The sequence below is a fragment of the Delftia sp. PE138 genome (assembly GCF_018320755.1).
Taxonomy (GTDB): domain Bacteria; phylum Pseudomonadota; class Gammaproteobacteria; order Burkholderiales; family Burkholderiaceae_C; genus Comamonas; species Comamonas tsuruhatensis.
In genome coordinates this window covers 223,641-314,017 of record NZ_JABEPN010000007.1, presented here as the reverse complement: position 1 = coordinate 314,017, position 90,377 = coordinate 223,641, and the positions used below count along the sequence as shown (strand labels likewise).

Here is a 90,377-nt window from a genome sequence, read left to right as displayed (position 1 = left end):
GATTCGCCCGCAGCCAATGCCCGCGAGATCTCCTCGCGCTCAGCGAGAGTCAGTGCCAATCGTGATCGATGGCGCGCTGGCGGGCGGATTCCGCCGGTTGCGGCCAGGATGTTCTGAATGGAGGTATGTGGCCGATCGAACAGCTTGCCGATCTGGTGCAGGGTATCGCCCTTGCTCCAGCGATCCCACATCATCGCCTTCTGTGCTTCGGTGTAGTAGATCCGAGGTCGTTGCTTCATGGCCAGCACTCCTTGCGCCAGGTGCAGTCATTGTGTTGCATCGACCGGTTGAATTCACAACCCGAAAGCAGCCGTCGACACCTCGTCCGGATCGATAGCAATCGCTGCAAAGCCGACCCCTGACGGCTAAGGTCCGACGCCTGCAGCGGGTAGTGGATTCAACCGGCCAACCCAACACATTCGTCAAACCTCAACCGGCTTGAGTCGCTTTACAGCGTCCGCACCGGAATGCAGATGTCGCAGCAGAACTCCCCGGTCTCGGCATCCATGGCGGTGGCCACAGAAAACATCTCAAAGCAAGGCCGGTCGTCACATTGCATGCCGCTGGACGGCATCCATTCGCGCGTCAGCCACATCCAGGCGTTGGCCAAGCCCTCGGGTTTTCCTTTGAACCTTGCCACTGCGTAACGGCCGCCCGGCAGAGTTTGGGTATCCACCTGGCCGCTGGCGACGAAATGCGCGGGGACTTCCACGCAGGCGTCATAGCGGCATTTGTTGGTGGGTGTGAGAGAGGGGTCGTCATAGCCTATGCCGTAGCACGTTTGATCGCTGAGGCCATTGGAGTGCATCCACGGCGCAATGGTGCCTCGCCAGAATTGGCCTATGGCTGGCCCATAGGGGCCGATCAAGCGCTGATAGGCGACATGTGCTTTGGGTAGATCAATGATGCGTACGTCCATGGCGATTTCTTCCTTCAGGTGACAAGAGCCCTGAGGTTCGCCGAACGCGCATGGGTCTTCCTGATGGAGATTGCCGAAGACCTGATCAGGATTGCTCTGCTGGCTGCCTGGTTGCTGCCCGATGGCGGCCGCCTGGGTTTTCAGCCGCTCAAGCGTGGTGGAGCGCCAGCCCGATGGCGTGCAGCCAAACTTGAGCTTGAAGGCGCGCGCAAATGCTTCGCCCGATTGGAAGCCGGTGGCCAAGGCGGTTTCAAGCACGGTTTCCTTGCTGCCGCAGGACAGCCGGAATGCCGCTTTCTCGAGCCGTCGGCGCTGCGCATAGCTGCCCAGCGTTTCTCCCATCCATGCCGCAAAAATTCGGTGAAAGTGAAAGCGCGAGAAATTGGCGATGTCGGCCAGATGTGCGCCATCGAGAGGCTGATCCAGGTGGGCGTCGATGTAGTTGAGCACGCGATTGATCCGTCGCGCGTACTCGGCGCGGGATGCCTGCTCGGAAGGCTTGTTCGTCATGGTCGTTGTTCTTCAAATCACCGTGCATGCGGCGATGGGGCTTGCCTGTCAGCAGGGGGGGCGGATGGAGACGACCAGCCGGCGCAGTTTTCGTCAGGCCGGCGCCTTGCCTTTCACCCACAACCCAAACTCCTTCATCACCCCCACCACCGGCTTGAGCCGCTCCCCATCCTGGGTCAATTCGTACTCCACCTTGATCGGCGCAGTAGGGTAGACCGTGCGCTTGACTAGGCCCGCTTCCTCCAGCGCGCGAAGGTCCAGGGTGAGGGAGCGTTGGGAGATGCCGGGCATGTCGCGGCGCAGGTCGTTGAAGCGCCGGGGGCCGTCGATGAGGTAGGAGGCGATGAGCAGCCTCCAGCGGCCGCCCAGCAGGCGCATGGCTTCTTCCACGGAGCAGCCGGAGATGTTGGATTTCATAGCACATTCATCATAGGCAGGCGGCAGGTATATTTTTTTAACCTATGGGCAGTTTTATTGCCTTCTTCCAGATTTATCCCTGGTGCATGACATTGGCCAGGGGCTGTGCCTGAACGCGCAGGCCCCTTGTTCCATCACCAGAGAAATTCCATGAAGCTGTATTACCTGCCCGGCGCCTGTTCGCTGGCGCCGCACATTGTCCTGAACGAGCTGGGGCTTGATTTCCAACTGGTCCGGGTGGACCACAAGACCCACCAGACGGAAGACGGCAGGGACTTCCGTGCGCTCAGCCCGTTCGGCTATGTCCCCCTGCTGGAACTGGACGACGGCAGCCTGCTGCGGGAAGGGCCCGCCGTCCTGCAGTACTTGGCGGACCTGCGGCCTGCGTCGCTTCTGGCGCCGGCCCATGGCAGCCTGGAGCGCTATCGGCTGCTGGAGTGGCTGGCCTTTCTGAATTCGGAGATCCACAAGGGCTTCATCCCGCTGCTGTATGCGGTGGCGGCGGGAAAGTACGGCGTGGAGACGGCCAAGCCCAAGCTGGAGCAGCGGTATGCCTGGGTGGATTCGCAACTGGCCGGCAAGCGCTACCTGATGGGCGATGGCTTCACCGTGGCCGATGCCTATCTGTACGCGCTCACGCAGTGGGGGCAGGCGCCGTGGCTGGAGTCGGTCTACAAGACGAGCATTCGCTTCGATGGCCTGGAGCATCTTGCCGGCTGGTATGCGCGGATGCGGGAGCGGCCTGCCGTGCGCCAGGCGCTGCAGGCCGAAGGTTTGCGATAGGGCCGGTGGCCGCCACGCATGCGGCCACCACGCACTTTGCTGCGTCATGGCAAGCAGCCCCTTGAGGGGGCCCAATGCAAATCGTCTGACGTGAAGTGACGTGGTGTGGACGTGACGGATCACGCCAAGGTTTCAAGGCTCACGGCCACGATGACGGGGGAAGGATCGGTGTTCACGAGGCGCAAGGCCTGGTTTGGCTGTCCGTCTCCGCGTGCGCGCTGAACCGTCACACCCATGGCCTGCACGGTGTCCGCCTCGTCCAGCGTCTGGCGCAGCGAGGCGGGGATCGGCGCTGCGGCAGTGAAGTCGAAGCGGGGTTTCAACGCAACGTAGAAAGTTGACACACGGCACGCCATCAGGCCGCCAGGCCCGAAGAATACGCCTGCATCCGGCACCAGGCCGCGACCCAGCGCCACCATCGAGGCGTCGTACCAGCTGCCGGGGTAGATCGGCACTTGGTCCCAGCATTCAGAGGTGATCGTCACCGTCTCCAGCGAAGCGGCGGGTAGCGCAAGGACGCGGCCGGAAGCGTCCAGGGCCTGCAGGGAAGCCGGAGCCTGCGGCCCTGCGCCGGATGTGTCGTTGAGATTCAAGCGCAAGGTGCCGGGGTTTGCGATCGTGCCGACAGCCACTGCTGCGCTCCACTCCGACGAACTCTTGGGCAGTGTCCAGATCGGTTTCCACTGGAGGTAGCCGGTCTCGTACACCTTGGTCCATCCCACCGGAGTGGGCGAGTATGCAGGTTCGCCTGGAGGCGTTGCCATCTTCTGCATGGCGCCTGCAAGCATCGACTGATAGGGGAATTTGCAGGCTTCGAGTACCTGCAGAAAGGTCTTGTATCCCTGCGAAAAGCTGCGCCCCGACGCTTGGTACAGCGCGCCATTGGCAGCGGACTGGGGCACCGTGTCTGCAAAGAGAAACTGCGCGTCGGCCATGGTGCCGGTCACTGGATCCGGCCAGTTCCACGCGGTCACCGGCATCAGCATCTGCCCCCGCACCAGCGGCGCCGAAATGGATGCCGAGCGCTTGAACACCATGCCGGTTTTCGGCCCGCTCGATACGCTTGGGGCCCTTGGGGGCGGAGGCACCAGATCAGCCAGGCCGCCGAGGAACTGATGGATCACGTTCATGAACGCTGTCTCCGGTTGACGGGGGTGGGCGGGGTGGGCAGGACCGGCCGCGGCGTCCCGCCCACCCGCTGGTCTTCAGGTCAGTGGATGCCCGGGAAATCAACGATCACGCCGATGATTTGCGGGTTCACCGAGGTGCTGCTTCCCTTGAAGGTATTGGCCTGTGCGGTGCTCTTGGTGTACTCGGACTGGTGACCGCCCGTGCCACCGAAGGTGAAGGGCCCGATGCGCACACCCGCGCTGGCCTCGAAGGCCTGCTTGTTCTGCTGATAGGTGTTGGCGCTCATCGTGATCTCGAACGAAGGCTTGTAGACGACCAGCAGCTCGGACACCCTTGCCGCGACGATGCCGTTCGGGCCGAACAGGGAGCTCGATCCCGGGCCGCCGTTGGCCACCCACGGGGCGACGATGGTGTAGCCCTGGCCGCCCGGCCCCTGCTGTGCCTTGGCCAATTCGCTCATGAAGCCGCCCGGGTACCAGTCGCCCGGATTCACCTTCACGCGCGTGGAGGACTCGCAGCTGATCTTCACTGCCGAGCTCGAGTCCTGGTTGAACAGGTCGGACTTGCTCCAGCCGCCCGATGCGTTGACGCTCCAGAAGAAGTTGCCAACGCTGGTCGAGCCCTTGGCAAACGAGGACTTGAAGTCGCTGCTCGACTGCGAAGATTTCATCGCGATCGAGAACGCGCCTGCGCTGCCATTGCTGAGCGCTGCGCGCCAGTCCGCGCCCGTCGTGTCGATGTGGAAGTCCGGCTGCCAGCGCAGGATGCCCGAGCCATCCGGCACCTTGGTCCAGCCTGCCGGTGCGTTGTTTGAGGCAGGGTCGCCCGACGGAATCTGCATCATGTCGATGGCGCGCTGCAGATCGCTGGGCATGCTGGCCCGCTCCAGCTCCATCTTCATCTTCACCGCCTGGTTGTAGGCGTTGGTGGCCGCCTGGATGGCGGCAACGTAGGCAGCAGCCTCCGGCGCGTTGTTGAGCCAGGTGTTGATGTCAGGGTAGCGGGCTGCGAATATCAAGCCGCCGTTCTGCTTTGAACTCAGGTAGAACTGGTTCATGTCGCTGTTGGCCTTGGCCATCGCATTGCTTTTTTGGACGCACAGGTTAGCCAGCTCCGCCTGATTGGCCTGCTGCTCGGGGCTGACCTTGAATGTCACGTGACCAAAGATCTGGCGAACGGCGTCGAAGAGCGTCGCATCGAGGCTGCCGTACTGGCCGATCGCGGACCACTGCGGCATGCCGCTGACGATCTGATAGGCGGCCGGTTCCCATTGCCCGGTCGGAGCCGTGCCCCAGCTGAAGTCCTTGGGGGTGCCAAGCAACTGGAAATTCGGGGTGCCGAGATTATCGACAAGGGCGTTGTACAACTGGCTGAACATGGCTTGATCTGACATGGCGTGCAATTCCTGAAATTGAATGGATAGGGAGCGACATGAGGTTTGAAGTCATGAACGCTTTTCTTTGCCAATGAGAATGATTGCCCGGTATTGGGCCTAAGGCATGTGGTGCTTGGGAGAAATCGCAGGGGGTGACCGCGAAGAATGATTCATGGCGGGATACTCCTTTGAGTTGCGTGCAAGGATCCGACACGTGGGTGCCGGGAAGATGCCTCGACGGATGCGGACCGTAGAGACGAAAAAACCAAAAGGCGAAGAGACTGAAAGGCGAAGAGATATGAGCCTCTGCAGTTGTTCAAGGCTCGCGCGGATATTCCATGTCAACCGCGCAAACCTCAAATGCAATGGTGCCTGCTGCAGCCGCCATAAGGAGATTGCTCACCCTCCGGTTGATCCAAAGTCGCGAAAGTCAATGTCCGAGATTCGTTGTGCTCATCATGCCCAATTGCACCAGGAGGGTGGAATACTTCCAATGTCGTATTCGGTGGGTACGGACAGGCGATGCACGCTGGCCTGGATATCAGGTGTCGCCGCCATTGCGAGTTGCCGTTGGCGCGAATGTCTGCAACTGGGCCGTGCTTGTCAGGCCCAGTTTGCGCAGAATGTTTTCGCGATGCTTGCGCACGGTCAAGTCGCTGAGGTAAAGCGAACGTGCGATCTCCTTGCTGGTGAGTCCCGCCAGCACGTGCGCCAACACCTCCTGCTCGCGAGGAGACAGAGGGAGCGGTGAGCGGGCAGCGCTCAACCAGCCTTGCCGCCTGGCATGCGTGACGAGTTCTACGGCATTGCGCAGGCCCAGCCGTGTACACATATTGCTGCGGTGCTTGCGTACCGTGTGTTCGCTGATGCCCAGCGTGTGCGCAATGTCCTTGCAACCAAGGCCTTTGGCCATCGCTTCGAGTACATCGATTTCGCGCGCGGTGAGCGCAGACGCGATGACTTCATCAGCTGTTGGATGCTCAGCATCGAGATGGCATTCGCTATTTGCCAAAGCTATTTCCGATATGTCCATGGTATGTCTCCCATTTCTTATGTGCCGATGCCATAGGGCCATTTCACGCCGAAGCCTCGGCGAGACTGCTTTGCACAGTGCCGTTTGAAAGATTGAATAACTCGCTAAACCGCCTGTTTACCGCCTGAGTAAACTGGCGTCATGCCATTCGTGTGAAAATTGTGCGGTAAAGGATCAGCCGGAAAAAGCCTGAACATTGGACGATTGAAAATCGCGCGCATTCAGCCTGTGGCAGCCTTTTGTATCCAAGGCGGGAGATTAGTAAACCATTATCAAGATGGTGTGGTGCGTTGAGGGAGTATCAAAGTCGTTTGAGAATCTGTTATCGCCATTTCACCGTTGGAATGGACATCTTAGTGGAAATCTTTGGTGAAATCATTACATCTGGCTACAAAAATTCGACACCAGGGTTTTTGCAGCAGATTGTGGGAAAGCCAATGGTCTTCTGTGGGTCGCGCTTGTGTGATCAGGATTTTCTGGCATTGCCCAGCCGAGTCCAGGATGCGGGCTGTAGCGCGGGTCTTGAGACATGCGGGTAAGCAATTGCTGCCATGGCGCATCGAGATGCGGCTGGGTGCCTGCGATGTGCTTCAAGGGAAGCGCCTCTTTTGCCAAAAGCGTTCCCGGGTCATGACGAAGGGCGTGAGCACCACGACCGTCGCCAGTTCCAACGACCTGGATAGACGCCAGTTCAGGGGGCAGGGCGGGTGCACTCCTCAGGCCCGCCCTCCAGCACGCGCAGCAGCAGGGAGAGCCTCTCATCCAGCTCGGCCAGTTCGGCGGCAGGCATGGGCGCCAGCATGGCGCGCTCGTTGTCCAGGTGCGCTTCCACCGCGCGGTCTATCAGCTCCAGCCCCTGGTCGGTGAGCTGCACCAGCATGCTGCGCGCGTCCTGCGGGTTGGGCAGGCGCTGTACCAGGCCGCGCGTCTCCAGGCTTTTCATGCGGTGGGTCATGGTGCCCGAGGTGACCATGAGCGTGGAGAACAAGGCCGTGGGCGTGAGGCAGAAGGGCGCGCCCGAGCGGCGCAGCGTGGCCAGCACGTCGAACTCCCACATGGTCATGCCGAAGCGTGCAAAGCATTCCTCCAGCCGCTGCTCCAGCAGGGCGGCGCAGCGCTTGATGCGGCCTATGGGCCCCATGGGGCTGGGGTCCAGGTCCGGGCGTTCGCGGCGCCATTGGGCCAGGATGGTGTCGACATGGTCGGGCAGGCGTTGGGAGGAGGGGTGGGAGGGGGGGTAGGTCATTTGTCTTGATTTTAAGATAAATCGTGCATAATGGGTTTGTCTTGAATTGAAGATAAATCCATGTCCTCCTCCTCATCGTCCTGTACCTCCACTGCTCCTGCTGCAGCCAGCGCTGCCATGTCATGGCGCGACATCCTGCTGACCGCGCTGGCGCCCGCCATCTGGGGCTCCACCTACATCGTCACTTCCGAACTGCTGCCGCCAGACCGGCCGTTCACGGCCGCGCTGATCCGCGTGCTGCCGGCCGGGTTGCTGCTGGTGCTGTTCACGCGGCGGCTGCCAGCGGGTTCGGGCTGGTGGCGGCTGGCGGTGCTGGGCGCGCTGAACATCGGCGTGTTCCAGGCGCTGCTGTTCGTGGCGGCCTACCGGCTGCCGGGCGGGCTGGCGGCCGTGCTGGGCGCCGTGCAGCCGCTGCTGGTGATGGCCCTGGCCTGGGGGGTGGACGGGCGCTCCCCTGCGCGGCTGACGCTGTGGGCCGCCGTGGCGGGCATTGCGGGCATGGCAGTGCTGCTGCTGTCGCCGCAGACGGTGTTCGAGCCCGTGGGCATGGCGGCGGCGCTGGCCGGCGCGGTGTGCATGGCGGCCGGCACGTGGCTGACGCGGCGCTGGCGCGTGGACTTGCCGGTGCTGGCGCTGACGGGCTGGCAGCTGCTGTTTGGCGGGCTGATGCTGCTGCCGCTGGCCTGGTGGGTGGATGCGCCGCTGCCCGCGCTGTCTCTCACCCAGCTGGGTGCCTATGCCTACCTGTGCCTGGCCGGCGCGCTGCTGGCCTATGTGCTGTGGTTTCGCGGCATCGGGCGCCTGCCTTCGGTGGCCGTGTCGTCATTGGGCTTGTTGAGCCCGCTCACGGCCGTGGTCCTGGGCTGGGCGCTGCTGTCGCAGTCCATGACGGGCATGTCCTTCCTGGGCCTGCTGGTGGTGCTGGCCAGCGTGCTGGTGGTGCAGTGGTCGGCTTCGCGCGGCGCCTGAGTTTCTGGCATCGAGGTTCCTCTTTTTTCCCACCGAGCGTTTCACATGACTTCTTCCGAACTTTCCTCCATGCCCGTCGGGCAGGCCATCGCTTCGCGCATTTCCGCAGACCGTTTCGAGCCGGGCCGCCCGCTGGCCGACGAAACCCTGGCCGCGCTGGTGGCCCAGGCCTCGCTGTCCCCGTCGGCCTACAACCTGCAGAACTGGCGCTTCATTGCCGTGCGCACACCCGAGGCCAAGGCGCGCCTGAAGGCCGCCGCCTATGGGCAGCAGAAGGTGGAGGACGCCTCTGCCGTCTTCATCGTCTGCGGCACGCTGGCCGCCCATGCGCGGCTGGCGGAGTTCTTGCAGCCCAGCGTGGACAGCGGCGTGATGAGCCAGCGCACGGCCGATGGCTGGGTGGCGCAGGCCCATGCCGCGCATGCGGACAATCTGCAGTTGCAGCGCGACGAGGCCGTGCGCTCGGCCTCGCTGGCGGCCATGACGCTGATGCTGTCCGCCCAGGGCCTGGGGCTGGCCAGCTGCCCCATGGTGGGATTCGATGCGGAACTGCTGGCAGCGGGCTTTGGCCTGCAGGCCCACGAACTGCCCGTGATGCTGGTGGCCGTGGGCCACGCGGCCGGCACGCTGCGCCCGCAGAAGGCGCGCAGGCCGCTGGCCGACATCCTGGCCTATGCCTGAGCGTGGGATGGGTTGGCGGGGCGCGGGCTCAGCTGGCAGGCTGCAGCTGCATGCCCAGGCGCGAGAACAGGATCTGCCGGCCGTCGCCCTGCAGGCGCTGTATCACCATGCCACCATCGCGGTGCAGGTAGATGCGCAGGGCGCTGCCGTTGCCGGGATCGTGGTCCAGGTAGCAGGGGTCCTTGTCCAGGTCCTTCCAGCCATGGGGTTCGACCAGCCGGCGGCCGGCGATGCGGCGCAGCTCGGACTCGGGCGCCGCGAAATAGGTGTGGGTCTGCAGCCACAGCGTGCGCAGCTGTTCGAAGGCCTGGTCGCGAGAAGAACAGGCGGGCGCAGCCTCCAGCAGGGACAGCAGCATGTCCAGAAGCTGATCGAATGAATACTGCATGCCGCGCCCCTTTCAGCGATCGACGGTGCGCACCGCGCATCCTCGATCAGCGTAACCGGATATGGCGCGAATGTGAACAAAGCATGACCGTGGTGGTTTGTCGCTATTGCCAGTCCGTACCGACAGTGATTGGCGCGGCTGTTGCATGTGGGGCATGTGAGGCATGTGGGGCAAGGGCCTGGATGGCCGGACAATGGCTGGCAGATCCGGCGTGATGCCTGTCTTTTGCGCCTGCCCCGCTGTTGCCGCCATCTTCCTGTTTCCCTTCACTTGTGCTGCCCATGGAACGCTTCACCATCTCCATCGACGACGACCTGGCCCGTGATTTCGACGGCTGGATCGCCGCGCGCGGCTACGACAACCGCTCCGAAGCCATACGCGACGTGCTGCGTGCCCACCTGGCCCAGGTGCGCGAGCGCGAGGACGCCGACGGCCTGTGCGTGGCCAACCTGTCCTATGTCTACAACCACCACGAGCGCGATCTGTCCGAGCGCCTGGCCAGCCTGCAGCACGACCACCATGAGCTGCACATGGCCACCACGCACGTGCACCTGGACCACGAGCAATGCATTGAAACCGTCATGCTGCGCGGCCCGGCCAGCGCCGTGCGGCGCTTTGCCGACACCATCACGGCCGAGCGCGGCGTGCACCACGGCCAGCTCAACGTGGTGATGGTGCGCAGGGCAGAGCCTGGCGGGCACGATCACGCGCACCACCATCCGCATTCGCACGACGATTGAGCCAGCCCGGGGCCGGGCGCCTTGCGCAGGCCCTGTCATGCAGGTCGGTATGAAGTTTGCTTTTTTCTTCATACAACTCCTTGAAACGCATGACACATCCCCTGAATTCCCCTTCCCGGCGCCTTGCCGTGCACCAGATTGCAGCAGCTGGCCTGCTGGGCCTGGGTTGCATTCCCCATGTCGGTGCACAGCAGGCGGGCAACGCCACGGCCAGCCTGCAGGCTGTCGAGGTCAAGGGCCAGACCGCGCGCGGCGCCTCGGCCGCCTACACCACCAGCGTGATCGAGGCCGAGGACATCGCCAACGCCCATGTCAGCCATCCGCAGGAGCTGCTGCGCCAGGTGCCGGGCATGAATGTGCAGAACTACCAGCTGTCCGGCGTGGGTGACGCCATCGTCATGCGCGGCTTCGGCGGTGGCGGGCACGGCGGCGACGTAGGCGTGGTGCTGGACGGCATTCCACTGAACGAGGCCATGTCGCATGCCGACGGCTATGTGGACCTGGGCGTCATCGTGCCGCTGGAGATGGAGCGCATCAGCATCTACAAGGGGCCGGTGTCGGCGCTGTACGGCAACTTCAACCGCGCAGGGCTGATGGCGATAGAGACGCGCAAGCAGGGCGACTACACCCCCTACCGCGAGGCCGACGTGAGCCTGGCCTCGCACGGCACGCTGGACGCTCAGGCGGCGCTGGGGCTGAAGCCGGGCGATGGCGAGTTCCTGAACCTGGCGGCCCAGCACTACCGCACGGACGGTTTCCGCGCGCAGTCGCAAATGCAGCGCAGCACGGCATCCCTGCGCTGGAGCAAGCGGCTCTCGTCGCAGCTGGAAGTGGCGCTGTCGGCACGGCTGCACCACGGCGAGGGCGACTCGCCTTCGTACCTGACGGCGGGGCAGTTCGCACGCGATCCGCATGGCATCGATCCGCGCGCCATGAACGATGGCACGCGCAAGAACTTCGCCACGCTGCGCGCCGATGTGCAGTACGCGCTCTCGCCACGGCTGACCTGGCTGGGCTATGCCTACACCACGCAGCAAAGCTTCACGCGCTGGTTCAGCCGGCCCATCGACGCACTGCAGTGGCGCCAGCGCGAGGAAAGCTATGACCGCGCCGTCTACGGCGCAGGCACCAGCCTCAATGGCCGCCATGCCACGGCGCTGACCCCGATCAACTGGGTGGCGGGTCTGGAGGCCGTGCGTGAGTCCACCGACTACCAGTTCTACGACGGCCTGCAGTGGCGCGAGCGCACGGGCGCTGCCCTGGATGACCGCAATTCCAGGCTCAACACCCTCTCGGCCTTTGCCGAGGTGGATGCGCCCGTTCACCGCCTGCTGCAGCTGTCCGCCGGCCTGCGCTGGGATCGCTTCACGGGCGGCTGCCGTCCCAACGGCCCTGAGGCGGGCAGCGACCCCTGCGGCCCGCTGGCGCGCACCTCGCATGCCAGCCCCAAGCTGGGCCTGCGCTCGCAGGTGGCGCCGGGTGTGCTGCTGCGCGCCAGCTGGTCCGAAGGATTTGCGCTGGCCAGCGATTTCGCCAAGTACGCGCTGGGCGCCGCGCAGCTCGATCCCAACATCTTCCGCCAGACTGAAGTGGGCGCGCAGATCAAGCCCATGCCGGGCCTGGTGCTGGATGTGGCCGCCTATAGGCTGCAGTCCTCGGGCGAGATCCGCAGCGTGGCGCCCGGCGTCTATGAGAACTTCGGCGCAACGCGCCGCACGGGCGTGGAGGCCAGCGCGCTGTGGGCCGTGCGCAAGAACCTGGACCTGCAAGTGGCCTGGGGCAGCGCCCATTCGCGCGTGACCGAGAACGGCAACCCGGCCCTGGTCGGCAACCAGGTGGCCGGCGTGCCCCGGCAGACGGCCACCGTGGGCCTGGCCTGGCGCCCGCTGGCGCAGTGGGAAGGCTCGCTCACCTGGCGCCGCGTGGGCCGCTATGCCGTCACCGCCGACAACAGCGTCTTCTACGGCGGCTACGCCACCTGGGACCTGGGCCTGAGCTGGCGCCTGCCTTCGGCGCGCAGCCGCATCTACGCCGTGGTCTCCAACCTGGGGGACAAGGCCTATGCCACGTCGGCCTCGGTCATCCGCGGCGTGCCGCTGTTCGCGCCCGGCGCGCCGCGCACGCTCAAGGTCGGCGTACAGACGCAGTTTTGAGGAAACCCCAAATGAGAAACAGGTACATGACAGCCCGCCATCCCTTCGCCGCCGCAGCGTTCGCTGCGCTGCTGGCCTGCGCACCGCTGGCCCAGGCCCACAACGTCTGGCTGGAGCCCGATGCCGACGGCGCCTACACCGTGCAGTTCGGCGGCCATGAGGGCAAGCTGGAGAACTTTGCGGCCGGCAAGCTCAAGAGCGTTGAGGCCTATGACGCGCGCGGCCGCCGCATCGACGTGGCCGTGCAGCCCGTGCCCGGCGGCGCCCGCGCCACGCCGGCCCGCAAGGCCGCGCTGCTGGCCGCGCATTTCGACAACGGATTTTTCAGCCGCGTGGGCGAGGGGCCGATGGTCGAAAAGCCCATGACCGAGAACCCCGGTGCCACCAGCGGCGTGCATGCGCTCAAGTTCCACAAGACCATCCTCGAATGGGGCCCGGTCACCCGCGAGAAGCTGGGCCAGACCCTGGAGATCATCGCCAGGACCCGCCGCTCGCCCCACGCGGGCGAGCCCCAGCAATTCCAGGTGCTGCTGAACGGCCAGCCCCGGGCTGGCGTGCGCGTGTCGCTGGGAGAAAGCGGCCCCCCACTGGCAACCGATGCCGACGGCCTGGTAACCGTCACACCGCGTGCCGGCATGAACCAGCTGCTGGCCATCGTGCGCCTGCCTGTCTCCGGCGACGCGCGTACCACCAGCCTCAGCTACGAGTACCTGCTGGGGTTCTCGGCGCATTGAAAGGGGCTGGCGGCCCGGCGTGGCCCGGCGCTGTGAGGTCAGTCCAGCGCCAGGCGCCGGTCTGCAGCCAGCTTCTTCCACTTGGCGTTGTCCTGGGACATGAAGCGCTGGATCTCGGGCAGCGACATGGGCGTGGCCACGGCCCCTGCGGCCTGCAGCGTGGGGCGCAGCTCGGGCGACTGCATGGCCTGGTTGATCCATTGGTTGAGCTGGGCCAGCCGCTCGGGGGGCGTGCCGGAGGGCACGGCCACGGCATACCACTGGGTGGCCTCGTAGCCGGGCACGCCGGCCTCGCGCATGGTCGGTACATCAGGCAGGCTGTCTATGCGCGTGGCGCTGGTCACGGCATAGGCCTTCAGCCGGCCCGACTGGATGTGCGGCAGCACGGGCGTCACGCCCAGCATGGCCAGGGGGATCTGCCCGCCCACCACATCGGTCACGGCCTGCCCGCCACCCTTGTACGGCACATGCACCATGCTGGTGGCCGCCAGGGCGTTGAGCAGTTCGCCCGCCAGATGCTGGGAGGTGCCCGTGCCCGAACTGGCGTAGCTCCATTGGCCCGGTTTGGCTTTCATGGCGGCTACCAGCTCGCCCAGGCTGCCGGCTGCACCCGGGGCTGGGCCCACCAGCACCATGGCGCCCCGGGCCATCACGGCCACGGCGGTCAGCTCGCGGCCCACCTCGGGCTGGCGCGGGCCGGACAGCTGCGGTCCCGGAACGGAGACCAGGGTCAGGCCATCGGCAGGTGCCTTGGCCGCCGCCTGCAGGCTGATCGCGCCCGAGGCGCCCGGCCGGTTCTCCACCACCACGCTGACACCGGCCCTGGCCTCCAGTTGACGGGCCACATGGCGGGTCAGCACGTCCAGGCTGCCGCCGGGCGCAAAGCCCACGATCCAGGTGATGGGCTTGCCCTGCGGCGCGTGCGCCGCCGGCTCGGCCGCGCGGGTTGTGGGCAGTGCAAGGGCCAGCAGGGCTGCGGCGGCCAGGGGGCGCAGTGCATGGCGGCGGGTGGTCGGCAGGCGGCCGCTGGCCTGCGGGGCGGGTAGGGGTGCGCAGGTCATTGGTCGGGGGCGCCGGGCGCGGTGTTGGGGTGTGCTTTGCAGCTTTCGTTGAAGCGCTGGACCATGGTCAGCATGGGGTTGAGCACCCAGGTGTTGAAGATCAGCACGTCATGCTCCTCCTTGGGATCGCGCACGATGTTGAACAGGTAGGGTGACTCCAGCTTGCCCTTGCTCTCGTTGACCTCGGGCTCCCAGTAGAAATGCAGCTTCCAGTCGCGCCACTTCGCGGCCCGCAACTGGTCCTTGATGTAGAAGAGAAAGCCCTCGCGCGCGGACCGGGGCTCGCCCAGCAGGAAGGCCGTCTGGTCCAGGCCGTCGATGGGCCGGTCCTGTGGCACGGCGGCGCCCGCCACCGCCGCCAGGGTGGAGAAGATGTCGGTCACGTGCATGATTTCGTTGCTGGTGCGCCCGGCCTGGATGCGGCCCGGCCAGCGTGCGATGAAGGGCACGCGCAGGCTGCCCTCCATGGCCGTGTGGTAGGTGCCGCGCCAGGGGCCGGCCGTGCCGCGGTAGGGCTGGCGGAACTCGGGGCCGTTGTCGCTGCAGAAGATGAACAGCGTGTCCTCGCGCAGGCCGAGCCGGTCGATCTCGTCCGAGATCTGGCCCACGCGGTGGTCCATCTCCACCATGGAGTCGGCAAAGTCGCCCTGGCCGGTGCGGCCCGCGAAATCCGCATGCGGCAGCGTGGGAAAGTGCAGGTGCACCAGGGGAAGGTACAGAAAGAAGCGGCGGTCCCGGGCGTGGTTGCGGCGCATGAAGTCCAGCGAGCGCTCCACCAGCTCGGCATCGATGTTGCGCCGCGATTCCAGGTCATAGACCTTGACATCGTCCGAGAGCGCGCCCGCGCGGCCTTCCATGATGTGGGGCAGGGGCGCCACCAGGGGGTCGTAGCCCGTGGTCGCGGTGAACTGGCTTTCGTCCGTGGTGCGCGGAATGCCGTACCACTCATCGAAACCCCGGTCCGAGGGATAACGGCCCGGAATGTCCCCCAGATGCCATTTGCCGAAATGCGCCGTGGCATATCCCTGGGCGGACAGCAGCTGCGCCAGCGTGGTCTCGCCGCGCGTCAGGCCCTGGGGCAGCCCGGCCGGCACCGATTGCAGGGCACCCGTGCGGATGGGGTGGCGCCCCGTCATCAGGGCCGAGCGCGTGGGCACGCAGTCGCTTTCCACGTTGAAGTTCTGCAGCAGCAGTCCCTCGGAGGCCAACTGGTCGATGCGCGGAGTGGGCGCGCCGCGCAGCGCACCGCCGCCGTAGCAGCCCAGCTCGCCCCAGCCCAGGTTGTCCGCGACGATGAGCACGATGTTTGGTGGGTTCATGATGTGGCTCAAAAAGTTTCCATGCCAAAACTCTAGCCACAAGCCCTGTCTTGGTGATAACCAAACCAGCGAAAATCGATGCACATCTGGAATGGCTTTGCTCGGCAAGGTAGCAAGCTTTCTCGTTTTTCTTCGTTGACAAGGAATGGCATGACGGGATTTGCCTATAACGAGCTGGCCTGCTTTCTGGCCGTGGCCGAGCATGGCCATTTCGGGCGTGCGGCCGCTGCCCTGCAACTGACCCAGCCGGCCGTCTCCAAGATCGTGCGCCGCGTGGAGCAGGGCGTGGGAGCGGCCCTGTTCACGCGCGGAACGCATGGCGTGGCTCTGACCAGCAGCGGCCAGCTGTTCATGGAGCCCGCGCGTCAACTGGTCTTGCGGCATGAGGAGACGATGCGCGCCGCCAGCGACATCCAGGCCCAGCATGTGGGCCTGATCCGCCTGGGCTTCACGCAGGCCACCTCGGAAAGCCGCGCCACCCGGGCCGTGGCCGAGCTGCTGCGCCGCCGCCCCGGCCTGCGCGTGCGGCTGACCGTGGGCAAGTCCGATGACCTGGAGCGCGCGCTGCTCGACGGCAGCCTGGACCTGGCCGTGGTGCCGTCCTACCCGGGCCATGCCACGCGCTGCGCCCAGGTGGTCATCGGCGAGGACGAGCTATGGGCCGCCGCACGGCCGCGCCACCCGCTGTTCCAGCTGGCGCTGGAGCAGGGCCTGAGGTTCGGGCATTTGCAGGGCTACTCCTGGGCCTTGCCGGCACCGGGCGCCGCCGTGCGCAAGGTGGTGGACGAGGCCTTCGCGGCCCAGGGCCTGGGCGCGCCCACCGTGGCCCTGGAGATCCAGCACAACACCGAGGCCACCATCGACATCGTGGGCCAGACCGACCTGCTGTGCTACGTGCCCAGCCATGTGCTGCGCAGCAATCCCGAGCGCCTGCAGTCCCTGCCCATCCCCGAGCTGCGCACGCGCCGCAGCTGGCTTCTCATCAGCCACCCCAAGGCCCATTGGTCGCCGCTGATGTCCGCGCTGCGGGACCTGACGCTGGGGTAGCGGCCCGTAAAGCAGGGCCGGTGCGGGCTGGCTTCAGATGTTCAAGGTGTCTTGCGCTCAGGCAGAGACGGGCGTGGAGCTGCCCCCCAGATGCCGGGCCGGCCGGTGCGTGTAGCGGTCCAGGGCCAGGCCGTCGGTGCTGATTTCGGGGCTGCGGCCGGTGATCAGGTCGGCGATCAGCCGGCCCGAGCCGCAGGCCATGGTCCAGCCCAGCGTGCCGTGGCCGGTGTTCAGGAACAGGTTGGAGTAGCGCGTGGCGCCGATGATGGGCGTGCCGTCCGGCGTCATGGGCCGCAGCCCGGTCCAGAAGCTGGCGCGCGCCACGTCGCCGCCCGGGAACAGGTCGTTGACCACCAGTTCCAGCGTGGCGCGGCGGCGCGGGTCCAGGCGCAGGTCGAAGCCGCCCAGCTCGGCCATGCCGCCCACGCGGATGCGGTCGTCAAAACGGGTGACGGCAATCTTGTAGGTCTCGTCCAGCACGGTGGACTGCGGCGCCAGCGCCGGGTTGCCCAGCGGCACGGTGAGCGAATAGCCCTTGACGGGGTAGACGGGCAGGTCCAGCCCCAGCGGCTCCAGCGCCTGGCGCGAGTAGCTGCCGAAGGCCATCACGTAGCGGTCGGCGGTCAGCAGTTCGCCATTGACGCGCACGCCGGCAATGCGGCCGCCTTCGACCACCAGGCCATCCACGTTCTGGTTGAAGCGCAACTCCACGCCCAGGCCGGTGGCGATGCGGGCCAATTCATTGGTGAAGCGGTGGCAGTCGCCGGTCTCGTCCTTGGGCAGGCGCAGGCCGCCGGTCAGCCGGTCGCGCGCCTGGGCCAGCGCGGGTTCCACCTGGGCCAGCTGGTCGCGGTCCAGCAGTTCGTAGGGCACGGCGCATTCGCGCAGCACGGCCACATCGCGCTCCACGGCGTCCAGCTGGGCCTGGGTGCGGAACAGTTGCAAGGTGCCGCCGGTGCGCTGCTCGTAGGCGATGCCGGTGTCGGCGCGCAGCTGCTGCAGGCAGCTGCGGCTGTACTCGGCCACACGCATCATGCGTTCCTTGTTGACGGCGTAGCGCTGGGCAGAGCAGTTGCGCAGCATCTGCGCCATCCAGCGCAGCTGGAACAGGCTGCCGTCCAGGCGCACGGCCAGCGGCGCGTGTTCCTGCAGCATCCACTTCAGGGCCTTGAGCGGAATGCCGGGCGCCGCCCAGGGCGTGGAGTAGCCGGGCGAGACCTGGCCCGCGTTGGCAAAGCTGGTTTCGGACGCGGGCGCATCCTGCCGGTCCAGCACCGTGACCTCGGCACCGGCCCGCGCCAGGTAGTACGCACTGGTCACGCCGATGACACCGCCGCCAAGAACAAGGACTTTCATGGGATTCACCGCCAGGTCAACAAGATGAAATCAAAGTCTATTGACGATGAGGCAGTGGAAACCACTGAAATATTGATAATCTCCAGTGATTGATCATCCCCGGGAAGCACCGCCATGGCCGCCAGAAGTGAAAACCGCGTGCTCGACCGCACCGACCGCAAGATCCTCGACATCCTGCAGCGCGACGGCCGCATCTCCATGACCGAGCTGGCCGAGCAGGTCAGCCTCTCGGCCACGCCCTGCTCGGAGCGCGTGCGCCGCCTGGAGCGCGATGGCGTGATCACCGGCTACCACGCCCATCTGTCGCCCGAGGCGCTGGGCAAGACGCTGCTGGTGTTCGTGGAGATCAAGCTGTCGTCCAAATCGGGCGAGGTCTTTGACAAGGTGCGCCAGGAACTGCTGCACGTGCCCGACGTGCTGGAGTGCTTCCTGGTCTCGGGCAGCTTCGACTACCTGGTCAAGGCCCGCCTGGGTGGCATGCGCGAGTACCGCCGCCTGCTGGGCGACATCCTCAAGAAACTGCCCGTGCCGGCCGAGTCGCACAGCTATGTGGTGATGGAGGAGGTCAAGGAGACGCTGGCGCTGCCTGTGGATCGGTGAGGGAGCCGTCCTCGGTGTTCCAGGGGCGGATCTACCCCCATTCCTTATTGTTATTTACTGTTTGAAACGTTTGTCACAATAGATTTGATTCAAATGGGGTATTGTGCGATCCCATCCAAATGGATATTGGGCGGCAGATCGGTTGTTATGGAGTTCCGCATTCATCGGCGCTCTCCGTTGAAAAGTAGGCAGGACGACAACTTGGAGTTCCATTCCAATGGCGGTATTGCAAATATTTGTCATTGAAGGGTGAATTTTTGAGATTAGTGATTTTTAAAGTTCAATGCCAGTGATACCTTGATAGTGCAAATCTATCTATCACTGGGAGTTCTATGAAAAATCACGCCCTCATGGCTGCCTTGATGGCCGGTGCAGCAATCTCGGCCTGCCCACCCGCCAGCGCGCAAGTGACGCGTTACTTCGGGGAGATGAGAACCTCCTACTCGGATTTCCAGGATCGCACGGCTTGTCCCCTGGGGCCTCACGGTTCATGCCAGGATTTTCCGAGGACCGCCCGCCTGGCTGGCTGGTTTGAAACGGCCGCACCCTTGCAACCCGACCTGGACGAGAGCGAAATAAGGGCGCTGGTGACTTCCTATAGTTTCTCGGACGGATTGACCACCTACAGCAGTGACGACCCGGATGTGCGCGCATTCATATTCAGGGTTTCCACGGACAGTGGGTCCAATATCGTGAGAAACAGAATCCACCTTCAACGCTGGCTGACGGGAAACAATCCGCACCGCTCCATCAATGGCGTTGGCCCGGGTGGATCTCCCAATGATGTGGATATGCTGAGCCGGTTTGAAATGGCCACGGAACAGGTGGCGGCCGTGAACAACGCGATGTGCGCTTCCCTGTTCTCGGAAACATCCCAGCAGGTCAGCCATTCGGGTGAGAGCGACACCTGTCTGGGGACCTATGAGATGCCCGACAACGGCGTGTCCGTTGCGTGGACCGGGGCGCCCGTGCAAAACCAGAACGTCATGTCCTGGCACAGGGAGGCCGTGCATCCTGCCCTGTCGTTGACCCACAGCATCTCGCCCGCAGGCCAGGTGCAGGCGGGGCAGGAGGTGCGCTACACCATCACCGTCAGGAATACGGGGACCGTGGCCGCCACCCAGGCGCAGATTGCCGACAGCCTGCCGGCCGGCCTGGAGCGCGCCACCTGGACCTGTACGCCCGGCGCCAGCACGCCATGTCCCGTGGCGTCAGGCTCCGGATCGCTGGCGGTCACGGTGCCCGTGTTCGCGGCAGGAGACTCGCTGGTGTTCACCGTGATGGCCAGCGTGTCCAACCCGGCGCCCGCAACCATTACCAATGTGGCCACCGTGGATGCCGGGGACCCGTCGGTGCAGTGCATGCAAGCAGGGCAGGTCGTGGGAACGGTGCCGTGCATGGCTTCCGCGTCCATCAATACGGTGGCAGCTTTCCCCGGCGGTGGACAGGTGACCCCCGTGCCGACGCTGCAGCACACAGCCCTTGCGGTCCTGAGCCTGCTGGCCGCAGCCATCGGATGGAGGGGGCTGGGGCGGCGCCAGCGGGTCGGCGCGGGCCGCTGACGCGGCCACAGGGGCGCTGGCGCAGCTAGGTCGCGCTGGCGTCCTGCGCGGCGGCGCCCATTTTCTGGCGCGTGTCCTCGTCGAGCAGGCTGCGTACCTGGGCGAACAGAGGATCGGCGCCCGTGTACTTCCTGCCGTAGCCCAGGTTGAAGCCGTAGTCGAAATCCTGCGGATTGATCCCCTGGTTGTGCTGCAGGATGGTCTCCAGCTTGTCCAGGGCCTTGACGGCGCGGGCCTCGGGCGTGGCGGCGTCTTCGTACTCCTGCCACAGGGCCATGATGGCGTCGCGGTGCCCGGGCTGCAGCGAGCGGGTCAGGTGCAGCAGGTCGGCCTTTTCCTGCGCGCTCTTGTCGGGGTGCTGGTTCTTTTCCACGGCGGGGATGTCGCCGTGGATGGCCTCGCCCAGGTCGTGGATCACGCACAGCTTGAGCAGCTTGAGCATGTCCAGCTGTGCGAACTGGTCCTCGAAGGCGATCGCCATCAGGCACAGGCGCCAGCTGTGCTCGGCCGTGCTTTCGGTGCGGCCGGTGGAGGTGTGGGCGCTGCGCAGCACGCTCTTGAGCTTTTCCGCCTCGCGCAGGAAGTCCAGGCGGCCCTTGATGTTGTTGATATCCATGGCGGATATTCTCGTCGGCTTTCACCAGGGCCGCGCGCGTCCGGGCTCAGTCGATCAGCCGCCCCTGCGCATCCCAGAACGGGTGCGGTCCGTCAAACTGGCCGCTGGCCACGGCATGGCTGACCAGCCGGCCGCCGGGCGGCAGGGCGTGCAGCATGAAGCCGGGCGGCTCCAGCGTCCAGGCCGATGCGGCGTCGGGCGCCAGGTCCAGGCAGACCTGGTGGGCGGGCGCGGGCGAGGTCATGGCCACCGTGCCGCCGAAGGCGACCTGGATGCTGCGGTGCAGGTGGCCGCAGATCACGCGCTGCACGTTGGGGTGGCGGCGCACCAGGTCTTCGAGTGCCTGCGCACCCTGCAGCAGGCCGATCTTGTCCATGTGGCCTATCAGGGTCTCGAAGGGCGGGTGGTGCATGGCGATGACCACGGGGCGGCCTTCGCTGGCGGCCAGTTGCAGCTCCAGCCATTGCAGGCGCTCCTCACACAACGCGCCCTCGCTGTGGCCGGGCACCACGGTGTCCAGCGCGATCAGCCGCAGATCGCCGATGTCCACGGCGTACTGGATGAAGCCTTCGCTGCGCAGCCAGGTGTGCTCGGGAAAAGCGGTGCGCAGCGCGTCGCGGTCATCGTGGTTGCCGGGCAGCAAGTAGATGGGAAGCTTGCCCAGCGGCGCCAGCAGGCTGCGCAGGTGGGCGTATTCGGCGGGCCGGCCGAAGTCGGTCAGGTCGCCGGTGATCACCAGGGCGTGCGGCTGCTGGGGCAGGGCCAGCACGCTTTGCACCGTGCGCTCCAGGTATTGGGCGGTATCGATGCGGCGGTAGGTCAGGCGGCCGGGTTCGCGGATGTGCAGGTCGGTGAGCTGGGCCAGGAAGGTGGTCATGGAGGGGCGCAGGGTTTCAGGCGTGGGCATGGTTGGGCATCCATTGGTGGGGGGCGATGCGCAAGGCCACGCGGTCGCCCGATTGCGCGGCGTGGTCGCGCGCCACGTCGGCCATCAGCGGCGTGTGGCCCGCCAGTTCCAGCGTGAGCTGCAGGCGGTCGCCCAGGAAGACGCGGCGCGCCACCGATGCGGGCACGGCGCCCGGCGTGCCGGCGGCGCAGACCTCGATGTCTTCAGGGCGCAGCAGCAGCCGGGCCGCGCCCGTGCACTCGGCCGGGCAGGCCAGCTCCATGCCGGCCAGCGCCAGCCGGTTGCTGCGCGCATCGTCGTCGCTGCGTTCGACCTGGTTCACGCGCCCCAGGAAGGTGGCGACAAAGGGATGGGCCGGGCGGCGGTACAGGCTTTCACCGTCGCCCACCTGCAGGATGCGGCCTGCCTGCATGACGGCCATGCGGTCGGCAATGGCCATGGCCTCCTGCTGGTCGTGCGTGACATGGACGGCGGTGATGCGCAGCTGGCGCAGCAGCTGGGCCAGCTCGTCGCGCAGGGTTTCCTTGAGCTTGGCGTCCAGTGCGGTCAGCGGCTCGTCCAGCAGCAGCACGCGCGGGCGCGATGCCACGGCGCGGGCCAGGGCCACGCGCTGGCGCTGGCCGCCGGACAGTTCGGCCGGGCGCTTGTGCTCCAGGCCGTTCAGGCGCACCAGGTCCACCAGTTCGCCCACCACGCGGCGCTGCTCCTGCTCGGACACGCCGCGTATGCGCAGGCCGTAGGCTATGTTGGCCTGCACGCTCATCTGCGGGAACAGCGCGTAGTGCTGGAACACCATGCCCACCTGGCGCTTTTCTATGGGCACGCGGGTGACGTCGGTGTCGCCGAAGGCGATGCGGCTGCCCGCATCCGGCGTCTCCAGCCCCGCGATGATGCGCAGCAGCGTGGTCTTGCCGCAGCCCGAGGGGCCCAGCAGGGCCAGCACCTCGCCGGGCTCCACGCGCAGGTCGGTGGCCTGCAGGCCGCGGGTGCCGTCGGCATAGGTCTTGGCACACTGCCGGATGTCGATGGCGACGCTGTTACTTTCCATAATGCTTCTCGATGAAATGCCCCAGCGCCTGCAGCAGCCACATCACGGGCAGGATGACGATGAGGAAGATGAGGGTGTAGGCCGAGCCCACCTCGATGCGCATGGACGCATAGCTGTCGGCCAGGCCCACGGGCAGGGTGCGCGTCAGCGGCGTATGCAGCATCCAGGTCAGGTTGAACTCGCCCATGGACAGGGTGAACACCATCAGGCAGGCGGCCACGATGGCGGGCAGCACGGCTGGCACCAGCACGCCCAGGAAGCGCTGCGCGAACGAGGCGCCCAGGCTGCGCGCAGCCTCCTCCAGCGCCACCAGCTCCTGGCGGCGCAGTGCCGAGCCCACCATGCGCACCATGAAGGGCAGGGTGAACACCACATGGCCCACCAGGATGAAGGCAAAGCTCTGGCGGAAGGCGGCCACGCTGCCATAGGCCAGCAGCAGGGCCAGGGCGCTGGCCAGGCCCGGAATGGCCACGGGCAGGGTCAGCAGCTCCTCGAAATGCCGGGCCCAGGGCGAGCGGCTGCGCGCCAGCGCATAGGCGCACGGCACGCCCAGCACCAAGGTCATGGCCACGCAGGCGCAGGCCAGCAGCAGCGACATCAGCACGGTATTGCCGTAGCCGGCCCAGACCTCGGCCAGCCAGCGCGTGGTCAATCCGCTGGACAGGCCCTGGCCGTAGTTCTGCACCAGCCCGGCCAGCACCGACAGCAGCATGGGCGCCAGCATGAACACGGTGACGGTGGCGGTCACCAGCCACATCAGCGGCGGCATTTTTGGCCGCCGGGCCGCCCCAAGGCAAAAAGCGGCCCCTTCGGGGGGCAGCGGACCTTGCGCTGCAAGGGCAGCGTGGGGGCTATTTTTTTGTGTGGTCCGCATGTTCAGACTCCTGTGGCGGCCGGGCCCGCCCAGCGCCGCGACAGCCACAGCACCAGCCAGGTGATCAGCCCCAGGCTGATCGACAGGCTGGCGGCCAGGGCGAAGTTGGCGTAGTTGGTGAACTCGTTGTAGATGGTGATGGGCAGCACCTCGAACTTGCTCGACAGCGTGAAGGCCGTGCCGAAGGCGCCGACCGACGTGGCGAACACGATGGCGCCGCAGGCCAGCGTGGTGGGCAGCAGCTGCGGCCACCACACATCGCGCGCCACGCGCCAGCCATTGCCGCCCAGCGAGCGCGCGGCCTCTTCCAGGTGCGGGTCCAGCGCCTCGGCCGCTGCCGTGTAGGAGGCGATGGCGCGCGGCAGCGAGAAGTACAGGTAGCCCAGGAACAGGCCCAGCAGCCCGTAGGCGAAGGTGATCCGCTCGCCGCCCAGGGCCACCGACAGATCGGCCAGCGCGCCCTGGCGCCCGCCCAGCAGGATGATGAAAAAGCCGATGATCACGCCCGGAAACGACAGCGGCAGCGTCAGCAGCGACAGCAGCAGGCCGCGCCCCGTGAAGCGGTGGCGCGCCAGCGCAATGCCCATCACCGCGCCGATCAGCAGCGTGGCCAGGGTCACGGCCAGCGACAGGGCCAGCGTCTGCAGCAGGCTTTGCAGGTACAGCGCGTCGGTCAGCGTGGCGAAGTAGGTGCGCCAGCCTTCACGCGCCGGCAGCGCCAGCAGCAGGCCGGCCGGCAGCAGCCAGAACGCGGCGAAGAAGGCCACGGCTGGCGCGCTGCAGGCCAGCAGCAGCGCGCGGGCGCGCCAGTCGCCTGGCGCTTGGGAGGGAATGCCCACGATGCAGTCCGCCCGGCTCAACGCACTTCACGCAGGTAGCGCGTGGAGAAGCCCTTTTGCACATCGGCCATCTTCTGGTAGTCCACCGAGGTGGCGCGTGCGTACTCGCTGGCGGGCAGGAAATGGCCGGCCACCTCCTTGGGCAGGGCCACGTCGCGCACGGGGCGCAGGTAGGCGTTGGCCCAGATGGACTGGCCCTTGTCGGACAGCACATAGTCCAGCACCTTCTTGCCGTTGTCCGTGTGCGGCGCCTTGTTCACCAGGCTCATCACATAGGGCATGACCACGGTGCCTTCCTTGGGGATCACGAAGTCCACGTCGGCCTTGTCCTTGTAGCGGGCGCGGTAGGCGTTGAAGTCGTAGTCCAGCAGGATGCCGATCTCGCCCGACAGCAGGCGTGCATACGAGGTCTGCTTGGGCACGATGGGCTCGTTCTTCTGCAGCTTCTTGAAGTAGTCGATGGCGGGCTGGAAGTTGTCCAGCGTGCCGCCCATGGCCTGGTTCACGGCCACGGCGCCCACATAGCCCACGAAGGCCGATGCCGGGTCCAGGTAGCCGACCAGGCCCTTGTATTCGGGCTTGAGCAGGTCTGCCCAGGACTGCGGCACGGGCTTGCCGCCCAGCGCCGCCTTGTTGACCATGAAGCCCAGCGTGCCCGAATGGATGGTCACCCACTCGCCCTTGGGGTCCTTGAGGCCGGCGGGAACCTGGTCCCAGTGGGCGGGCTTGTAGGCGGCGACCACGCCGTCTTTCTGCGCCTGGATGGCGAAGGTCACGCCCAGGTAGGTCACGTCGGCCACGGGGCTGGCCTTCTCGGCCACCAGCTGGGCCAGCGACTGGCCGGAGTTCTTGTTGTCGGGCGGCACGGTGATGCCGGTATCGGCCTTGATGGCCTTGATCTGCGTGCCCCAGTCGGCCCATTCGGGAGGGCAGTTGTAGCAGATGGCGCTCTGGGCCAGCGCCGTGCCGCAGACGGCGGTGGTGGCGGCCAGCAGGGCAAGGCGCTTGAAGGAGAGCTTGAAGGGGAGGGCAGTCAGTTTCATGGTGCGTACTCGAAGAGGTGGGGGAGCGTGGGGAAGGGAAGGGCGCGGCCTTGGCTTGCGCGGGCCGCTGTTGTTGGTTTCAGAGCCGGCAGGACTCGCCGCTGCGCCAGCCATGCGGCAGGCACAGGCTGTCCTGCGCGGCCAGGGTTTTCTTGCCCGCCAGCGCATCGCACAGCAGGCGCACGCAGGCCGAGCCGATCTCGTGGTTGGGCTGGGAAATCGAGGCCAGCGAAGGCGTGAGATCGCCCGCCATGGCAATCCCGTCAAAGCCGACCACGCTGAGGTCCGCAGGCACGCGGAACCCGGCCAGCGATGCCGCGCGGATGGTGCGTATCGCCAGCAGATCGTTGCTGCAGACAATGGCCGTGGGCGGAGCCTGCTCGCTCAGGTGCTGCTGCAGCATCTGCACGGCGGTGGCGGCAAAGGGCACCTCCCAGACCGGCAGCGGCGCCAGGCCTGCGGCCTGCATGCCCAGCGCATAGCCACGGCAGCGCTGCTGGGCGCGGTCGGACGCCTGCAACTGGCCCGTGACCATGCCGATGCGGCTGTGGCCTGCCGCAGCCAGGCGCAGCACCAGCTCCCTGACGGCGCCCGTGTTGTCCACGCCCACGCAGGCATGCTCATGGGTGTGGTGATAGGCCAGCACATAGGGCTTGCCGGCCTGGCGCACACGCGCCAGCGCCGCCGAATCGCCAGGGTTGGAGACCACCAGCACCAGCGCATCCACCCCGCTGGCCAGCAGCCGCGTGGTGGCCGCGTCTTCACCGGCGTGGTCGTATTCGGTGGTGCAAGGCGAAATCGCATAGCCGCGCAGCGCCGCCTGTGAGGCAATGCCCTGCAGGCACTCGGCAAACACCGGATTGGTGAGCGTGGGCAGCACCACGCCCAGCACCTTGCTGCTGCGCGTGCGCAGCGTGCGGGCGCTGGCATTGGCCACATAGCCCACTTCCTGCGCCACGCGCAGCACCGTGCTGCGCGTTTGCGCATTGACCACCTCCGGCGAATTGAAAACCCGCGAAACAGTGGCGACGGACAGGCCCGCGCGGCGTGCAACCTCGGTGATGCTCATGGATGTAAACGATTTCTTGAAAACGTTTACATTGCACCCGCTGCGCGTGACGGTGCCGTGACGGAGATTTGAAGCTTTTGTGGCAGCCAGGCGTTTGGCGGCTTGGGCCCTGGCGTTGCCCGGTACCTAGACTGCCGTAGATGCAGCCCGCTGGTGCCGAATCCAGCTGATGAAGGCCGAAAGCTCTGCGTTGAAACGAGCTCTGGGTGCCTCGGGCGTCCTTGCCTGCGCCAGAAAGAAAGCCATGGACTGCGCCATTCCCGGATGGAGCTGCGCAAAGCAATCGGCGAACTCCTCCAGCGTGCGCGGCCAGAAGCCCCCTGAGCAGGAGCGCAGCACATTGGTGGCCCGGATCAGCTTGCGTGCGGCTTCGCGTTGCAGGCGCAGGGCCTCCGTGTCGTCCCGGGTTGCAGCAATGCGCTGCAGGTAGTCGTTCAGCACCTGCACGTAGTCACCATTGACGGCTTGTGCAATCGCCCTGGACGGCTCGAACGCCTCAAACTGCTGCGCCAGGTCTTCTCCATGGATGCAGCGGCACTCATGCTTGAGCCAGTAGCCCCAGCTGTAGAGATGGGCCGGGTCCAGCACCTCTTGCAGAGTGCCCAGGTCGAAATCGATCTTCACGACTTCTGTGTGACGTAGTTGCAGGTCCTGGCGCAACTGCTCCAGCCGGGCGCTCTCCTGTCCACTAAGGGAGCGCACCAGCACCACCGTCAGGTCCAAGTCCGAGAAGCCCGCCCTTGCGCAGCCGCGCGCCACGCTGCCATACAGGTAGAGGCTGTCCAGCGCCTCGCCGAGGGCGCTGGCGATCGATGCGCGCGCATCTGCCACCAAATCCACAAATTCCGGCTGGATGGGGGCTCTGACAAAGACTTCGAGAGTGCCAGCGGAGCCGAGGTTGTTCATTGGTCTTGCAGTAGTGGAACGGGAGGCACGGCTCTGAGCCAGTCTCCTGCGAACAAGCCTGGAGCCTACAGGCCCCCTTCAGGGTCAGGCATAGGATTTGCAGCGATTGGAAACCGCATGCATCCCAGCGTGCGGGCGTCCATCATAAAAACACAACTCCAAGCCTCCTATGTCTTCATTCGATACCCAACTGCTGCTCATCGCGCTGGCCAGCGTGCTGGTCCTGGTCGCGCTGATCGTCTCGCGCATCCGTCTTCATCCCCTGCTGGCGCTGCTGGTGGTTTCCATTGGCGTGGGCTTTGCCACCGGCATGGCGCCGGGCGAGATCGTCAAGAACCTCACCAACGGGGCCGGCAAGACGCTGGGTGCGGTGGGCGTGGTGATTGCCTTGGGCGCCATGCTGGGCAAGATCCTGGCGGACTCCGGCACCACCGAGCGGCTGGCCGGTGCCATCCTGCAGCGCACGTCCGAGCGCATGATTCCCTGGGCCATGACCCTGGTGGCCTTCGTGATCGGCATTCCCATGTTCTTCGAGGTGGGGCTGGTGGTCATGCTGCCGCTGATCTTCAGCGTGGCGCGCAAGCTGGAAAGCAATGAGCGCTTCAAGGGATCGGCCTATGTCTATGTGGGCGTGCCCGTGATCGCCGCGCTGGCCGCCATGCACGGCATGGTGCCGCCGCACCCCGGCCCGCTCACCGCCATTGCCACGCTGCACACCACGGTCGGCCCGACCATGCTGTACGGCTTTCTGGCCGTGATCCCCGCCATGGTGCTGGGCGGCCCGCTGTACGGCGCCTTCATCACGCCGCGCATGAGTACGCGCCCCGATGCAGCCCTGCTGGAGCAGTTCACATCAGGCAAGAAGGAAGGCGGGGAGGGCAGTGCGCCCAGCATCGGCATGGGCGTGCTGTGCGCCTTGCTGCCCGCGCTGCTGATGCTGGTGCATGCGCTGGCCGAGGTGCTGCTGCCCAAGGATTCGGGCCTGCTGCATGCAGCGGCCTTCCTGGGCAATCCGCTGGTGGCCATGCTGCTGGGCGTGGTGTTTGCCTCCATCACCCTGGGCTATCTGCGCGGCGCCGATGCCGAGAAGCTGCGAGACGCGCTGGGCCAGAGCCTCAAGCCCATCGCCGGCATCATGCTCATCATTGCGGGCGGCGGCGCCTTCCAGCAGATCCTGACCAGCGCCAAGGTGGGCGATGCCATCGTCCACATGACCCAGCAGTTCGCCCTGCCTCCGCTGGTGCTGGGCTGGATGATCGCCATGCTGCTGTCGGTGTCCACCGGCTCTGCCACCGTGGGCATCGTGGGCGCGGCTGGCCTGCTGGCGCCGCTGGCGGCCTCCGATCCTTCGCTGAACGTGCCGCTGCTGGCGCTGGCCATCGGCTGCGGTTCGCTGTTCTTCAACTATGCCAACCACGCGGGCTTCTGGATGGTGAAGGAGTCCTTCGGCATGAGCATGGGCGAGGCCACCAAGACCATTACCGTGGTGCAGTCCATCGTGTCCTTTGTGGGCCTGCTGATGGTGCTGCTGTTCAACCTGCTGCCCAAGCTGGGATAGGTGAAAGGCATGAGGCGGGCCGACGGCGGCCGCTTCGATGCCGCGGCAACCACCAAGAGAGGGCACTTCTTCCGGTTCGACTGCGAGTTGCCCCAGTCGCGGCAGGGAAAATGCCGCCCCGTACAGGTGCGGTACCCGGCGCCGCTTCAACGCGGGTCCGGCAATTGACCTATACTGCTGGAGGTGCTGTCCTTGTTGTTCGCCTCCTCAGTGCCCGTCTGACATTCTTGCAGTCCCCGGACTGCCGTTGGCCGCCCACTGTGACGAAGTCCGCAACTGTCACTCCCATCGGCGAGCACCACGCGGGTCCAACACCCTTCCCCGGGCCCGCACTCTCCCTGCCACCTGCAGGGGCCTCTTTCCCTTTTTTCCGATGATCCGCTGCCTGTGTGCAGCGGTCATCCTGCGCTGGCCCAAGGCCGCAGCATGGTGCTGCACCGGCAACTTGCGGCGACGCACCCCTTTCAACATGTACTCACAGGAGTCCCATTGGCTAAAGAAGAACTGATCGAAATGCAAGGCCGGGTAGACGAAGTGCTGCCTGATTCCCGCTTCCGCGTAACGCTGGAAAACGGCCACCAGCTCATCGCCTATACCGGCGGAAAAATGCGCAAGCACCGCATCCGCGTGCTGGCCGGCGACAAGGTGACGCTCGAGATGTCGCCCTATGACCTGAACAAGGGCCGTCTCACGTTCCGTCATATTGAGCAACGCTCCGGCGGCGCCCCGGGCCAGCGCCCACCGCAGCGCCGCTGAGGTCTGCCAGCCCGCTCTTGCCTCGGAGCGGGCATGGGGGGTGCACAGAAAGGACCCGGCTTTGCGCCTGGTCCCATGGCCGGCAGCCCCGCCAGCCCGGCCGCCCGGGCGGCATCGGCCGGGACAGGCGAGTTCCCCGGCTTACTTGGACATTCCGTCCTTGCCCATGGAGTCCTTCTTCATTGCGTCCTTGGACATGCCATCCTTGTGCATGCCGTCCTTGTGCATGGAGTCCTTCTTCATTCCATCCTTGGACATGGAATCCTTCTTCATCCCGTCCTTGGACATGGAATCCTTGGTCATTGCGCCCTTGGACATGCCGTCCTTGGACATCTCATCCGCAGCGAATGCCGAGGTGGCGCCGGCCAGGGCGAGGCAGGCGGCGAGCACGGTGGTGGTGAACTTGGTCATTTGAGTCTTCCTTTGGATTAGCGGTTTGCAGGTTGCACAAGCGGCCGGTCTTGCATGGCCCGGCCTCGCACCTTCGTTGGCGGCACAGCGGCTTGTGAGGCCGCTCAGCTGCCTCCGAACCAGTTGTAGCCCTGGTCTTCCCAGTAGCCGCCGGAGTAGGTGTTGGTGACGAACATGGCCTGGACGTGCTTCGGGTTCTTGTAGCCCAGCTTGGTGGGCATGCGAAGCTTCATCGGGAAGCCATATTTGGGCGGCAGGGGCTGCCCGTCGTAAGTCAATGCCATCAGCGTCTGCGGATGCAGGGCCGTGGCCATGTCGATGCTGGTGAAGTAGTCGTCCACGCACTTGAAGCCGACGTACTTGGCGCTGGTGTCGGCGCCTATATGGCGCAGGAAATCGGCGAAACGCACGCCGCCCCAGCGGCCTATGGCGCTCCAGCCCTCCACGCAGATATGGCGCGTGATCTGTTCTTCCTGCGGCATGGCGCGCAGCTCGGCCAGGCTCCAGGCATGGCGATCGGCGACCATGCCGGTCACTTCCAGGCGCCAGCTGGCCTCGTCCACCTCGCGCACCTCGTCCTCGCCGTAGTAGGCATTGAAGGGGAAGGGGCGCGTGATCTCGGCTGCTGAATAGGTGGGCGCCAGCCGCGTGGGGCTGAACAGCAGGCCCTGCACGCGGTCGTTGAAGCGCGATACCTGATTGAGCGCGGCCTCGACGTGGCTGTCATCGCTGATGCTGCAGCCCGTGAGCAGGGACAGGCCGCCCAGCGTGAGCGATCGCTGCAAAAAGGCGCGGCGTGCGGGCTGGTCGAGCTTGCGGACGATCAGCGAGCGTGCCTCGCGCACCACGGCCTCGCCATCGACGCCGGGCAGGGAAGGGGCTTTGAAGATTTTCATGGTGTCTTGGGCGCACGGCCGTGGATCATGGTCAGGAAGGTCCGGGGCACCAGGGCGACCATTGCCAGGTGCACCACCACAAAGGCGACCAGCGCAGCCATGCCGAAGAAGTGCACGCGCCTTGCGGACTCATAGCCGCCCAGCAGCTCGCGCAGCAGCGGGAACTGCACCGACTTCCACAGCACCAGGCCCGACAGCACGATCACCACCAGGTCCAGCACCACGAACAGGTAGGCCAGCTTTTGCACATGGTTGTAGCGGGCCGGGTCGGCGTGCGACAGCCGGCCCTTGAGGGCGGCCAACAGGTCCTGGCGCACGCCCTGCACCGTGATGGGAAAGAACTTGCGCAGCCACCGGCCGCTGGCGATGTTGAGCAGCAGGTACAGAAATCCGTTGAACACCAGCAGCCACATGGCCGCGAAGTGCCATTGCAGCGCCCCGCCCAGCCAGCCGCCCAGCGTGATCGAGCCCGGAAAGCTGAAATCAAAGAACGGCGCCGCGTTGTAGATGCGCCAGCCGCTGGTCACCAGGATGACCACGGCCAGCGCATTGAGCCAATGCGTGAGGCGCAGCCACAGCGGGTGGATGCGCTGGCCATCCTGGGGCTGTGCCGGTTGAGGGGTGATGAGGGCGGTGTTCATGGGTCCCATTGTTGGAGGGACCCTGTAGCGGATGTATCACGCAAACTTCAATTAATCGTGATAACTCCCAAGGCCGGCTCAGCCCGCCTGCGCGCACCCGGCCAGATAGTCCACCAGCGTGCGCGCCGCAGGCGATAGCCGGCTGCCGTCCCTGAAGCAGATGGCGAACTGGCGCCGCGCCCAGGCATCGGTGAGCGGCACCATGTGCACACCCTGCACACCCTGCACACCCTGACTGGGGCCCGCCATGCCCAGGATCTCCCTGGGCATGATGGCCACGCCCAGGCCGGCGCGCACGCAGCGGATCGTGGCGTCGAAGGAGCTGACCACGGCGCGGTAATTGATGGGCCGGCCGATGATGGCCGCCGCCCGCGCCAGCATGGTGTAGACGGCCGTGGAGGCGGGCAGGCCCACATGCTCGCAATCCAGCGTTTCGCTGAAACTGCAGCGGTCGCGCAAGGCCAGCGGGTGGCCGGCCGGCACGGCCACGGCCAGGGTGTCGCAGCGGTAGGGCGGGGTCTGCAGGCCCTCCAGATCGGCCGCGTTCCAGCACACGCCCACCAGGGCCAGGCCTTCGCGGATGGACCGGATGATTTCGCTGCTGGTCAGCTCCTCGATGTCCACGCGGATCTGCGCGTGCTCGGGCTTTTGCAGAAAGGCCGCAATGTCATCGGGCAGCGACTCGGCAATCGACGAGACCGAGGCCAGTATCCGCACCTGGCCCTTCACGCCATGCTGGTAGGCCGCCATGTCGCGGGCCGCGCGGTCGGCGCTGGCCAGCATGGCGCGTGCATGCTCCAGCAGCATCAGCCCGGCTGCCGTGGGCACCACGCCCCGGCGGTGGCGCTCCAGCAGCGGGGCCTGCACCTGCTCTTCCAGCAGCGCCATGCGCTTGCTGATGGCCGATGAGCCGATGTGCTGCTGCTCGCCCGCGCGGGCGATATTGCCCAGGTCGCAGGCCGCGACAAAGAGCCGCAGGGTGGTCAGGTCCAGGTCTTTCATGGCGGTTATGGATTTCCATTCGGGAAACTCTGAGGCGAAAAATTATCGCTTCTGCACGCTGGTTGGAATGTCTAAAGTGCCATTCAAGACAAACCACCCCACGCGAACCTTCCCATGCCAGAACCCATCCGTGCCCCGCAGTCCGCCGTCATCCGAGAGGTCGGCCTGCGCGATGGCCTGCAAAGCATCCAGACCGTGCTGTCCACCGAGCGCAAGAAGGAATGGATACGCGATGCCTACGCTGCCGGCCAGCGCGAGATCGAAGTCGGCTCCTTCGTCCCCGCGCGCCTGCTGCCCCAACTGGCCGACACGGCCGAGCTGGTGGCCTATGCCCGAACGCTGCCGGGCCTGTTCGTCTCCGTGCTGGTGCCCAACATGCGTGGTGCCGAAAGCGCCATCGCCAGCGGGGCCGACCTGATGCTGGTGCCGCTGTCGGCCAGCCATGCCCACAGCCTGGCCAACCTGCGCAAGACGCCCGATGAGGTCGTGGCCGAGGTGGCCCGCATGCGTGCCGCACGCGATGCGGCGGGTTCGACGATGCTGATAGAGGGCGGCATTGGCACGGCCTTCGGCTGCACGCTGCAGGGCCGGGTGGAACCGGCCGAGGTGCTGCGCTGCATGCAGGCGCTGCTGGACGCGGGGGCCGACCACGTCAGCATGGCCGACACCGTGGGCCATGGCGGGCCGGGCCAGGTGCAATCGCTGTTCGAGCAGGCGCGGCGCATTGCGGGCGAACGCTTTTGGTGCGGCCACTTCCACGACACGCGCGGCCTGGCCCTGGCCAATGTGCATGCCGCACTGCAAACCGGCGTCACGCGCTTCGACGCCACGCTGGCCGGCATCGGCGGCTGCCCCCATGCGCCCGGCGCCAGCGGCAATGCCTCCACCGAAGACCTGGCCTTCATGCTGGACACCATGGACATCGACACGGGCCTGGACATCGAGGCCCTGCTGCGCCTGCGCGCCAAGGTGGCCGCCTGGCTGGACGGCGAAAGCTTGCATGGCGCGCTGTGGCGCGCGGGCCTGCCGCGCAGCGTCAAAGCCGACGCAGCCCCTGCCGCTGAATGAACCCCTTACCTTCCCACGAGCACACCTGTATGGCCACCGAACCCCTGCTGCCGCTGTCCGGCATCCGCATCATCGAATTCACCCACATGGTCATGGGCCCCACCTGCGGCATGATCCTGGCCGACCTGGGCGCCGAAGTCATCAAGGTCGAGCCGCCGGGCGGCGACAAAACGCGCACGCTGCCCGGCCTGGGCATCGGCTTTTTCCGCAGCTTCAACCGCAACAAGAAAAGCGTGGTGCTGGACATCACCACCGAAGCGGGCCGCGCCACCGCTGCCGAGCTGGCCGCTGGCAGCGATGTGGTGCTGGAGAACTTCCGCCCCGGCCTCATGCAGTCCCTGGGCCTGGACTACGCCACGCTGTCGCAGCGCGCGCCCGGTCTCATCTACGTCAGCCACAAGGGCTTTCTGCCCGGCCCCTACGAGAAGCGCCTGGCGCTGGACGAGGTGGTGCAGATGATGGGCGGCCTGTCGTACATGACCGGCCCTGTGGGCCGGCCGCTGCGCGCGGGCACCAGCGTCAACGACATCATGGGCGGCATGTTCGGCGCCATCGGCGTGCTCGCGGCCCTGCGCGAGCGTGAGCGCACCGGGCGCGGCCAGGAGGTGCAAAGCGCGCTTTTCGAGAACTGCGTCTTCCTGTCCTCCCAGCACATGCAGCAGTACCTGATGACAGGAGAGGCACCGCCGCCCATGCCCTCGCGCGTGTCGGCCTGGAGCGTCTACGACGTGTTCACCCTGGCCGGTGGCGAGCAACTGTTCATCGGCGCCGTCAGCGACAAGCAGTTCGCCACCCTGTGCCGCGTGCTGGACCGCGCCGACCTGCTGCAGCGCCCCGAATACGCCGACAACGCCGCCCGCGTGGCCGTGCGCCCCCAACTGCTGGCCGAACTGGGCGCCATCCTGGCCAGCCATGAATCGGCCCGGCTTGCGCCGCAGCTGGAGGCCGCAGGCATTCCCTACGCGCCCATCACGCGGCCCGAGCAACTGGTGGACGACCCGCACCTGCGCCAAAGCGGCGGCCTGGCTTCCATGCAGACCGAAGACGGCGGCCAGACCGACGTGGTGCTGCTGCCCCTGCTCATGAACGGCCACCGTCCCGGCGTGCGCATGCCGCTGGCCGGGATTGGCGAGCACACCGAAGAAATCCTCGAAGCCCTTGCATCACAGACCTGACAGCCATCCCCGGGCGCCGAAGGCCGCAGAAAAACCACCCCGGCGCGCATGAGACAACACAAAAAGGAGACAACCCCATGCACTCGTCCCATCCCTTCCGCCGCCGCACCCTGCTGGCCCTGGCCGGCGCATCGCTGGGGGCCGCTGCCCTGGGCGTGCGCGCCCAAAATGGCACGCCGCTGCGCGTCATCCTGCCCGTGGGGGCAGGCTCGGGCGCCGACACCATCGTGCGCTCGGCCCAGACTGCGCTGGTGCGCTCGCTGGGCGGCCAGCCCGTGGTCATGGAGAACCTGCCGGGCGCGGGCGGCATCACGGGAACGCAGGCCCTGGTCAAGGCGCCGGCCGATGGCAACACCATCGCCTTCATCTCCAACAACCACGCCGTCAACCCCAGCGTCTTCAAGAAGCTGCCCTACGACAGCCTGGCCGACATCACGCCGCTGTCCATCGTCGGCGGCTCGCCCTTCGTGCTGGTCGTCCACCCCAAGGTGGCGGCGCGCAATGCGCGCGAACTGCAGGCGCTCATGAAGGCGCGGCCCGGCGACCTCAACTACGCCTCGTCCGGCAACGGCACCATCTTCCACCTCGCGGCCGAAGTCTTTCTGGACGCCGCCGGCGCCACGGCGCGCCATATTCCCTACAAGGGCGTCGGCCAGATGGTGGTGGACCTGCTCAGCGGGCAGGTGGACTTCGGCGTGATCGCCGTGGGCACGGCGCAGGCGCACCTCAAATCCGGCGCGCTGCGTGCCATCGGCATCATGGGCCGCGAGCGCGTGGCATCGCTGCCCGATTTGCCCACCGTAGCCGAGCAGGGCTTTCCCGGCGTGGACATCGCCGGCTGGGTGGCCGCCATCGGCCCCAAGGGCATGCCGCCCGCCCAGGTGCGGCGCCTGCACGACGGCATCGCCACCGCCTTTGCCGACCCCGAGGTCAAGGCCGGCTTTGCACGGCGCGACGAATACACCGTGCTCAACAGCCCCGAGGCGGCAGCCCAGTTCCTGCGCTCCGAGCAGGAGCGCTTTGCGCGCCTGGTCAAGAAGGCCAATGTCACGCTGGAGTAAGTCCGGATGGCCCTGATCTGGTCGGCTGTATCCCTGCGGGCGTAGTTTCTGAATGCGCTGCTGTCTTGCGCGCAAGGCCCCACGGCCGCGCAGGCAGTCTTCAGATGGGTGTGAAAAGGTCCGGGTGGTACCGCTTTGCCGACATGCCCGAGGCATGGTCGATTCATGGGCATCGTTGACATGTACTGGCAGGGTGGATATCTTTGATATATCCAAAGGAGTTGAGTATGCCGACCCGCACAAACGCCAACCAGATTGCCTTCCGCTACCGCGCAGTGGACAGCGCCACCGGCGTCACGCGAGAAACCGCCAAGCGCCTGGCCGAGCATCTTGGTGTTGATGAAACGCAGGCGATACACCGTGCGCTGCATGAGCTTGCCGTACGCATGCTGCCGCAGTACGAGGCGGATGACGGCCCCTTGACGGCAGCCCAGGTCAGGCAAATCAAGAAAAAAGTGCCGCAAGGTGAGCAACGCTCGGTGAAGTCGAGCTTGTTCGACTTGGAGACGCTGTGACCGCACCTTGGTGGGATGAGCCCACGGCGGGCGACATCGTCTGGTGCTATTTCCCGCAAGACATCATTCCCGGGCCCAAGCCTCGGCCCGCGCTGATCCTGGTGGTCTTCGATGACGATGCTCCGCAGTTCACGGTACGAGTCGCCTACGGCACCAGCCAGCGCACTACCACGCTGTACAAGGGCGAGTTCGCCATCCTGCGCGAGCGCAATCCCGTGGCCTATGCGGCTGCCGGGTTGAGCTATGACACGAAATTCAATCTCAAGCAGGCCCTGGATCTGCCGTATACGGCAGAGTGGTTTGCAGTGCCGCCTGCAGCTCCCCATGGACAGACGCCCAAGTTGGGAGTCCTGCATCCTTCCCTTGTGCGCGCGGTGCAGGCCGCTTAGCAGGCAGTGTCCAAATAAGCAGGGTCCTGCCACGGCCGCCGGGCCTGTCCTGTGTCGCAGGTGCCTTGCCCGATGGGAATCAACAAGCTGATGGTGGACAACGGCAAGGAGTTCACGTACGCCTTGTCCGCAGGCAATGTAAGCCGGGTGCAGCCATCAGACGATGTTGCAGAACCCACGTCCACTTCTCCCAATTTCCCCCCAGATTGGTCGCAAGAATTCCTTGGCAACTCCAGGAAAAGACCATGATTGATTTCTCGCAAACCAACGCTTCACGCATTCGCCCGGCCCTGGTGCTGGCTATGGCGGCCTTCGCGGCGGCCTGCAGCCATGCGCAGGGCCACGGGGGGCACGGCAATCCGCCGTCGCCGCCGCCCGAGGCCTATACGGCCTGCCAGGGCAAGGCCGAGGGCGACAGCGTGACGCTGACCATGCCCGATGGCAAGACGCTGGCCGGCACCTGCCGCAGCCTGAACGGGCAGCTGGTGGCCATGCCAGCCGGCGGGCCCGGCGCAGGCGGGCCGCCGCCCCATCCGCAGCAGTGATCGCGTGGCCCGGCGGGCCACGCCGCCGGGCTGTCTGCAACCCCACGGGCCTGCGCACAGGCCCTCATGAAAAGCCATCCCCATGAACCACTCTCAAGATGCCCATGATCTTGCCCACGACCTGGGCCTTCAGCACGATCTGCAAGTCATGGCGCGCCGCCTGTCCGAGCGCCGCCGCCTGTTGGGCCTGATGGCTGCCGGTGGCGCTGCCGCGCTCTTGTCCGCCTGCGGTGGCGGCGGAGGTGATTCCGGTGATTCGACAGGGACCGGCACAGGAACCGGGACAGGAACGGGCACCGACACGGGAACGGGCACAGGTACGGGCACGGGGACTGGAACCACGACCGGCACCTGCATGGTCGATCCCACGGAAACCGAAGGCCCTTACCCCGCCGACGGCTCCAACGGCTCGCGCGGCAGCCTGGTCAACGTGCTGTCGCAAAGCGGCGTGGTGCGCAGCGACCTGCGCAGCAGCTTTGGCGGCATGAGCGGCACGGCTGCGGGCCTGCCGCTGACGCTCAATATCACCCTGGTCAACGTCAGCACCAACTGCAGCCCGCTGGAAGGCTATGCCATCTACCTGTGGCATTGCACCCGCGAGGGCGAGTATTCGCTGTACTCCACCGACCTGCTCAACCAGAACTTCCTGCGCGGCGTACAGGCGACCGACAGCAATGGCGAATGCACCTTTGTGACCATCTTCCCGGGCTGCTATGACGGGCGCTGGCCGCACATGCACTTCGAGGTGTTCCGCAGCCTCAACACGGCCGGCAGCTACACCAACAAGCTGCTGACCTCGCAGATGGCCATGCCCAAGGACATCGCCAGCGCCGTCTATGCCGGTGTCAGCGGCTACAGCGCCAGCGTCTCCAACCTGTCGCGGGTCAGCGTGACATCGGACAATGTCTTCGGCGACAACACCAGCGAGCAGATCGCCTGGCAGACGCCCACCTTCACCGGAGACACCACCAATGGCCACACCGCCACGATTTCCATCGGCATTGCCGTCTGACGCAGCAACTGAATGAGCCTCCACCTCCCGCGCCTGAAGCTGCAGCACAAGGCCTTCTTCGCCCTGGCCGTGCTGCTGGTGGCCCTGCTGCTGGTGTTTCTCGGGTTCTCGCGCCTGGGGCTGCAGCGGGGCCTGGGCCCGTACATGGCCGAGGTGGAGCTGACCGGCATGGACGGGCTGGCCGAGCGGCTGGTGCAGCACCATGAGCAAAACGGCGGCTGGGATGCGGCGCGCGCCAACCCCGGTTTCTGGCGCGACATGGTGCGCCCGGGCGCAGGCATGGGCCAGGGCTTTCCTGCGGGCGAGCCCGGGCCACGGCCCTCCATGCCCATGCCCATGCCGGAGCCGAGGCCTGGTTTTGAGGGAAGCCACGGTCCGGGGCCGGGCCCGGGGTTTCCACCGCCACCTGGGCCGGAAGGCGGAGAGCGTGCCGATCGCTCAGATCGATCAGATCGCTCCGACCGTACAGACCGTACAGACCGCCCCGGCCCGCCGCCGGACCGCCCCTTCGGCGGCCCGTGGGCGCGCGTGGGCCTGCTGGATGCCCAGGGCCAGCTCATCTCCGGCATGGCGCCGCAGCCCGGTGCGGCGCACCGCGTTCTGCGCGCCGCCAACGGGCAGGCCATTGGCGAGATCGTGCTGTCCCCCGTGCAGACCGGGCAGGGCATGCAGCGCGACCTGGACCGCGCCTTCCTCGCGCAGCAGATGGGTTTTGTGGCCTGGACCGGGCTGGCCGGCCTGCTGCTGGCGCTGCTGCTGTCGGCCTGGCTCACGCGGCGCTGGCTGGAGCCGCTGACCGCCTTCGTCGACGGCCTGCGCGGCATTGCGGCCGGGCGGCTGGACACGCGCGTGGCCATCAAGGGCGATGCGGAGCTGGCCCGCCTTGCGGAAACCTTCAACGACATGGCCGTGCAGCTGGCCACCATGGAGGCCTCGCGCCAGCGCTGGCTGGCCGACGTGGCGCATGAGCTGCGCACGCCCCTGTCCACCATGCGCGCCGAGGTCGAGGCCGTGCAGGACGGCGTGCTGCCCATGGACGACCGCATGGCGCTGCGCCTGCACCGGCAGATCATGCGGCTGATACGGCTGGTCAGCGACCTGCGCGTGAGCCTGGACGACCCGCAGGCCCTGCACGGCTCGGGCCATGTGCCCGTGCATGTGCTGACCCTGCTGGGCGAGGCGCTGGACGGCGCGCGGCCCGGCTTCGAGCAGGTCGGCATCGGCCTGGACCGCTCCACCGTGGACCAGCTGGCCGCGCGCATTCCGCCGCCGCTGGTGCAGGGCGACCCGCACCGGCTGCACCAGGTGTTTGCCAACCTGCTGGAAAACAGCCTGCGCTACACGGCTGCGGGTGGGCGGCTGCAGGTGTCTGCTGAAATCGTCCAGATGCAGGACCGCAGCATGCTGCAGCTGCGCTGGGACGACACGGCTCCCGGCGTGGCCAGCCAGCACCTGCCGCGCCTGTTCGACCGCCTCTACCGCGTGGATGCCTCACGCGTGCGCGACGGCGACGGCCTGGGCGGCTCCGGCCTGGGGTTGGCCATCTGCCGCACCATCGTCCAGGCCCATGGCGGCAGCATCGAGGCGGCTGCCTCGCCGCTGGGCGGCCTGCGCATCACGCTGTGGCTGCCCTTGCTGGAGAATCCCGCGCCATGAAGCCTGCCCGCATCCTCCTGGTCGAAGACGAGACCGACATGGCCGCCATCGTCATCGACTACCTGCGCCATGCCGGCTACGAAGTCGAGCACATCCGCCACGGGCGCGAGGCGCTGGACCGCATGCTGCGCTCCCCGCCCGACCTCACCGTGCTGGACATCATGCTGCCGGGGCTGGACGGCCTGGACATCCTGCGCCAGTTCCGCCCCCACAGCGCCAGCCCCGTCATCCTGCTCACCGCGCGTGTCGAGGAAATGGACCGCCTGCTGGGCCTGGAGCTCGGTGCCGACGACTACATCTGCAAGCCTTTCGCCCCGCGCGAAGTCGTGGCCCGCGTCAAGGCCGTGCTGCGCCGCAGTGCCGGCCCCGGCCCCGCTCAGCAACGCCTGACGCTGCTGCCCGAGCAGGGCCGCGCCATGCTCAACGGCAGCGTGCTGCCGCTGACCAAGCGGGAGCTGACCTTGCTGCAGGCCCTGATGCGCCAGCCCGGCCGCCTGTACTCCCGCGCACAGCTGCTGGAGCTGGCCTGCGCCGACACGCTGGACGTGAACGAACGCGCCATCGACAGCCACATCAAGAACCTGCGCAAGAAACTCAAGGCGGCGGACGACCGCCATGAGTGGATTCGCTCCGTCTATGGCGTGGGCTTTGCGTTCGAGCCCGATGGCGGGTCCGACACGCGGGCGCAGTGAAGGCCCGGCGAGGGCAGGGAGCAGCCCCTACCTCGACTCGTCGAGGTGCTCCATGAACGTGGTGCCCGTGTAGCGGGAGCGGAACAGGCCGGCCTCCACCAGGCGCGGCACCAGCTGCTCCAGCACGCAATGCAGGGACTCGACGGAGCCGCCGGGCGCGGCCAGAAAGCCGTCGATGGCGCCAGCAGCGCTCCACTCGGTGATCTGCGCCACGGCATCGTCCACCGTGCCGACCACCTGCCAGTGCGCGGCGGAGAGGATTTCCGGCCGCAGCAGCAGCTCGTCGATGCGCAATGACTCGCGCTCCATCAGGCGCCTGAGCAGGCCCGCATGCGTGCGGCTGGACGGGGTTGCCACGGGCGGCGGAAGGTCGGCTGCGGTGATCGGCCGGTCTGCGGGCCAGTCCGTCAGGTCCAGGCCGACCATGGCCTTGATCGATGCCAGCTTGCGGCCCCTGTCCACCCGGCCGTGCGTCTGCTGGAACATCTCCCGGGCCTGCTCGCGGGTGTCGGCCAGGTACAGGCTCAGGCCGGGCAGCAGGCGCACATCCTGCGCCTGCCGCCCATGGCGCTGGGCGCGCCGAGACAGGTCCCGGCGCAGCTCCAGCGCTGCGTCCAGGTCCGGCGTGGGGGCGAAAACAATGTCTGCCACCGATGCGGCAAAGTCGCGCCCGGTGCTGGACGCGCCCGCCTGCACCAGCGGAATGCGCGGGCCGCCGAACTCCGGCAGGTTCAGCGGGCCGCGCACCTTCAGGTGCGGTCCCTCGTGGTCTATGGGGTGGACCAGCGAGGCATCGGCATAGCGGCCGCTGTCCCGGTCGATCTTCAAGGCCTCGTTGGGGAAGCTGGCCCACAGCCGGCGCACCACGTCGGTGAATTCTGCGGCCCGCGCATAGCGTTCATCGGCATCGGGCATGGCCTGCAGCCCGAAGTTCTCGTGGCCCTGCAGGGCCGTGACGATGTTCCACCCGGCGCGGCCGTTGCTGATCCAGTGCAGCGACTGCAGCTGGCGCGCCACCGCATAGGGCGGGAAAAACGTGGTCGATACCGTGGACACCAGGCCGATGCGCGAGGTCTCGCGCGCCAGCGCGGCCATCAGCACCGTGGGGTCCAGGCTGGCGAAGCCAGCTCCCGTCTCCAGCGCCTCCATGGGCAGAAAGCTCACGTCCGGGCGGAAGACGAAGTCCAGGTGCGCGGCCTCGGCGCGCCGGGCCAGGTCCAGGGCGAAGTCGCTGGAGTACAGCCCTTCGATATGGCTGCCGGGCCGCCGCCAGGCGTCGCCGCTCAGCCAGGTGGGGGCCAGCGAAAGGCCGATGTGCAGGGGTTTGCGGGTTGTCATGTCTGGTGCCATTCCCATCTCAGAACGTTCCCCGCACGCCCACGCCGATCATGCGCGGCGCGGTCATGCTGGCCTCGATGCCGCCGATGCCGCGGTTTTGCTGCAGGTACGTCGGTGCGCGCCTGTCGAAGACGTTCTTGATATAGCCGTACAGCTGCACGCGTGCGTTGTAGGCATAGGTCATGCGCAGGTCGGCGATGGTGTTGGAGCCGACCGCATAGGCGCGCGTGTTGGCGGTATCGGAGTAGTAGCCGTCCAGGTGGCGCACCTGGCCGGAGACATTGAACCGGGGGCTGGCGTCCCAGCTCACGCCCAGGCTCAGGTTGTAGCCGGGCGAGCGGGCGAAGCGGTTGTGCTCGTAGCCGGGGTTGCTGCCCATCTCCTCGATGCGGGTGCGCAGCACGCCCACGCCGGCCTTGATCCGCAGGTTGTCCAGCGCGCGGTAGTCGGCGCCCAGCTCGAAGCCGTAGGCATGGGCCTTCTCCGCGTTGATGGTGTAGGACTGGGCCACGCCCGGGGAGATGACCACGGGGATGTTGTACTGCGCATCCCGCATGTCCATGTAGAACAGGTTGGTGTTGAGCATCAGCCGGTCATCGAGCAGGCTGGCGCGGCTGAACAGCTCGTAGTTCCAGATCGACTCCTTCTTGAAATAGGCCCACTGCCGGCTGGTGAGGTTCAGCGACACACCGCCCGGGTTGTAGCCCCGGCTGACCAGCGCGCCCACGGTCCAGCGCGGTGTGGCGGCATAGGCCAGGGACAGCTTGGGCAGCAGTGCCGAGAAGGTTTTCGTGTAGTCGAGGGCGGTGGGTGCCAGCACCGAAGTGCCGGTGCGCACCACCTCGTCCTGTTGGTAGCGCAGGCCGCTGGTCAGGGTCCAGCGGTCGGCCAGGCGCCAGTTCAGCTCGCCGAAGACGCCCAGGTTCTTCTTCGTGTCGTCGAAGGCGGACAGGCCGCGCAGCAGCAGGCTTTCGTCCGTGCCGGTGCGCGCGTAGTAGACGCCGCCGAAGCCGCTAAGGCGGTCCTTGTCGCTGCCCACCAGGGCGCGGAACTCATTGGAGACATTGTTCTGGCGGATATCGGCATCGCCCTCGCCAGGAATGCCCGTATAGCGCTGCACGGACGAGCGCGAATACTGGGACTGGTTGACCAGCCGCACGCCGTTGCCCAGCTCGTAGCTGAGGTCGAGGATGCCGGTGTCGGTCTTCTGCTTCCAGCTGGGCATGGTCGTCGTCCAGTGCTCCAGCGCGTTGAACGGAGCGGACGCTGCCTCCTGGCTGGGGCGGTTGCTGTCGTTGTGGGAATAGGTGAACTTGGCCTCCAGGCCCGGAACGCTGCTGGGCAGCCACAGGAACTTCATGCGTGCGTTCAGCGCGCGGAAATTCTGATCGGCCTGGCCCCGCTGGAACTGCGGATTGGTGTAGTCGATGAAAGTGTCGCGCCCCGAGTAGTCCACGGCCAGCCGCGCGGCCAGCTCCTCGCCCACGGGGCCGGAGACGGCGATGGACGCACGCCGCGAGTGGTAGTCGCCCGCCTCCAGCTGGTAGGCCCCTTCGCGCTTGAAGCTGGGGTCCTTGGTGTTCACGACGATGGCGCCCGCAATGGCATTGGCACCCTGCGAGGTGGTCTGCGGGCCGCGGAACACCTCGATGCTCTCCACATCCCAGACCGAGGTCGCGCCGAAGAACATCTCGTTGTAGTTGAGGTAGTGCCCATCCAGGTTGATGGTGGCGCGCGGCACCGTGCCGCCCCAGAAGACGTTCTGGCCGTTGTTGGGGCCCTGCGTGTCCTGCCCGCGGATGATGGGCGCACCCACCGTGTCGGTGTAGACCACGTTGGGCACGTCGTGCAGCACCTCGTGGACCGAGGCATTGCCGGACTCCTGCCGGGCCAGGTCCTTGCCGGCCTTGACCGACACGGAGGAGGCCGTGTCCTTGAGTTCGCGCCTGACCTTTTCTCCGCTGACCACGACCGCTTCAAGCGCGTTGGATTCCCCCCCGGAACCCGATGCGCCCTGTGCGAAGGCGCCGGCCGGCGCCATCAGGGTAGAGAGTGCGATGGCGCCCGCCCGGGACGGGAGCCTGCGATGGAAACACAGCTTCACAGCATCTTCCTTTGATGAGAATGATTCGTATTTTTCAAAGGTCGCCATCATGCATTGAAATTCCACAGTAGGGAATGCATTCCCACATGCGGAAGGAAGAAACAGCGGAGAAATGGTGTGCGCGCACCCGTGCAGAGCCTTCGGCAGAGCCGGTATCATCGACACCGGCGGCGCCTGCGCCCCCACCTGCGATGCGCCTGGTACAGGCAAGAAAGCCCAGCCCTTGAAAACAACAACACCTCAGACGACAGCCGGCGAGAAGCGCTCTGGCACCATCCAGTCCGTCTCCATCGCCACCCGGTTTCTCATGGTCCTGGCCAATGCCGAAAGCGAGCTGGCGCTGGGCGAGGTGGCCCGGCGAACGGGAACGGGGGGCTCCACGGCCCACCGCTACCTGCAAAGCCTCGTCAAGGAAGGCCTGGCCAAGCAGGACCCGGCCAGCGGCCTGTACGACCTGGGCAGCGCGGCGCTGAGCATCGGCATTGGCGCGCTCAAGCGTGTGGATGCGGTGGAGATTGCGGCGCAGCGCATGAAGGCGCTGACGCACAGCCATGCGCTCAGCGGCGGCGTGGCCATCTGGACCGACCGGGGGCCGACCCTGGTGCGCTGGTACCGCAGTGCCTACTTCTCGATCAACCCGCTGGCGCTGGGCGACATCCTGCCCATAGACAACACTGCCTGCGGCCTGGTGTTCCAGGCCTTCCTGCCCAAGGCCACCATCGACGCCGCACGGCGCCAGCAGCCCGCCCATTTCCGTGGCAAGCCGCCAGCCAAGGCCGTGCTCGACGAAGTGCGCGAGCGCTGCTGGTCCGAGATGACCAGCCACCTGCTGTCCAACGTCACGGGCCAGGCGGCGCCGGTGTTCGATGCGCAGCATGAAATCGTCTGCGCGGTTACCACCGTCTCGGACCTGGGCCAGCTCAAGTCACCGGAAGACCGGGTCGCGCTGTTCCGCGAGGCCAGCCTGATCAACCAGTCCACGGGCGGGCGGGCCTTCAGCGCAGATTCGCCTTGAAAGCCGCGCCGGGAAGAATGGCCGGGCGCCTCAGTTCCCTGCGGCGCGCTCCATGGCATTCACGGCCCTGCGCCCCCTGGGCACCACCAGGGGCGTCCCCGACACGGGGTCTGCCATGATCACGGCCGGCAGGCCGAACACCTCCTGCACCAACTGCTCCGTGAAGATCTCCCCGGGCGCGCCCTGCGCGGCAATGCGCCCGTCGCGCATGGCGATCAGGTGCGAGGCATAGCGGCAGGCCTGGTTGAGGTCGTGCAGTACCGCAACCACCGTGCGGCCGGCGTCGTTGAGATCCGCCAGCAGCTCCATCAGCTCGATCTGGTGGGCGATGTCCAGGAACGTCGTGGGCTCGTCCAGCAGCAGGATCGGCGTCTGCTGCGCCAGCACCATCGCAATCCACACCCGCTGGCGCTGGCCGCCTGACAGCTCGTCCAGCAGGCGGCCGGACAGTGCTGCCACATCGGTGGCCTGCATGGCCTCGGCCACGGCCTGCTCATCCGCGTCCGTCCACTGCCTCAGGAAGGATTGATGGGGGTAGCGCCCTCGCGCCACCAGGTCCGCCACCGTGATGCCCTCGGGCGCCACCGCGCTTTGCGGCAGCAGGCCCAGGCGCCGCGCCACCTCCTTGGCGGGAAATTGCGAGATGTGCCGGCCATCCAGGATGACCTGCCCGGCCACCGGCACCAGCAGCCGCGACAGCGCACGCAGCAGGGTGGACTTGCCGCAGGCATTCGGCCCCACGATGACGGTGAAGGAGCCATCGGGAATGGCAAGGGACAGGCCCTGCGAAATCGTGCGCTCGCCGTAGCGCAGCGTCACCGCATCAGCACTCAGGCGCTGCGTCATGGCCGGTCATTTCCCACAATCGATAGGTCCTTCGGTGTTTGCAATGTGGAATGAATTCTACAATACGGAATACGCTGAAGACGCCGCCCTGGCGCCCGGCCCCGTCGCTTCGGATCGAGATGAACAGACTCCAACTTGCCGCCCTGGGCGCGGCCGCCGCACTGGCCGTGCTGGCCTGTTTCGCATGGTTTCCACGTGCCGCCGTTCCCGTGGCGGGCGCCGCACCGCATACATCGGATACATCGCATGCGTCGCATACATCGGATACGCCGGCTGCAGCACACGCAGACCATGCACCGCTGCCCCGGCGCATCGTCTCCACCTCGCCCAGCGTGACCGGCATCCTGCTGGCCATCGATGCGCCGGTCGTTGCGACCGCCGCGACCACGCCCAGCCGCATGACCGACGACAAGGGCTTTTTCTCGCAATGGGCCGCGGTTGCCGACAAGCGCGGCGTGCAGGTGCTCTACCGCAACCTGCAATTCGACATCGAGGCCGCCATCGGCGCCAGCCCCGACCTGCTGGTGGCCTCCGCCACCGGGGCCGACAGCGTGGCCCAGCACCGCACCGAACTGCAGGCGCAGGGCGTGCCCATGGTCGTGGTCGACTACTCCAGCCAGTCCTGGCAGGACATCGCCACCGAGCTGGGCCGCATCACGGGCCATGCCAAGCAGGCCGCCGCAGCCATTGCCCGCTTCGATGCCCATGTGGCGCAGACCGCCGCCTCCATCACGCCCCCGGTCCGGCCCGTCAGCATCGTCGCCTACAACCTGGCCGGCAGCTACTCCATAGGACGCGCCGCCAGCCCCCATGCGCGGCTGCTGGCCGCACTGGGCTTCAAGGTGGAGGGCCTGCCGCCCGCGCTGGCCGCCCAGGTCACACGCGCCTCGGACTTCGAATTCATCTCCCGCGAGAATCTCTCGGCCGCCATCACCGGCGACTCCGTCTTCCTGCTCGGCGCCTCGCAGGGCGATGTGCAGGCCTTCCTGGACGACCCACTGCTGGCCAACCTGCCCGCCGTTGCCGGCCGGCGCGTCTATCCGCTGGGCCCGACCTCGTTTCGCATCGACTACTACTCGGGGCAGCAGATGGTCGACGCCGTGGCAAGCCATTTCCGCTGAGCCATGCGTGCACGGCTCCAAGGCGCGGTGGCGCGGCCTGCCCAGCGCTCCTGTTTGCGGTCCTCCTCGCGGTCCTCCCGACACTGCAGGCGTTGGCTGGGCCTTGCAGGCGGGCTGCTGGCGCTGGCCATCATCGCCGTGCTCGGCATCACCGTCGGCTCGCGCGACATTGCGCTGGCCGACATCCTCGGCGCGCTGCGGGCTCCGGACCTGCGTGATGACCAGCACCTGATCGTCAGCCTGCTGCGCATGCCCCGCACCGTGGTGGCCATCCTGGCCGGCATGGCGCTGGGCGTGGCCGGCGCGCTCATGCAGGCCGTCACCCGCAATCCCCTGGCGGAGCCGGGCTTGCTGGGCGTCAACGCGGGTGCGGCGCTGGCCGTGCTCATCGGCATGACGGCCTTCGGCTTGACGTCCGTGCTCCAGTACGTCTGGTGCGCCTTTGCCGGCGCGGGGCTGGCGGGCGCCGCCGTCTTCGCGTTCGGCCAGTCCCGAGGCACGGGCGCGCACCCGGTGCGCCTGGTCCTGGCCGGGGCCGGCCTGTCGGTCATGCTCACCTCCAGCGCCGGCATCATCCTGCTCAACGCGCCCCCGGAAGTCTTCGACGGCTTCCGCCACTGGGCGGCGGGCTCGCTGGAGGGCAGCGGCTATGCCAGCGCCGCCGTGCTGGCGGCCGCCGTGGCGGCGGGGCTGGCGGCGGCCTGGGCCATCGTCGGCCAGCTCAACGCCATGGCACTGGGGCATGACGTGGGCCTGGCGCTGGGTGTCAATGTGCGCGCCACCGCGCAACTGGCCTGCCTTGCGGTCATGCTGTTGGCGGGGGCGGCCACGGCGGCCGTGGGGCCCATCGCCTTCGTCGGCCTGGTGGCGCCGCATCTTGCACGCCTCTCGTGCGGGCCGGACTACCGCTGGATACTGCCGCTGTCCGCGCTCTACGCGGCGGTGCTGCTGCTGGGGGCCGATGTGCTGGGCCGCGTCGTCGCGGCGCCTGCCGAAGTGGCTGCGGGCATCGTCGCCTGCCTGATCGGCGGGCCGTTCTTTGTCTGGGTGGCGTGCAGATACCGGTTGAGCAGGCTATGAAGAGCTCCGTGAACACATCGGTTGTGCGCTGGGGCGCCTGTTCGTTTCTCTGGCGGACCAGGCCGCTGGCCGTGGGCATGGCGCTGGTCGTGCTGGCCCTGGTGCTGGGGGTGCTGCTGCTGGGCACGGGAACCCTGTCCCTCAGCTCCGCCGAAGTGCTCGACAGCCTGCTGGGCACGGGCTCCAACCCCGCAGCTGAGCGCATCGTGCAGCGGGTGCGGCTGCCGCGTGTCCTCACGGCCGTCTTCGTTGGCGCGTCGCTTGGCATGGCGGGCGCCATCTTCCAGTCCATCTCCCGCAACGCGTTGGGCTCGCCGGACGTGATCGGCTTCACCACCGGCGCGGCCAGCGGGGCGATTGCGCTCATCGTGCTGGGTGACGCCGGGCCGCTGTGGACATCGCTGGCCGCCGTGCTGTCGGGCATGGCCACGGCGGCGGTCGTGCTTGCGCTGTCCGGAGGCCGGCGTGCTGGCGGCGGCTACCGGCTGGTGCTGGTGGGCATAGGCGTGGGGGCCACGCTCTCGGGCCTGAACACCATCTTGCTGGTCATGGGGGACCTGGACCGGGCCGTCGCCGCGCAGCGCTGGCTGGCCGGCTCGCTCAGCGCGCGGACCTGGGCGCATGTCGTGCCCGCTGCGCTGGGCTTCATCGCCATCGTGCCCGTCGTGCTGTGGTGCGCCCGCCGCATCAACCTGCTGGAGCTGGGCGACGATGCCGCCACACAGCTCGGCGTCAACGTGCCGCGCACGCGGCTCACCATGGTGATGGCTGCCGTGGCCCTGACCGCCATCGCCACGGCAGCGGCGGGGCCCATCGCCTTCATCGCGCTGGCCGCGCCCCAGGTGGCCAGGCGCCTGGGCCTGTCGCCCGACGTGCCCCTGTTCACGGCGGCAGCCATGGGCGCCGTTCTGCTGCTGGCGGCCGACATGCTCAGCCAGTGGGCACCCGTGCGCCTGCATCTGCCCATCGGGCTGGTGACGGGGCTGCTGGGCGGGGTGTATCTGCTGTGGCTGCTTTTTCGCACGCGCAAGGGGTAGACGGCCATGCAGGGTGCAGCGGCGCGCAGACCCGTTGCCTCCGGGACTACCTGCCGCCGCGCGCCACCCCAGGCCCCGCCACGGTGTACACATGCCCGGCCTCTTCGGCAGCCACCTTGGCCGCCTCGCTGCGGCGCACCTCCGCCTGGTCCTCGTACTCGCAGTTCATCACTCGGGCTTCACTGCCCGCGAACTCCGCCAGCGATTCAGCACTGTTGCGAATGGTCACCAGCGCCTGCGCCACCACGTCCAGCCGCTGATGGCCCTCGGGGATCTCCAGCCAGGCCAGCGCCAACTGGGCCAGGGCGGAAACCTCGGCACAGCCTTGCTGCACGAAGCGGTCCATTTCATGCAGCGCTGTTGCGAGCTTCTGGGCGTGGGTGTTTTCGGGGGGAGGGGATGGGGGGATGTGCTTCATGGGTTCGACTCTCCACGAAGCATTCGATTGGCGTCTGACATTGCATCTCCTTCAGAAAGGGATGATGCTTGCCGGTTTTTCGGGACGCAGATACTACGAGTTGCGTAGCTGATTGACAGGGTGTTCAAGAAGATGGGGGCTGTCGAGTGGGTCTGAGGGGGCGGCCAGCTTGTCGCAAGCGCACAGATCAATCGCTATGCGTTGGGCAAGCCCAAGCCGTACCTGCTGTACCGTGCGCAAGCTGGCCGAAGTCCTCAAGGTGCCGACGGCGTTTTTCTGCTCGGATACGGATGATGGAGTTCGCAGTCGCTGCTCAGCGATGGGCAGGCGAGTGAGGATGTGCGGGAGAACGTACGAGGATGTTGGGGAATTAGGGCGGCTCTGCCCTGCCATCCCTAGGGCCGGCGAAGACAGTCAGCTCCTGCTTGGTTCTTGTGCGCTGACACAGCAATTCCTCGATAAACAGGATGCCGACATCGATACCATATGGCTGGCTCAATCCGGTTACGACCTGCCCCTCAGCGACGAATACCTCGTCAAGGTCGAAGATGCCAACAGGCTGAAATAGCCCCCTGATTCCCCGGCCCCGTCCTATCGCTTATCTTTGAAGATAGGAACAGGACTGTGCATATGACTAGGCATACGGAGTCAATCGAGGTAGTCGTGAAGGACCAGCGCCGCAGGCGCTGGTCTCTCGCAGAGAAGGCGGCGCTGGTGCGCCGAACCTACGAACCAGGCATGAGCGTGTCATTGGTCGCTCGGCAGGAAGGCGTTTCGGCTGGACTGCTGTTCCAGTGGCGCAAGCTCGAACGCCAGGGGGCTTTGACCGCCGTCTCCGCTGGCGAGGCAGTCGTGCCCGCATCCGAACTGGCGGCTGCCCGCGCGGAAATCGCCAAGCTGCAGCGCGTGCTCGGCAAGAAAACCTTGGAGAACGAAATCCTCAAGGAAGCCGTGGAGTACGCCGCAGAAAAAAAGTGGATTGCGCGCTCGCCCTTGTTGCCCGGGGACGACCAGTGAAGACGGTCTGCAGGACGATGGGGCTGGCGCGCTCGCATGTGCGCGACCTGCTTGGGCGCGGTGAAGACTGGACCGATGGCCGCAGCCATCGCACACCCAGCGACGATGCCGGGCTGCTCGCCGAACTGCGCCAGGAAATTGCCGACTTGCCCAGCTATGGCTACCGACGTGCCTGTGCCTTGGTGGACCGCCAGCGTGCGGCACGGGGCGCCCCGAGGGTCAACGCCAAACGCGTCTATCGCGTCATGGCACAAGCCGCTTTGCTGCTGCCCAAGGCGCCTCGCCGCCGCCAGTCCGCACGCACGCATGAGGGCCTTGTTGCGGTCTCGCGCAGCGACCTTCGATGGTGCTCCGATGGTCTGGAAATCAAGTGCGATTCAGGGCAGACCGTGACAGCCGCCTTCGCCAAGGACTGCTGCGACCGTGAGGTGCTGGCTTGGCGTGCATGGGAGGGCAAGGGACTGCCAGGCGAGCCGGTTCGCGAGATGCTCATCGAGGCCGTCGAACGCCGATTCGGCTCGGTCGAAGCGGTCCCGCAGGGCCAGGAGTTGGAGTTCCTCAGTGACAACGGCGGTGCCTACATCGCCTCCGAAACGAGGGCACTGGCACGCGCGCTGGGCCTGAAGCCCATCAACACGCCCGTCTGCAGCCCGCAGAGCAACGGCATGGCCGAGAGCTTCGTCAACACCTTCAAGCGCGACTATGTGGCGCGCATGGACCTAAGTGACGCGCAGACGGTACTGGCACAACTGCCAGCGGCCTTCGAGCACTTCAACGAGGTGCATCCGCATTCTTCGTTGAAAATGCGTTCGCCTCGGGAGTTCAGGCGGCAACAGGCTGCAGGGGCTGACCAAGTGCTTTATTGCGAATAGGGCGGGGTCGGGAATACGGGGGCAACATCAAGGCACTACGTTCGTTCGATCACCGGGCCCATCGTGATTTGCGTCGCTCAAGCCGGGGAGCATGCCTATGGCGCGATCGTAGGCTGCCTCGGCATCGCAGGCAGCGAACAGATGCGACGCGATGAAATGGCGTTTCTATTTGTTTCGACGATATGCGTGTCGATTAGTTGTGTTTTCAAATCGGATCCAATGCGATCTCGAACGCTGGTGAGGACAGAGATAGGACCGCGCAAGAGCAAGCCATAGCCTCCAGTCAGCAGTGTATGAAAGGATGCCGGTGAACCCGGCATCATTCTGGATGCGGCCAGCCAGCCTTTGTAGTGGTGATGAAGAATTTCCCAAATATAGGCATAAATTTGGTAAGGATCCTGGGGGCACGAGGAGAAGTAAAGGCTGCCTTGTCTTCCGGAGCGGTTCAGGAGCAAGGGGTGCTCCCGGTATACGGATATTGCATTTGCACTGCAAATGCACACGTCGGTGTCCAGCCATTGCTTGCACACGATTTTGGATTCTCTGCGTATCCGTGAATTTTTCCAGTCATCGCATTCGATCGAAATGAAGAGTTCATTGTTCTCTGAACGACTTATGGATGTAATCAGGCCGTTGCTGTCATCATGGAAAATTTCTGCCAGTGCCTCAATATTCATGTCTTCTGGAATGTCATGGGTGGATGTTCGGCGCCCCAGGACATGAGAGCCACCATATGTCTGACGTTTTATTAATTAGTGATTTTTACTGAGTTTTCGCAGATGCGTCTGATCGGCCGAAAGCAGTTCTCGGCATCTTATTGCTCAAGTGTCAACATTTGCTTTAGCCATTGATCCGCCGTCATGTCCTCAACTCCGATCACATGATGTATATACATCATCGCCTTTTGCAGGCCGTATCGTCCGTCCAGCCTGTATAGAAGATAGTTGGCTGTGATCACTGCGCCGGTGGGCCAGAGCCGCCGAAAACTCTCCAGATCCTTGTCAACGATTTCGCCATAATTGGCCAGATCACCGCACTCCGCTTCGATGGATCGACCAAGAATATTCTCGATCGTGGTTCTTGTATCTGCATTTATCTTGAATGCCATTGTTATCTCCATGCGGCCGTATTGATTGTGCTTGATCTCAAGAGCTTGTACCACGGACTGGCATTGTCTGTCGTCGCACGCCGGTTGTCATCTGCATCAAGCCCGCCTAGACCAATCTATTGAATGACGCAGCTATTCCGATTCGTTCGCACTCTGCTTCGGCCTGTTGGACTTCAAAATCCAGATAATATCCTAGGTCCCAACAGAGTTTCCCGGCTCGGTGCTGCTCATCAAGTCTGGCAGGCACAAAATGCTCTGCAAATGAAAGAGCTTTCTTTAACTGGATCAATGCCTTAAGGCCCTTTATTCCTGTGGAAACCGATGCCGTTCCAACGAACAGGTCATGGCCTTTCACGTCCGAAAGATCGGGGATGTAATTGCAGCGCACTGCACATCCATTCCCGCATTTTTTGCAGTGCCATATTTCCATTGCAGATTTCTCCGCGGGGCGATGAAAATCAGTACTTGTACAGATGGGGCATTCCATGTTGGAGGCGGGTTGCTGGTGCTTCCAGTAGATTCAAACCTGGCTTCAGGGTCGCAGTCGGCTGATTGTGCCGCATGATGAGGAGCCTGGCATCGTGATTCAGGCGTGCTGCCATGCATCCTCAGCGTTTGCGGTGGCGGTGAGTAGGCATGGTGGCAGGTCGCCTCGCGATGGCGTGCATGTCTTCGGGCGGAGTGCCCGCATGTGTCACGCGACAGGGATGGTGAGCCTACGGAGGGTGAAGGAGGTTGACGGGACCTGTGCGAGGTAAGGACAATCGATCGTCATGGACACTGAAAATTAAATCTTGACACCACATGAACGTTATTGAAGCTGTAATGCACATGTCGCTTTGCGCGAAGGCTCCCCATCCTGTCCTGGTGGTTGACGGGGTGCCGCTTGAGTTATGGTTGAAAGAGGCAGATTGCTCGGCTGTCTTTGGAGAAGATACTGTGGGTGGCCTTGTCCCGGCCCAAGGGTGGCTTATTGATGAGTGCGATTTGCATAATGCCTGGTATCTTTTGAATCCAAAAAATGAAAATTCGTCGACGATAGTGCCAATCATGATCTGTCCAGATGATATGGATATGAATTGCACTGTTGCGGTGGTAGAGCAGCTGGTTGATGAAGAAATGGTGAGTTGGGCGAGAATCGGACGTGCTATCGATGTGAGAAATGGTATTGTTGTTTCGGTTGAATGGGTAGCGGGAAATAAAAGAGCAGTATTTGACAAGACGGCTTTTTCTGCGGCGGTTGATGAGTTGAGGCGTCTGACAGAGGAGGTCTGGAGCTAGCCTCTGGCCACAGTCGCAAAGCTGGAATTGAGCGCCTTGCGGAAAACCAGTGATTCCTGGTCGATCGAGGTTGCCAATCCTCACCCAAACAACCCCCCCTCATCCAACAACTCAAACGCCACCTCAGGCGTCCTCTCCATCCCCCGCCGAATCGCTGCAGGAATCGCTTGCCGCGTCTTGCTGCACAGCCCGCGCATGGGCAGGACCTCGATCTGTATGCCGCGCACGGTGCGCACTTCGCTGGCGCCGGGTTCGATGCGCACGCGGATGCCAAGCTGCTCATACATGCGCTGCTCCACATGGCGCAGGTCCTGCAGGCTGGTGATCTGCTCCAGCCGGTGTAGCAGGCGCTTTTCCTCTTCCCTGGTGAGTCGCAGGATGCGCTGGTCGGCCATGGAGTCGGCGAGCAGTGCGTCGTGCTCGCAGATGCAGGCGCCCGGAGGGCAGGGGACTCGGATCGGAATCTGAACGGGAAAGCTCATCGATGCCCAAGGAAGATCCGCCCCGGCCGGGACGGTGCAGGCCATGCTAGTTCAAGGCTGCAGCGGGGCCAAGGGGAAAGTCCTGGGCAGCTTCCATCTCTGCAATGTGGCTTGCCTGATGCCGCAGGATGCGGAGGGCGGGGCAGAGATTCGGTGTGTCTGCGAGGCCGAATGCAGGCTTTGAGAAGCAGCTGTTGGCAAGGTGATGAAGGGATGCAATCCGAAGTGGGAATCCGCATCGTCCATTGCGCGAATGATTCAAATGCAACTGATAAGATGCCCGCGCCCAAGTCGGGCATGAATGAATCAATTGAATAAGGGAGCGGAACACATGAAGAAGCTGATCATTGCAATGGCCGTTGCGCAGATGGCATTGGGCGTTGCCGCCGCACCTGTGGCCAATCGCGACAGTGCGATAAAGGCTTGCCTCAAGACATTCCCCGAAGCGGCTTCTCCCGTGGACGACAAGATGCGAACGTTTGCACAGGACGATCGCATCAATCTTGAGTTCAACTACATGGGCGCAAAGCTGGTGTGCTCCGTGGGCAAGACCAGTGCGGAGGTGGAAGAGGCCAGCGTGATGGGGCGCAAGTTCTCAAAGGCTGATTTGAAATCCTCGCAGGAAAAGCGCCAATCCAATGAACAGGCAGTTGGCCAGATCGCCGCTGGCAATTGGAAGAGCTTCGTGGCAAACGCGAAGATCAGTACATCCAAGAAGCTCCAGAATCCCCAGTCTGCACGCTTCAAGGACTTGTTTATCAGCAACGTGGATGAACAGCCCACGCTGTGCGGAAAAATTGATGGCAAGAATGAAGCCGGTGCCTATTCCGGCTATCGCGCTTTCTATTCGAATGCTGCCAGTACGCTGGTGGCCGCAGAGACTGGCCAAAGCCCGATGTTCAAGGCGATGGTGGATGAGTTCTGCAGCTCTAAATTCGCAGACGCTGAGTAACGTGAAGGTCGAACGCTACGGGTCAGACTGACTGCTCACGACTTCTGACTCCTCCCATAAAGATTCTCCAACCCCGCCCACACCCTGCGCGTGAGCGGCTTGCTCTGCGCTGCAGGCCGGCGGTACAGCCGCACGTTGATGGGCACGTCCTTGTCGGGCCCGGCCGCGCGGGCCAGGCGGCCATCGGTCAGGTCGGTCTTGACCAGGGTGAGCGGCAGCCAGGCCAGGCCCAGGCCCTGGTGGACCATGGCGTGCAGGGAGTCGGCGAGGTCGGCCTCGTAGACAGTGCGCAGGCGCGTGGTGTCGCACAGCTCGTGCAGGTGGCTGCGCAGGATCTTGCCCAGGGACATGCTTTGCGCGTAGTCCAGGTAGGGCACCAGCGGGCCGCCGCCGTGGGCGGGCAGAGCGTACTTGGGCAATTGGGGGACCAGGGGGATGCTGACGGGGATCAGCGTGTCCTGGCCCACGGGCAGCCAGGCCAGGTGGTGGCCCTGCAGGCTGCCTTCGATGGCGGGCTGGGCGTGGCACATGAGCAGGTCAACCTTGCCCTGCAGCAGCATTTCCACGCCGTAGTCCAGGCTGGTGGTGACCACTTTCCAGCACAGCTGGGGCATGGCCTGGTTGAGGGCGGTGATGATGCCCGGCAGGACGGTGTGCGACAGCGTGCGGCCGGCCGCGATGGTGATGGTTTCATCACGCGTGCGGTGGGGGCGCTGCAGCAGGCCGTGGGTTTGCTCCAGGATGCCCAGCACTTCATGGGCCGAGGCCAGCAGCGTCTTGCCGGCTGCCGTGAGCGTGGTGGACTGGTGGCCGCGCTCGACCAGGGGCGTGCCCGCCCATTCCTCCAGCGCGCGGATGCGGCGGCCGAAGGCAGGGTGGGTGATGTGGCGGCGCTCGGCGGCCTTGTAGAGGCTGCCGGTGTCGGCCAGGGCCTGCAGGTCCTGCAGCAGTTTGAGGTTGAGTTCGTGCATGGGTAGGGTGGGCGCAGGGCTGTGCTGATCCGGCACAGCCCCGCCGCAATCGGCACAGCACCAGGGCGGGGCATGCCTAGCATGGCGGCATGCGAGAGAAGCCCTGTTATGCCTGAAGTTTGCCTCAGGAAGATGCAAAGCCATTTCATTGGCGGTGCGCAGCGCACGGTGCGGGATCTGCCGATCCAGCACAGGGAAGTGGTGCGCAATGGCGGCGAGCGGCCGCTGGACATGAATGGCAGCTATGCCGTGGGCCAGATGTATGCCATGGAGTACCGGCTGGCGCGTCCGCGCAGCCCCCTGCCGGTGCTGCTGTGGCACGGCGGCGGCATGACCGGGGCGCAGTGGGAGTCCACGCCCGATGGGCGCCAGGGCTGGCTGTGGCGGCTGCTGGAGGCCGGCCATGACGTGGTGGTCTGCGATGCCGTGGAGCGCGGCCGCGCGGGCTGGGCGATGTTCCCCGAGATCTATGCCGAGGCGCCCGTGTTCCGCAGCGCCGAGGAGGCATGGACGCTGTTTCGCATAGGCCATGGCGCGCCTTCGGGCGACGGTGTGGGCGAGCCCTTCGTCGGCCAGCGGTTTCCGCATGAGAATTTTGATGCCCTGGTGCGTCAGATGGTGCCGCGCTGGCTGGGGCATGAGGCCATGGCCATGGCGGCCTATGACGCGCTGCTGGAGCAGTTCGGCCCCTGCGTGGTGATAGGCCACAGCCAGGGCGGTGGCTTTGCCGCGCATGCGGCCGTCCGCAAGCCGCACCTGGTGCGCGCCGTGGTGGGGGTGGAGCCTACGGGCATGCCGGTGGTGCAGCAGGAGCAACAGGGGCAACAGGGGCAACAGGGGCAACAGGGGCAGGAGGGGGCGGATGCCTTCGCGCCTGCCTCGGCCATCCCCCATCTGGCGGTGTGGGGCGACCATTTCGCGCACAGCCCGCAGTGGCAGAAGTACCGCGCGCAGACCGATGTGTATTGGCAGTTGCTGCGCCGCCTGGGCGGCCGCGCCGAGGTGCTGGACCTGCCGGCCGCAGGCATTACCGGCAATTCGCATTTCTGCATGCTGGACACCAATGGCGACGAGGTGCTGGGCCGGGTGCTGGCCTGGCTGGAGCGCCTGGGCCGATGACTTGCCAGTGACTGGCCGGTCCTGGTCCCGAAGAATTTCAACGAGGAGAAAAATCTCATGCAACGCCGCAATTTCATGATCCGCAGCCTGTCTGCAACCACGGCGGCCCTGGCCCTGGGCGCCCTGGCGCCCGCGCAGTCGGCCCTGGCGGCCGATGCCGGCTGGCCCACGGCCGAGCCCATCCGCCTGATCGTTCCGTTCCCGCCCGGCGGCACGGCCGATGTGGTGAACCGCCTGTTCGCGCAGCAGCTGGGCAAGGTGCTGGGCGCCTCGGTGATCGTGGAGAACAAGGCCGGTGCCGGTGGCTCGCTGGGCACGCGCTTCGTGGCCGATGCCAAGCCGGACGGCTATACGCTGCTGGGCGCCACCTCCAGCACGCACGGCACGAATCCGGCCGTCTACACCAAGCTGCCGTATGACGCGGTGAAGGATTTCACGCCCATCACCCAGGTGATCACGGTGCCGGGCGTGCTCAGCGTGCATCCCTCGGTCAAGGCGGCCAATCTGAAGGAGCTGGTTGCGCTGGCCAAGGCGCAGCCGGGCCATCTGTCGTATGCGTCCTCGGGCGCGGGCGGTCTGGGCCATCTGGCCATGGAGCTGTTCAAGGCCAAGGCGGGCGTGCAGATCATGCATGTGCCCTACCGTGGCGCGGGCCCGGCCTTCACCGATCTGATCGGCGGCCAGGTGTCCATGCTGTGGGAGCCGCTGCCGGCCTCGCTGCCGCACATCAAGTCCGGCAAGATCCGCCCGCTGGCCGTGGCCACGGCCCAGCGCAGCAGCGAGTTGCCCGACGTGCCGACCTTTGCAGAGTCCGGCGTGCCCGGCTACGCCGTGCAGGCCTGGAACGGCCTGCTGGCACCCAAGGGCCTGTCCAAGGACATCCGCGACAAGCTGCACAAGGCCAGCGTGCAGGCCCTGGCCGATCCGCAACTGCGCCAGCGCCTGGCAGAGCTGGGCGGCACGGTGGTGGCCAATACGCCGGAGCAGTTCGGCGCGGTGATCCTCAAGGATGTGACGACCTGGAAGCAGGTGGCCGCTTCGTCGCAGATCAGCCTGGACTGATGCGGCGGGCACCGGGGAAAGCCCTGTGTCCCGGCGCCCACGGGGGGCGGGGCCAGGCGTCGTGACGGTGCCATAGTCCGGGGGTGGCGGTCCGGGCGCGTTGCCTGCGGCCGCGAACAAGGCGGACCGCCTGACCTGCCGCTCTCAAGCCATGGACATCAACCTCATCCGCAATTTCGTAGAGATCGTGGACGCGCGAAGCCTCAGCGCTGCGGCGCGCAAGCGCGACATCACGCGCTCCAAGGTGAGCAAGGAGCTCAAGGCGCTGGAGACGGCGCTGGGCGTGACCCTGCTGCACCGCACGACGCGCAGCTTTTTGCTGACGGCGGCGGGCGAGGTGCTGTACGAGCACGGGCGCAGCATCATCCAGGAGGTGGAGGCGGCGCAGGGCGCCATCGACGCGCTGCAGCATGTGGTGACGGGCTCGGTGCGGCTGAGCATTCCCACGGGCCTGGGCGAGCTGTACTTGGCCGACATGCTGCTGGCCTTCCAGAAACGGCACCCGCAGGTGCGCATCCGCGTGCTGTTCTCCAACCGGGTGAGCGATCCCATGAGCGCCCAGGTGGATGTGGCCGTGCGCGTGGCGCGCGACGTGCAGGAACACCTGGTGGCGCGCGACCTGGGGCCGGTGGGCTTTGGCCTGTATGCCAGCAGCGCCTATGCCAAGGCGCGGCCGTTCCACGACCCTGCCGAGATTCCCCACGGCGTGCTGCTGACGCCGCCCGGCGACGGCAAGACCTATGCCGTCTCGGTGAAAAAGGGGCAGCAGGAGATTGCGCTCAAGTGCGAGCCCTGCATCACCAGCGAGCATTTCCCCTTTCTCAAGCAGTCCATGCTCCGGGGAAGCGGCGTGGCCACCTTGCCCAACTACATGGTGATGGACGAGCTGCGATCGGGCGCCGTGCAGCGCGTGTGCCCGGACTGGACGGTGTCCGGCCTGGGCGACCGGCTGTACATCATCACGGCCGAGGACCGGCGGCCCTCGCATGCCGTCAAGGTGATGACCGAGTTCCTCAGGGCCAGCCTGCTGCGCTTCGTGGAGCAGGCCGAGGTGTCCGGCCCTTAGGTCCTTAGTTCATCACCTTTTCGGTCTTCAGTTCTCCAGCGCAATCGCGTTGTCCGCGATCACCTTGCGCCACATCTGGCCGTCAGCGGCCAGGAAGTCGTCTAGCTGGGCCTGGGTCTGGGGCTTTCTGGCGGCCAGGGTCTGGTTGCCCAGGGCGCTTGCGAACTTGGGGTTGAGCATGACCTTGTTGACGGCGGCCTGCAGGGTGTTGCGCGCGTCCGCTGGCGTGCCTGCGGGCACGGCAATGCCGAACCAGGTGGAGGCCCTGAAGCCCGGCACGCCCGATTCGGCAATGGTGGGCGTCTGCGGCAGGAACTGCGAGCGCTCGGGCCCGGTGGTGGCAATGGCCACCAGCTTGCCGGCCTTGATGTGGGGCAGGGAGGTGCCGGCCACGTCCACCATGAGCTGGGTGTCGTTGGCCATGAGGGCGGTGAGGGCCGGGGCGCTGCCGTTGAAGGGGATGTGGGTGGCGGCCACGTCCAGGCGGGACTTGATCAGCTCGGTGGTCAGCTGCAGCGGGTTGCCCAGGCCGACCGAGCTGTAGTTGAGCTTGCCCGCGTGGGCCTTGGAGTAGGCCTTGAGGTCGGCCACGTTTTTGATGCCGGTCTGGCTGTTGGTGACCAGCACCAGCGGGGCCTCGGCCAGGATGTTGGTGAGCTTCAGCTCCCGGTCGGGGTTGTAGCTGAGCTTCTTGTAGAGCAGGGGGTTGAGCACCATGCTGGCATTGCTGGCCAGCAGCAGGGTGTAGCCGTCGGCCGGCGAGCGCGCCACGGCCGAGGCGGCAATCATGGTATTGGCGCCCGGCCGGTTCTCCACGACCACGGACTGCTTGAGCTCCGTGGACAGGTGCGTGGCCAGGGTGCGGGCCAGCACGTCGACCGAGCCGCCCGGCGCATACGGGGCGATGAGCTTGATGGGCTTGCTGGGGTAGTCGGACTGGGCGAACCCGGGGGCTGCGGCTGCGGTGGCCGCAGCGGCAAGCAGCAATGCGATGGCCTTGTTCATGCGTTGTCTCCTTCTCTTTCGGTGTTGGCGGGTTCAGATCTTGCGCTGCGTCGCGCCCCAGTGGGCGTCGCGCAGCTTTCTTTTGGCGATCTTTCCGTTGTCGTCGCGGGGCAGGCGCTGGAAGACGAAGCTGCGCGGCAGCTTGTAGGCCGCCAGCCGGCCGCGCAGCCATTCTTTCAGTTCGGCCTCGGGCAGTGTGCCTGACTGGCCGGGCTCGACCAGGGCCAGCAGCCGTTCGCCGTACTCGGCATCGGGCACGCCGATGACGGCGCAGTCTGCTATGCCGGGGTGCTTGAGCAGCTCGTTCTCTATCTCGGCCGGGTAGATGTTCACGCCGCCGGAGATCACCATGTCCGAGTCGCGGTCGCAGACGTAGAGAAAGCCTTCTTCGTCCAGGTAGCCCATGTCGCCCAGGGTGATCAGGCCGCCCTGGTCCATCTTGCGGCGGGCCTCTTCGTTGCCCTTGTAGGTGAAGTCGGCATAGGCGGGCTGGCGCACGTAGATCAGGCCCACCTCGCCCGTGGGCAGCGCCTGGCCCTGCCTGTCGAGGATGCGGACTTCGGCATCCTGCAGCGGCAGGCCCGCGCTGCCCGGGTGGGTGAGGGCGTCGGCCGAGCCGATGAAGGTGACCAGGCCCGATTCGCTGGAGGCATAGGTCTCGTTGATGATGGGCCCCATCCACTCGATCATGGCCTTCTTGACCTCGGGCGCGCAGGGCGAGCCGGTGGAGGCGATGAAGCGCAGCGAGGAAATGTCGTAGCGCTCGCGCACCTCGCGCGGCAGCCGGAGCAGGCGCACGTACATGATGGGCACCATGTACGCGGTGTCGATGCGGTGCTCCTGCACTAGCTGCAGGAAGCGCTCGGGGTCGAAGCGCTGCTCCAGCACCACCAGCTCGCTGAGCATGAGCGCGTTCTGGAAGTACAGGCTGGGCGCGCTGTGGTAGATGGGCGCGGTCAGCAGGGTGCGCGCGCCGGGCTGCAGGCCGTAGGCGGTGGCGATCAGCGCCTGGTTCACGGCCAGGCGCCGGGGCAATTCTTCCACGGGAAACGCCTTGCGCAGCACGCCCTTGGGGCGGCCCGTGGTGCCCGATGTATAGGCCATGTGGCCGCGCGGCGCGACCAGCGGGCCGTCGTAGGGTGCCTGGGCGGCCAGCCAGGTTTCGTAGTCCTGCTCCGGCTCGCGTGCGTGGGCGACGCGCCGGGGCAGGTCCGCATAGAGTTCGCCCTTGAGGCCGTCGAGCAGGTCCTGGCTGGTGATGAGGGCGCGGGCGCCGCTGTCGGCCAGGATGTAGTCGATCTCCGTGGCCGTGAAATGCCAGTTGATGGGGCAGTAGTAGATGCCCGCAATGCGGCAGGCATGGACCACGTCGGCGTATTCGATGCCGTTGCGCAGGAAGACGGCCAGCACGTCGCCTTCGGCCAGGCCCAGGCTGCGCAGGCCCTGGGCCAGCTGGCGGCCGCGCTGCTGCTGGGCGGCCCCGGTCAGCGTGCGCTGTTCGAAGACCAGGGTGGAATGGGGCGTGGCGGCGTTGCTCATGTGGGCGTGGCCTCCTGCTCCCCATCGTTGACGTTGGGCTGGTTGCCGGCCTTGGCCATCTGCCGGGCGCGCGCCCAGTCGGCATCGTCCCAGGCCTGGTATTCGGTGAAGTAGGCGCCGTTGGCCAGGGCGTCGCCGCCGTCCAGCGTGATGGTCTGGCCGTTGAGCCAGGTGTTGCCCGGGGCCAGGATGAAGGCGGCCATGTTGCCGATGTCCTCGCCCGTGCCCAGGCGGCGCGTGGGGTTGTCCAGGCGGCGGCGGTCGGCCGAGTCCTCGTTGCCGTCGATCCTGGGGCGCAGGCGCTGGCTGGCGCCCTGGGTGGGAATCACGCCCGGTGCAATCGCGTTGAACCGTATGCGCTTGGGACCCCATTCCACGGCCAGCGATTTGGTCATGGCGTCCAGCCCGGCCTTGGACATGGCCGAGGGCACGACGAAGGGCGAGCCCGTGTCCACCCAGGTGACGACGATGGACAGCACCGAGCCCGGCAGCCCTTCGGCGATCCAGCGGCGGCCCACGGCCTGGGTGACGTAGAAGGTGCCCCGAAAGACGATGTCCGATATGGCATGGAAGCCGTTGATGCTCAGGTCCTCGGTGCGGCTGACGAAGTTGCCGGCCGCGTTGTTGACCAGGCTCGTCAGCGGGCCGTGTTCGGCCCAGATGCGGTCGATGACGGCGTGCACGGCCTCGGGCTGGCGAATGTCGAGTTCATGCGCAAAGGCCTGCGCGCCCGTGTCGTTGTTCAGCATCTCGCAGGCCTGCTGCACCACGGAATGCCGCCGGCCGCACAGGTGCAGCTCGGCACCCAGCTCCGCCAGCTTGGCCGCCATGGCCAGGCCCAGCCCCGTGCCGCCCCCGGTGATCAGGACGCGCTGGCCCTGGAATAGATTGGCTTCGAACATGCTTGTCTCCTTTTGCTTTCACTCTAGGGAGACAGGGGCGGCTGGCAAAGGAGGGTGGTGGAACGCGGTTGGTTCCGTGGTGGAAACAATGGGCTTGTGTTTTGGGGCTGTGACCGCGGCTTGTCAGCGAGTGCAGGGGGCTCATTTCCCCCTGCCAGGTGGTTGTTTTTCGAGGCCGGGTCTCGGCCCGGCAGCCGACGGCCCTTTCTTGATTCGCCAAGAAAGGTCAGATCAAAGAAGGCGACCGGTACGACTCACACTCATAGGTGACACATCAGTACAAGGACATGGGTAACAGATCCAAGCTTGGCAGCTGTAGCCAACAGCAGCCAAGGAGCGATCACCATGCCCTGGAAGGAGTGCGCACCCATGGACGAGAAACTGCTCTTCATAGCCGACCATCTGCGCAGTGGCGTGCCGCTGAGCGAGCTGTGCAGGCGCTACGGCATCAGCCGCAAGACGGCCTACAAGTGGGTTGAGCGTTACCGCCAACTGGGCATGGATGGATTGCAAGAACGCAGTCGCAGGCCCCACGGGAACAATCAGGCGATCAGCTATGCACAGCGCCGGGCCATCATTGAGCTGCGCACGCAGCAAAGGTCACAGATGGGGCCCAAGAAGCTGCACGCTTTGCTCCTGCAGCGTTGGGGCCCACAGGAGACACCCAGCAAAACCACCATCTACAACGTGCTGAAGGCAGAGGGGCTTGTTTGCAGCAGGCGTGTACGCAGACGCTCGGTGCCTACGGCCCAGCCCTTGCGAACGAGCAAGCAGCCCAATGGGGTGTGGAGTGCAGACTACAAAGGCCAGTTCAAGACAGCCGATGGTCACTGGTGCTATCCATTGACCATCATGGACCACGCCAGCCGCTATTTGCTGGCCGTGCATGTCTACGACAGCCCCAACTACGAGGATGCCAAACGCAGCTTTGAACAGGTGTTTCGGCAATACGGACTGCCCGAGCGCATACGCAGTGACAACGGTCCGCCGTTCGCGACTACTGGCGTGGCGGGCCTGTCACGCCTGGCGATATGGTGGATAAGGCTGGGCATCAGGCCGGAGCCCATCGAGAGGGGCAAGCCACAGCAAAACGGTCGCCACGAGCGGATGCACCGCACGCTCAAGCATGCCCTGGGCAAAGAGCCTGCGGCGGACAAAGCGGCATTGCAGATGCAGCTCGATGCCTTTGTGGAGCACTACAACCAGCAGCGCCCGCATGAGGCCTTGCAGCAAAGCATGCCGGCCCAGCACTACAGCGACTCGGTCAGGCCATACCCCTCAAAGCTACCGGAGCTGGAGTATCCGAAGCATTGGGAAAGGGTTCGGGTCAGCCACAACGGCTTGATTTACTGGCGAGCGCTGCGGATCTACATAGGCTACCTGCTGGCGGGGCAGTGGATCGGGATGCAGGAGGTGGCTGCTGGCCAGTGGGATGTGTATCTGGGGCCGGTGCGACTGGGCTGCTTCAACGAAGAGGATGTGCGAGGACCCCAGAAGGACTATGTGAGCTTGAAGTGTTACCCATGTCTGTGAGCTGAGTTGTTACCCATGTCCTTGACACGTACAACCCGGATGTCTGCGACCCCTTCGCTTCGCTGCGGGGCAACCTGCGTCGTGGCGGTTGCGGGGTTCGCTGCGGAACTCGCTGCGTTCACTGCGTGAACTTCGCTCAGACAACCGCAGCGAGTCAGTTGACGAAGCAGTCCTGTCCTTCGGCAGGACTGCAACCCCGCAACCGCCACGCCGCAGGCGCAGGCATACGGGTTGGGCTCCTTAGAACAGCCGGTGTTTCACGGCGCAGCCTTGTGCCCTGACTTTCCGGCTGCGCTGCGCAGGTCGGCCACCTGGGCGGCGGTCACATCGGCAGGCTGGCCGCCCAGGGCCGTGCGGGTGTAGTTGGCCAGGGCGGCGACTTCGCCATCGGTCAGCTCCTGCATGAAGCCGGGCATGCCGGGCAGGGGCGTGGGGCCCTGCTGGGTGGCCGGGTGCTTGGGCAGGCCGACGAGGATGGCCAGCACCAGGTTGCGGGCGTCGGCCTGGCGCACGGTGCTGTTGCCCTTGAGCGGGGGCATGGTGAGGCTGCGGCCCAGGCCTTCGCTGCCGTGGCAGCTGGCGCACAGCGCCATGTAGTGGCCCCGGCCTGCGTCCAGCGTGCCCGCGCCGTTGCCGGCGCCATTGCCCGCGCTGTTGCCGGTGCCGGAATCCGGGGGCGCGGCGGCCGGCAGGGGCTGGGGCGCGGGCGGGTTGTCGCCCAGCAGGAAGGTGGACAGCGCCGTCATGTCCTCGGCCGTGAGGTACCGGGTGCTGTTGGCGATGACCTCGTGCATTTCATCGAAGGCGCTGCCGTGGGCCGAGAAGCCCGTCTGCAGGAACTGGGCCATGCCCTCGCGCGTCCAGCCGCGTGCGGCCAGGGCTTCTGCGGTGATGCCGGGGGCCGTGAACAGCGACAGCGTGCCGCCCTGCAGCCAGCGGTCCTTCTGCATCTGGCCGAACATGCCGCGCGGCGTGTGGCATTCGGCGCAGTGGCCCATGACATTGCCCAGGTACTGCCCGCGCAGCCAGGCCGGGCTCTGGCCCTGCGAGCCCACGGGCAGCGGCGCACTGGACAGGAACAGCGTCTTCCAGCCGAACATGAGCACGCGCAGGTTGAAGGGGAAGGGCAGGGCGGGCTTGGTGTTGGGCTGGGCCACGGGCCGGATGTTCATCAGGTAGCCGTAGATCAGGTCCGAGTCTTCGCGGCTCATCAGGTGGTAGGAGGCATAGGGCATGGCCGGGTAGAGCTGGCGCCCGCCCGGCGCCGTGCCGCGGGTGACGGCGGCGTGGAATTCTTCGGCCGTCCAGCGGCCTATGCCGTGGTCCGGGTCGGGGGTGATGTTGGTGCCGTAGAGGGTACCGAAGGGCGTGGGCAGGGGCTTGCCGCCCGCAAAGGGCTGGCCCTCCCGGGCGCCACCCATGCCACCCACCCCGTCATGGCAGGCCATGCAGTCGGCGGCGCGCGCCAGGTACAGGCCCTGGGCCAGCTGCTGGGGGCTGCGGTGCACGGCCTGCGGCTCGCGCTGGGGCACATGGGGCCGGTTGCCCCAGACAGCGGCAATGGCAAACAGCACGGCCAGCAGCAGGAGGATGAGCAGCAGCCCGCGCCAGCGGCGCCTGGGCCTGCGCGGTGGCGGGGGGCGGGCACCGCTGTAGTCGGCAGGTGGCGCGGCGGTGGCGGCGGTGGCACCGGTGGGGGTGGCTGCGCTGGGGTCGGCGGCGGACATGGCGCTCATCCTTTCAAGGTCAGCCCGGGCGTGTTCAGGACCAGGTCCTTCACGGCCGCGTAGTAGCGCACATAGCCGGTGCAGCGGCACAGGTGGGGCTGCAGCGCCTCGCCCACGACCTGCTCCACATCGGCCGCGCGGATGGGCGCCTTGGCCAGGCGCTCGACCAGCACCGTGGCCGCGATGACGAAGCCCGGCGTGCAGTAGCCGCACTGGAAGCTGAAATGCTCCAGGTACTTTTGCTGCACGGGGCTGATGGCGATGACCTTGCGCGGCTGGCCCGAGGTACCCGAGGCGCCCGGGGCTGATGGGGGCGCGGTGTCCGCGCCGGCCGGGTCGGCAATGCCTTCGATGGTGCGGACCTTGCGGCCCTGGAAGTAGTGGGCGCCGGTGATGCAGGTGCGCATTTCGCGGCTGCCCTCGGGACCGTCCACGATGATGGTGCAGGCCCGGCATTCGCCGATGCCGCAGCCCAGGCGCGAGCCGGTGAGGTTCAGGTATTCGTGCAGGAAGTCGATCATGGGCATGCCTTCGGGCACGTCCATGGGGCCGACGGTCTGGCCGTTGACGGTCAGCGACAAGGGGCGCGGGACAAGGCTCATGGTGCGAGTGCCTCCCTGATCTTTTGCGGGGTCACGGGCAGGTCGTGGAAGCGCTTGCCTATGGCGTGGTGCAGTCCGTTGACGATGGCGGCGACGATGGGAATCATCACCACCTCGGCAATGCCCTTGGGTGGATCGGTGTCGGACAGCGGGGGCAGCAGCTCGGCCGTCTGCTTCCAGACCGCCACCTCGCTGCCGCGCGGCAGGTGGTAGCGGTGGAAGTTCCAGTTGCCGTCGCCGGGGCCGCCCTCGTACAGCGGCATGGTTTCGTACAGCGCATGGCCTATGCCCATGGCGATGCCGCCTTCGAGCTGGCCGTGCACCAGCTCGGGCACGATGGGCCGCCCGCATTCCATGATGGAGTGGTGGGCCAGCAGCTCGACCGCGCCCGTGCCCGTGTCCACCGCCAGCTCGACCAGGGCCGCATTGGCGCTGTAGTAGGTGACGCCCGCGTTGTTGCGCTGCATGGGCGGATAGAACAGGTTGCGCCGCGCAATCATGCGGTAGCCGGCGGCGCTGCGCCGCGCGGTGACAGAGGCCTCGACAGGCGTGGCCGCCTGCGGTGTGTCGGTGGTGTCAGGGGCAGGCGTGACGGCGCCAGCATCGGGCGCGCTGCCCAGGCGCACGGCCAGCGCGTCCAGCGGCCGGCGCGCGCTGGTGCCCAGGATGTCGAAGTCCGCCTCGGCCCATTGCCAGCGGTTGAAGGTATGGCCCACGGCGCCCGTGACCAGCTGCATGGCATGGGCCTTCTGGGCCAGGGCCTGCAGGGACAGCGGCTGCATGCCGTTGGCCGTGAGCATGCCGTTGACCCAGCGCGCATCCTCGCGGCGCACCACGTAGGGCGCCTTCTGGCCGCCGCCCGTGCCCTGGCTCCAGATGGCGACGGCGGCCGGCCACAGGCCGTGCTCGAAGACCACGCGCGCCGTCTCGCTGGTGGCGTGGCTGTAGTAGTAGGCCGAGTTGCTGGCGCTGGCCGGCGAGGCGTAGACCGGCGTCCACAGCGGCCGGGTGGCGAAGCGGTCCTGGTCGGCCTGGGGCATGGTGTAGTTGTCGCCCTCGGCCTTGAGCGGCAGCTCCGGCCAGTCCAGGCAGGCGGTCTGCAGCTCGTCGGCGGGCTTGCCGAACCATTGCACGCACAGCTGGGCCTGCGAGGTGCCCATGCCCGTGCCGATCTCGGTGCCCGAGTGGTGCAGCAGCACGCGGCCCTGGGGCGATATCTCGATGCGGGCGAAGGCCGCCTCGCCGCCCGTGCCGAAGTCTTTTTGCACGCAGGCAAAGCCCACGCCGTAGCGCTGGCCGGGGTGGCTGGCCTCGTAGGCGGTCTTGCGCTTGGCGCGCTCGGTCCACAGCGGATGGCGGCGGGCGCGCTCCAGCACCTCGTCGGCGCGCAGGGCGCCAGCGGCAATGGCGCCCTGGGTGTTCTTGGCGCCCGAGGTCAGCACGTTGCGCAGGCGCAGCTCGATGGGGTCGATCTGCAGCAGTTCGGCGATTTCGTCCACCATCATTTCGGTGGCCGCCATGCTCTGCAGCGTGCCGTAGCCGCGTGCCGAGCCCGCGTCCAGCGCGCGGCTGGCCAGGGCCACGGCGGTGATGTCGTTCTTGGGAAAGTAGTAGATGGACTGCGCCGCCGTGCCGCCCACCATGGCGACCGAGGGCGAGAAGTTGGCCCGGCCGCCGCCATTGGCCGTCATGTTGGCCACCAGGCTCTGGAAGAGGCCGGTCTTCCTGTCGATGGCCATGGTGTAGTCGATCTCGAAGGCATGGCGCTTGAGCGAGGACTGGAACTGCTCGAACCGGTCATTGGCCAGGCGCACGGGCTTGCCGTCCGCATACAGCGCGCAGACCAGGCCGTAGTAGGGCATGGGCGCGTGGTCCTTGGAGCCGTAGCCCACCGTGTAGCACGGGTGCACGAAAAGGCGCTTGAGCGGGAACCTGCTGGCCTGCACCATCTGCGCTGCCCATTCGGCCACTTCGTGCGGCGATTGCGTGGCCAGCACCATGTGCAGGCTTTGCGTGGCCGCGTCATACCAGCAGTTGGCGTTGTCGGGCTCCAGCGCGGCCGTGTCCACCGATTGCGTGGCGTAGTGGCGCTGCAGCACCAGCCAGTCGGCCGGCGGCGTGGCCAGCTCCTGGGCGATCTGCTCGGCCGCGCGCAGGCCGCGTGCCGTGACCGCGGCGGCCTTGGAGATCTGCGGCCAGACCAGCGGCTTGCGCTCGGCGGGGAACAGCGGGGCATCGCGCAGGCTGGAGAACACGTCGTCGTCAAAGGCCGTGGCACCGCCCTGGCGCACATAGCGGAACACGCCCCAGGGCGGACGGTCCAGCGCGCCCGTGATGCGGCCGTAGCGGATGACGCCGGCCGTGGCCTGCAGCCTTTCCTTGGCAAAGCGAAAGCGCGCGAAGTCGTGGTAGATGAGGATGGCCACGGCCTGGCCCAGGTAGGCGGGGGTCTTGCCTGCGGGCAGCAGCATGTCTTCGCCATAGAACTCGGGAAAGGCCAGGCCGTCGCGCACCAGGTCCTCGGCGGTGACCACGCGGTCGGGCGCCAGCTCGCCGTCCAGGGAAGACAGGTCCATGCCGTCGAACAGCCGGTCGGCCAGCGTGGTGCGCACGATGAAGGCATGGGATTGCTGCTGGGGCCAGTGCGGCATGTCGCGGGCGCGGATGTCGCGGGCGAAGACCTTGGCGCCCATGACCTTGGAGCGGCCATCGAGCCGCATGCGCGGCAGCTGCGTGGCCGGCTCGCGGGCCACGCTGCCCAGGACGCGGTCTTCAAAGAGGGCTGCATAGGCCTGGCTGGCCAGCGGCGCCACCCAGACGCTGACGCCTGCGATGCTGGCGGCCTGCAGAAAGCCGCGCCGCGACAAGGGAGCCGCGCCGGCCTGGCTGCCGGCGCCGGAGTGTTGTTCTGGGCGCATGGCGCTCTTCTCCTGTGGGGTTGAGCCCACTGTAGGAGGGCGCATGCCGCGCGGCCTGTCAGCAAAGGCTGCTTCTGGCGTCAGTGCGGCGGCAGCGGCGGGTGCTTGCCATCGTCAAAAGCAGGAGCGGGCCAGGGCCACCAGGCCGCGACGGCAGCGTGCCGGCCGCACTGTCAATCAGACGCCGCCGCAAGAAGGGCCTTGCCGCAGTGCTCCGTGGCGCCGCGCATAGCCCGGCAGGGCCAGGGCGTGTCCACATTCAGGCATAGTTGAGGGTTGTGCAGAAAGTAGTGAAGTCCTGGGCATAACCGGAGCTTCTTATTACTTTATTTTTTTATAGTTTGCGTTTTTATACGCACAACCTATATTTGCTCCCACTTCCCAACAATGCGCAGCGGCGTCCCCAGGCCGTCCTGCGCCGCGGCGTTTTTTCATGATCGAGATTCGGGATCTTTCCCTGACCTACAAGGGCCCCACCGGGCCCGTCCATGCCTTGCGGGGCATCAACCTGCAGATCGAGTCGGGCGAGGTGTTCGGCATCATCGGCCGCAGCGGCGCGGGCAAAAGCTCGCTGGTGCGCTGCCTGAACCTGCTCAACCGCCCGACCTCGGGCCAGGTGCTGGTGGGCGGCTGTGACCTGATGCAGCTCAGCGATGCCGAGCTGCGCACGGCGCGCCGCGACATCGGCATGGTGTTCCAGCATTTCAACCTGCTGTCCTCGCGCACGGTGTTCGACAACGCCGCGCTGCCGCTGGAGCTGGCGGGCATGTCGGCCGACGACATCAAGAAGCGCGTGGACCCGCTGCTGGACCTGGTGGGCCTGAGCGCGCTGCGCGACCGCTATCCGGCGCAGATCTCGGGCGGGCAAAAGCAGCGCGTGGGCATTGCGCGCGCGCTGGCCAGCCACCCCAAGGTGCTGCTGTCGGACGAAGCCACCTCGGCCCTGGACCCCGAGACCACGCGCTCCATCCTGGACCTGCTGCGCAAGGTCAACCGCGAGCTGGGCCTGACCGTGGTGCTGATCACGCACCAGATGCAGGTGATCAAGCAGATCGCCGACCGCGTGGCCGTGATCGACGGCGGCGAGATTGCCGAGCTGGGCCCCGTGATCGACGTGTTCACGCGCCCGCAGCAGGCCATCACGCGCAGCCTGATCGACGAGATCGTGCCCCAGCAACTGCCCGAGTCGGTGGCCGTGCGCGTGAACGCGCTGGCCGCCCAGCTGGCGCCCGGCCAGCAAGGCCGGCTGCTACGCCTGTCGTATGCGGGCGAGAGCGCCTACCAGCCCATCCTGTCGCACCTGATCCGCGAGCTGGGGCTGGACCTGTCCATCCTGCATGGGCAGATCGACGAGATCCAGGAGCAGACCTTCGGCTCGCTGGCTGTCTTCGCCAGCGGCGACGCGGCAAAGATCGATGCAGCCGTGGACCATCTGCGCGCCACCGGCGTGCAGGTGCAGATCGTTTCCACCAGGGATTGAGCGATGTTTGAGAATTTTTCGGAAATGATGCTGGAGCTGTTCGTCAGCTCGCTGTGGGAGACCATCATCATGGTTGGCGTCTCGGGCCTGGTGGGCGGCCTGATCGGCATTCCCCTGGGCGTGTTCCTGCGCCTGACCGACCACGGCGGCGTGCTGCAGAACGGCCCGGCCAACAAGATCGTGGGCTGGATCGTCAATGCCCTGCGCTCCACGCCCTTCATCATCCTTTTGGTCGCCATCATCCCGCTGACGCGTCTGATCACGGGCTCGTCCATCGGCACCTGGGCGGCCGTGGTGCCGCTGACCATTGCGGCAGCCCCCTTCGTGGCGCGCCTGGTGGAGACCGCGCTGCGCGAGGTGGACAACGGCCTGGTGGAAGCGGCCCAGTCCATGGGCGCCACCACGGGCCAGATCGTCTGGAAGATCCTGCTGCCCGAGGCGCTGCCCGGCATCGTGGCGGGCCTGACCATCAGCTTCGTGAGCCTGACCGGCTACTCGGCCATGGCCGGCGCCATTGGCGGCGGCGGCCTGGGCGACCTGGGCATCCGCTACGGCTACCAGCGCTTTTTGCCCGACGTGATGCTGGCCGTGGTCATCATCCTGATCTTCTTCGTGCAGGCCATCCAGAGCCTGGGCGACTGGGCGGTGCGCAGGTTGAGCCACCGCTGATCCACACACCCCGGCGGCCGGTGCGGCTGGCGTGGCCGGGGCGGCAAGCTGCCGCGAGATTGTCTGAAAGAGGGATTCCATGAAAAAGCGCGCATTGCTTCAATCGCTGGCCCTGGCCGCCGTCCTGCCCCTGGCGGGAATGGCCGCGCTGCCTGCCCATGCGGCCGACGGCTCGGTCACCATCGGCGTGACCTCGGGCCCGCATGCCCAGATCGCCGAGGTGGCCAGGAAGGTGGCCGAGAAGAACGGCCTCAAGGTGAAGCTGGTCGAGTTCGGCGACTTCATCCAGCCCAATGCGGCGCTGTCGCAGGGTGAGCTGGATGCCAACATCTACCAGCACCAGCCCTTCATGGACGCCCAGAACAAGGACCGCGGCTACAAGCTCGTGCCCGTGGCCCGTGCGGTCAACCAGCAGATGGGCGTGTACTCCAAGAAGATCAAAAGCCTGGCCGACCTCAAGAGCGGTGCGCGCGTGGGCATCCCCAACGACCCCACCAATGGCTCTCGCGCACTGATGGTGCTGGCCGCGCAAAAGCTGATCGAACTGAAGACCGGCGCGGGCGCCCGTGCCTCGGTGCTGGACATCACGGCCAATCCGAAGAAGCTGAGGTTCGTCGAGCTGGAGGCCGCCCAGCTGGCGCGCTCGCTGGACGATCTGGACGCCGCCGCCGTCAACAGCAGCTACGCCGTGGCCGCAGGCCTGTCGCCGCAAAGGGATTCGCTGGCGCTGGAAGCCACGGACACGCCGTACGTGACCGTGCTGATCGCCACGCGCGCCGGCCATGAGAAGGACGCGGGCCTGCAGGCCTTCGTCAAGGCCTACCAGTCGCCCGAGGTGCGCCAGTTCATCGACACGCAGTTCAAGGGCGCCTACACGGCGGCCTGGTAAGACTATGGGCGCCCTCGCATCCCACCGGGTTTCCGACGCGGATTTCGTGGCCGCCATCGGCGTGCAATGGCAGCGCCGCCCGCTGGCGCCCGAGCCCGGCCTGGCCGCGCTGCTGGCGCAGGCCCAACTGGACGATGGCGGCAAGGCCACCGTGGTCCAGGCCGTGGGCATGCTGGTGGTGGACGAATGCGTGGCCCATGGCTACCACAGCATGGACCTGGTCGTGCTGCACCCAGGCACCCCGGGCCTGGACGAGGCGCTGGAGCGCTTCGACAAGCCCCACACCCATGCCGATGACGAGGTGCGCTACATCCTCGAAGGCGAAGGCCTGTTCGGCTTTTTTGATGCCCACGGCGAAGAGCGCGTGCTGCGCGTGCAGCCCGGCGACTACCTGCGCATACCGGCCGGCGTGGAGCACCGCTTCACGCTGACCGCCACGCGGCGCATCAAGGCGCTGCGCCTGTTCGCCGATACGGCGGGCTGGGTGGCGCAATATACCCAGCGGCCTGCCGCTGCCATGGAGGTGCCTGCATGAGCCTGCCTGTCCCGACACTGTTCCAGACACTTGACGAGGCGCTGTTCACGCGCGCCCAGGACCTGCTCGACGAGGAATGGCTGCGCAGGGATGCCGACCTCGCCCCCGTGCTGCCCGTGGTGCTGGCGCGCGGCGTGGGCCAGGACTGGCACAAGGCCGGCACCTTCCGCCACCACCTGGCGGGCGTGGCCCGTTCGCTGGCGCTGTGGCGCCAGCCGCGCGACGTGCGCCTGCTGGGCCTGCTGCACAGCGTCTACGGCAACGCCTTCGTAGACCTGGTCAAGTTCGATGCGGGCAGCGAGCGCGGCCGCCTGCGCGAGCTGGTGGGCGAGGGCGCCGAGCACCTGGTCTACCTGTTCTGCACCATGAGCCGCACGCAGTTCATGCAGAAGATCCTGGCCGGCGACCTGGCCGAAGACGGCTCCATGGCGCTGGAATCCGCCGGCCGCAGCCAGCGCCTGAGCGCCTATGAGGTGGCGGCCTTCACCATCGTGAGCATGGCCGATGCCATGGAGCAGTGGTTCAGCTGGCAGGAAGACATCTATTCGCAGTTTCCGCAGGTGCAGAACCAGCGGCAGCAGGGCGTGCACTGGGCGGCCTCGCTGTGGCCCGGTCCCATGCGGCCTGCCAGCCGCATGCTCAGCCAGATCAGCGACCTGGGCCGTGCGCTGCAGCACCCGGCGCTGCGCGCCCAGCTGCCGCTGCCGCCGGTGTTCGACCATTGCAGCCGGCAGCTGTCGCCCGGCGACGAGGCCGCTGCCGTGTCGCTGTACTGGTCGGTGATCCAGCTGGACCAGCCGCTGGTGGACCTGGACGCCGCCACGGCCGTGCTGGAAAGCGCCGTGCGCCTGAACCCCTGGGTGGGCGAGCCGCAGATGGTGCTGGCCCAGCTCTACCTGTCTGCCGGCCGCGCCGACGACGCCGCGCGCGCAGCCACCAGCGCGCTGCAGTGCTTCAGCGGCTGGGGCAATGCCTGGGACAAGCGCGTGCAGTGGGACGCCTGGATCGCCTGGACGCGCATCCTGCTGCAGTCGGCGCAGCAGGGAAGCTGGCCCGAGCGTCTGGACAAGCTCAACAACCTGGCCCTGAAGGGCTGAGATGCAAAAAAGCCTGGCGCGAGAGCCAGGCTTTTTCGTTGTGGGAGCGCGCCCGTGCCTTATTTGGCCGGCGCCGTTTCGGCCTTGGCGGCCGGCGCAGCGCTGGCGGGCACGGCGCCATCCTCGATCGCCTCGGGGTGCATGGGCCGGCGTGCATAGCGCTGGGCCAGCACGGCGCAGACCATGAGCTGCAGCTGGTGGAAGATCATCAGCGGCAGCACGATGGCGCCCACGGCGCTGGACTCGAACAGCACCTTGGCCATGGGCACGCCGCTGACCAGGCTCTTCTTGGAGCCGCAGAACACCAGGGTGATCTCGTCCTCCTTGGAAAAGCCCAGGCGGCGCGCCGTCCATGACGTGATGACCAGCACCAGGGCCAGCAGTATGGACGACAGCAGCAGCAGGCCCAGCAGCGCGGGCAGGGGCGTCTGCTGCCACAGGCCGCTGATGACGGCGGCGCTGAAGGCCGTGTACACCACCAGCAGGATGGAGCCCTGGTCCACGAACTTCACGCGCTTGGCATGGCGCGAGATGAAGCCGCCGATCACGGGCCGCAGCAGATGGCCCAGCACAAAGGGCAGCAGCAGCTGCAGCGCAATCTTGCCGATGGCCTGCAGCGCGTCGCCCCCTTCGGCGCTCTTGTGCAGCAGCATGCTGACCAGGATGGGCGTGATCACGATGCCCATCAGCGTGGAGGCCGATGCGCTGCACACGGCGGCGGGCATGTTGCCGCGCGCCATGGCCGTGAAGGCGATGGCCGACTGCACCGTGGCCGGCAGCGTGCACAGGAAGAGCACGCCCATGTACATCTCGGGCGTGACCAGGGGCTCGAGCACGGGGCGCAGCGCCCAGCCCAGCAGGGGAAAGAGCACGAAGGTGGCGGCAAAGATGGTCAGGTGCAGGCGCCAGTGGCCTATGCCGGCAAAGATGGCCTCGCGCGAGAGCTTGGCGCCGTGCAGGAAGAACAGCAGGCTGACCATGAGCGTGGTCGCCACCTCCAGCCATTGCGAGACGGCGCCCGAGGCGGGCAGGAAGCTGGCCAGTGCCACGGTGGACAGCAGCATCAGCGTGAAATTGTCAGGGGCGAAGCGGGGGCGTGCCATGGGAAAACTCTCTCCAACTAACTATCGGTTCGTGCAGCCAGGCTGCAAGGCCCCGATTGGACGCCACGGCCATTGAAAAGAGAAATGGATTTATCTGATGGTTTTATAATTTTTCCGTATGAATATCAGCCTGCGCCAGCTGCGCGCCTTCCTGGCCGTGGCGGAAAGCCGCAACTTCAGCCGCGCGGGCGAGCTGATGGCGCTGACCCAGCCTGCCGTCAGCCGCAATGTCACCGAGCTGGAGCAGGCCCTGGGCGTGCAGCTCTTGCACCGCACCACGCGCGAGGTGGAGCTGACCGACGCCGGCCGCCTGCTGCAAGGCCATGCCACGCGCGTTCTGGATGCGCTGGATGAATGCCTGCTCGAAGTCAGCGGCCTGGCCACCCAGCGCCTGGGCAAGGTGCGCGTGGCCAGCAGCCCCACCCTGTCGGCGCATCTGATGCCGCGCTGCATTGCGCGCTGCCGCGAGCAGGCGCCGGGCATCGAACTGCTGCTGCTGGACCGCATCCAGAGCGATGTGCTGCAAAGCGTGCGCAGCGGCGAGGTGGACTTCGGCGTGGTCATCGACCCGCAGGGCCGCGATGACCTGTACTGCGAAACCATACTCAGTGAACCGTTCTGCCTGGTCTGCCCGTCCACGCACCGGCTGGCCCGCAAGCGCCAGGTGGCCTGGAGCGACCTGGCCGGCCAGCCGCTGGTACTGCTGGACCACGCCTCGGGCAGCCGCCGCCTGATCGACGCCGCGCTGCAGGCCCACGACGCCGAGGCCGCCGTGGTGCAGGAAGTCGGCCACACCACCACCATCTTCTGCATGCTCCAGGCGGGCCTGGGCCTGAGCGTGGTGCCGGAACTGGCCGTGCCGCAGGCATGGCGAATTCCCGCGAGTGGCGCCGCCCCCGACGCCCTCGCCAGCCGCCCCCTGCTGCCGCGCGTGCAGCGCGACATCATGCTGGTGCGCCGCCGCCAACGCGAACTGTCGCCCGTGGCGCAAAGCGTGTGGGATTTGATCAGGGGGGAGGCGGCGCGCCTGTGAGGCTGTGGTGGGCGAGGATCAATCCATGTGCCAGTTCAGGCACTGCAAGTCGGGCACACGAGAAAACTCCCGGATATTGCGGGTGACCAGCGCTGCCTGATGGCGCAATGCAGTTGCTGCGATCAAGGTGTCGTGCAGTCCTATCGGCATGCCCTTGGCCTCCAGCGCTGCGCGTAAGCGGGCGGCATGAGTCGCGCATTCGCTGTCGAATACCAGCAACTGCATGGGGCGCAGGAGTTGCACCAATGCCTCAAGACGGGGCGCGGAGGCGGCTGGTGGCAAGCGTTGCAGTCCATAACGCAGCTCGTACTCCACGATGGCCGGTACGCCGATGTCGGTGGGGCGCAAAGCCTGCAGGCGAGGCACTACCTGCGGGTCTCCGCGAAAGTAGTAGCTGATGGTGTTGCTGTCGAGGATCAGCATGGCCGCATGTCAATAGCCGACTCGAGGCACATCGGTGGCAACTGGAGCGTTATGTTCGTTCGCAAGAGGGAAATCGGCGAAGCGACCTGCCAGCTCAATGCAATCCTGAGGCCATTCATGCGCTGCGTACTTGCGAATGATCTCGGCGACCCAGCGGCTCTTGGACATGCCATTGGCTCTGGCCGCCTCTTCCACCAGAGCTTGGGTGGTGTCGTCCAAATAGAGTGTGATTTGCGACATGGCAGCTACTCCTTGAGCGGGGGAACGGGTTTAAAAAGTATATGTGCAAACATAATTGCCCAGTTCAAGACCCAGTTCCCCTACGGGGCTGGCACATCACACAACACCCCCACAGGCCGCCGCATACGGCCGTATCGCCTCGCGCACGCGGTCCAGCACCAGTGCGTGGGGCGAGGGGGCCAGCCGCCCGGCGCGCACGGCCTGGTATTGGGCTGGGAGGAACTGGCTGAGCATGTTCTCGGGCAGGGTGCAGGCGGACAGGTTGTCCAGTAGCCGCACCACGGCGGCGTTCACCGTGGGGTCGGCCCAGTAGTAGCGGATGCGGTCGCTGTAGCTGTAGATGCGCAGCAGCCTTTGGGCGCCGGGATCGGGCTGCTCGCCGCGGTAGTAGCGCTCCCAGTTGGCGGGGCGGCCCAGCATGGCCGACTCCAGCACGGCGGGCAGGTGGGAGCGCTGGGGTGCATCCACGAGCTGCTCCTCGATGGCGGCCAGCGCGAACAGCGCCTCGCGCAGCGCAAAAGTGGCGCCGGGCCCGACCTTGAGGATGGCAAAGCCGTCCTGCACCAGCTGGCGCAGGGCCTCGGGCCGCTGGTAGTCGGTGGAGTGGGCCTCGAAGACCAGTTGCGGATGCTGGCGCAGCAACTGCCGGAGGTCGGCTGCCCCGGCTGGCGCGTAGTCCACCACGCGCGTGTGATCGAACTCCACGCCCGGCTGCACCACCAGCGCGATGATGCGCGGCCAGACAGCGTCCAGCCCCTGCTGCGCGAAGACGTCGCGGTGCACCTGCAGCGTGCGCTGGGCGTCGGCGCGCGCGGTGACTTCCACATGCTCCAGCGCATGCGCGGCGCCACCGGGCACGGGGACTTCGGTGCCGATCACGTAGGCCGGGCCGGGCGCGGGGCAGGTGCTGGCCTGCTCGGCCGCCTGGCAGAGCAGTGCGGCGCGGCGGGCCACGGTTTCGTCGTCCAGCGCCTGGGGGTCGTCTGCGCAGGCCATGCTGGCGTCCAGGTGCAGCTTCACGAAGCCGGCCGCCGCATAGGCGTGTACCAGGTCCTGCGCCAGTTCCATGGCCTCGGCGGCAGGCAGATGCGTCCACGCCGTGGGGCCCAGGTGGTCGCCGCCCAGCAGCACGCGGTCTGGCGGCAGGCCGCAGCGGTCGGCAATGGCCAGCACGAAACGGCGAAAGTCGGCGGGCTGCATGCCGGTGTAGCCGCCGAACTGGTTGACCTGGTTGGCGGTGGCTTCCACGAGCAGCGGCGTGCCGTCGTCCAGCGCCTGGTGCATGGCCGCCTCGATGACCAGGGGATGGGCCGAGCAGATGGAGTAGATGCCGAGTGCGCCGTTCGCGCCGCCAGCGGCTGCTGGCGCCTGCCCGCAGCGTGACTGTGCCAGACGGGTGAGGTGGGTGAGCATGGTTTCAGCCCTCCATCACCGCATGCCGCAGGTGCTGCGGCTGTTGTGCCAGCAGCGCGTCGAGCCCGGCAAAGCCGGATGTGCCCTCCATCGGCCCCTTGCTGGAGACGGCCAGCGCGCCGGCCGCATTGGCGTAGCGCAGCGATTGCAGCGCGGTCTTGCCCAGGCGCCGGCAGGCGATGAAGGTGGCGCCAAAGCAGTCGCCCGCACCCGTGGGGTCGGCCACGTCCACGGCAAGGGCGTCGAGGTCGATGCGCTCGTCGGCACTGAAGTAGCTGCAGCCGTCGGCGCCGCGCTTGACCACGATTTCGCGCACGCCGCGCGCGAAGATCTCGGCGATGGCGCCGGCCTCGTCGGCCGAGCGGGCCAGCTGCGTGACCTCGTGGCCGCTGGGCAGGAAGATGTCGGTGAACTCCAGGATGTAGGCCAGGGCTTCGCGCATTTCGGGGATGCGCAGCATCTCCTTGCGCACGTTCGGGTCGAAGGACACGGTGCCGCCCTGGGCCTTGACGATCTCGATGGCCTTCTTCATGGCATCGATGATGCGAAACGAGAACAGCGACGAGCCCATGACGTGGAAATGCGCGCAGTCCTTGAGCACGGCCTGGTTGACCTGCTCGGGCTGCAGCTGGGCCGAGGCGCTGTTGGTGATGTTGAAGATGAAGTCGCGCTCGCCGCTGTCGCGGTAGGTGACGAAGGCGCTGCCCGTGACGGCGTTCTGGCACACGGCGATGGCGCTGGTGTCCACGCCGTCGCGGCGCAGGCGGTCGATGTTGAGCCAGCCAAAATCATCATCGCCCACGCAGCCGATGATGGCGGCCGGATGCCCCAGCCGGGCCACCTGGTCGATGAAGATGGCGGGCGCCCCGCTGGCATAGGGCCCGGTCAGCGGCCCCGGCGCGCGAAAGCTCTGGCCTTTTCGCTCGGCCATGATTTCGACGAGGATCTCGCCCATGGTCATGATGGATTGCATGCTCTCCCTCCCTTTGGAATCAAACCCCGTGCGCCGTTCGCTGCACCGCCGGCCCATGCGTCAGCGCCTGCGCCTGCTGTGCACATCGATGCACACGGCCACCAGAATCACGCTGCCCTTGACGATGAGCTGATAGAAGTAGGGCACGCTCATCAGGTTCATGCCGTTGTTGATGACGCCGATCATCAGCGCCCCTATCAAGGTGCCCGCAACGCTGCCGTGGCCTCCGGCCAGGCGCGTGCCGCCCAGCACGGCGGCGGCAATGGCGTCCAGCTCCCAGCCCATGGCCGCGTTGGGCTGGGCCGAGTACAGGCGGGAGGTGAGCAGCAGGCCGCCCACGGCCGCCATCAGCCCCGACAGCATGAAGATGGCGATCTTCAGCCGCCCCACCCGTATGCCCGCATAGGTGGCCGCCTCGGCATTGCCGCCTGCCAGATAGGTCTTGCGGCCGAACACGGTGCGCGACAGCACGAAGTGGTTGGCAGCCAGCAGCGCGGCCAGTATCCAGATGGGCACGGGCATGCCCAGCAGCTCGCCATTGCCGATCCACAAAAAGGCTTCGCTGTCCACCGGCTGCGGCATGCCGCCCGAGACGATATAGGCCAGCCCCCGGAAGATACCCATGGTCGCCACCGTCACGATGAAGGACGGCAGATGCAGCAGCGCCGACAGCGAGCCGTTGACCGCGCCCAGCAGCAGGCCGCACAGCAGCACGGCGGGCAGCACCAGGGCAGGCGCCAGGCCCTGGCCCAGCATCAGGCCGGCCGCGCTGCCGGCCAGGGCGACCACCGATCCCACCGAGAGATCGATCTCGCCCAGCAGCAGCACATAGGTCATGCCGAAGGCCACGATGGCGATGATGGACACCTGCAGCAGCACGTTGAGCAGGTTGCCGGCCGTGAGAAAGGCGGGCGACAGCAGGGAAAACAGCGCCACCAGGCCGGCCAGGCCCATGAGCGTGCCGGCATGGCGCCGCAGCGGCTTGCAGGCATGCCGCCAGCCATGCCTGCCGTCATACCGCCGGTCGCCGGGAAGGCGTTCTTCGGGCGCGCCCGTGGCGGGGAGGCCCAGGTCGGAATGGTTCATGGCAGTCCTGCTCCGGTGGCGTGCGCCATCACGGTCTCCTGGCGCAGATGAAGGGTGTCCAGGCTCTGGACCAGGCGCTTGTTGCGCATGACCAGCAGCCGGTCGCTCATGGCCAGTGCCTCGGGCAGTTCCGACGACACCAGGATGACGGCGGTGCCGGCCGCTGCCAGCTCGCGGATCAGGGCGTAGATCTCGAACTTCGCGCCCACGTCCACGCCGCGGGTGGGCTCGTCCAGCACCAGCAGCCGGGGCCGCATGGCCAGCCATTTGGCGAACACGATCTTTTGCTGATTGCCGCCCGACAGCTGGCGCACGGGCTGGTGCAGGCCGGCAACGCGTATCTTCAGCCGCTGCACGCAGGCGCGGGCCAGCGATTGCTCGGCGGCCTCGTCGGTGAGCAGTGCGCCGCCGCGCCCGCTGTGCACCTGCACCATGCAGATGTTGTGCTGCACGGACTGGTCCAGCACCAGGCCTTGCTCCTTGCGGTTCTCGGTCACGAAGGCCATGCCCTGGCCGATGGCGTCGGCCGGCGAGCGCAGGCGCAGCGGCCGGCCGTGCAGGAGGATGCTGCCCGTGCAGCGGTGCATGCCGAACAGCGCATCCATGACATCGGACCGGCCCGAACCGACGAGCCCGAAAAAGCCCACGATCTCGCCCGCATGGACCTCGAAGTCAATGCCTTCGAAGCGCCCGGCCAGGCCCAGCCCGCGCACCTGGAGCAGGGCGCGCGTGCTGCGGTCAGGGGCGGGGCCGCGCGGCGGATAGATGTCCTGCATCTGGCGCCCCACCATGAGCGCGATCAGCGCCCCGATGTCGGTCTCGTCCCGCGCCAGGGTGCAGATGGAGCTGCCATCGCGCATGACGGTGATCTCGTCCGAGATGCGCATGATCTCGTCCATGCGGTGCGAGACGTAGATGATGGCGCGCCCCTCGGCCTTGAGGCGGGCGGTGAGGGTGAAGAGAATCTGCGCCTCGCTGTCGCTGAGCGAGGAGGTGGGCTCGTCCATGATGACGATGCGCGCGGGCTGGCACAGCGCCTTGGCGATCTCCACCAGCTGGCGCTGGGCCAGCGACAGTTCGGCCACCTGCGCGTTGGGGTCCAGGTCCATGCCCAGTCGGGCCAGTAGCGCGGCGGCGTCGCGGCGCAGTGCGCGGCGGTCCACGCAGCCGGCCCGCTGCGGGAGCCGCGCGGCAAACAGGTTGTCCGCCACGCTGAGGTTGGGCGCCAGGCTCAGCTCCTGGTGAACGATGGCGATGCCGTGGCGCTGCGCATCGCCGGGGCTGCCGAGCCGGGCCTGGGCGCCGGCCACCAGCAGCTGTCCGCCATCGGGCCGGTGTACGCCGGCCAGGATCTTGAGCAGGGTGGATTTGCCGGCCCCGTTCTCTCCCAGCAGCGTGTGCACCGTGCCTGCGCGCAGGCGGAAGGAAACGCTTTTGAGCGCCTGCACGGCGCCAAAGGATTTGGCCAGTGCCCGGGCCTCGAGCATGGGGGGCGGCGCAACGGCGTCGAGCATGGCACGGCCTGGGCGGCCGTGTGCAGTGGGGCCTGGCATGGCGGGCTCCGCAGGTCCATTTACCTGGCGGCAGCCGTGTACACGCCGGGCAGCACGGGGTGGAGTTTTTCCACCGGCTTGCCCGACAGCAATTGCGCGGCAAGGGCCACGGATTGCAGTCCCAGCTGGTCGGGGTACTGGCGGATCACGCCCACGAAGGCCGGTTCGCGGTCCACGGCTGCGCGGGCCTCGGCCATGCCGTCAAAGCCCACGATCTTCACCTGCTCCAGCTTTCTGGCGGCCTTGACGCTGGCCAGCGCGGCCAGGGCCGCATCGTCGCCAAAACCGAAGATGCCTGCCAGGTCGGGGTGGGCCTGCAGCATGTTCTGCGATGCGGACAGGGCCTCGGCGCGTGTGATGCCGGGTTGTACCGAGACGATCTTCATGCCGGGGAAGGCCGCGATGGCCGACTTGAAGCCCTCCACGCGATCGACCACGGACTGTATGGACGGGTAGTGCAGCACCCCGATCTGGCCCTTGCCACCCGTGGCGCGGGCCATGAGCTGGCCGGCGAGCACGCCGCCGGCGCGGTTGTCGGTGGCCACGTGCGAGGCCACTTCCACCCCGCTGGCCGCAATGTCCACGGTGATCACGGGTATGCGGGCGGCGGCGGCCTTGAGCACGGCGGCCTTGACGCCGCGTGAATCCACGGGCGACAGGATGATGGCATCGACCTTCTTGCTGACGAAGTCCTCCACATCGGAGATCTGCTTGCCCAGGTCCTGGTTGGCAATGCTCAGGTCCAGCTTCAGCCCCTGCCGCGCGGCTTCCTGCTGCATGGCCTGGGCCAGCTCCAGGTAGAACGGGTGCTGCTGCGTGAGCAGGGACACACCGATGGTGCGCGCGGGGCCGGGGCCCGGCTGTGCAAGCGCCGGGCTGGCCGGCAGGCCGAATGTGAATGCGCCGGCCAGCATGCGCCGGAGAAACGTGTTGCGGTCCATGGCGGTCTCCCTCCCTCTGTCGTTGTGGAAAAACTCAGCTTCTGGCGAACTCGATGCGGCCCTCGGCCTTGTGGGTGGCCTGCAGCCGGTGGCGTGCCAGCAGATCGAAGGCGCCGGGCTCCATGTCCTGGTGTGCGCACAGGCCGTCGAGTTGAGCGATGTCGCAGACCGGGTGTCCGCCCGAGGTGCTGTCCAGATCCAGTGCCAGCGCCACGGCCTTGGCGCTGTGCTCCACGGCTGCCGCGTACAGCCGTGCGGCGCCCGGGTCGCGGCACAGCAGGCGGTTGCGCTCGTCGATGCCGCAGATCTCGAAAAGGCAGATGTCCAGCGGCCGGCCGCGCAGGCCCGTTTCAGCGCCGGGGCCGATGAGGCAGGGCTCGTCGCCGGCCAGCGAGCCGCCCGTGATGTGGATGGTGCAATCGAGAAACTGCCGGGCCGTCGCCACCATGGACAGGTCGTGCAGCGTCAGCGCAATGCCCTGGCGGCTGGCCAGCAGCGGCAGCACGCGGTGGGTGATGCGGCCACCGCCAAGAAAGACGGACGCATCGTCTTCAATCCAGCCCAGGGCGCCCTGGGCCACCTGGGCCTGTGCCGGGCCTTGTGCGGCGGCGTGGGCGCCGGGCAGCTCGGCCGCCGTCTTGAGCAGGGCCGGGTTGTAGCGCGCCTTGCCGAAGGCGCGCACCACATAGCCCTGCTGCTCCAGGTAGTGCAGGTCGTTGCGGATGGTGACAGTGGAGACGCCGAAGAGCACGCTCAGCGCCTCCACCCGCACCTCGTCGGTCTTGCGCGCCAGCTCCACGATCTGCAGCCTGCGCTTGAGTGAACTGTTGCCTTGTTCCTGCATGGATTCTTTCGATTCGAAAGTTTTCTATTTCGTATCGAAAGTTTCCCTGCACGCAAAAGCTGCGTCAAGCGCACCCAGGGTATTCACCAGGGATTGCCTGGCCTGGAAGGTTTACCGGCTGGCCGCGCTCAGGGGCACGACCACGGGCCGCTGCAGCTGTGACGTCCAGGCCCGGTAGGTGCGGTGGGCCAGGGCGTGCAGCACGGGAATGCGCAGGTCCAGGTGGCGCAGGATCTCGCTCTCGGTCTGCGCCGCGGGGCCGCGTGCGCGCAGCAGCTCGTCATGGCCTTCGGCGCACCAGGCAGCCACGCTGGCGGCGGTCACTTCCATGTGGCCCTGGAATGCCCAGTGCCGGCCGTGGCGAAAGCCCTTGTTCAGGCAGTGGCTGCCGTACATGGTGCGCACGGCGCCGCGCGGGATCTCGAAGGTGTCGTAGTGCCAATGGAAGATCGTGGCCTCGCGCGGCAGGTCCATGAGCTGCTGGGCGGCGGCCGTCACCCAGATGCGGCTCCAGCCAATGTTGGGGCAGGGGTTGCGCCAGACCCTGGCGCCCATGGCGCGCGCCAGCATCTGCGCGCCGAAGCAGTGGCCGAGCACGGGAACGTCATGCCGCAGCGCGTCGGCCAGCAGGGACTGTTCATCCTCCATCCAGGGCAGGCCCTCGTTGACGCAATGGTTGCTGCCCAGCACCACGATGCCGCTGTAGTCGGCGGCATGCACAGGGGCTCTGCCATCGAGGGCGGGCTGCAACATTCGGTAGGGAATGCACTGCTGCTCCAGGTGTTCACGCAGAACGCCGGGGCCCTGGGTGGATTCGTGCTGGAGGATGGCGACAGGTCTCATGGCGGCGCGGCTTCATCGGGAAGCCATTTGTTGTGAGGCCTTGACTCTAGGGACGGCTGCCTCAAGGTCGGATTGTGTTTGCGCACAACGCCATCAAGGCCGCATCAAGGCAGCACCGGGACAGCACCACGGATGTCGCCCCCGTCCCTCTCAAGCCGTGGATGCTCCAGCCTTGCGCCGGCTCCATTTCAGCTCGCTGACCAGCACCCCGCCCACGATCAGCACTGCCCCCAGGATGGCCAGCCCCGGCAGCCGGTCGCCGGCCATGCGCCCCACGATGCCGGCCCAGACCGGCTCGCTGGCATAGATCACGGTGGCGCGCGTGGGCGACAGGGACTTCTGGGCCCAGTTCATGGTCAGCTGGATCAGGATGCTGGCGCAGGCCATGGCCACGGCGGCCGTCAGCCAGATCCACGAGAAATCCGGCACCGACTCGCCAGCCACGGGCATGGCCAGCAGCGCCATGGTGCCGGCCGCCAGCAACTGCACCGTGGTCACGCGCCGCGCATCGACCTTGCCCGCGAAATGCCCGATCAGCAGCACCTCGGCCGCAATCGCCAGCGTGCTCAGCATGGTCGCCATCTCGCCCACGTTCAACTCCATTCCCCCGGACTCGGGCCCCGCCACCAGTATCAGGCCCGTGAAGGCCAGGCCGATGCCTATCCAGCTCATCAATCGCGGCGGCTTGCCCATCACCAGCCATTGCAGCAGGGGCACGATGGGCACATACAAGGCGGTCAGAAACGCCGACTTGCTGCTGCTGATGGTCTGCAGGCCGAAGGTCTGCAGACCATAGCCCAGAAAGATGCTGGCGCCGATGGCCGTGCCTGCGACCAGCTCGGTGCGCGTGAGCCCGGCCATGACCTTGCGGAACACCAGCAGCCCGATCAGACCCGCCGTGACGAAGCGCAGGCCCACAAAGAACAGCGGCCCGCTGTGCTGCATGGCCAGATGGACCACGAGAAAAGTGCCGCCCCAGACCATGGTGACGGCGATCAGGGCCAGCTCCTGCCGGCTGAGCAGCGGCGTGCGCGAACTGTGAGAAGATGACGTGTGCAACATATTGCGCAGATCATATGAGAAATATATTGCACAGCGCTGGCGAGCGCTCCGATGTCCTGGCTTTCGTCAGCGAAAACCTGCGCCGCCTTCGCCAGCGTGCAGGACTGAGCCAGGCGGCCCTGGCCGAGGCCGCAGGCCTGAGCCGGCGCATGGTCGTGCAGCTGGAAGGCGGCGACACCAATATCAGCCTGTCCAGCCTGGATCGGCTGGCCGATGCGCTGGGCGCCAGCTTCATAGAAATCGTCAGCGACCCGGCCGCGCAGCGCCTGCGCATGGACGCCATGGCCTGGCGCGGCACCCGGCCCGAAAGCCAGGCCATGCTGCTGGGCAGCGTGCCCGCCACGCGCGAGGCCCAGCTGTGGTCCTGGTCCCTGGGCCCCGGCGAACGCTACCAGGCCGAACCCGACCCGGAAGGCTGGCACGAGATGATCGTCGTGGTCGAAGGCCGCCTGCTGGTGGACCTGAGCGAAGGCCCCATGACGATTGAAGCGGGCGACTACGCCATCTACGGCAGTGCCCAGGACTACGCCTATGTGAACCTGCACGAAGGCGTGACGCGGTTCATTCGGAATGTGATCTCCTGAGGGGGGAGCCTTCTCCTCCCGGTCCATGCTCGCTCCAGCCCGGCCGGCTTCGGCCCGTGCGCTGCGCGCGCCAGCCGTATTGGCGGGTACCTAGAACAGGGGAGGCCGGCCCTTGTTGCACTGCGTACGCCCCACGGGCGACGGAGCCCCTTTCTGGTCGGGCACAAGCGCCTGCAGCGTGCCCACCTGCGTGGCCGACGGCTGGACGGCCATATCGGCATTGGCCGTGGGCGTGCCGCACTGGCGCCGCGCCGCAGCTCAGGAGCAGCCGGCGCATTGGGCAGGAGAGCCGTCGGCCACGATGCCGTCGTACCCATGGGACCGACGCTGCGCCCGCTGTCGCCAGTAGCACTTAAGTAACAGATATTGAAAATAGATACTATTGAATTTTTTGTTTCAATAGTTAAGATGCATCGGTTTTTTGTCAGAACAACGGCCGATAGCGATCGGGCGTGAAATTCAAACATCGGCATCAGAGGGAGATTTGCGTGCGCCACGTTTTTGCGATTCGGGCGTGGTCGGCGCTCGCGCCTGGACTGCAGGAGCCTGCCCAGTGGCGGCAGTGGGCACGTCAACCCATCCTGCCGCAAGGGCAGGTGCATCCGGATCTTGCCCATGTTTCACCCATCGTCCGCAGGCGCTTCGGGCGATTGGCGCGATGCGTAGTCATCCCTGCCGACGCCGTTCTGGCGCAGGCTGCAGTGGCCGATTTGCCCATGGTCTGGGCTTCGCGCTACGGCGATGCCGAAAAGTCCCTTGACTTGCTGCAAGCGCAGGCCCTGGGGCAGGCTTTGTCTCCCACGGCATTCGGCCTGGCGGTGCATAACGGCATTGGCGCCCAGCATTCCATTTTGCGAGGCATGCGTGCCAATGCCTTGTGCGTGGCGTCCACCGATTGCGCGCCGGAAGCGGGCATGGTCGAAGCATTGGGCTTGCTGCACGAAGGCGCGCCGCAAGTCATGCTGGTCTGCTATGACGCGCCACTGCCTGCTCCGTATGACGGCTTCCACACAGAGCCCCAGGTGGTATTCGCCTGGACGGTCTTGGTGCAATGGGCAGTACCCGGGGAGTCCGGTTTCCAGTTGAGCAGGCAGCCCGGGATGGACGCCGCGCAGCCGGAGCCGGACCACGCGCCGCATTTGCAGCATTTACCGCACGGGTTGCAGGTGTTGCAGTTTCTGTTGCACGACGGCCAGGCATCCCTGACAGGCCCGCAGCGCCCGGTACGGCGCCGTGGCGCAGGTACATGGCGATGGGAGCGCGCTCATGGCTGAGTGGCTCAATCGTCAGTGGCGCCTGGCGGCCACCGGCCTGTGCTTTGCCGTGTTCGGCCTGGGTGGGCTGGTGGTGCGCTGCGTGGTCTATCCGGCCTTGCTGCTGACCGTGCGCCAGCCGCAGTCGCGCCAGTGGGCGGCCCAGTCGGTGATCCATCACAGCCTGCGCTGGTTCGTGGCCCTGATGGCGGGTGTCGGCGTTCTGTCCTATGAAGTGCACGACCGTGAACGTCTGCAGCGGCGCGGCCTGCTGATTCTTGCCAATCACCCATCGCTGATCGACGTGGTGTTCCTGATCTCCTTCGTTCGCCATGCCGATTGCATCGTCAAGGCGGCGCTGGCAGGCAACCCTTTCACGCGCGGCCCCATCCGGGCGGCCGGCTTCATTGCCAACAGCCGTGGCGAGGGCCTGCTGCAGGACTGCCTGCGCTCGCTGGAATCCGGCAACAACCTGATCATCTTTCCCGAAGGCACGCGAACACCGCTGCACGGCAAAGTCCGGCTGCAGCGCGGCGCGGCCCATGTGGCGGTCAGAGGCCGCATCGATATCACGCCGGTGCACATCCATTGCAGCCTGCCCATGCTGACCAAGGGCGCGCCGTGGTGGCAGGTGCCGCCGCGCAAGCCCCACTTTTTCATCGAAGTCCGTGACGACATCGGTATCGAGGCCTTTTGCCAAGGGGCGGCCAGCGACTCCGTGGCGGCCCGACATGTCACGGACCACCTGTCCGCACAACTATTCAAGGAACCGTCCCGTGCCAGAGCTTGAGCAAGAAATCAAAGAACTCATCATCGAGTCCCTGGCGCTGGAGGACATCACGCCGCAGCAGATCGATGCGGGCGAGCCCCTGTTTGTCGAGGGCCTGGGACTGGACTCCATCGACGCGCTGGAGCTGGGCCTGGCGCTGCAAAAGCGTTTCGGCGTGAGCCTGTCCGGGGACTCGGAACAGACGCGCCAGCATTTCCGCAGCGTCCAGGCGCTTGCTGCCTTCGTGGCGGCCCAGCGCACGCACTGAGTGCGGCCCTCCGCGCAGACCGCAGCAAAGACATTTTCATGAACAAAGAAACCATCTACGAACGCATCGTCGAAATCCTGACGGAAACCTTCGATATCGAGGTGGAGCGCATCACGCCCGAAGCCCGTCTCCATGACGACCTGGACATCGACAGCATTGATGCCGTGGATCTGATCGTCCAACTGAAGCCTCTGGTCGGCAGGCGGCTCAATGCCGAGGCCTTCAAGTCGGTGCGCACCATCCAGGACGTGGTGGATGCGCTGCATCAGCTGATGCAAGAAGACAGCGCCGTCGCCTGAGGAACACGCCTGCCATGCGCAAAACCGCGACAGGCCTTGTGCTGCTGGCCACGGTGCTCTATCCGCTGGCCGTCTATGCCGCGTTGGGGCGTGTGGCTGCGCACTGGATTGCCGCCGCATTGGTGGTGCTGGCGCTGGCGCGTGCCTGCAGCAGCCGCGAAGGATTTTGGTGGGTGGTCGCTGCGGGGGCGGCGGCGCTGTCTGCCGCCTCGTGGTGGCAGGGCAATGGCCTGGCGCTCAAGTTCTATCCGGTGCTGGTCAATGCCGTGCTGCTGGCCGGCTTTGGTTGGAGCCTGTGGTTTCCGCCGTCGGTGGTGGAGCGCCTGGCCCGGCTGCGGCAGCCTGATCTGCCTGCGCCGGCCGTGCGCTACACCGCCCGGGTGACGGCCGTTTGGTGCGTCTTCTTTGTCTGCAATGGCGCAGTGGCGGCCGGTACGGCTCTGTATGGCAGCGACGAGGCCTGGGCCTTGTACAACGGTTTGATCGCCTATGGGGCCATGGGGCTGCTGATGGCGGTGGAGTGGCTGGTGCGCCAGCGTGTGCGCAGGCGCCATGGACATGTGTGAGGCAAGGATGACGGCCACAAAGAGCGAACAAGGTCTGGCACTGGCATGGGTGGCATTGGCGCAGGTGGCACTGCCGCAGTCCAGGGACGCAGGGCATGTGGTGGCAAGGCCGCAGGATGCGCCGGTCACGCACGCGCAATGGGTCGATGCTGTCCGGGCGTGGTGCGCGGCCTTCCAGCGTGTGCAAGGGGCGGAAGTGGCCTTGTACTGCGGCAATCCGCTGACCTTTGCCGCTGCGCTATGGGGTGCATGGCACGCGGGCAAGACGCCGGTGCTGGCCAGTGACCTGCATGCGCACACGCTGTCGGCGCTGCTGCCCCAGGTGGCGGCCTGCGCGGGCGAGTTGCCCCAGGCCCTGGTGCCTGATGCCGCTGGCGCGGACGGCGTGGTACTGCAGCCCCTGGACATGCTCAAGGCGCGCGTCGTGCTGTTCACGTCCGGCTCCACGGGGGTGCCCGAGCGCATTGAAAAGCGGCTGTCGCAGCTGGATGCCGAGGTGCAGGCCCTGCAGGCCGTGTTCGGTGCCGGCATGGCGCAGGGGCCGCACGTGCAGGTGCTCTCCACCGTGGCGCACCATCACATCTACGGCCTGCTGTTCCGCATTCTGTGGCCGCTGGCGGCGGGCCGCGCCGTGGG

92 protein-coding genes and 1 pseudogene (1 of these 93 only partly in view) are annotated in these 90,377 nt (G+C 66.5%); 44 read left to right on the top strand and 49 right to left on the bottom strand.

The features are described from left to right. The 3 genes and pseudogenes from HFGMBDPB_RS23020 to HFGMBDPB_RS23010 form a co-directional block, all read right to left on the bottom strand. A pseudogene (locus HFGMBDPB_RS23020) lies at positions 1-239 on the bottom strand (IS30 family transposase); the annotation flags it as partial. Between the two features lie 209 nt (positions 240-448). Then, on the bottom strand, positions 449-1,429 hold the full coding sequence (locus tag HFGMBDPB_RS23015; protein WP_133074239.1) for an AraC family transcriptional regulator: 981 nt from the start codon (positions 1,427-1,429) through the stop codon (positions 449-451). A 93-nt stretch (positions 1,430-1,522) separates the two neighbouring features. After that, positions 1,523-1,846 carry a winged helix-turn-helix transcriptional regulator gene (locus tag HFGMBDPB_RS23010; RefSeq protein ID WP_013802924.1) on the bottom strand — a complete coding sequence of 108 codons (324 nt, stop codon included), beginning with the start codon at positions 1,844-1,846 and terminating at the stop codon, positions 1,523-1,525. A gap of 150 nt (positions 1,847-1,996) precedes the next feature. On the opposite strand from HFGMBDPB_RS23010, the gene gstA reads away from it, so the two are divergent. Then, positions 1,997-2,629, top strand: coding sequence for a glutathione transferase GstA (gene gstA, locus HFGMBDPB_RS23005; RefSeq protein WP_133074238.1), 633 nt, complete (start codon positions 1,997-1,999; stop codon positions 2,627-2,629). 119 nt (positions 2,630-2,748) lie between these two features. On the opposite strand, the gene HFGMBDPB_RS23000 is transcribed toward gstA, so the two are convergent. From HFGMBDPB_RS23000 to HFGMBDPB_RS22980, 5 genes are all read right to left on the bottom strand, one after another. Beyond that, positions 2,749-3,759 (bottom strand): hypothetical protein, encoded by a 1,011-nt coding sequence (locus HFGMBDPB_RS23000; RefSeq protein ID WP_133074237.1) that lies wholly within the window; start codon positions 3,757-3,759, stop codon positions 2,749-2,751. Between the two features lie 80 nt (positions 3,760-3,839). Then, positions 3,840-5,153 carry a hypothetical protein gene (locus HFGMBDPB_RS22995; protein ID WP_133074256.1) on the bottom strand — a complete coding sequence of 438 codons (1,314 nt, stop codon included), beginning with the start codon at positions 5,151-5,153 and terminating at the stop codon, positions 3,840-3,842. A gap of 523 nt (positions 5,154-5,676) precedes the next feature. Next, a complete protein-coding gene (locus tag HFGMBDPB_RS22990) occupies positions 5,677-6,168 on the bottom strand; it encodes a response regulator transcription factor (protein ID WP_212646340.1) in 492 nt (163 codons plus the stop codon). A gap of 378 nt (positions 6,169-6,546) precedes the next feature. Next, complete coding sequence (locus tag HFGMBDPB_RS22985) at positions 6,547-6,762, bottom strand: hypothetical protein (protein ID WP_212646339.1); 216 nt, start codon at positions 6,760-6,762, stop codon at positions 6,547-6,549. Positions 6,763-6,859: 97 nt separating this feature from the next. Then, complete coding sequence (locus tag HFGMBDPB_RS22980) at positions 6,860-7,414, bottom strand: MarR family winged helix-turn-helix transcriptional regulator (protein ID WP_212646338.1); 555 nt, start codon at positions 7,412-7,414, stop codon at positions 6,860-6,862. A 117-nt stretch (positions 7,415-7,531) separates the two neighbouring features. On the opposite strand from HFGMBDPB_RS22980, the gene HFGMBDPB_RS22975 reads away from it, so the two are divergent. Both HFGMBDPB_RS22975 and HFGMBDPB_RS22970 read left to right on the top strand, forming a co-directional pair. Then, positions 7,532-8,383, top strand: a complete 852-nt coding sequence (locus tag HFGMBDPB_RS22975; RefSeq protein WP_034367241.1) for an EamA family transporter — start codon at positions 7,532-7,534, stop codon at positions 8,381-8,383. Positions 8,384-8,428: 45 nt separating this feature from the next. Next, positions 8,429-9,064, top strand: a complete 636-nt coding sequence (locus HFGMBDPB_RS22970; protein ID WP_212646337.1) for a nitroreductase family protein — start codon at positions 8,429-8,431, stop codon at positions 9,062-9,064. A gap of 28 nt (positions 9,065-9,092) precedes the next feature. Here the strand turns inward: HFGMBDPB_RS22970 and HFGMBDPB_RS22965 are convergent, their stop codons facing one another. Further along, positions 9,093-9,452, bottom strand: a complete 360-nt coding sequence (locus HFGMBDPB_RS22965) for a hypothetical protein (RefSeq protein ID WP_016448140.1) — start codon at positions 9,450-9,452, stop codon at positions 9,093-9,095. A 281-nt stretch (positions 9,453-9,733) separates the two neighbouring features. On the opposite strand from HFGMBDPB_RS22965, the gene nikR reads away from it, so the two are divergent. The 3 genes from nikR to HFGMBDPB_RS22950 all read left to right on the top strand — a co-directional run bounded on the left by nikR (position 9,734) and on the right by HFGMBDPB_RS22950 (position 13,079). Next, positions 9,734-10,192 (top strand): nickel-responsive transcriptional regulator NikR, encoded by a 459-nt coding sequence (gene nikR / locus HFGMBDPB_RS22960; protein WP_016448139.1) that lies wholly within the window; start codon positions 9,734-9,736, stop codon positions 10,190-10,192. A gap of 89 nt (positions 10,193-10,281) precedes the next feature. After that, positions 10,282-12,345, top strand: coding sequence for a TonB-dependent receptor (locus HFGMBDPB_RS22955; protein ID WP_133073459.1), 2,064 nt, complete (start codon positions 10,282-10,284; stop codon positions 12,343-12,345). Positions 12,346-12,371: 26 nt separating this feature from the next. Further along, a complete protein-coding gene (locus HFGMBDPB_RS22950; protein ID WP_133073458.1) occupies positions 12,372-13,079 on the top strand; it encodes a DUF4198 domain-containing protein in 708 nt (235 codons plus the stop codon). A 38-nt stretch (positions 13,080-13,117) separates the two neighbouring features. On the opposite strand, the gene HFGMBDPB_RS22945 is transcribed toward HFGMBDPB_RS22950, so the two are convergent. Together HFGMBDPB_RS22945 and HFGMBDPB_RS22940 are read right to left on the bottom strand one after the other, a co-directional pair. Next, positions 13,118-14,140: a tripartite tricarboxylate transporter substrate binding protein gene (locus HFGMBDPB_RS22945; RefSeq protein ID WP_133073457.1), complete on the bottom strand. Its 1,023-nt coding sequence runs from the start codon at positions 14,138-14,140 to the stop codon at positions 13,118-13,120. Then, positions 14,137-15,459 carry an arylsulfatase gene (locus HFGMBDPB_RS22940; protein WP_026062891.1) on the bottom strand — a complete coding sequence of 441 codons (1,323 nt, stop codon included), beginning with the start codon at positions 15,457-15,459 and terminating at the stop codon, positions 14,137-14,139. The genes HFGMBDPB_RS22945 and HFGMBDPB_RS22940 overlap by 4 nt, the downstream gene beginning before the upstream one ends. Positions 15,460-15,609: 150 nt before the next feature. On the opposite strand from HFGMBDPB_RS22940, the gene HFGMBDPB_RS22935 reads away from it, so the two are divergent. Then, positions 15,610-16,506, top strand: coding sequence for a LysR family transcriptional regulator (locus HFGMBDPB_RS22935; protein ID WP_013802902.1), 897 nt, complete (start codon positions 15,610-15,612; stop codon positions 16,504-16,506). Between the two features lie 57 nt (positions 16,507-16,563). Here the strand turns inward: HFGMBDPB_RS22935 and HFGMBDPB_RS22930 are convergent, their stop codons facing one another. Continuing rightward, on the bottom strand, positions 16,564-17,862 hold the full coding sequence (locus tag HFGMBDPB_RS22930; protein ID WP_016448135.1) for a D-amino acid dehydrogenase: 1,299 nt from the start codon (positions 17,860-17,862) through the stop codon (positions 16,564-16,566). A gap of 114 nt (positions 17,863-17,976) precedes the next feature. Between HFGMBDPB_RS22930 and HFGMBDPB_RS22925 the strand changes: the two genes are divergently transcribed. Next, the gene (locus HFGMBDPB_RS22925) at positions 17,977-18,462 is read left to right on the top strand and encodes a winged helix-turn-helix transcriptional regulator (RefSeq protein WP_016448134.1); all 486 of its coding nucleotides are present in this window, start codon (positions 17,977-17,979) and stop codon (positions 18,460-18,462) included. 809 nt (positions 18,463-19,271) lie between these two features. Beyond that, the gene (locus tag HFGMBDPB_RS29830) at positions 19,272-20,024 is read left to right on the top strand and encodes a DUF11 domain-containing protein (RefSeq protein WP_223275246.1); all 753 of its coding nucleotides are present in this window, start codon (positions 19,272-19,274) and stop codon (positions 20,022-20,024) included. Between the two features lie 25 nt (positions 20,025-20,049). On the opposite strand, the gene HFGMBDPB_RS22915 is transcribed toward HFGMBDPB_RS29830, so the two are convergent. The 8 genes from HFGMBDPB_RS22915 to HFGMBDPB_RS22880 form a co-directional block, all read right to left on the bottom strand. Next, the gene (locus HFGMBDPB_RS22915) at positions 20,050-20,640 is read right to left on the bottom strand and encodes an HD domain-containing protein (protein WP_016448132.1); all 591 of its coding nucleotides are present in this window, start codon (positions 20,638-20,640) and stop codon (positions 20,050-20,052) included. A gap of 46 nt (positions 20,641-20,686) precedes the next feature. Then, positions 20,687-21,547 carry a phosphodiesterase gene (locus HFGMBDPB_RS22910; RefSeq protein ID WP_133073455.1) on the bottom strand — a complete coding sequence of 287 codons (861 nt, stop codon included), beginning with the start codon at positions 21,545-21,547 and terminating at the stop codon, positions 20,687-20,689. Then, positions 21,534-22,595, bottom strand: a complete 1,062-nt coding sequence (locus HFGMBDPB_RS22905; RefSeq protein WP_012204960.1) for an ABC transporter ATP-binding protein — start codon at positions 22,593-22,595, stop codon at positions 21,534-21,536. Before HFGMBDPB_RS22905 ends, HFGMBDPB_RS22910 begins: the two co-directional genes overlap by 14 nt. Further along, positions 22,585-23,352 (bottom strand): ABC transporter permease, encoded by a 768-nt coding sequence (locus HFGMBDPB_RS22900; RefSeq protein ID WP_034347925.1) that lies wholly within the window; start codon positions 23,350-23,352, stop codon positions 22,585-22,587. The genes HFGMBDPB_RS22905 and HFGMBDPB_RS22900 overlap by 11 nt, the downstream gene beginning before the upstream one ends. Positions 23,353-23,471: 119 nt before the next feature. Beyond that, complete coding sequence (locus HFGMBDPB_RS22895; RefSeq protein WP_046239739.1) at positions 23,472-24,329, bottom strand: ABC transporter permease; 858 nt, start codon at positions 24,327-24,329, stop codon at positions 23,472-23,474. Further along, positions 24,326-25,351, bottom strand: a complete 1,026-nt coding sequence (locus tag HFGMBDPB_RS22890; RefSeq protein WP_017407209.1) for an ABC transporter substrate-binding protein — start codon at positions 25,349-25,351, stop codon at positions 24,326-24,328. Before HFGMBDPB_RS22890 ends, HFGMBDPB_RS22895 begins: the two co-directional genes overlap by 4 nt. A gap of 79 nt (positions 25,352-25,430) precedes the next feature. Continuing rightward, positions 25,431-26,420 (bottom strand): LacI family DNA-binding transcriptional regulator, encoded by a 990-nt coding sequence (locus HFGMBDPB_RS22885; protein ID WP_133073454.1) that lies wholly within the window; start codon positions 26,418-26,420, stop codon positions 25,431-25,433. A 126-nt stretch (positions 26,421-26,546) separates the two neighbouring features. Continuing rightward, positions 26,547-27,326 (bottom strand): nucleotidyltransferase domain-containing protein, encoded by a 780-nt coding sequence (locus tag HFGMBDPB_RS22880; RefSeq protein WP_212646335.1) that lies wholly within the window; start codon positions 27,324-27,326, stop codon positions 26,547-26,549. A gap of 169 nt (positions 27,327-27,495) precedes the next feature. Between HFGMBDPB_RS22880 and HFGMBDPB_RS22875 the strand changes: the two genes are divergently transcribed. Beyond that, positions 27,496-28,884, top strand: coding sequence for a GntP family permease (locus HFGMBDPB_RS22875; RefSeq protein WP_017407212.1), 1,389 nt, complete (start codon positions 27,496-27,498; stop codon positions 28,882-28,884). 489 nt (positions 28,885-29,373) lie between these two features. Beyond that, entirely contained in the window at positions 29,374-29,640 is a 267-nt protein-coding gene (gene infA / locus HFGMBDPB_RS22870; RefSeq protein WP_016448120.1) for a translation initiation factor IF-1, read from the top strand. A 141-nt stretch (positions 29,641-29,781) separates the two neighbouring features. Here the strand turns inward: infA and HFGMBDPB_RS22865 are convergent, their stop codons facing one another. The 4 genes from HFGMBDPB_RS22865 to HFGMBDPB_RS22850 all read right to left on the bottom strand — a co-directional run bounded on the left by HFGMBDPB_RS22865 (position 29,782) and on the right by HFGMBDPB_RS22850 (position 32,590). Further along, on the bottom strand, positions 29,782-30,051 hold the full coding sequence (locus HFGMBDPB_RS22865; protein ID WP_074923931.1) for a pentapeptide MXKDX repeat protein: 270 nt from the start codon (positions 30,049-30,051) through the stop codon (positions 29,782-29,784). A gap of 104 nt (positions 30,052-30,155) precedes the next feature. Beyond that, complete coding sequence (locus HFGMBDPB_RS22860; protein WP_016448118.1) at positions 30,156-30,947, bottom strand: molybdopterin-dependent oxidoreductase; 792 nt, start codon at positions 30,945-30,947, stop codon at positions 30,156-30,158. After that, positions 30,944-31,597, bottom strand: coding sequence for a cytochrome b/b6 domain-containing protein (locus HFGMBDPB_RS22855; protein WP_502757479.1), 654 nt, complete (start codon positions 31,595-31,597; stop codon positions 30,944-30,946). The genes HFGMBDPB_RS22860 and HFGMBDPB_RS22855 overlap by 4 nt, the downstream gene beginning before the upstream one ends. A 69-nt stretch (positions 31,598-31,666) precedes the next feature. Further along, positions 31,667-32,590 carry a LysR family transcriptional regulator gene (locus HFGMBDPB_RS22850; protein ID WP_212646333.1) on the bottom strand — a complete coding sequence of 308 codons (924 nt, stop codon included), beginning with the start codon at positions 32,588-32,590 and terminating at the stop codon, positions 31,667-31,669. A 114-nt stretch (positions 32,591-32,704) separates the two neighbouring features. On the opposite strand from HFGMBDPB_RS22850, the gene HFGMBDPB_RS22845 reads away from it, so the two are divergent. The 9 genes from HFGMBDPB_RS22845 to HFGMBDPB_RS22805 all read left to right on the top strand — a co-directional run bounded on the left by HFGMBDPB_RS22845 (position 32,705) and on the right by HFGMBDPB_RS22805 (position 40,703). Then, a complete protein-coding gene (locus tag HFGMBDPB_RS22845) occupies positions 32,705-33,658 on the top strand; it encodes a hydroxymethylglutaryl-CoA lyase (RefSeq protein WP_212646332.1) in 954 nt (317 codons plus the stop codon). A 29-nt stretch (positions 33,659-33,687) separates the two neighbouring features. Then, positions 33,688-34,833: a CaiB/BaiF CoA transferase family protein gene (locus HFGMBDPB_RS22840; protein ID WP_349305392.1), complete on the top strand. Its 1,146-nt coding sequence runs from the start codon at positions 33,688-33,690 to the stop codon at positions 34,831-34,833. A 77-nt stretch (positions 34,834-34,910) separates the two neighbouring features. After that, positions 34,911-35,894 carry a tripartite tricarboxylate transporter substrate binding protein gene (locus HFGMBDPB_RS22835; protein ID WP_212646330.1) on the top strand — a complete coding sequence of 328 codons (984 nt, stop codon included), beginning with the start codon at positions 34,911-34,913 and terminating at the stop codon, positions 35,892-35,894. 227 nt (positions 35,895-36,121) lie between these two features. Next, complete coding sequence (locus tag HFGMBDPB_RS22830) at positions 36,122-36,409, top strand: hypothetical protein (protein WP_016453658.1); 288 nt, start codon at positions 36,122-36,124, stop codon at positions 36,407-36,409. Continuing rightward, a complete protein-coding gene (locus HFGMBDPB_RS22825; protein WP_212646329.1) occupies positions 36,406-36,798 on the top strand; it encodes a hypothetical protein in 393 nt (130 codons plus the stop codon). The genes HFGMBDPB_RS22830 and HFGMBDPB_RS22825 overlap by 4 nt, the downstream gene beginning before the upstream one ends. A gap of 245 nt (positions 36,799-37,043) precedes the next feature. Further along, positions 37,044-37,343, top strand: coding sequence for a hypothetical protein (locus HFGMBDPB_RS22820; RefSeq protein WP_088165099.1), 300 nt, complete (start codon positions 37,044-37,046; stop codon positions 37,341-37,343). A gap of 82 nt (positions 37,344-37,425) precedes the next feature. Next, complete coding sequence (locus HFGMBDPB_RS22815; RefSeq protein WP_212646328.1) at positions 37,426-38,355, top strand: dioxygenase family protein; 930 nt, start codon at positions 37,426-37,428, stop codon at positions 38,353-38,355. Positions 38,356-38,367: 12 nt separating this feature from the next. Continuing rightward, the gene (locus HFGMBDPB_RS22810; RefSeq protein ID WP_212646327.1) at positions 38,368-40,011 is read left to right on the top strand and encodes an ATP-binding protein; all 1,644 of its coding nucleotides are present in this window, start codon (positions 38,368-38,370) and stop codon (positions 40,009-40,011) included. Then, positions 40,008-40,703 (top strand): response regulator, encoded by a 696-nt coding sequence (locus tag HFGMBDPB_RS22805; RefSeq protein WP_012204984.1) that lies wholly within the window; start codon positions 40,008-40,010, stop codon positions 40,701-40,703. The genes HFGMBDPB_RS22810 and HFGMBDPB_RS22805 overlap by 4 nt, the downstream gene beginning before the upstream one ends. 27 nt (positions 40,704-40,730) lie before the next feature. On the opposite strand, the gene HFGMBDPB_RS22800 is transcribed toward HFGMBDPB_RS22805, so the two are convergent. Together HFGMBDPB_RS22800 and HFGMBDPB_RS22795 are read right to left on the bottom strand one after the other, a co-directional pair. Continuing rightward, positions 40,731-42,041: an NtaA/DmoA family FMN-dependent monooxygenase gene (locus HFGMBDPB_RS22800; protein ID WP_212646326.1), complete on the bottom strand. Its 1,311-nt coding sequence runs from the start codon at positions 42,039-42,041 to the stop codon at positions 40,731-40,733. A 19-nt stretch (positions 42,042-42,060) separates the two neighbouring features. Next, positions 42,061-44,010: a TonB-dependent receptor gene (locus HFGMBDPB_RS22795; protein ID WP_349305391.1), complete on the bottom strand. Its 1,950-nt coding sequence runs from the start codon at positions 44,008-44,010 to the stop codon at positions 42,061-42,063. Between the two features lie 358 nt (positions 44,011-44,368). Between HFGMBDPB_RS22795 and HFGMBDPB_RS22790 the strand changes: the two genes are divergently transcribed. Then, complete coding sequence (locus tag HFGMBDPB_RS22790) at positions 44,369-45,160, top strand: IclR family transcriptional regulator (RefSeq protein ID WP_096916011.1); 792 nt, start codon at positions 44,369-44,371, stop codon at positions 45,158-45,160. 30 nt (positions 45,161-45,190) lie between these two features. Here the strand turns inward: HFGMBDPB_RS22790 and HFGMBDPB_RS22785 are convergent, their stop codons facing one another. Next, positions 45,191-46,006 (bottom strand): ABC transporter ATP-binding protein, encoded by an 816-nt coding sequence (locus tag HFGMBDPB_RS22785; RefSeq protein ID WP_016448105.1) that lies wholly within the window; start codon positions 46,004-46,006, stop codon positions 45,191-45,193. Between the two features lie 119 nt (positions 46,007-46,125). On the opposite strand from HFGMBDPB_RS22785, the gene fepB reads away from it, so the two are divergent. Genes fepB through HFGMBDPB_RS22770 form a run of 3 tightly spaced genes read left to right on the top strand, consistent with a single transcriptional unit; the run spans position 46,126 to position 49,244 of the window. Beyond that, the gene (fepB, locus tag HFGMBDPB_RS22780; RefSeq protein ID WP_212646324.1) at positions 46,126-47,127 is read left to right on the top strand and encodes a Fe2+-enterobactin ABC transporter substrate-binding protein; all 1,002 of its coding nucleotides are present in this window, start codon (positions 46,126-46,128) and stop codon (positions 47,125-47,127) included. 3 nt (positions 47,128-47,130) lie between these two features. After that, entirely contained in the window at positions 47,131-48,207 is a 1,077-nt protein-coding gene (locus HFGMBDPB_RS22775; protein WP_212646323.1) for a FecCD family ABC transporter permease, read from the top strand. Continuing rightward, a complete protein-coding gene (locus HFGMBDPB_RS22770) occupies positions 48,204-49,244 on the top strand; it encodes a FecCD family ABC transporter permease (RefSeq protein WP_212646322.1) in 1,041 nt (346 codons plus the stop codon). The genes HFGMBDPB_RS22775 and HFGMBDPB_RS22770 overlap by 4 nt, the downstream gene beginning before the upstream one ends. Positions 49,245-49,290: 46 nt before the next feature. On the opposite strand, the gene HFGMBDPB_RS22765 is transcribed toward HFGMBDPB_RS22770, so the two are convergent. Next, the gene (locus tag HFGMBDPB_RS22765) at positions 49,291-49,662 is read right to left on the bottom strand and encodes a hypothetical protein (protein ID WP_016448101.1); all 372 of its coding nucleotides are present in this window, start codon (positions 49,660-49,662) and stop codon (positions 49,291-49,293) included. A 630-nt stretch (positions 49,663-50,292) separates the two neighbouring features. Between HFGMBDPB_RS22765 and HFGMBDPB_RS22760 the strand changes: the two genes are divergently transcribed. Continuing rightward, positions 50,293-51,551, top strand: a protein-coding gene (locus HFGMBDPB_RS22760; RefSeq protein WP_249343635.1) for an IS3 family transposase whose coding sequence is annotated in 2 segments (ribosomal slippage) — positions 50,293-50,623 and positions 50,623-51,551 — 1,260 coding nt in all. Because the reading frame shifts where the segments join, the coding sequence is not laid out codon by codon here. A gap of 95 nt (positions 51,552-51,646) precedes the next feature. On the opposite strand, the gene HFGMBDPB_RS22755 is transcribed toward HFGMBDPB_RS22760, so the two are convergent. Together HFGMBDPB_RS22755 and HFGMBDPB_RS22750 are read right to left on the bottom strand one after the other, a co-directional pair. Continuing rightward, positions 51,647-52,228, bottom strand: coding sequence for a hypothetical protein (locus tag HFGMBDPB_RS22755; protein ID WP_212646321.1), 582 nt, complete (start codon positions 52,226-52,228; stop codon positions 51,647-51,649). Between the two features lie 137 nt (positions 52,229-52,365). Further along, entirely contained in the window at positions 52,366-52,659 is a 294-nt protein-coding gene (locus tag HFGMBDPB_RS22750; protein ID WP_013802861.1) for a hypothetical protein, read from the bottom strand. Between the two features lie 804 nt (positions 52,660-53,463). Here HFGMBDPB_RS22750 and HFGMBDPB_RS22745 point away from each other — a divergent pair. Continuing rightward, complete coding sequence (locus HFGMBDPB_RS22745; RefSeq protein ID WP_212646320.1) at positions 53,464-53,940, top strand: hypothetical protein; 477 nt, start codon at positions 53,464-53,466, stop codon at positions 53,938-53,940. An 80-nt stretch (positions 53,941-54,020) separates the two neighbouring features. Here the strand turns inward: HFGMBDPB_RS22745 and HFGMBDPB_RS22740 are convergent, their stop codons facing one another. Then, positions 54,021-54,467, bottom strand: a complete 447-nt coding sequence (locus tag HFGMBDPB_RS22740) for a hypothetical protein (RefSeq protein ID WP_370671610.1) — start codon at positions 54,465-54,467, stop codon at positions 54,021-54,023. Between the two features lie 286 nt (positions 54,468-54,753). Here HFGMBDPB_RS22740 and HFGMBDPB_RS22735 point away from each other — a divergent pair, with 286 nt between their 5' ends. Beyond that, entirely contained in the window at positions 54,754-55,374 is a 621-nt protein-coding gene (locus HFGMBDPB_RS22735) for a hypothetical protein (protein ID WP_043822641.1), read from the top strand. A 35-nt stretch (positions 55,375-55,409) separates the two neighbouring features. On the opposite strand, the gene HFGMBDPB_RS22730 is transcribed toward HFGMBDPB_RS22735, so the two are convergent. Beyond that, entirely contained in the window at positions 55,410-56,345 is a 936-nt protein-coding gene (locus HFGMBDPB_RS22730; RefSeq protein WP_071955294.1) for a LysR family transcriptional regulator, read from the bottom strand. Positions 56,346-56,477: 132 nt separating this feature from the next. Here HFGMBDPB_RS22730 and HFGMBDPB_RS22725 point away from each other — a divergent pair, with 132 nt between their 5' ends. The 3 genes from HFGMBDPB_RS22725 to HFGMBDPB_RS22715 all read left to right on the top strand — a co-directional run bounded on the left by HFGMBDPB_RS22725 (position 56,478) and on the right by HFGMBDPB_RS22715 (position 59,592). Beyond that, complete coding sequence (locus HFGMBDPB_RS22725) at positions 56,478-57,464, top strand: alpha/beta hydrolase (protein ID WP_212646319.1); 987 nt, start codon at positions 56,478-56,480, stop codon at positions 57,462-57,464. Positions 57,465-57,521: 57 nt separating this feature from the next. Beyond that, positions 57,522-58,526, top strand: a complete 1,005-nt coding sequence (locus HFGMBDPB_RS22720; RefSeq protein ID WP_212646318.1) for a tripartite tricarboxylate transporter substrate binding protein BugE — start codon at positions 57,522-57,524, stop codon at positions 58,524-58,526. Between the two features lie 151 nt (positions 58,527-58,677). Further along, positions 58,678-59,592 carry a LysR family transcriptional regulator gene (locus tag HFGMBDPB_RS22715; RefSeq protein ID WP_016448094.1) on the top strand — a complete coding sequence of 305 codons (915 nt, stop codon included), beginning with the start codon at positions 58,678-58,680 and terminating at the stop codon, positions 59,590-59,592. A gap of 27 nt (positions 59,593-59,619) precedes the next feature. Here the strand turns inward: HFGMBDPB_RS22715 and HFGMBDPB_RS22710 are convergent, their stop codons facing one another. The 3 genes from HFGMBDPB_RS22710 to HFGMBDPB_RS22700 are packed head-to-tail and all read right to left on the bottom strand — an operon-like array spanning position 59,620 to position 63,038. Then, positions 59,620-60,597: a Bug family tripartite tricarboxylate transporter substrate binding protein gene (locus HFGMBDPB_RS22710; protein ID WP_212646317.1), complete on the bottom strand. Its 978-nt coding sequence runs from the start codon at positions 60,595-60,597 to the stop codon at positions 59,620-59,622. Between the two features lie 33 nt (positions 60,598-60,630). Beyond that, a complete protein-coding gene (locus tag HFGMBDPB_RS22705; protein ID WP_212646316.1) occupies positions 60,631-62,136 on the bottom strand; it encodes an acyl-CoA synthetase in 1,506 nt (501 codons plus the stop codon). Then, complete coding sequence (locus HFGMBDPB_RS22700) at positions 62,133-63,038, bottom strand: SDR family oxidoreductase (RefSeq protein WP_212646315.1); 906 nt, start codon at positions 63,036-63,038, stop codon at positions 62,133-62,135. The genes HFGMBDPB_RS22705 and HFGMBDPB_RS22700 overlap by 4 nt, the downstream gene beginning before the upstream one ends. A gap of 345 nt (positions 63,039-63,383) precedes the next feature. Between HFGMBDPB_RS22700 and HFGMBDPB_RS22695 the strand changes: the two genes are divergently transcribed. After that, on the top strand, positions 63,384-64,571 hold the full coding sequence (locus HFGMBDPB_RS22695) for an IS481 family transposase (RefSeq protein ID WP_212646314.1): 1,188 nt from the start codon (positions 63,384-63,386) through the stop codon (positions 64,569-64,571). A 257-nt stretch (positions 64,572-64,828) separates the two neighbouring features. Here the strand turns inward: HFGMBDPB_RS22695 and HFGMBDPB_RS22690 are convergent, their stop codons facing one another. The 3 genes from HFGMBDPB_RS22690 to HFGMBDPB_RS22680 are packed head-to-tail and all read right to left on the bottom strand — an operon-like array spanning position 64,829 to position 69,818. After that, positions 64,829-66,298: a c-type cytochrome gene (locus tag HFGMBDPB_RS22690; RefSeq protein WP_212646313.1), complete on the bottom strand. Its 1,470-nt coding sequence runs from the start codon at positions 66,296-66,298 to the stop codon at positions 64,829-64,831. Positions 66,299-66,303: 5 nt separating this feature from the next. Next, positions 66,304-66,900 carry a (2Fe-2S)-binding protein gene (locus HFGMBDPB_RS22685; RefSeq protein WP_046988347.1) on the bottom strand — a complete coding sequence of 199 codons (597 nt, stop codon included), beginning with the start codon at positions 66,898-66,900 and terminating at the stop codon, positions 66,304-66,306. Further along, positions 66,897-69,818 carry a xanthine dehydrogenase family protein molybdopterin-binding subunit gene (locus tag HFGMBDPB_RS22680; RefSeq protein ID WP_212646312.1) on the bottom strand — a complete coding sequence of 974 codons (2,922 nt, stop codon included), beginning with the start codon at positions 69,816-69,818 and terminating at the stop codon, positions 66,897-66,899. The genes HFGMBDPB_RS22685 and HFGMBDPB_RS22680 overlap by 4 nt, the downstream gene beginning before the upstream one ends. Before the next feature lie 433 nt (positions 69,819-70,251). On the opposite strand from HFGMBDPB_RS22680, the gene HFGMBDPB_RS22675 reads away from it, so the two are divergent. The 5 genes from HFGMBDPB_RS22675 (at position 70,252) to HFGMBDPB_RS22655 (ending at position 74,488) form a co-directional block, all read left to right on the top strand. Then, positions 70,252-71,298 carry a methionine ABC transporter ATP-binding protein gene (locus tag HFGMBDPB_RS22675; RefSeq protein WP_212646311.1) on the top strand — a complete coding sequence of 349 codons (1,047 nt, stop codon included), beginning with the start codon at positions 70,252-70,254 and terminating at the stop codon, positions 71,296-71,298. A gap of 3 nt (positions 71,299-71,301) precedes the next feature. Beyond that, the gene (locus HFGMBDPB_RS22670; protein ID WP_012205011.1) at positions 71,302-71,967 is read left to right on the top strand and encodes a methionine ABC transporter permease; all 666 of its coding nucleotides are present in this window, start codon (positions 71,302-71,304) and stop codon (positions 71,965-71,967) included. A gap of 79 nt (positions 71,968-72,046) precedes the next feature. Then, positions 72,047-72,856, top strand: a complete 810-nt coding sequence (locus tag HFGMBDPB_RS22665; protein WP_212646310.1) for a MetQ/NlpA family ABC transporter substrate-binding protein — start codon at positions 72,047-72,049, stop codon at positions 72,854-72,856. Between the two features lie 4 nt (positions 72,857-72,860). Next, positions 72,861-73,391 (top strand): cupin domain-containing protein, encoded by a 531-nt coding sequence (locus HFGMBDPB_RS22660; protein ID WP_212646309.1) that lies wholly within the window; start codon positions 72,861-72,863, stop codon positions 73,389-73,391. Further along, entirely contained in the window at positions 73,388-74,488 is a 1,101-nt protein-coding gene (locus tag HFGMBDPB_RS22655) for a DUF6817 domain-containing protein (RefSeq protein WP_151020576.1), read from the top strand. Before HFGMBDPB_RS22660 ends, HFGMBDPB_RS22655 begins: the two co-directional genes overlap by 4 nt. Before the next feature lie 59 nt (positions 74,489-74,547). On the opposite strand, the gene HFGMBDPB_RS22650 is transcribed toward HFGMBDPB_RS22655, so the two are convergent. Then, positions 74,548-75,591 (bottom strand): bile acid:sodium symporter family protein, encoded by a 1,044-nt coding sequence (locus HFGMBDPB_RS22650; RefSeq protein ID WP_047470770.1) that lies wholly within the window; start codon positions 75,589-75,591, stop codon positions 74,548-74,550. A 118-nt stretch (positions 75,592-75,709) separates the two neighbouring features. On the opposite strand from HFGMBDPB_RS22650, the gene HFGMBDPB_RS22645 reads away from it, so the two are divergent. Next, entirely contained in the window at positions 75,710-76,624 is a 915-nt protein-coding gene (locus tag HFGMBDPB_RS22645; RefSeq protein WP_212646308.1) for a LysR family transcriptional regulator, read from the top strand. A gap of 18 nt (positions 76,625-76,642) precedes the next feature. Here HFGMBDPB_RS22645 and HFGMBDPB_RS22640 read toward each other — a convergent pair whose 3' ends face one another. The 10 genes from HFGMBDPB_RS22640 to HFGMBDPB_RS22595 form a co-directional block, all read right to left on the bottom strand. Further along, positions 76,643-77,047: a PIN domain-containing protein gene (locus HFGMBDPB_RS22640; protein WP_212646307.1), complete on the bottom strand. Its 405-nt coding sequence runs from the start codon at positions 77,045-77,047 to the stop codon at positions 76,643-76,645. Positions 77,048-77,056: 9 nt separating this feature from the next. Next, positions 77,057-77,287: a ribbon-helix-helix domain-containing protein gene (locus tag HFGMBDPB_RS22635; RefSeq protein ID WP_212646306.1), complete on the bottom strand. Its 231-nt coding sequence runs from the start codon at positions 77,285-77,287 to the stop codon at positions 77,057-77,059. A gap of 96 nt (positions 77,288-77,383) precedes the next feature. Then, positions 77,384-78,700, bottom strand: a complete 1,317-nt coding sequence (locus HFGMBDPB_RS22630) for a D-tagatose-bisphosphate aldolase, class II, non-catalytic subunit (protein WP_212646305.1) — start codon at positions 78,698-78,700, stop codon at positions 77,384-77,386. Between the two features lie 4 nt (positions 78,701-78,704). Then, positions 78,705-79,673: a tagatose kinase gene (locus HFGMBDPB_RS22625; protein WP_212646304.1), complete on the bottom strand. Its 969-nt coding sequence runs from the start codon at positions 79,671-79,673 to the stop codon at positions 78,705-78,707. 60 nt (positions 79,674-79,733) lie between these two features. Continuing rightward, positions 79,734-80,759 (bottom strand): ABC transporter permease, encoded by a 1,026-nt coding sequence (locus HFGMBDPB_RS22620; RefSeq protein ID WP_212646303.1) that lies wholly within the window; start codon positions 80,757-80,759, stop codon positions 79,734-79,736. Then, entirely contained in the window at positions 80,756-82,312 is a 1,557-nt protein-coding gene (locus tag HFGMBDPB_RS22615) for a sugar ABC transporter ATP-binding protein (protein ID WP_249343631.1), read from the bottom strand. The genes HFGMBDPB_RS22620 and HFGMBDPB_RS22615 overlap by 4 nt, the downstream gene beginning before the upstream one ends. A gap of 20 nt (positions 82,313-82,332) precedes the next feature. Then, positions 82,333-83,253, bottom strand: a complete 921-nt coding sequence (locus HFGMBDPB_RS22610; RefSeq protein WP_016448078.1) for a substrate-binding domain-containing protein — start codon at positions 83,251-83,253, stop codon at positions 82,333-82,335. Positions 83,254-83,287: 34 nt separating this feature from the next. After that, positions 83,288-84,097, bottom strand: a complete 810-nt coding sequence (locus HFGMBDPB_RS22605; RefSeq protein ID WP_212646302.1) for a DeoR family transcriptional regulator — start codon at positions 84,095-84,097, stop codon at positions 83,288-83,290. Positions 84,098-84,208: 111 nt separating this feature from the next. Further along, on the bottom strand, positions 84,209-84,940 hold the full coding sequence (locus HFGMBDPB_RS22600) for a type 1 glutamine amidotransferase (protein WP_016448076.1): 732 nt from the start codon (positions 84,938-84,940) through the stop codon (positions 84,209-84,211). Between the two features lie 150 nt (positions 84,941-85,090). Continuing rightward, entirely contained in the window at positions 85,091-86,002 is a 912-nt protein-coding gene (locus HFGMBDPB_RS22595) for a DMT family transporter (protein WP_043791313.1), read from the bottom strand. 14 nt (positions 86,003-86,016) lie between these two features. Between HFGMBDPB_RS22595 and HFGMBDPB_RS22590 the strand changes: the two genes are divergently transcribed. From HFGMBDPB_RS22590 to HFGMBDPB_RS22560, 7 genes are all read left to right on the top strand, one after another. Continuing rightward, entirely contained in the window at positions 86,017-86,586 is a 570-nt protein-coding gene (locus HFGMBDPB_RS22590; RefSeq protein WP_026062195.1) for a helix-turn-helix domain-containing protein, read from the top strand. A 452-nt stretch (positions 86,587-87,038) separates the two neighbouring features. After that, the gene (locus HFGMBDPB_RS22585) at positions 87,039-87,860 is read left to right on the top strand and encodes a beta-ketoacyl synthase chain length factor (protein ID WP_212646301.1); all 822 of its coding nucleotides are present in this window, start codon (positions 87,039-87,041) and stop codon (positions 87,858-87,860) included. Then, on the top strand, positions 87,853-88,629 hold the full coding sequence (locus HFGMBDPB_RS22580; RefSeq protein ID WP_212646300.1) for a lysophospholipid acyltransferase family protein: 777 nt from the start codon (positions 87,853-87,855) through the stop codon (positions 88,627-88,629). Before HFGMBDPB_RS22585 ends, HFGMBDPB_RS22580 begins: the two co-directional genes overlap by 8 nt. Continuing rightward, on the top strand, positions 88,616-88,876 hold the full coding sequence (locus tag HFGMBDPB_RS22575; protein WP_128422704.1) for a phosphopantetheine-binding protein: 261 nt from the start codon (positions 88,616-88,618) through the stop codon (positions 88,874-88,876). Before HFGMBDPB_RS22580 ends, HFGMBDPB_RS22575 begins: the two co-directional genes overlap by 14 nt. Before the next feature lie 38 nt (positions 88,877-88,914). After that, entirely contained in the window at positions 88,915-89,175 is a 261-nt protein-coding gene (locus HFGMBDPB_RS22570; protein ID WP_212646299.1) for an acyl carrier protein, read from the top strand. A gap of 14 nt (positions 89,176-89,189) precedes the next feature. Beyond that, positions 89,190-89,741, top strand: coding sequence for a COG4648 family protein (locus HFGMBDPB_RS22565; protein WP_160854392.1), 552 nt, complete (start codon positions 89,190-89,192; stop codon positions 89,739-89,741). Between the two features lie 7 nt (positions 89,742-89,748). Further along, a protein-coding gene (locus HFGMBDPB_RS22560) for an ApeI family dehydratase (RefSeq protein WP_212646298.1) crosses the window boundary here: on the top strand, positions 89,749-90,377 show its beginning. The gene runs 1,138 nt beyond the window's last position; only the first 629 of its 1,767 coding nucleotides appear in the window; the start codon lies at positions 89,749-89,751; its stop codon lies off the right edge, out of view.

What these genes read in the sequence shown, in the direction of transcription:
- HFGMBDPB_RS23015 (WP_133074239.1), bottom strand. Translation starts at nt 1,429, where the DNA reads ATGACGAACAAGCCTTCCGAGCAGGCATCCCGCGCCGAGTACGCGCGA.
- HFGMBDPB_RS23010 (WP_013802924.1), bottom strand. Translation starts at nt 1,846, where the DNA reads ATGAAATCCAACATCTCCGGCTGCTCCGTGGAAGAAGCCATGCGCCTG.
- gstA (WP_133074238.1), top strand. Translation starts at nt 1,997, where the DNA reads ATGAAGCTGTATTACCTGCCCGGCGCCTGTTCGCTGGCGCCGCACATT.
- HFGMBDPB_RS23000 (WP_133074237.1), bottom strand. Translation starts at nt 3,759, where the DNA reads ATGAACGTGATCCATCAGTTCCTCGGCGGCCTGGCTGATCTGGTGCCT.
- HFGMBDPB_RS22995 (WP_133074256.1), bottom strand. Translation starts at nt 5,153, where the DNA reads ATGTCAGATCAAGCCATGTTCAGCCAGTTGTACAACGCCCTTGTCGAT.
- HFGMBDPB_RS22990 (WP_212646340.1), bottom strand. Translation starts at nt 6,168, where the DNA reads ATGGACATATCGGAAATAGCTTTGGCAAATAGCGAATGCCATCTCGAT.
- HFGMBDPB_RS22980 (WP_212646338.1), bottom strand. Translation starts at nt 7,414, where the DNA reads ATGACCTACCCCCCCTCCCACCCCTCCTCCCAACGCCTGCCCGACCAT.
- HFGMBDPB_RS22975 (WP_034367241.1), top strand. Translation starts at nt 7,532, where the DNA reads ATGTCATGGCGCGACATCCTGCTGACCGCGCTGGCGCCCGCCATCTGG.
- HFGMBDPB_RS22970 (WP_212646337.1), top strand. Translation starts at nt 8,429, where the DNA reads ATGACTTCTTCCGAACTTTCCTCCATGCCCGTCGGGCAGGCCATCGCT.
- HFGMBDPB_RS22965 (WP_016448140.1), bottom strand. Translation starts at nt 9,452, where the DNA reads ATGCAGTATTCATTCGATCAGCTTCTGGACATGCTGCTGTCCCTGCTG.
- nikR (WP_016448139.1), top strand. Translation starts at nt 9,734, where the DNA reads ATGGAACGCTTCACCATCTCCATCGACGACGACCTGGCCCGTGATTTC.
- HFGMBDPB_RS22955 (WP_133073459.1), top strand. Translation starts at nt 10,282, where the DNA reads ATGACACATCCCCTGAATTCCCCTTCCCGGCGCCTTGCCGTGCACCAG.
- HFGMBDPB_RS22950 (WP_133073458.1), top strand. Translation starts at nt 12,372, where the DNA reads ATGACAGCCCGCCATCCCTTCGCCGCCGCAGCGTTCGCTGCGCTGCTG.
- HFGMBDPB_RS22945 (WP_133073457.1), bottom strand. Translation starts at nt 14,140, where the DNA reads ATGACCTGCGCACCCCTACCCGCCCCGCAGGCCAGCGGCCGCCTGCCG.
- HFGMBDPB_RS22940 (WP_026062891.1), bottom strand. Translation starts at nt 15,459, where the DNA reads ATGAACCCACCAAACATCGTGCTCATCGTCGCGGACAACCTGGGCTGG.
- HFGMBDPB_RS22935 (WP_013802902.1), top strand. Translation starts at nt 15,610, where the DNA reads ATGACGGGATTTGCCTATAACGAGCTGGCCTGCTTTCTGGCCGTGGCC.
- HFGMBDPB_RS22930 (WP_016448135.1), bottom strand. Translation starts at nt 17,862, where the DNA reads ATGAAAGTCCTTGTTCTTGGCGGCGGTGTCATCGGCGTGACCAGTGCG.
- HFGMBDPB_RS22925 (WP_016448134.1), top strand. Translation starts at nt 17,977, where the DNA reads ATGGCCGCCAGAAGTGAAAACCGCGTGCTCGACCGCACCGACCGCAAG.
- HFGMBDPB_RS29830 (WP_223275246.1), top strand. Translation starts at nt 19,272, where the DNA reads ATGGCCACGGAACAGGTGGCGGCCGTGAACAACGCGATGTGCGCTTCC.
- HFGMBDPB_RS22915 (WP_016448132.1), bottom strand. Translation starts at nt 20,640, where the DNA reads ATGGATATCAACAACATCAAGGGCCGCCTGGACTTCCTGCGCGAGGCG.
- HFGMBDPB_RS22910 (WP_133073455.1), bottom strand. Translation starts at nt 21,547, where the DNA reads ATGCCCACGCCTGAAACCCTGCGCCCCTCCATGACCACCTTCCTGGCC.
- HFGMBDPB_RS22905 (WP_012204960.1), bottom strand. Translation starts at nt 22,595, where the DNA reads ATGGAAAGTAACAGCGTCGCCATCGACATCCGGCAGTGTGCCAAGACC.
- HFGMBDPB_RS22900 (WP_034347925.1), bottom strand. Translation starts at nt 23,352, where the DNA reads ATGTGGCTGGTGACCGCCACCGTCACCGTGTTCATGCTGGCGCCCATG.
- HFGMBDPB_RS22890 (WP_017407209.1), bottom strand. Translation starts at nt 25,351, where the DNA reads ATGAAACTGACTGCCCTCCCCTTCAAGCTCTCCTTCAAGCGCCTTGCC.
- HFGMBDPB_RS22885 (WP_133073454.1), bottom strand. Translation starts at nt 26,420, where the DNA reads ATGAGCATCACCGAGGTTGCACGCCGCGCGGGCCTGTCCGTCGCCACT.
- HFGMBDPB_RS22880 (WP_212646335.1), bottom strand. Translation starts at nt 27,326, where the DNA reads ATGAACAACCTCGGCTCCGCTGGCACTCTCGAAGTCTTTGTCAGAGCC.
- HFGMBDPB_RS22875 (WP_017407212.1), top strand. Translation starts at nt 27,496, where the DNA reads ATGTCTTCATTCGATACCCAACTGCTGCTCATCGCGCTGGCCAGCGTG.
- HFGMBDPB_RS22865 (WP_074923931.1), bottom strand. Translation starts at nt 30,051, where the DNA reads ATGACCAAGTTCACCACCACCGTGCTCGCCGCCTGCCTCGCCCTGGCC.
- HFGMBDPB_RS22860 (WP_016448118.1), bottom strand. Translation starts at nt 30,947, where the DNA reads ATGAAAATCTTCAAAGCCCCTTCCCTGCCCGGCGTCGATGGCGAGGCC.
- HFGMBDPB_RS22855 (WP_502757479.1), bottom strand. Translation starts at nt 31,597, where the DNA reads ATGGGACCCATGAACACCGCCCTCATCACCCCTCAACCGGCACAGCCC.
- HFGMBDPB_RS22850 (WP_212646333.1), bottom strand. Translation starts at nt 32,590, where the DNA reads ATGAAAGACCTGGACCTGACCACCCTGCGGCTCTTTGTCGCGGCCTGC.
- HFGMBDPB_RS22845 (WP_212646332.1), top strand. Translation starts at nt 32,705, where the DNA reads ATGCCAGAACCCATCCGTGCCCCGCAGTCCGCCGTCATCCGAGAGGTC.
- HFGMBDPB_RS22840 (WP_349305392.1), top strand. Translation starts at nt 33,688, where the DNA reads ATGGCCACCGAACCCCTGCTGCCGCTGTCCGGCATCCGCATCATCGAA.
- HFGMBDPB_RS22835 (WP_212646330.1), top strand. Translation starts at nt 34,911, where the DNA reads ATGCACTCGTCCCATCCCTTCCGCCGCCGCACCCTGCTGGCCCTGGCC.
- HFGMBDPB_RS22830 (WP_016453658.1), top strand. Translation starts at nt 36,122, where the DNA reads ATGCCGACCCGCACAAACGCCAACCAGATTGCCTTCCGCTACCGCGCA.
- HFGMBDPB_RS22820 (WP_088165099.1), top strand. Translation starts at nt 37,044, where the DNA reads ATGATTGATTTCTCGCAAACCAACGCTTCACGCATTCGCCCGGCCCTG.
- HFGMBDPB_RS22815 (WP_212646328.1), top strand. Translation starts at nt 37,426, where the DNA reads ATGAACCACTCTCAAGATGCCCATGATCTTGCCCACGACCTGGGCCTT.
- HFGMBDPB_RS22810 (WP_212646327.1), top strand. Translation starts at nt 38,368, where the DNA reads ATGAGCCTCCACCTCCCGCGCCTGAAGCTGCAGCACAAGGCCTTCTTC.
- HFGMBDPB_RS22805 (WP_012204984.1), top strand. Translation starts at nt 40,008, where the DNA reads ATGAAGCCTGCCCGCATCCTCCTGGTCGAAGACGAGACCGACATGGCC.
- HFGMBDPB_RS22800 (WP_212646326.1), bottom strand. Translation starts at nt 42,041, where the DNA reads ATGACAACCCGCAAACCCCTGCACATCGGCCTTTCGCTGGCCCCCACC.
- HFGMBDPB_RS22785 (WP_016448105.1), bottom strand. Translation starts at nt 46,006, where the DNA reads ATGACGCAGCGCCTGAGTGCTGATGCGGTGACGCTGCGCTACGGCGAG.
- fepB (WP_212646324.1), top strand. Translation starts at nt 46,126, where the DNA reads ATGAACAGACTCCAACTTGCCGCCCTGGGCGCGGCCGCCGCACTGGCC.
- HFGMBDPB_RS22775 (WP_212646323.1), top strand. Translation starts at nt 47,131, where the DNA reads ATGCGTGCACGGCTCCAAGGCGCGGTGGCGCGGCCTGCCCAGCGCTCC.
- HFGMBDPB_RS22770 (WP_212646322.1), top strand. Translation starts at nt 48,204, where the DNA reads ATGAAGAGCTCCGTGAACACATCGGTTGTGCGCTGGGGCGCCTGTTCG.
- HFGMBDPB_RS22765 (WP_016448101.1), bottom strand. Translation starts at nt 49,662, where the DNA reads ATGAAGCACATCCCCCCATCCCCTCCCCCCGAAAACACCCACGCCCAG.
- HFGMBDPB_RS22755 (WP_212646321.1), bottom strand. Translation starts at nt 52,228, where the DNA reads ATGAATATTGAGGCACTGGCAGAAATTTTCCATGATGACAGCAACGGC.
- HFGMBDPB_RS22750 (WP_013802861.1), bottom strand. Translation starts at nt 52,659, where the DNA reads ATGGCATTCAAGATAAATGCAGATACAAGAACCACGATCGAGAATATT.
- HFGMBDPB_RS22745 (WP_212646320.1), top strand. Translation starts at nt 53,464, where the DNA reads ATGAACGTTATTGAAGCTGTAATGCACATGTCGCTTTGCGCGAAGGCT.
- HFGMBDPB_RS22740 (WP_370671610.1), bottom strand. Translation starts at nt 54,467, where the DNA reads ATGGCCTGCACCGTCCCGGCCGGGGCGGATCTTCCTTGGGCATCGATG.
- HFGMBDPB_RS22735 (WP_043822641.1), top strand. Translation starts at nt 54,754, where the DNA reads ATGAAGAAGCTGATCATTGCAATGGCCGTTGCGCAGATGGCATTGGGC.
- HFGMBDPB_RS22730 (WP_071955294.1), bottom strand. Translation starts at nt 56,345, where the DNA reads ATGCACGAACTCAACCTCAAACTGCTGCAGGACCTGCAGGCCCTGGCC.
- HFGMBDPB_RS22725 (WP_212646319.1), top strand. Translation starts at nt 56,478, where the DNA reads ATGCAAAGCCATTTCATTGGCGGTGCGCAGCGCACGGTGCGGGATCTG.
- HFGMBDPB_RS22720 (WP_212646318.1), top strand. Translation starts at nt 57,522, where the DNA reads ATGCAACGCCGCAATTTCATGATCCGCAGCCTGTCTGCAACCACGGCG.
- HFGMBDPB_RS22715 (WP_016448094.1), top strand. Translation starts at nt 58,678, where the DNA reads ATGGACATCAACCTCATCCGCAATTTCGTAGAGATCGTGGACGCGCGA.
- HFGMBDPB_RS22710 (WP_212646317.1), bottom strand. Translation starts at nt 60,597, where the DNA reads ATGAACAAGGCCATCGCATTGCTGCTTGCCGCTGCGGCCACCGCAGCC.
- HFGMBDPB_RS22705 (WP_212646316.1), bottom strand. Translation starts at nt 62,136, where the DNA reads ATGAGCAACGCCGCCACGCCCCATTCCACCCTGGTCTTCGAACAGCGC.
- HFGMBDPB_RS22700 (WP_212646315.1), bottom strand. Translation starts at nt 63,038, where the DNA reads ATGTTCGAAGCCAATCTATTCCAGGGCCAGCGCGTCCTGATCACCGGG.
- HFGMBDPB_RS22695 (WP_212646314.1), top strand. Translation starts at nt 63,384, where the DNA reads ATGCCCTGGAAGGAGTGCGCACCCATGGACGAGAAACTGCTCTTCATA.
- HFGMBDPB_RS22690 (WP_212646313.1), bottom strand. Translation starts at nt 66,298, where the DNA reads ATGTCCGCCGCCGACCCCAGCGCAGCCACCCCCACCGGTGCCACCGCC.
- HFGMBDPB_RS22685 (WP_046988347.1), bottom strand. Translation starts at nt 66,900, where the DNA reads ATGAGCCTTGTCCCGCGCCCCTTGTCGCTGACCGTCAACGGCCAGACC.
- HFGMBDPB_RS22680 (WP_212646312.1), bottom strand. Translation starts at nt 69,818, where the DNA reads ATGCGCCCAGAACAACACTCCGGCGCCGGCAGCCAGGCCGGCGCGGCT.
- HFGMBDPB_RS22675 (WP_212646311.1), top strand. Translation starts at nt 70,252, where the DNA reads ATGATCGAGATTCGGGATCTTTCCCTGACCTACAAGGGCCCCACCGGG.
- HFGMBDPB_RS22670 (WP_012205011.1), top strand. Translation starts at nt 71,302, where the DNA reads ATGTTTGAGAATTTTTCGGAAATGATGCTGGAGCTGTTCGTCAGCTCG.
- HFGMBDPB_RS22665 (WP_212646310.1), top strand. Translation starts at nt 72,047, where the DNA reads ATGAAAAAGCGCGCATTGCTTCAATCGCTGGCCCTGGCCGCCGTCCTG.
- HFGMBDPB_RS22660 (WP_212646309.1), top strand. Translation starts at nt 72,861, where the DNA reads ATGGGCGCCCTCGCATCCCACCGGGTTTCCGACGCGGATTTCGTGGCC.
- HFGMBDPB_RS22655 (WP_151020576.1), top strand. Translation starts at nt 73,388, where the DNA reads ATGAGCCTGCCTGTCCCGACACTGTTCCAGACACTTGACGAGGCGCTG.
- HFGMBDPB_RS22650 (WP_047470770.1), bottom strand. Translation starts at nt 75,591, where the DNA reads ATGGCACGCCCCCGCTTCGCCCCTGACAATTTCACGCTGATGCTGCTG.
- HFGMBDPB_RS22645 (WP_212646308.1), top strand. Translation starts at nt 75,710, where the DNA reads ATGAATATCAGCCTGCGCCAGCTGCGCGCCTTCCTGGCCGTGGCGGAA.
- HFGMBDPB_RS22640 (WP_212646307.1), bottom strand. Translation starts at nt 77,047, where the DNA reads ATGCTGATCCTCGACAGCAACACCATCAGCTACTACTTTCGCGGAGAC.
- HFGMBDPB_RS22635 (WP_212646306.1), bottom strand. Translation starts at nt 77,287, where the DNA reads ATGTCGCAAATCACACTCTATTTGGACGACACCACCCAAGCTCTGGTG.
- HFGMBDPB_RS22630 (WP_212646305.1), bottom strand. Translation starts at nt 78,700, where the DNA reads ATGCTCACCCACCTCACCCGTCTGGCACAGTCACGCTGCGGGCAGGCG.
- HFGMBDPB_RS22625 (WP_212646304.1), bottom strand. Translation starts at nt 79,673, where the DNA reads ATGCAATCCATCATGACCATGGGCGAGATCCTCGTCGAAATCATGGCC.
- HFGMBDPB_RS22620 (WP_212646303.1), bottom strand. Translation starts at nt 80,759, where the DNA reads ATGAACCATTCCGACCTGGGCCTCCCCGCCACGGGCGCGCCCGAAGAA.
- HFGMBDPB_RS22615 (WP_249343631.1), bottom strand. Translation starts at nt 82,312, where the DNA reads ATGCCAGGCCCCACTGCACACGGCCGCCCAGGCCGTGCCATGCTCGAC.
- HFGMBDPB_RS22610 (WP_016448078.1), bottom strand. Translation starts at nt 83,253, where the DNA reads ATGGACCGCAACACGTTTCTCCGGCGCATGCTGGCCGGCGCATTCACA.
- HFGMBDPB_RS22605 (WP_212646302.1), bottom strand. Translation starts at nt 84,097, where the DNA reads ATGCAGGAACAAGGCAACAGTTCACTCAAGCGCAGGCTGCAGATCGTG.
- HFGMBDPB_RS22600 (WP_016448076.1), bottom strand. Translation starts at nt 84,940, where the DNA reads ATGAGACCTGTCGCCATCCTCCAGCACGAATCCACCCAGGGCCCCGGC.
- HFGMBDPB_RS22595 (WP_043791313.1), bottom strand. Translation starts at nt 86,002, where the DNA reads ATGTTGCACACGTCATCTTCTCACAGTTCGCGCACGCCGCTGCTCAGC.
- HFGMBDPB_RS22590 (WP_026062195.1), top strand. Translation starts at nt 86,017, where the DNA reads ATGAGAAATATATTGCACAGCGCTGGCGAGCGCTCCGATGTCCTGGCT.
- HFGMBDPB_RS22580 (WP_212646300.1), top strand. Translation starts at nt 87,853, where the DNA reads ATGGCTGAGTGGCTCAATCGTCAGTGGCGCCTGGCGGCCACCGGCCTG.
- HFGMBDPB_RS22570 (WP_212646299.1), top strand. Translation starts at nt 88,915, where the DNA reads ATGAACAAAGAAACCATCTACGAACGCATCGTCGAAATCCTGACGGAA.
- HFGMBDPB_RS22565 (WP_160854392.1), top strand. Translation starts at nt 89,190, where the DNA reads ATGCGCAAAACCGCGACAGGCCTTGTGCTGCTGGCCACGGTGCTCTAT.